We start from the raw sequence: 115343 nt of genomic DNA on the forward strand, positions 1-115343 counted from the left end.
CGGATTGACGCAGCAAGAGCCTCGCTGCCCCACAAAACTCGTTGACGGGCCGGGATTCGGACACAGTCACCATCTGGGCAACAACCATGAAAATCTTTAAACACATAGCGTCGGCGGCACTCTCCGCTGCGATGTCCGTCGGCGTGTCCTTCTCCGCCTCGGCCTGCCCTTTCATCGATCCAGGAGAAAGGCGTCTTCACGGTCGCGACTGAAACGGCCGACGCGCCGTTCGATTTCGTCCAGGACGGTAAGATCGTCGGTTACACTCCGGACGTGATCCCCATAAGTGCCGCTGATATCCCCATAAGAACTTCAATTTTGCGAAAGTTCCGATGTTGGGTGATGAATTGGTTGCCGCCGGAGCAGGCGAGCAGACAGGGGCGAAAGCCTCTTCTGGACATGAGCGTTCCGATTAAATCTCAGTATCCAAGCCAAGGTATCTCGATACCTTGCACGAAGGAGTGCAGCCATGCGTGTAACTAATATCCGGGCGTACCGGATCCCGACCGGCGGTGTGCGCCCGGTGCTTGTCGAAGTCGTAACGGATGAGGGAGTTTCCGGTTGGGGCGAAGCTGCCGTGGCATACGGCCTCGGTGCTCGCGGTGCAGCCGGCATGGTCGCCGACTATGCCGCGCGCGTTATCGGTGCGGACCCGAACTATCCCCGCCATGTCTATCACGCGATCTACGACAACTCTTTCTGGACCAAGGGCGGCGGCGCGATCGCCTTCGCTGCGGTAAGCGCGATCGACCAGGCGCTTTGGGATATCAAGGGCAAGGCTGCAGGCGTCCCAGTCTATGACTTCTTCGGAGGCCGCTTCCAGGACACCGCACCGGTCTATGCGAACGGCTGGAACTACCATTGCAATGACGCCACCGAGTGGGCCAAGGCCGCCGAGCGCCCGCTCAAGGATGGCTACAAGATGCTCAAGAGCTATCCTCTTGCAACGCAACAGCCGGGCCGTACGCTGACCCACGTCCAGCGCCGCTCGCTTTCCGCCGACGAGTTCAAGCGCGCTATCGATCGTATTCGCCTTCTCAAGGATGTCGTCGGTGATCAGGCCGAACTGCTCATCGATCTTTCAGGTGGCGTCAATAACGACCAACTGGTTCGAATCCTCGACGTCTGCGAAGAGCTCAAGGTCTCCTGGGTCGAGGAGCCCCTTGACGCATTCAACCTCGCGGGCCTCAAAAACTTGGCCGCTCGATACAAGTTCCCGATCGCCGCCGGCGAACGCGTCTATACCCGCAACGGTTTCAAGAACCTCCTGGATTCCGGCGCTATCGACGTTGTCATGCCGGACGTTGGCAATTGCGGGGGCGTGTTCGAACTGGTCCAGATCGCAGCGATGGCAGAGGCATACAACGCACGAATGTCTCCTCATAACTGCGCGTCGTCTCTCTGTACGGCCGCTACGCTTCAGGTCTGGGCCGCTTGCGCCAATGCAATGGACCTCGAAATCTATCCTTACCTGCCGGAGTCCCAGGGCTACGTTCAGGTTCTGAAGAATGCTCCCGAAGACCGCATCAAAAACGGCTTACTGGAAGTCGGATCCGATCCGGGCCTCGGCGCGGACGTCGATACCGAACGCCTCAAGCCATATTGCTGCTACGACTACCTCGAAGAAGCCGCTTAATGAAAAACATCCTCGGTCTCGGGGCGACCAGCGTCGTCCCGAGGTCCAGGATGACCGAGCGCCGCCTGACTTACCGAGACAACTTCGGTCCGATTCCTGACCTTCAATTTCTTGAAGACCGTCTTTAGATGCCACTTCACGGTTTCGAGGCCAATTTTGAGATCCGATGCGATTTCCTTGTTGGTCATACCGTGCTGCACACGACTAACCACCTCGCGTTCCCGCAGTGTCAAGGATGATGTCCCGAACGGTTCATTGTATCCATGTTGGCGCTCGACCTGAACCGTTGCCAGAGCAGCTGCCAGCCTGTGGAGATAATCCGTCGAAACTCGCTTGCTGTTATGGTTCTGCAAGAAGGCGATTACTGATTGCGTCAGTGTGATTGCCCCTGCACCGCAGTCAATGAACGGGCGGATGACATCTCCAATCTCGCTTTGCGCAAGAAGGCTGGTCATCAATTCCATTGCCACGCCACGTCTGCCTATCGCTAGTAACGAAACGGCGTACTCGATCCCCGCTTCCAACTCGGCTGGCTTGTCCCAAGCGAAGCTATGCATCTGAAGCTGGAAAATTTCAGCTGCCTGATGAGGCTTGTTCTCAGCGATGAGGAGCCGAGCCTCGCACATTCTTAGCAGTCGCCAGCCGTAAGATGTCGGCGACCTGTCCGTCGGTGGCCGGGCCTGAACCATACCTCGGAAACCCGTCATGAGAGTACGGGCTTGTGCTAGTCGAGATTGGAGTAAATTGAGCCTTATCTGTTCAGCGATGCAAACGGTTCTAAGGCGCAGCCAGTCTCGCTTTCGACCTACCGCGTCCCCGCGTTCAAGAAGTTGAGATGCCGATTTCCAGTCGCCGCGCGAGACCATGATGCGTACCAAAGTCAGATAGCAGGCGATCAGACCTTCAACAAAGCATGTTTGCTCAATGAGATCGAGGTGACCTGAAAGCAGCGACTCCGCTTCGAATAGATCGTTGCGCTGGTAGCGCACGAAGGCCAGCAGGCTGGCTGCCAGTACAGCAGGCGCGGTATCGCTCCCAGTGACCCTCTGCGCCAGGTCAAGCGCCTGCCGGAGCCGTGGTTCTGCCTCGTCGAGCCTATTCTCGGCCACGTCGCACAGAGCCAGCAGGCAGGTTCTGCAAACGACTGAGAAGGACAGCGCCGGTTGGTCAGCTTCGCTGGGCAATGGCTGCAGAGAATCGCGGGCGAGAGCGATGTTGCCGCCCATCAAGTGCCCATGAATCGTGGCATTGCCCACCACAAGAACAGACCAAGCCTGTGAAACGGAATTACGAAATTCATCAGCGAGAGCCAGTAACGTGGTGCCGTCATCCGACATATAAGCGATGAAGATCAACAGGCTTTTCCGATAGTCGGATAGCTCGTCGATAGCGGGATCGGACGGTGACGCCGCAAGCAGATTTTCGATCATGCCTGCGATCGACCTCGCGTCGTCCAGTCTCAAGCTGAGAGCATAAGCCGTGCCCGCGGCTGCCAGCAACGCGCCATCTCCCATCAGTTGGCCCACAGAAATCTGCCCCAGCCAGCCGAGCACCATGGAAAGATTGCCTTTCGCGACTTCTTCGAGCGCGCATCGTCGAGCCCATTCCAGCGCCTGAAGTGTATTTCCGGCTGAGAAGGCATGCTGTACGGCGAGTTGCCAGTTACCGTTTTGCGCGAACCACGCGCTGGCGTGGGCATTCCGCAGCTTTCCGTCTTCGTTTAGCCTTTCGTCCAAATAGGTCCGCAAGTACTGGCGAAACTGTGGATGAAGCACGAACCGCGTGCCGCCTTCATCGATGCAATTCGCGAATAGTTCACCAGACCGCAGCCGGCGAAAGAGATCTTCGATGCCTGCAGCGCCGGCCACGGTCCTACACACAGGTAAGCTCAGTTCATCGAGCATGGATGTGCGGGCCAATAGAGCTAGCTGTTGCGGTGTAAGGTCAGTTTCCACGCATTCCGCAAAAAACTCTGCAAACTCTGCGGGCAATTGTGCAAGGGCTGCCAAGGCGTCCTTAGTTCGTTTGTAGCGACCAAGCATCGTCGCGGTCATTCTCAACCCGGCCGGCCAACCGCGCGTGATGGCGGTAATGAATTCATGGTCAACGAGATCTATCGCAGCCGGATGTTTAGTATGCAGAAATCGCACCAATTCTTCCGGATCGTAGCGCAGTTGCTCATGGGAAAGTTCGAGCAGTTGGTTTGCGACACGTAGATTGGCAATCGGTATCCGGGGACGCCTTCGGCCGGAAATGACGGTGCGCAGGTGATCCGGCCCATTATCGATGAGGTGGGAAATCACTTCATCCACCCCTTCACCGCTGTCGAGACTGTAATTGTCGAACATGAGCCAAACCCGTTCCGGCAGGAGCGACATTCTCTCGATCAACGCATCGAGGCTCGCGCGCCAAGAACGCGGGTCGGCAAGCTCTTCACCGAGGATTGCCTGTTGCAACAAGCGAGAGAGCGACGATGGATCATTGTCGCGCTGGTCAAGCTCCATCCAGGCGACACGTTCTCCCTGAGTTAGCAGGACTTCACGCCATTGCCGTAATGTGACGGTTTTTCCGTAGCCAGCGGGCGCAGTGACGATTGTGACGCGCGTGCTGGATGCCGTCGTCAGGAACTGCTTTAGCCGCGGGCGCGCCATCTCTTTGAAGTTGATCGCGCGCGGTGCCAGTTTCGTGTGAGGAACCGCCGTCATCATTACCTCCCACTTCGCTTGTAGGCGTCTCTAGCGCCTGATCTAGATCCCCCCGCGCACCGTGGTCCGTTGTTTCAGGGCGCGTCTACCTCACGTCACCTATTACCTCATCTCACCCCCCCATTCGAGGGGGGGATAGCCCTTTCTAACGGTGATAGCGTTTTGAGCACGGCAAGAGGGATGGTTTGCTGGTGGGGTGGAGCACGTGTTGCTGCAGTTGATACTGGATTTTTTTTGGGCATTCTCGGCGCTGGCGCTCATCTCCCTAAGCCTCGGGCTGATTATGGGGGAGCTCAAAATTGTCAACATCGCCCAAGGGGACATGGTAATGGTCGGCGCGTATTGCATGTACGCGATGCGCGACATGCCGTTCTTGGCGGCGCTCGGGTCGACCGTCGTCATTGGCCTCTGCCTGGGCTTTATCCTTGAACGCTTTGTGCTGCGTTGGGTCTATCACCAAGGCTTCATCGCAACGTTGCTTGCGACGTGGGGGATCGGGCTGGTCCTGCAGCAACTTGTTTCAGTCGCCTTCTCCATATCCCAGAAGGGCGTCGACATGCCGGTCACGACGTCGGTCGAGGTTCTAGGTGTCACCTATCCGCTCTATCGTTTGCTTGCCGGCGCGGGGATGCTGACGATAGTCGGTCTTGTCATTCTTCTGGTCTATAAGACAAATATCGGACTGCGGATTCGCGCCTCCATCGACAATGTGGAAATGGCGTCGGTTTTCGGGATAGCGCCGCAACATGTTTTCACGCTCGTCTTCGCGATCGCGTCGGCCATGGCGCTGCTTGCGGGTGCTCTGGTTGCTCCAACGCTTTCGATCACCCCCACAATGGGATTGAGCTTCATCGCTCCGGCATTCTTTAGCGTCTTGATCGCACGGGAGGGGTCCATCCTCGGCCCAATCATCGGAGCCTCCATTGTTCAATTGCTGCTCATCATTCTGAGATGGCAATTCCAGGTGACGATCGCAGACGGAATCCTTTTTGCGCTGCTTGTGATCATCGTGACCGTCTGGCCGCGCGGAATAGCATGGAAATTCAAAAAAAGGGGAACATCACATGGAACTCAGCAAACTTGATATGATGGGCTCGAGAACTCTCTCTCGGCGTGGACTGTTGAAGGGAGCTTTCGGCGCCGCTGTGACGGCGGGCATTGGAGGAGCATGGACGGGACCGTCCCTCGCCAGCGGGTTCACGGCAGACCGCTCTTTCAAGATTGGCTTTATCGCCCCGCTCACTGGTCCGATTTCTCCCGAAGGTGAGGCGATGCGGCGTGGACTGGAACTCGGGCTGGCCAAGATCAATGCTTTGGGCGGTTTGGGCGGGAAGCCGGTCGAGATGGTCACCCAAGATAACCAGTCCCAGCCGTCCATGGCCAGCATGCTCGCCAAGAAGTTCATTCAGCAAGAAAAGGTAGATCTGATTGTTGGCACGGTAACCTACGATGAGACTACCGCGGTCCGAGGGATCGCCTCGATTTATGGCACACCCTTCGTTCAGTTAGAGGCGGGTAACTATGCAGCTGCCGGCAACAAGGCAGACAGCTGCGGCGGAAGCATGATTCCGCTTGGCGAAACCGTGCCGCAGATGGTCGATCCAATCATCCCGTTTATGACTAGTCGCTTCGGTAAGAAGTGGGCCTTCGTGGGCAGCGACTATCAGTTCCCGCGGGACTATACGGATTATGCCAAGGTGAAGCTCGTCGCAGCCGGTGGCATGGTCGTGGCAGAAGAATTTGCTCCATTGGGTACCGCAGACTGGTCGAGCGTCGTATCGAAGCTCAAGGCGGCCGCGCCCGACGTCGTGCTCTCCAGCGTTGTCGGCGGCGATGCGATCGCCTTCATCAAGGCTGCAGATAGCCTAGGCCTTCTAGCCAAGACAAAGATTACTGGAATTTCACTGCAGCCCGAATTTTATCCGGCACTGGGCAGTGCCGTTGATGGCCAGTTCACGGTGGCGAGATATACACCCGAAATCAACAACGAACGTAATGCCGAGTTCATCCGGGAGTATAAGAAGGCCCACGGCGATGGGCCAATACCGTCGGTCGCGTCAGCAGCGTTCGACTGCTGGAACTTTATCAGAGCGGCAGTTCAACGCGCCGGATCATTTGATGCAGATAAGGTTCTTAGCGCATTTGACGACCTCGAGGTGCAGTCGATCCTCAGCGAGGATGCGCTCAAGGCTGCCCCAGCATCTCGGGCGGTCGACTACCCCATGTATGTCTGCGAAATCCTCCCGGGGGGAACTTGGAAGATCGCTGAGAGTGCGGGCGTGCTGCCTTCAGGGCTGACCTGCTGATCGGCAAAGGAATTCAGTGAATTGTGCGAGCCGGTTCGGACGCACATCAGTGCGATATCCCACCCAGTCAATTGCCGGTCGTTCGAGTGTAATCGGGTAGATGAATTGGTCACCATGATGCCTAAACTAATGTCCAACGGGGGCTATGCTGCCGTGCTTGGGGCTTCGATGCTTGCCTTGGTCCCTTTTCTAATGGGCCCATTTCAGGTCGAGCTCGTGGCCTTGGCGTTGTTGTACGGTCTTTTTGCTTTCGGACTTGACATCGCATGGGGGCGAGCAGGCATCGTATCCATCGGTCAAGCGATCTTCTTCGGTTGCGGCGCCTATGGTGTCGGGTTGGCAGCCAAGTTTGGCATCTGGACTGGTTGGGGCTTTGTCGGCGCGATTTCGGTGTCCTGCGTCATTGCAGCCGCCGTGGGAGGAGCCGGGTTGCGGCGCGCTTCCAGCCCCTCGACAATGGCCGTGCTGACGCTGGCATTGGCTTTGCTCGCCGAGAAGGCAGCCATAACCTGGGTTGGCGTGACAGGTGGTAGCAACGGTCTGTTCGTCGCCCCACCCAGTGACACAAATATGTATTATTGGAGTACGCTTGGGGTCATCGCGTCGGTGGTTCTCCTCACCAAGTCATGCATCCTCGACCGCAGGCTTGGCAACCGCCTTACCGCGATCAGGCTTAACGAGCAGCGCGCCGAACATCTGGGTATCGAGATTCATTCGACTCGCGTTATCGCCTTCGTGACCGGCGCCGCCATTGCGGCGCTTGCAGGAGCGATGGCAGCCCCTCTCATCACCACCATCACTCCCGACAGAGTCGGCATCCTGTTGTCGACGCAGGCACTCGTTTGGGTGGCACTGGGCGGCAGGGGAACCTTGGTTGGACCCTTCGCTGGCGCTCTTCTTGCGGTCTACGGCCAGGACGCCCTGGCGGGTTCCGTTGGGGACTATTATCTCCTCATCCTCGGCGTCCTTTTCGTGCTCAGCGTCCTGTTCATGCCACGCGGGATCGTCGGCTTGTTTGAAAAAGGCGAGCATGTCGCTCCGGTCAAGCCACAAGACATGGGCAAGCCCGGGTTAGCTAAGGACACGGGTACAGCCGGTATTAGCCTTGAGACGCGCGATCTTGTTGTCTCTCTGGGTGGATCGACCATCATCAACAAACTCGACCTTTCTATCCGGGCTTCCGAGATCGTTTGCGTTATCGGTCCGAACGGCGCAGGCAAGAGTACCATGCTCAATGCTGTCTCCGGGCTCCTGCCATCGAGCGGCGGTTCGATCCTGTTGAAGGACAGGAACGTGACTGAAACGTCGTCGAGCACCAGAGTTCGACTCGGGCTGTCACGCACATTTCAGGTGCCAAGCTTGTTTCCGGAACTCACCGTAGGTGACCACATGATCCTTGCGCGGCAAGAGGGAGGCGCGAGCGAGGTGCAGCCGGAGCGTTACCGGAGACTGGAGAAAACCCGTTGGGACGTGCCGGTGGGAAAGCTGTCCCTTGGCGAACGCCGTATGCTCGAAATCGCCATGGCTTTGGCAAGACGACCAGATGTGCTTCTGCTTGATGAGCCGGCGGCCGGGCTCGCTCGCAATGAATCCGAACTGGTCGTCGACGACCTGAAAGAGCTACGACAAAAAACCGGCTGCGCGATTGTTTGCGTCGAACACGACATGGAACTGGTGCGGAAGCTTGCAGACAGGGTCATCTGTCTGCACCAGGGCCGGATATTGAAAGAGGGCACAATGGACCAGGTTGCCGCAGATCCTGAAGTTCGGCGCTCCTATCTCGGACAGAGGTGACAATGTTGCTCGATATCAAGGGTCTCTCAGGAGGCTATAAGGACATAGAGATTGTCAGTGAGGTGTCGTTCACGTTGCGCGAAGGCGAAACTCTTGCGCTGCTCGGGCGCAACGGAACAGGCAAAACGACACTCCTCAGGACGATTATGGGTCTCGCCGACCGAAGCCGCGGAACTATCTCAATTGACGGCGTTCCTTTGCCACCACGGTCGCCCGCAAGCTTGGCCAGGGCCGGAGTCACGTTCATCCCAGACACCCGCGGCGTCTTTCCACGCTTGACTGTCGGCGAGAACCTTCGCTTGGCCAGGATGAACGCATATCGGCCCTGCATGCTAGACGTCTTCTCCTACTTTCCTGACCTGGTGCGGCGGTCCGATCAGCTCGCTGGGACACTTTCTGGCGGCCTCCAGCAGCAGGTTGCGATTTCCCGCGCATTGATGACGGGTGCCCGGCTGATCATTATCGACGAACTCACGCAGGGACTGCAGCCATCAATTGTCGAGCTGCTTGTCGAGGTGCTTGTCTCGGTCTCGGCCCAGCAGGGCATAGCCCTTCTTCTCGTCGATCAAAATCCGAAACTGGCCATGAGCATCTGCAGGCGGGTCATGGTTTTGGATCATGGTCGTCTGGCGATCTCGGGCAACTCCTCAGAGCTTTTGGCAGATAACCGGCTGACGGACCTCCTCGTCGTCTGAATCTTGAAAAGAAATGGAGCTTAACGTGAATCCCATCGGTGCCGGAACAAGATCGGGTGTATTCCAAACAGCGACCGAGATGCTGAGCCAAATGCGCAGCGGAGCGATAAGCGCGGTCGAATTGCTCGACCAGCATCTCGATCAGGTGCGTGCCGTGAACCCCGAGATCAATGCCATCGTGGCCATCGACGAGGAAAGAGCTAGGCTCGAGGCGAGATTGGCAGACGAGGCGCGCGGACGTGGCGAGGACAAGGGCATCCTTCAAGGACTGCCTATGACAATAAAGGACGTATTCAGCGTCGCTGGTATGCCCGTAACCGGAGGTCTGCCGCATCTGTCTGGCTACATGCCAGAGAGTGACTCGGAGGTCGTCACCGCTCTTCGCAACGCTGGCGCTGTCATATTCGGTAAGTCGAACGTGCCGGAAGGCGCGGGTGATCATCAGTCCTACAATCCGATCTATGGCACCACCAACAATCCTTGGAATCTTTCCAGAACGCCCGGTGGATCGTCAGGCGGGGCCGCAGCCGCGCTTGCTGCGGGCATGACGCCTCTTGAGATCGGCAGCGACGTCGGCGGCTCGATACGATGCCCAGCGCATTTCTGCGGCGTCTACGGTCACAAATCCAGTTACGGCGTGGTGCCCGTGCAAGGCCACGTGCCGCCTGGCCCAAATACTCTGCGCAAAGCCGAAATGCTGGTCGCAGGACCGATGGCACGCGATCCCTACGATCTGGACCTTCTGTTCGACGTCATCTCGCGACCGGCGGAACGTTCGCGAACTGCCAGCCATTGGCCCCTTCCGGAACCCCGACACCAGCGGCTCGAAGATTTCCGTGTCGGGGTTTGGCTCGACGAAAGAACCTATCCGGTTGATACCGCATATGCGGACGCGATTGAGGGATTGATAAAGGATCTTGAACGGCTGGGTGTGAACGTCCGGGCCGCGCGGCCCGATGTTGATACCGACGCGTCCGCGAACACCTACTTCAACATGCTGTTTGGCGAGTTCTGCGCAAGTGCGCCACAGAAAATGTATGTTGACAGCAAGACCGCGCGCGAGGCGGTCGGCGGCAACAACGGTCGCTATGGCGAATGGATTGCCGCCGCAACGGTGCAGGATCTAAGGGCTTGGCAAGGTCATCTTGAGCATCGAGAGCAATTGAGAACGATCTGGGGTGCCTTTTTCCGCGACTGCGATGTTCTGATCTGCCCTGTCATGTCGACCGTTGCCTTTCCGCATGACCATCACGGAGCAGACCATGTTGCACAGCTCGCGCGTACAATCGATATCAGCGGCGAAAAGCGACCCTATCTTGACAATCTCAAGTGGCCGGGCTTGATCACCGTGGCAAGCCTTCCATCCACCGTCATTCCTACACGACGCTTTATCGGCGGCTTGCCTGCTGGCGTCCAAGTTGTCGGCGATTTCCTTGACGATCGCACGACTCTGCGCTTTGCTCAGTTGTTGCACGACCGGGTTGGGGGCTACGAGATGCCGGCGAGATGATCTATGTCACCGGTCCTGAGTGTTATCGCATTGGCCTCGCGGGATAGGTACATAATTCGGAGCCGTGATTGATCCAATCTTACCTCCTCCGTCTGGCCGTAGATCATGACGGCCCCCGCTCAGCTATTTGAAATCGAAGCGTGGGCGTTGACTGGAGGAGAATGCCGACGCGTCATGGCAAGTCCGGCTCGGGTGCATGCACGCTACGGCATCAGCCTCTTCGAGTAGGCCAACCATGCGCGCTCCATCGCTTCGGCGCGGATGCTCATTGGTCGGCATATAGTCGAGGTACTGATCTGGCGATACAAATCTAACGATGCCTACCTGAGTGTGCATCGCCTTCGTCACCTCGATTTACCGTCCGTGCCAATTGCCGCGTAGGGTTCGAGCAGGTCTTTTTGGGAAAGTTCGAAACGTCGACGTCCTCACTTGTGAGATCGCTGTGAGCAAGTGATGGCCCATCAGATCGATCGACCGGGATGCACGCAGCATCCCGGTCGTCAACCTTCAAAATGGATAGTGCTGATGTGGGTCTTCGATGGTGATCCAGCGAAGATCGGTGAATTCAGCAATCGCCGCCTTGCCACCGAAGCGGCCATAGCCGGAACCTTTGACCCCGCCGAAGGGCATCTGAGCTTCATCATGCACCGTCGGGCCGTTGATGTGGCAGATGCCGCTTTCGATGCGCGCAGCCACCGCCATCGCCCGCTGAACGTCGCGGCTGTAGACAGAGGCGGAGAGGCCATATTCGGTGTCGTTGGCGATGCGGACCGCCTCGTCCTCATCGCGCACACGGATGACGGGCTTGACCGGGCCAAAGCTCTCTTCGTCGTAAGCACGCATGCCCGGCTTCACATTGTCCAGCACCGTGGCCTCAACCACACTGCCGGTTCGCTTGCCGCCAGCAGCCACTTTGGCACCCTTGCCCGTCGCGTCTGAAATGAAGGCATCCATCTTCTCGGCAGCGACCGGGCTGACCAGCGAACCAAGCACGACATGGCCACGCGGATCGCCCGCCGGGAGTTTGGTGGCACGGGCGGCGAGCTTGGAAACGAATTCGTCGGCAACCTTTTCATGCACGATCAGCCGCTCGGTCGACATGCAGATCTGGCCCATATTGGCGAAGGCGCCGAAGATCGCGCCATTGACGGCGGCATCGATATCCGCGTCGTCGAGCACGATCATCGGCGCCTTGCCGCCAAGCTCGAGAAGGGCGGGCTTGAGGTTCCTGCCGCAGAGTTCGCCGATGATGCGGCCGACCTTCGTCGAGCCCGTGAAGTTGACGCGCTTGACCTCCGGCGCCAAGATCAGGGCTTCGACGACAGCAGCGGCATCTTCCGGTGCGTTGGTAATGACATTGACCACGCCGGCGGGGAAGCCGGCTTCGAGGAACGCCTTGCCGATGGTGACGTGCACGCCTGGGCAGGATTCCGAGGCTTTGAGAATTACGGTATTGCCGCAGGCAAGCGCCACGGCGAGTGCGCGCACGCCGAGAATGATCGGCGCATTCCAGGGTGCAATGCCGAGGCAAACGCCGGCCGGCTGGCGGATCGCCATCGAGAGCGTGCCGGGCTTGTCGGACGGGATAATCTCGCCCTGGATCTGAGTCGTCATAGCAGCGGCTTCACGAAGTATGCTGGCGGCCAGCATGGTGTTGAAGCCGGCCCATGCACCGGTGCCGCCTGTTTCTGCTGTCAGCAACTCCGTGAAATCGCCGACCTTTGCGGCAAGCGCATCGGCCGCCCTGTTGAGCAGCGCACGGCGCTCGCCCGGGCCTGACTTCGACCACGCCGGGAAAGCGGCCTGCGCAGCCGCGACCGCGGCCTTGACGTCGTCCAGGCCCGATGCGGGCGAGCGGGTCGCCACATTGCCGGTGAAGGGATCGATACGGTCGAACGTCCTGCCCGAAATGGCCCCGACCAATTTGCCGCCGATGATCTGTTGAATATCCATTGGTGATTCCTCTTTCACTTAAATCCAAGTACGTCGGCATTGATCGACGCTTCGAGACCGCCATCCGCGGCGAGATTGGCACCATTGATCCAGCGCGCCGCATCGGAGGCGGCGAAGAGGATCACGGGAGCGATATCGGAGGCGGTGCCCGCGCGGCCGGTGCGGCTGATGTCTGAGTCCACCTTCTCGTCGCCCAGGACATCACGGAACTGTTTAAGGATCGGCGTCTCAACCGGGCCGGGGCTCACCGCATTGACGCGGATGCAATGCTCCCTGAACAGCGGTTGATGCGCGGCAATCTGCGTCCAGAGGATCAGCAGTTCCTTGGAGAGAGGATAGCCGATCTCGTCGCGCACCTCATTATCGGCCATGACCTTTGCGATGTCAGGAAAGCCCTGGACGCCCACCATCCGTTTCGCCCGGTCGAGATTCCCGCGCCAGCCGTAGCCGGCGATGGAGGCGACATTGACTACAGCGCCGCCCTCGCGAATATTTGGCGCCAGCGTCTCGCTGAAATGCCTGAGGCCGTAGAAATTGATTGCGAGCGTGATGGCCGCGCCGCCCGTGCCAGAGACGCCGGCGACATTCAGCAAGGCATCGAAGCGCTGCGGCAACTGCCGGACGATTTCGGCGATGCCGTCCGGGTTGGAGATGTCGCCCTTGAGGAAGGCGCCGTGGGTCGTGGGCGGATCGCTGATGTCGATACCGATCACATCGGCACCCTGGGCGATGGCGAGTTCGGCGGTTCGGGCGCCTATGCCCGATGATACGCCGGTGACGACGAGGGTTTTTCCAAGCAACATGTTTTACTCCCTGATGGATTGGTTGGGGATCTCCAAACGATAGCCAACTGGCATCAGCGAAATCCCGAAACGTGTTTCGATCTCGCCCCAGAGGCCACGCGGCAGGAGCAGCGAGAAGAGAAGGGCGACAAGGCCGAGGCCAATCAGGTACCAGACGCCGAGCGCCCCGAACCAGGTCTCGATGACGAAGAAGATCACTGCGCCGAGGATCGCGCCCTCGAAGCGTCCGATGCCGCCGACCAGGACCATGAAGATCATGTAGGCCGTCCACTGGACGGAGAAATAGGTCTTGGGCTGGAAGCTCGTGGCGCTCGCCAGCCAGAGCGCACCGGCGACGCCGGTGCCGAAGGCGGCAAGAACGAAGATGATGCGCTTGGTCCTGACCACATCGATGCCGAGCGAGCCGGCCGCATCCTCATTGTCGCGAATCGCCTGGATCGCAGCTCCGATATGGCTGCGCAGCAGCGTGAAGAGGCCGATCAATAGGCCGGCCATCGCGATCAGGGCCAACCAGTAGATGATGTCGCGCCGGGCGCCAGCATCATAGGCATTGAGCGAGATTAGCGAGCGGCCGGTTTCGCCCTGGATCAGGCTGTCGAGATTGACGCAGAGATGGGTGAGCGCCGAGACGACCCACATACCGATCGCGAACTCACCGCCCTTGAGCCGTAGCATGACCAGCGACAGCGGATAGGAAACGGCTGCAACGACGAGGCTGGCGAGGATCATCGACATAAACGGATCGATATCGGATTCGGCGAGGCGGACGGTGAAGTAGGCGCCGAGGCCGAAGAAGACCTGCTGGCCGACCGAGACCAGGCCTCCATAACCCGCCAGCGCATTCCACATCGCAGCCATGATGACATAGATGAAGAGCGCCGTGAGGCGATCAACCGCGCCGGCGCCGAGCACCCCCGGCAGCACGGCGAAGCCGAGAAGCACGATGGCAGAGAGCCAGGCGGCCGTCCGCGACGCGCGGGTCCAGCGATGGACCATCGAGGGTGTGACGACGGTGCTCATGCGGTACCTCCTTGAGCGGTCCGCCTCGCCAGGAGGCGCGCGGGCAGCGACAGCAGATCCGGGAAGATCAGCCTCGTGAACACGATGATCAGGAACACGGCATGGCCCGCGATCAGGAAGCCGAGCGGGTGGAGCGAGGCGCCGAATGTCTGGGCGATGCCGAGGATGATGCCACCGGCCAGCGTACCCCAGAGCGAGCCCGCACCGCCGATGACGGCCGCCTCGAAGGCAAAGAGAAGCTGCGGCGCGCCGGAATAGGGTTCGAAGGTGGCGCGCATGGCAAGGAACATGCCGGCGATGGTGACGGTCACCAGCGTGATCGCGGCGGCTGCGGCATTCACCCGACGGGCGTCGATGCCGACGAGGCCTGCAGTATCCGGATCCTCCGCCGTGGCACGGATGGCTCGGCCAAGTTTGGTGTAGGTCAGCATGATTTGCAGGGCCGCGAGCAGTGCCACCGCAGTGACGAAGATCAGCACCGGCAGTTTGCCGACATAGAGCCCGCCGGGAAGCTCCCAACTGTCCCAGGAGAGGTCGCCGATGGAGTTGGCGAGGGAGCGGGTATCGGCGCCGAACTGTTCAAACAGTGTATTGTCGATGACCATGGAAAGGCCGAAGGTGGAGAGGATCGGCAGAAGCTGGCCGCCGCGGGCGCAACGATCAAGGATCAGGCGCTGGATCAGCCAACCGACGACGGCCATGACCGCGACTGAGATCAGAAAACTTGCCCAAAGCGGCAGGTGGGTGTGTTCCGTCAGCAGGAAGATGAGATAGGCGGCAGCGACGGCGAGGCTGCCGTGTGCGAGGTTGATGATGCGCATGACGGAGAACATGAAGGAGAGGCCGCAGGCGATCAGCGCATAATAGCCGCCGAGCAGGATGCCCTGGAGAATCTGGTTGGTCATGCGTGAGCCCTCCCGGCCGTGGCTCGCTTGAGCCCGAAATAGGCCTCCGTCACCTGCTCCCTCGTCAAATCCGTCGCCCTTCCTTCGAGCACGGCCTTGCCTTCCAGCATGCAGATCACCCGGTCTGCCACACTCATCGCGCGCGTCAGATCCTGTTCGACCAGGATGATCGTGGTGCCGGATGCGATCAGCCCTTCGAGCGAGGCATAGACGCGATCGACGATGAGCGGTGAGAGGCCGAGCGAGACTTCGTCGAGTAACAGGATGTCCGGGTTGCTCATCAACGCGCGGCCGATCGCGGTCGCTTGCTGTTCGCCGCCGGAAAGATGGCCGGTCTTGTGGTCGAGGCGCTTCTTGAGGTTCGGGAAGATCTCGATGATCCGTTCGATAGACCAGTCACCTGTGCGGTCGGCCATGGCGCCGAGCTTGAGGTTCTCAGACACGGTCATCGAGGCGAACATTCGGCGGCCTTCGGGTACGAGCGAGATGCCGCGCCTGACGCGCTGGTGGGCGGGGAGCGCGGTGACGTCCTCGCCGTCAAGCATGATCCGGCCGCCATGCACGGCGTGGGCGCCGGCGAGCGTGCGCATCAGCGTCGTCTTGCCCGCGCCATTGGCGCCGACCAGCGCCAGTGTCTCGCCCTTGGCGATGGAGAAGGAAAGGCCGCGCACCGCTTCGAGCAGGCCGTGGCGGGCGGTGAGATTTTCTACCATGAGCGTGCTCATTTCGGGCCGCCCCCGAGATAGGCGCGAATGACTTCCGGGTCGGTCATGACAGCCTTCGGTTCGCCATCCGCGATGATGCGGCCGGCATCCATGCAGATCAGCCGGTCGACCACCTGCAGCAGCACATGGACGATGTGCTCGATCCAGACCACGCCGATGCCGCGGCGGCGCAGTTCCTGGATGGCATGGACCAGCTCCTGTGCCTCGGAATCGGTCAGCCCGCCGCCGATCTCGTCGAGCAGAATGACTTTGGGTCCGGTCGCGAGCGCCCGCGCCAGTTCCAACCGCTTGCGGTCGAGCAGGCCGAGTGTTTCGGCGCGGCGGTTGGCCACAGCGAGCATGCCGCAGAGCGTCAGCGAGTCGATGACCCGCTCATAGGCCTCGTCGCGACTCTGCACGTTGCCATGCGCGGCCGCGACATAGACATTCTCGAATGTTGTCATGCCGGAGAAGGGTTTGGGCACCTGATGCGTGCGCACGAGCCCAAGCTTGCAGCGCTCGGCCGCCGGGAGCTTGGTGACGTCGCGTCCTGCGAACATCACCGATCCCGCACTCGGCGGATAGGCACCAGAGAGTGTTGCGAGCAGCGTGGTTTTACCGGCGCCATTCGGTCCGACAATGCCCACGGACTCGCCCATGTCCATCGAGAAATCGACATTTTCCAGCACTGGTAAAGCGCCGAAGCGCTTGGTGATGCCGCTCGCCGAGAACCGACTCTCGCTGGTTCCTTTTCCGCTTTCCACCAGCATGCCCCTTATCCGTTGTAGGGCAGCAGCTTGGCTACGACCGGGACGTTGGGATCGGTCGCATTCTCCGTCACGACATAGTCGAGCGGGAATTTGGAGCCATCGGCCGCTTTGACCCATTGCGTGCCGATGATCGGGCCGGGCGAGACATTGGGGACCGGACCGGAAGTGAAGTCGACCTTGCCCGCGATTGTGACCGTGTTGAGTGTCGCAATGGATTTCACGATGGCATCCTTGCTCTTCGGGTCGGTCGTCTTCTTCAGCGCATCGAAGCCGGCATCGAAGAGCGACAGCGTCGCGCCGAGCTGCTGGGTCCATTGCTTGCCCGACGAGGCCTCGTAGCCATCTGCAAGTTCAGGGCCGCTGACACCCGCGATCGAGGACTTGTAGGGGAAGGCCTTGTGCCAGTAGGCGGCACTGCCGAGATTGACGCCGAGATTGCCGAGCGCCTCGACGCCGGAGGGGAAGAGGCCGGTCTTGGCCACCTGAATGATCTTGACCTGGCGATGCAGGCCCTGCTGCGCCGCCTGGCGCCAGAAGGTGGCAAAGTCCGGGGGAATCGGGAAGGTGTTGATGATCTCGACGCCTTCCTGCTTGAAGAGCGCGATCTGGCTGGAGAAATCGGTCGTGCCGGTCTCGTAGGCGCCGGGGTCGACAATGGTGAAGCCGTCCTTCTGCAACAGAGGCGCGAGATTGGCGCGGATCGCATTGCCGTCGGCATCATTCGGATACATGACGCCGACCTTCTTGTTGGTCTCGATCAGGTTCCATTGCGACACATAGGTCTTGTGGAATTCACCGACGCCAAAGCCGAAATGGTAGCTCCATTTGAAGGGTGACGGTGCGCCGGGCTGGGCGCCGCGGCCGAAATACCAGGCTTCCCAAGGCATGACGGTCGACAGGCACGGCACGCCGGCGGCCTCGCAGGCATCGGCCACCGGGTTGATCGTCTCGGGCGTCGAGACGGCCAGCATTATGTCGATGCCCTGGTTGTTGATCAGGTCCTTAGCGAGTTGGCCGGCACGGGATGGATCTGACTGGGTATCCTGGTCGAGGATCTCCACTGCGTATTTCTTGCCGCTGATCTCGATGCCGTCGCCTATCGCCTTGCGGACCAACTCGAGAACGTAGCCGTCTGTCTCTCCGAAACTGCCAAGTGGACCGGTGCGCGGGCTGATGAACCCGACCTTGAGCGTATCGGCCGCAAAGGCCGGACGCACGCCGAGTGCCAGTGCCGCGGCTGTGGCGCCTGTTGTCGCCATGAGTTCGCGCCGTGTCATACCCTTCTTCATTGCCATTCCTCCCCTTTTCGAAATCTCCGTTTTGAGCCATGGCTCAGATCGGATACTCTCCCTTGCCGCTGGATATCGTGATCCAGCGGAGTTCCGTGAATTCGTCGAGTGCTGCCGGGCCCCCGAATTTGCCGTAGCCGCTGGCCTTCACCCCGCCGAAGGGGATCTGCGGTTCGTCGGCGACGGTGGCCGAATTGATGTGGCAGATGCCCGACTCGATGCGCTTGGCGACCTCGAAGGCGCGGCCGAGGTCTCGGCCGAAAACGGCGCCCGACAGGCCATATTCGCAGTCGTTGGCGACCGTCACGGCCTCATCGACCGAGCCGACGCGGATGATCGCGGCGACCGGCCCAAAACTCTCTTCGCGATAGAGCCGCATCGGGCGGGTGACGTGGTCGATCACGGCGGCGTCCATCATCGCGTCATGGTTCTCGCCGCCAGTCAGCAACAAGGCTCCCTTGGCAACAGCGTCATCGATCAGGCCCCGCACGCGGCGGGCGGATTCGGCGGTGACAAGGCTGCCGAGCGGCAACTCACCCCGTGTCGGATCGCCGGCCCGCAGGCTTCTCGCCTTGGCGAGGAATTTCTCGACGAAGGCATCGGCGATGTCGTCCATGACGATAATCCGCTCCGTCGACATGCAGATCTGGCCCTGGTTGAAATAGGCACCGAAGGCTGCGGCCTTCACCGCCTCGTCGAGGTCCGCGTCGTCGAGGACGATGAAGGCCGCTTTGCCGCCGAGTTCCAACAAGCAACGTTTGAGATGCTTGGCGGCCGTCTGGGCGATGATCCGACCGACACGGGTCGAGCCGGTGAAGTTGATACGGCGTATGACGGGGTGACCGATCAGCTTTTCCATGATCGCTGAGGCGTCGGCCGGCGCGTTGGAGATGATGTTGATAACCCCTGCCGGGAAGCCCGCCTCCTGCAGGACGTCGCCGATCAGACGATGGGTCGCCGGGCAAAGTTCGGATGATTTCAGCACCACCGTATTGCCACAGGCAAGCGCGATTGCGATCGAGCGGACACCGAGGATGACCGGTGCATTCCACGGCGCGATCGCGAGGCAAACGCCAGCCGGCTGACGATAGGCGAAGGAGGTCTTGCCGGGAATGTCGGTGGGGATAATTGCGCCGCTGACTTGCGTCGTTGCGGCCGCCGCCTCCTGGAAGATCCTGGCTCCCAGTTCGACATTGAAGCCGCTCCACTCGCGCGTGGCGCCGGTCTCGGCCATCATGGCTGCAGTGAAATCCGGCGCACGCGCAAGCAGCAAGTCAGCCGCGCGTTCGAGAAGCTTGCGGCGATGGCCGGGGCTCGATTGCGACCAGCCGGGAAAGGCTGCGGCGGCGGCATCGGCCGCGGCCACCGAATCTTCCAGAGTCGCTGCGGCCGAGACGGCGACAAGGTCGCCGGAGACGGGACTGAAACGCTCGAAAGTCGCGGAACCGGAAGCGGGGACATCTCGACCGCCAATCAGCAGGTTCACGAGCCGCGGTGAGGCCACCGCTGAACGGTCGCGCCGATTTTCGATGATGACAGGATTGCTTGTCAGGACCATGTCCGCCTCCTCCCAAAGGCCGATAGTGAAAATGCTACGCCTTGTGCCGGAAATAAGAATGTGATTTTCTGGTCAACACTTGTTATTTTGTGGTAATTTCACGCATGCACGTCGAGTCCGCCATCCATCACGATGCCCGCGGCGAGGCAATCGAGGCGGCCATCCAGCCGCGCTTGATCCGCATCGGCCGGCCGCCACAGCGCTGGTTCCACCATGCGCTGTTGCTAGTGAATGGTTCGATCCGCCTGTCGCGTGATGACGGCGCAGCGCCAATTTCAGGTCCGGCCATTGCCTTCTTCCCACCCAGCGAGGGTGAAATGATCACGATCGGCGCAGGCAGCCGCGGTTATCTCGTCGGCATGTCGCCGGAGATCATCAGTGAGGCGATCGGCGACCATGCCGAGTCCGCAGCGCTTCGCGTCTTTTCCGGTAGCGTCTCATTCAATGACGCCCTGCAGCCGACAACGGTTCGAGAGATCATTCCCCTGTTTGAAGGCGTAGTCACAGAACTCGCAGAGGAAGGGCGTTCGTCGCGAATGGTGATAGCCGCCTTTACGCGGCTCATCCTGATGGCCGCGTGGCGGCTGACGCGTGGCGCCGATGTCGCGGAGGAGCGCCGCGCGAGTTCTGGATTGATCCTGCAGCGGTTCCGACAATCGGTAGAAATCGGTTTCCGCCGCCACCGTTCCATTGCCGACTATGCCTACGAACTCGGAATCAGCGCCGACCGGTTACACGCGATCTGCCAGCGCATGCTGTCGCGTTCGCCGCTCCAACTGGTGCATGACCGCGTGGTGCAGGAGGCCAAACTGCGCCTCGAGCGCTCGGCCCGCAGCGTGCAGGAGATTTCTTATGGGCTCGGCTTCCGAGATCCCGCCAATTTTAGCCACTTTTTCAAGCGTCATGCAGGGCTTTCGCCTGCGCGATACCGCGCCCTCTCCGTGAGCGAGGCCCAAAGGCTCACCATCCCGACGTCGTCTGACTATCACGACTGGCCGTAGTTGGCTCCAACCGTTTTGGCGATCCTTTGGCCCTGTCTATTGTGTTCGCCTATTCAATATGTGCCTATGTAAAGTACATATCGAGGTCGCCATGAATACCCGCTTCTCAGTTGCCACGCATATCCTGACTTTTCTTCAGTGCCAGCAGGGGTCTCCCGCATCTTCCGAACTCATAGCATCAAGCGTCAACACCAACCCGACGCTCATCCGACGGCTCCTTTTACAACTGGCCAACGCCGGGTTGACAACCTCTCAGATGGGAAGCGGTGGGGGCGCATTGCTGGCGCGGTCGGGTTCCTCGATCACGTTGCTCGACGTTCATCGCGCAATCGACGAAGAGTTCGTGGCTTTTCCACTGCATCAGGAACCGAACCATCAATGTCCGGTTGGCCGGAACATTAACAAAGTTCTGCGCGGTCGCCTTGCGGAGGTCCAAACCGCGATTGAACTCGAACTCTCGCGCACGACCATCGCTGATCTCGCCACCGATATTTTAGCGATCAATTTAGCCTGCTGAGCGAAATTCGGATTTCTAGAGCAGCACCGCTTTACATTTATATGTAACCGACGTAGATACATATTTTCTGTTACAGAAATGGTTACATATCATGAAAACCAAACTCCCGCGCCGCGTTGTGCTTGCGATGGCGGCGTTTCTCCCCCTCGGAGCGAACCTGGCGGTTACCTCCACTCATGCAACGGAGAGCAATATGACCACGCAGGAAAAACAGGTCTTTGACCTTCTCAAGGCGATCGAAACCGGCGCGGCCGAGCCAGTCGGCGTGATCAATCCGGAGAAGTACATCCAGCATAATCTCGGAGCAGCCGACGGCTTGAAAGGCTTTGGCGATCTGCTTGCTGCTCTTCCCAAGGGGGCGGCCAAAGTGAGCACAGTGCGCGTGTTCCAGGACGGTGATTTCGTTTTCGCCCATAGCGATTATGATTTCTTCGGACCGAAGATTGGGTTTGATATCTTCCGCTTCGAAGACGGCAAAATCGTTGAACACTGGGACAATCTCCAGCAGACGGCAGGCCCCAATCAGAGCGGCCGTACAATGATCGACGGACCCACGGAAGCCAGGGATCTCGATAAGACGGAGGCCAACAAGACCTTGGTTGCGTCTTTCGTCGACGAAATTCTCGTCAACGGCCGTACGCAGAAGCTGAGCGATTATTTCGACGGCGACAACTACGTGCAGCACAATCCGCAGATCGGTGACGGCCTGTCGGGGCTGGGTGCAGCTCTGAAGGCAATGGCAGACGCCGGCATCACCATGAAGTACGACCGGGTCTATAAGGTTCTGGGAAAAGGCGATTTCGTTTTGACGGTCAGCGAAGGCACATTTGCCGGTAAGCTGACGTCATTTTACGACTTGTTCCGGGTCCAGAACGGCAAGATCGCTGAGCATTGGGACACGATCGAAACCATTCCGGCCAAGGCCGAGTGGAAGAATCAAAACGGTAAGTTCTGACATGTTGCGGGGGCTCGGCCCCCGCCTTACTCTGGTAGCTCACAGCTGACCTAAGAGACGAGCCGCGGCTCAGTTTGAAGTTTCGTCTTCGTCCCGCGCCAGGCCTCGAAAAGCGTTGGGGGTTGCCCCGGTAGCCGCCTGAAACATGGCAATGAAGGCAGAGTTTGTGCTGTAGCCGAGCTTGTGGGAGACGGTTTGCACGGGAAAGCCATCCGAAAGCATGGCAAGCGCCCGGGAGAGGCGAAGCCGCTGCCGAAGGTTTGAATAGATGGAGTGGTTGCCGCTCTTCCCACCCGACAACTCCTGTTGGAGGATCGTCGGGCTAATCCAACGGGACGGAAGGACGGCGAAGATGACAATAGGGACAATGATCGGGATCGACCTGGCGAAGAACGTTTTCCAGGTGCATGGAGCCTCAATGACCGGGGAGCTAAAGTTCCGCAGGAAGCTATCTCGGCTACAGTTCCGCAAGTTCATGGCGGACCATCCTGTGGCAACCGTGGTGATGGAAGCCTGCGGAAGCGCGCACTATTGGGCTCGGGAGATGGCCAGACATGGCCATGAGGTAAAGCTGATCGCACCGCAGTATGTGCGGCCCTTCGTAAAGTTATGCTCACCTCGCCATAATTTGACTAATCACGAGGTCGTCGTAATGCGGAGGAGCGCGGCCTGATCGGCGGATTTTCGCTGTTTTCCGATCGGCTTGCTTTGCATTATTCGGTGCCGAACCTCTGCGGGTCAATCGACCAACAGAGGACTCGCCAATGCCCTATATCCGTCACGAACTAATTGCCGCACTCAATTCCTCCCTTATCAGTCAGCGATACAGCCCGGTCGTGGTGAGGAATTACTGCACCTACGCATCTGGATTTCTCGATTATCTGGGACAGCGGGGCATCCTGGTCGCAGACGTGATCGACGTGCAGGTAGAGCAATACCTGCGGCACGCGATCGTAAAGTTCGAAAAGGAGCGTGGTCGACGTCCCGGCGCACGCTGGCACGAGGTTCCGCGCTCCGGAATTCATGCGCTGTTGCGACTTGCTCACGGTCAATGGCCGCCAGCAATCGAGCCTATCTGCGCGGCCGATGTGGCCCGATTTGCAGTTTGTGACGAATACGAAATCTGGCTGCGTGAGGAACGCGGGTTGGCTCGCTCCAGCGTCGCAGCGCTGATGTGGGAAGCCCGGAACTTTCTTGCCTGGCAGATCGATTACGGAAGCGGCGGCTTGGCGGGGCTGAGCGTCGTTGACGTAGACCGTTACATGGATCTGCGCGCGCCGAAACTGACGCGCTGCTCGCTGAAGTCTGTCGCAGAGCGGCTTCGCTCGCTGCTGCGATATCTCCACATCACGGGTCGCGTCACAACGGACCTGTCAGGGCATGTGATAGCTCCGACGCTTTATGCATATGAAGGAGTGCCCTCAATCCTGGAGCGAGACCAGATCGCCGCGGTGCTGGAAACCGCGAGGGCGGACAAGACGCCAGCGGGGCTGCGGGACCATGCAATCCTGCAACTCCTTGCAACATATGGGCTACGGTCTGGAGAGATCCGCAATCTGCGGATCGAGGACATCGACTGGCGGACGGAAGCCATCCATGTTCGCCACCACAAGACGCGGGCCAGCACATCGCTGCCCCTGATGGAGCCGGTCGGTGAAGCGTTGCTTGCTTATCTGCGTTCCGGGCGGCCCGTGACGGACGCCAGGGAAATCTTCCTCCGCACGCGCGCGCCCTATCGCAAGCTCGACAAGCTTTACAGCGTGGTTCGCCGGTGGCTCCGTGACGCTGGTGTCCAACCGCCTGGTAAGTGTGGACCCCATATCTTCCGCCATGCGCGCGCTGTTGAGATGTTGCGGGTCGCGGTGCCTCAAAAGGTCATCGGCGACGTGCTGGGGCACCGTTCGACGGGATCGACGGCTCCCTACCTCAAGCTCGCCACCGAGGACCTCAGGGCCATTGCGCTTGACGTGCCGGGAATGGAGGTGCTGGCATGACCGCCCGCTGGCCCGATCCCGACCGCGCGATCATTGACCGCCATGTCGCGATCCTTGATCTGCACAGCATGAAAAGCCGAGCCTGTTATCGGCAGGTCCTGCATGGCTTCCAGGATGTGGCCGAACGTTACGATGCACTCGGTCAGGAAGTGCTGATTGCGTGGCTGCGTAAATCGGCCGAATGCTGGGCAGCGACGACGCGGCTACACCGCACCCGCATCATTGACCGGTTCCTCGAACGCCTGGTGGAAATCGGCGCGATCGAACGCAATCCCGTCACCGCTCTGCGAGATGCGTGCAATATCAAGCAGTGCATGCCCATCTGGCGGGCATTGGCGTCGCGGGATCCGGAACAGGCTCTCGCCGAACTGCGCCAGCCCAGGCCGTTCGGCAGCGTGCTGGGCGAAATGATGGCTGAGCATGTCGCGATGATGCGGCGCAGAGGATACAAATACACTTCGCAGCCCCTGTTGCTCTTGCGGTTCGACCGGTTCCTGCAGCTGCATCCGGGACCGGAGGCCGAACCGCTGAGCGCCATGGTTGATCGATGGGCGGCAACGAATGTCACGCGTCACCAAGTGGAGGAATGCGAAAAGCTCAAACGCGTCTTTGCGAAAATCCTTCGTCACCGCGACCCGTCGATACCTGTGCGGCGACCGGACCCGAGACCGAGGAAGGAGGCGGCCAGGCAATGGCGAAAGGCTCATATCTACTCGCCTGCCGACGTGCGGCGGATGCTCGAGGTTGCCCGCACCTATCCGTCTCCACGGGTGCCGCTTCGGCCGCTGAGCATGTACACAATGCTGCTGCTGGCCTATTGCGCAGGCTTGCGGCGCGGCGAGCTTGCCCGGCTCGATCTTGGTGACGTTGACCTGCGGGACGGTACGGTAACCGTCCGGCAGACCAAGTTCTTCAAGACTCGGATACTGCCGCTTCCCGACAGCGTTGTAGTCGAGCTTCGCGCCTACGTCGATGCACGGCGTCGTGCCGGTGGATCACAGGACGCGCGCTCCGGCTTGTTCTGGCACGAGCGAGGCGACGGTCACTACACGCCGGAAATGATCACGTGGTTGCTCTCTGACGTCATACGTCGCGCTGGGTTGAAGCCATTGCGAGGAAAAGCGGGCCCTCGCGTTCATGACCTGCGCCACTCGATGGTCGTGAACAGAATCCTGGAATGGTACCGGACGGGCATCAACCCGCAGGATCGCCTGCCGTTCCTCGCGACCTATCTCGGCCATAGGGATATCAACTCTACATTGGTCTACATCACCGTCACGCAGGAGCTGCTGCATTACGCGAATGAGCGGTTCCGGGCAGTTGGCGCACCGTGCCTCAGCATGGGGCAGGAGATGCGGCCATGAGCAAGGTTGACCGGTTCCCGGCCCTGCTGCGCGCGTTCTTCTACGAATGGCTGGTCGAGCAGCGCAACGCATCCATCCATACAGTCCGATCATACCGCGATACCTGGCGGTTGTTGCTCCGGTTCGTCGCCCAGCGTACTGGGAAGAAGGTGGCTATGATCACGCTGGCCGATCTGGCCGCCAGCGAGGTCGCCGCGTTCCTCAGTCACGCCGAACATGACCGTGGCGGTACGATCGGCACGCGCAACTGCCGGCTTGCGGCGATCCGCAGCTTCTTCCACTTCGTGGCCACAAGGGATCCTGGATCGATCGCGCAATGCGTGGAAATCCTCAACATACCGATCAAGCGCGCTCCGGTGTCGGAACCGAGCTATCTGGATCCGGCGGAAGTGACGGCGATCCTCGCTCAGCCAGATCGTTCGACCATTGAGGGCATGCGGGATCATGCGCTGCTCTCGTTCCTCTACAACAGCGGCGCACGAATACAGGAAGCGCTCGACCTTTGCCCAGAAGCAATCCGGTTCGAAAGCCCGAGTTGCGTGCGTTTGACCGGTAAGGGACGGAAGGAACGTATCTGTCCGCTCTGGCCAGAAACCGTGATGTTGCTGCGGAAACTGCTTGAACGGCAACCACGGGCGCCCGACCAGCGGCTGTTCGTCAACCGCTATGGCGAGCCGCTCAGCGCCTCCGGGGTCCGGTTCAAGCTCGCCGCCTACGTGAAGGCGGCGGCCGAAACCATGCCAACGCTGCGTGCCAAGCACGTAACGCCACACGCCTTCCGGCACGCCACCGCCGTGCACCTCATCTCGGCCGGCGTCGACATTACGGTCATCCGAAGCTGGCTCGGTCATGTCAGCCTCGACACGACCAACCACTATGCCAGGGCCAATCTGGAAACGAAGCGGAAAGCCCTGGAAAAGGTCGCCGTTCCAGCCACACCCGGCAGCCAGCCATCCTGGAAGCGCGATGCCAGCGTGCTCGCCTGGCTCGACACACTCTGAAATAATGCGGAGGAACATCGACAAGAACGGCGAAAATCCGCCGATCAGGCCGCGCTCCTCCGCATTACGACGACCTCGTGATTAGTAAAGTTATGCTCACCTCGCCATAACTTGACAAAGGGCTTAACGTAGGCCGGCGGGATCAAGCGAACATCATGGCCAAGTTTGCCGATCTCACGCGCCCAGTAATGCGCGGTGGCGCAGGCCTCCATCGCGACGATGCATTTGGGCAGTTCCGTAAAGAAGGTGACGACTTGGCCGCGAGACAGTTTCCTGCGCAAGACCACACTTCCATCGCTTCTGGCGGCATGAACCTGAAACACCCGCTTTGCAAGGTCCAGGCCAACGATGCTAACTTCCTTCATGGATGCTCTCTCCTCTAAGTGACGTTCTCGCGAACGTCACTCTGGCACATTGCGATGCCGTCGGGAGGGGGCATCCACTCCATCAGCTCTCAGTGCAAATCAACACCCGCACCCTTGTCGCGTCATCAATGGCAGTGAACTGGAAGCGTCGAACCTTTTCACCGCACGCCCCTTTAAAAGTCAGGAACTTGACGTCCATCTGAATGTGGTGGAGATAATATTTGCTCCGGAGATGGAGAACCTTCTCTTCGATCTCGATAGGCGTTCTGTTGGCGTGCCATTTAGGAATGGGCGGGTGATTCACCAAACCGGCGTCGCCGTGTTTCCGATAGGCTTCACGCCAACGGTAGAAGCTGCTGCGACCAATCCCAAAATACCGGCAGGTCTTCGCAACATGCCCAGTCTCGTCAGCATGCCGCAGAATGCGTAGCTTGCGCTGTATCTCGCGCTGATCCTTGTTCATGTGCATCTCCATCGTCCCAGAATTGGGAAGCTAATGGAAATGTCCCGCGAGTACCGACATATCTACACGCCTAGGTGCTACGCTCGTGGCGAGACACCATGTCGTCAAGCATAGTCAACAGAAACTTTCGTTCTCCCCCAGACAAAGGACGCAGTAAACGTTCGATCGCCTCTTGGGCTGAGGGACCGAGGTCTTGGAACAGTTTCACTCCAGCATCGCTAAGGGTCAGTACGCGCCGACGTCGATCCGCGAGGTCGATCCGCCGCTGCACCAGTCCGCGTCCCTCAAGAAGTCCTATCACGAGTGCGGTCGTCGAGCGGTCGAGATGAACCAGGCATGCCAGGGTCGCCTGATCGATGGCGGGACAATGCGACAGCGTATAGAGCACACCGAACTGTGTCGTGGTTACATTGAACGCTTCGCATTCCCGAACGAAGATCCCGCTCGATAGCTGATGGCTTCGCCGGATCAGATAACCGGGACGGCTGTAAAGGTCGCGCAGCGGTCCCTCGGTATCCAGTTCCCCCCTGCCGAGATGTTCAGTGACCAGATGTTCCATGATGTCGGTAAACCGAGACACCTCGGACTGGTCGGCATCTCCTAGCAGGCTTTTTACGGCAGTTGCGGCCGGTTCCAGGGAGCGCTCGAACAGCGCCCTTCCTTTGGCGGAAAGGTTAAGTACGCGCCGGCGCCGATCCTCTTCGTGCATCACGCGATGCAGCAGTTCGCGCCGTTCGAGCAAGTCAACCACTAGTCCAGTCGTTGACCGGTCGAGCCCTACCAGACGCGCCATCCCGGCCTGGTCGAGATCGGCGACGCTGGCCAGCGCGAAGAGAATTCCGAACTGGGTAGATGTGATCCCGAGTTCCGACGTTTCGGCGGCAAAGATGGCGACCGCCGTCTGGTGGGCGCGGCGGATCTTGAATCCGGGGCGGTTATAAAGCCCCGACATCTGCGAGAACGAGACATCAGCATTGCAAACCGGTCGCTCACTTCCGTCGATCGTCAATTCATTTGTCATTCGTCAGATGCTCAACTTGCTCGGTCGAAGGATTGAGAAGTCATCCTACGATTCCTCGTCTCGTCAATATCCTATCTAACAAGGCCAGATCGCCACGACAATCCCGCAATACACATTTCTGGGGAAGTCGATTATCCGGTTGAAAATAGTAAGACGTCATGGTATTTAGATCGCAGTGGGAAGCGACGAGGCCGTCGAGACACGGCTAACCCGAATCTCAAGTGGCGGGGAATGGCTTGAAGAAGCTCAGGTAAAGCAAGGTGCCCGTCCTATTGCCGTCATCTCTTCGATGGGAATTTTCGGCAGAGAAACGGTCAATATACGTGATCAGACGTCATACTAAATCGCAGGAGGGTAATTTTCAGATGAAGGTCATCATTATCGGCGCCGGAATCGGTGGAATGACGCTGGCATGCAAGCTTGCGGCAGGGGGAATCGTTCCTGAGGTCTATGACGCAGCGCCGCAGTTGCAGCCGGTCGGCCTGGGAATCAATCTATTGCCGCATGCGAGTAAGGTGATGGCCGAGATCGGAGTACTCGGCGAGATCGCCCGCCGAAGTGTTGAAACCTATGAATCGACCTTCTTCAATCGCTTCGGCCAGCATATCTTTTCGGAGCCGGCGGGCCTCCGGGCAGGCTACGAACTCCCTCAATATTCCGTGCATCGCGGCGACTTGCATCAGTCGCTGCTGCAGCGCTTCGCCGAACTGGCGACAAAGCGACATCTTCATGCCGGCCATCAGTGCGTCGGATACGATCAGGACGACGGTGGTGTCACAGTGCATTTCCGGGACACGCTTGGCCAGAAGCTGTTGGAAAGCGTGCGCGGCGACGTTATGGTGGCGGCCGACGGCCTGCATTCTGTGGTTCGCAAGAGCTTGCACCCCAACGAGGGCGATCCGGTCTATTCCGGCGTTAACATGTGGCGCGGAGCAACGCTACATAAGCCGTTTCTTGATGGAGCCAATATGACGCGCATCGGCTGGCTGTCGACGGGAAAGCTGGTGATCTATCCTATCCGGAACGATGCCGACGGCCAAGGGAACCAGTTGATCAACTGGGTGGCCGAGATCGAAACCCCGACGTACAAGAAGAAGCGGGACTGGAACAAACAGGGTTGCTTCGACGACTTCATGTGGGCGTTTGAGGACATGAAGTTCGACTGGCTGGACGTGCCGGCGCTACTGCGCAGCACGGATGCGGTCATGGAATTCCCTATGGTCGATCAAGATCCGCTGCCGTTTTGGTCTCAGGGACGGGTGACGCTGCTAGGCGATGCCGCTCATCCTATGTACCCTCGTGGTTCTAATGGCGCAGGTCAAGCCATCCTGGATGGAAAGGTGCTGGGCGACGCGCTTCTGAGCGCTGAGAACCCGCGCGACGCCCTCAAGGCATATGAAGGAGAACGGCTGCCAATAACGGCCAAAGTAGTGCTCACAAATCGCTCTACACCGCCTGATATCATCCTCAAGGAGGTTTTCGAGCGCACCGGCGACAAGCCGTTCGACCGCATCGAGGATGTCATTTCCGCAGACGAACTTGCCAGCCTCTCTTCAAACTACAAGAAAATCGCAGGGTACGATCGCGAACGGGTTGCTCAAAGCTAAGATTCCCAAGGACTTGCGGCATTAGCGGGTGGAGAGAAATCAGCCATTAAGGCGGGGCAAATCTGTCAGCCGTTTTGGCAGACGTCCCGGCTAAGGGCTCGTCCCGTTCAAACCCAAAACTTAAGTAGATCGATTGAAGGGACCTTGTAGCATGACGAGCAACCAACGTGAGATATCGGCGGCAAAGACCGGGGCTGAATCGCTTCTATTGGGTCTCAAGCGGAACGGCATCGATTATATTTTTGCGAATTCGGGAACAGATTTTCCACCAATCATTGAAGCCTTCGTTGCATTGGGGGAGGACCTGACTCCGCGACCCGTGACGGTTCCGCACGAAACCGCCAGTGTCGCGATGGCCCACGGATACTATCTTGTCACCGGCAAACCGCAGGCCACGATGGTTCACGTTAATGTCGGACTCGCCAACTCCGTAATGGGAGTGATCAACGCTGCGAGTGATAATATTCCCGTCGTTGTTCTCTCTGGGCGTACCCCGATCACCGAAAGCGGCCGTCAGGGTTCGCGGGTAACCCCCATTCAATATGGCCAGGAGATGTATAACCAGTCGTCCTTGGTCAGCGACATCACCAAGTTTAATTATGAGATGCGCTATGCCGAGCAGGGAGAATTGCTGGCGACGCGTGCAACGCGATTGGCTGGCAGCGAACCCCGTGGCCCGGTTTATATCAGCTTGCCGCGCGAGCCGCTGATGGACACCATCCCAGCTTCCGCAACGGCCGCGGCGCCCGCGCAGTCCGTGTCGTCGCCCGCCTATCCGGATCCGGAAGCCGTAGCCGCTGCCGCAGCCTGGCTCGCTGGTGCGGCTGCGCCGCTTATCATCTGCCAGCGTGGCGATCCTCATGGGCGACTAGCAACGGAAATCGTTCAACTAGCAGATGAGTTCGCAGTCCCGGTGGTCGAACCCTTCACGATTCGAAATGTCATGCCGTCGGATCATCCAATGTTTCTCGGTTATGACGTGAAGGCGCCTCTCGCGGAAGCTGATGTGGTGCTCGTTGTCGACAGCGCCGTTCCGTGGATGGAATCGTTGCATCGGCCGCGCGAGGGAACCCGGATCATCCATCTTGGAAGCGATCCGCATTTTCAGCGCATGCCTATCCGCAGCTACCGCAGCGACCTTGCTATCGTTAGCGATCCCGCCGCGGGCGTGGCGTCGATTTCCGCGGCAATGCGGGCGCTCGCCGTAAATGCCGATGGCCGACGAGATGAGTTCGTAGCTCGGGCCGTACAACGGCGCGAACGCGCCGAAGCTTTGTCGGCGCAGGGCTGCGCATCCCCGATGACGACAGAATGGATGAGCCGGTGCATCGCAGACGCGATGGATGATCGCGCCGTGGTGTTTTCCGAACTCGGGGTCGCCCCAGACGCCATGCGCCTGTGCGGGCCTAACCGGGTCTTTACCGTTCCTCACAGTGGCGGGCTCGGATGGGGGGTGCCTGCCGCCCTTGGGGCCCAGCTTGCTGATCGGGAGCGCTTGTGCATCGCGTGCGTTGGGGATGGTTCCTATATGTTCGCTAACCCGGTAGCATGTCACCAGATCGCAGAGGCGCTCGAACTGCCGATACTGACGATCATTAAGAACAACGGGATCTGGAACGCCGTTCGTCGTTCCGTCGTCAGCAGCTATCCGAACGGTGCTGCCGTAAGAGCCAATCGAATGCCGCTGATCGACCTTGAGCCCGCTCCCGACTATCTGCAGATCGCCTCCGCAAGCCGCGCTTATGTCGAGCGTATCGAGCACGGGCGCGATCTTCCCGCCGCGCTCGAACGAGCTATCGGGGTCATTCGCTCCGAGCGGCGGCAGGCGGTACTCGAGCTGCGGATTGCGGTGTCTGACAGGCAGTGATCGTGGGCCTCCCTAAAATCGCGATTGTGACGAAGAAATGATCAGTTCCAATAATTTGGATTGTCAATCGGCGCGAAATGTTGACCCCTTATCGGCGTCCAATATTCACCCCCCCTGAAGACGATCAGCGCTTGGCCTGCCCGGCGCTAGCCGGGGTTGCAGAGGGTAGGCCAAGTGCGGGTGATGGGTATCTTCGGCTTTAGCTTTGAGAGCGGTTCTTGAAGCGCCAGGACTCGTTTCCTGTTTCCACGATCTCGCAGTGATGGGTCAGGCGGTCGAGGAGTGCCGTCGTCATCTTGGCATCACCAAACACCGACGGCCATTCGCCGAAGGCAAGGTTCGTGGTGACGATGATCGAGGTGCGCTCGTAGAGCCTGCTGATCAGGTGGAAGAGGAGATGACCTCCGGCCTGCGCGAACGGCAGATAGCCGAGTTCGTAGAGGATGATGAAGTCGAGGCGCGTAAGGTAATCTGCCATGCGACCTTGCTTGCCGTTGCGGATGAGAGCACGGGCAATCGCGATGGCCAGATGGCTCTTGCCGGTTCCCGTGCCGCCGACGAGGACGACGTTGCGCTGGTCGGCCACAAAGGTGCCGGTAGCCAGTTCTCGGACCAGGGGTTCATTCACGGGCGTGTCGGCAAAGTCGAAGTCGTCGATGTCCTTGGCGAGTGGCAGTTTGGCTATGCTGAGCTGGTAGCAAATGGAGCGTGCCTGCTTCTCGGCGATCTCCGACTGCAGGAGATCACCGACGATGCGTGGCGGTTCGTGCTGCCGTTTGATGCCGTTGCCCATGACCTCGTCGTAGGCGCTTCGCATTCCGTAGAGCTTCAGCGTGCTCATCAGTTCGAGAACCTGCGTGCGTTCCATTAATTTGCCCTCCTGAGCCTGTCGTAATGGGCGCAGTCGTCGACCGGCTCATGGGCAAGCCGAAGCGCATCCGGGATTTGCAGGGGTGCAGCAGGAGCCGGATCGCGGCTTCGAGCCAGAGTGTTGATGATCAGCGAGGCCGAGCAGACGCTGTGATCGAGCGCTTCCTGGCAGGCAGCTTCAACGGCGGTAAGACCATCAGCAGGAACACATCCGAGTATGCTGACCATCTGCCGATCACCGTCATCGACGCTCTTCAGTCGCTTGCGAACCTTTTCCATCGCGGCAGGCAAAACCCATTCCCGGAACGGAGCGCCGTTGCGCAAGGCACCGGGTTTGCGAGCGAGGACAGGGACATAGTGCCAGGGATCATAGACGGTCTCGCCACGGTTGGTGTTCAGCGACCGTCACTCCATCCTGTTTGATGACGACCCGATCAGCATAGGCATGGACCTCGAGGGGCGGCCGACTGCAGTCGATAGAACCGAGTATTTGTTGTTGTCGAAGCGGACGGTGCAGGTTTTGGATACTGACGCTGGCACACAATGGAAGCCGTCGAACGGCCCCACATAGCGCACGAGGCAGCCGCGTTCGGCCTCGAACATCTGCCGGATCGTCTGTCCCGTCTGTTCGGGATGGCTATGGGCCTTGGCATAGGCAACGCATTTGTCGAGCAGCCAGACATTCAGTTCCTCCAGGCTTTTGACCCTGAGGCGTGGTGTGGAAGAACCGCTCGCGCACGAGGCCGACCTGGTTCTCGACCTGCCCATTCTCCCAGCGGGATGCTGGCGTGCAGGCTACGGGATGGACGAGATAATGGCTGCACATCTGCAGGAAGCGGCGATTGTAGAGCCGTTCCCTGCCGATAAACACGGACTCGACCGCCGTCTTCATGTTGTCGTAGATCCCGCGCGTGCAGGTGCCACGGAAGAAGTCGAAGGCCTTGTCGTGCGCGTCGAAGACCATCTCCTAGCTCTCACGCATATAGGCCCGCGCGAACATCATCCGGCTGTGGCAGAGCCGGACATCGGCGACCTTCACCGTCGTCGTCACGCCCTGGATCAGGACGATCTCATGGCTCCAGTCGAACTGATAGGCTTCACCAGGTGAATAATAGAGCGGCACGTAGGCTTCCGCCGTCACAGCACCCCGGTCCTTCGACCATCCCTTCGCATAGCGCCGGATCGCATCGTAGCTGCCGTCGTAACCCAACGCGCGAAGCTCTTCGTAAATCCGGATCAGCGTCAGCCGTTCGCGAGATGGCTTGCCTTCATTCGTCGCCAGAAAGCGCTCGATCTCAGCCTTCCAAGCCCCGGTCTTCGGAAGCGATTGCCGCTCTCGCTCGTAGGAAAAGTCAGTCTCATCAGATCGTAGTATCTTGCGGACCGTGTTGCGAGAAACATGCAGCTCCCGGACGATCTTCTTCACCGACCAGCCCTGAACATGGAAGGCTCGACGAACACGCGCAATCGTATCCACTCGCTGTAAGCTGCAGGTGCCCTTGTGACATTTCGTGGTACGACTATAGCTTTTCGCGGAGCGCCTCGTAAGGCGTCTTTCCATTGAAGGCTCCGTGCGGTCGATGGAAGTTGTAGAATTGCTCCCATTGGTCAAGTTTTGCTTCGAGATCGACGTCATCCTTGTAGCTGAGCAGCTGGTAGAATTCCTGCTGATCTGATCGGTGTGAGCGCTCGACCTTGCCATTCAACTGAGGGGTGCCTCGTCTGATATATGCGTGGCGAATGCCCTTGTCCTCGACGTGCCAGTGGAATTTGGTGCGCATTTCGCAAAAACGGGACAGTCGTTCCGCTAAGTCGCGGACAGCAATTTCACTAATTCTGGGACAGCATGATGGGGTCGGTTTCCGGTTGCCTGGTTGAAGTCATTTGCGATTGATTTCGCCGTTTTCGTCGCTGGTCAAGAGTGGCGGTGTTTTTTGCTTTCTCATGCTGTCCCCTTCGAGCCCGATGCGATGGGCATTGTGGATGATGCGGTCGAGAATGGCGTCGGCGATCGTCGGCTCTCCGATCATGGCGTGCCATTGAGCGATGGGGAGTTGCGCGGTGATCAGTGTGGATTTCCGGCGATAGCGTTCCTCGAAGATTTCCAGCAGATCGAGACGCTGCTGGTCGTTCAGTGTGTGAGTGCCCCAATCATCAAGGATCAGCAGTTGCACCCGCGCCAGCTTGTCGACGAGCCGCGGGAAGCGGCCATCGAGGCGCGCCAAACTGAGATCCTCGAACAGACGCGGCATGCGCAGATAGAGCACCGAATGGTCGAGCCTCGCCGCCTGCCGTCCGAAGGCACAGGCCAGCCAGGTCTTTCCCGTGCCGGTCTGCCCGGTGATGATCAGGTTCTCATGAGCCTTCAACCATGCGCCTTGGGCCAGCGACATCGTGTTGCGCCGATCGAGCCCTCGATGGGCAGCGAAGTCAATATTCTCGATGCAGGCATCCGCAAAACGCAATCTCGACGCGGCGAGCCGATTGGACAAACGTTTGTCAGCGCGGATGGCCGCTTCACGATCGAGCATCAGACCGAGCCACTCATCGCGACTGAGATCGTCGGGGCTATTCTGTTCAGCCAGTTCCCGGTAGGCGGTCGCCATTCCGCCAAGGCCGAGGGCCTGCATCTGGTCGAGGGTGGGATGTGTCAGCATGGGTTGGTTCCTTTCCTTCACTGATAATAGGAGCCGCCGCGGATGTTGGTGTGCGGCGGTGTCGGTTTGACGGGCTCTGCGGTGGGCCTTGCCCGATCGAGACCGGATTTGAGGATGGCGTTGACGGAGGAATAGGTAATCGCGTTGATCATCAGCGCCCGCTCGCAGGCCGCCTCCAGACGCTCCCGCTCATAGCGGCGTGCCAGGGAGAGAATGCCGAAGGCGGAGCGGTATCCCTGCTCGGGATGAGGTCGGTCGCGCATCAGCCGCTCGACCAGAATGGCGGTGTTGACGCCGATCGTCATCGCCTGTCGGATCAGGCTTGCGGGTGTCGTGTTCGCATAGCGCTGGTGCGCCTTGGGCATGTGCTCGTTGACGGTGACATGACCGGAGCGCTGCGAGCGGCGGACGTGGCTGGCGACCCGCTTGTGGTCGTAGAAGATCTCAACCACCCGGTGGGTGAGCCGAACATCCACGCGCCGACCGATCAGCCCATGCGGCGTCGAGTAGAAGGTTCTGTCGACCTCGACGTGGTAGTCGGGGTGGACCTTCGCCGATTTCCATTCCGCATATTCGAACGGTGTCGATGGCAATGGCGACAAGGCCGTACGTTCAATCTCCTCGAACATCTCCCGACGGCTCTTGCCGACATGGCGCATGGGCCGGTTGTTCAGGTCCTCCAGGAGAACGGCGATTGCGGCATTCAGATCGGCGAGGCTGAAGAAGCGCCTGTTGCGCAGCCGGGCCAGGATCCAGCGTTCGACGATCAGCACCGCACCCTCGACCTTTCCTTTGTCTCGGGGCTTGCGGCTTCGGGTCGGCAGGATCGTTGTGTCGTAATGCTCGGCCATGGCGGCAAAGGTCTGGTTGAGCGTCGGCTCGAACCACAGTGCCTTGACGACGCCCGCCTTCAGATTGTCGCAGACGATCGCCTTCGGCACGCCGCCGAAGAAGCTCAGCGCCCGGCACTGCCCCTCGATCCAGTCAGGCAGCTTTTGACTGAAGCTGGCATGGGCGAAGGTGAAGGATGACGCGCCCAGCACGGCCACGAAGATTTGCGCCTGGCGGATGACGCCGGTATCGGGGTCGATGACGGGCAAGGTGTGGCCGGCATAGTCGGTCTGCATCACCGCGCCCGCCACGTGACGATTGCGGAATGTCGCGCTCGTGCGGCGCTGGAATATGCCGAACCTGTCGCAGAACCAAGTGTAGCCATAACCGTCGGGGTGGGCACCTCGATATTCCTGCCAAAGCAGCGTCAGCGTCACGCCCTTGCGCTTCAGCTCGCGCGCGATCATCGGCCAATCCGGCTCGATCAGATCCTGCGGCGGACGGCCCACCCTCCGGAATAGAAGCCCTTCAAGCGCCGCATCATCGTCACAACCAGGCGGAAGCGGCCAGCCCCAAAGCCCTGCCTCTCGCGCTCGCAACAGATAGGTCGAAACCGAGGTCTTGCTGATCTTCAGCCGTTCCGACACCGCACGCACGGAAAGCCCATGCTCATGCGTCAGCCGCAGGATCGATCGTATGTCCTTCACGCTCGTTCGTCTCGCTTGCTTCCGTCTTGGCATGGCCCCTCTCAACCCAATGATGAGAGGGCAAAATGCCAGAACGGCGCTCCCGAGAACCGACCGTCATATCCGCCCCGAAAACTGTCCGGGAATTAGCGGAATCACTGTCCCGTATTTACTGAAATCGCTGTCCGCGAATTACCGGAATCGGTGTCCGTGATTTAGTGAAACACGCAGAATTTGGCTTGGAATTCGTGGCCGTTGTCGGTCCTGATCTCATGGATTCGGAACGGGAACTTCTCGATGATGTGGTCGACGAAGTCGATGGCGCTAGCCTGGGTGTGTTTCTCGTAGATTTTCAGAGCCCGCACCCTTGTCGCGTCATCAATGGCAGTGAACTGGAAGCGTCGAACCTTTTCACCGCACGCCCCTTTAAAAGTCAGGAACTTGACGTCCATCTGAATGTGGTGGCCGGGAACCTGCTTGTTGTAACGCTTGGTATGGACCTTGCGTAGGCGGGTGCCGCGCGGAAGGCGGTTGACGCCATTGCGTTTCAATATTCGGGAGACGGTTGCGTCTGATACCTTGATGCCGTGATACCGCGCCAGATACCAAACGATGCGCATGGGTCCGAGATAATATTTGCTCCGGAGATGGAGAACCTTCTCTTCGATCTCGATAGGCGTTCTGTTGGCGTGCCATTTAGGAATGGGCGGGTGATTCACCAAACCGGCGTCGCCGTGTTTCCGATAGGCTTCACGCCAACGGTAGAAGCTGCTGCGACCAATCCCAAAATACCGGCAGGTCTTCGCAACATGCCCAGTCTCGTCAGCATGCCGCAGAATGCGTAGCTTGCGCTGTATCTCGCGCTGATCCTTGTTCATGTGCATCTCCATCGTCCCAGAATTGGGAAGCTAATGGAAATGTCCCGCGAGTACCGACATATCTACAGGCTGTCGATGGCACCCGCCGTTGGCGAAGCCTCCTTCCCCTCCAGCTCCCGCGCCTCCATGACGAGGTGATGATTGATCCGTGACCAAAGGCCCATGGCCCGCCATTCATAAAAATACCGCTGCACCGTCGAACTGGGCGGAAAGTCCTTCGGCAGCATCCGCCACTGACAACCTGTCGACGCAATATAAAGAAGCGCGTTCACAACCTCGCGTAGATCGGTCTTGCGCGGCCGACCCAAACGCCGGGGAGCAGGCATGAAAGCCGCAACAAAATCCCATTCGCGATCCGTGACATCGCTTGCATATCGGGCCGTATGACGAACATAATTCTGCCGGGTGGTTTCAGTCCAAGCCATCGTGCTCTCCATCGAATCTTCGCAAATCCGATGAAATCACAACTGACTGAAATCACTCACATATTTTTGGGTCAGCCTCTCAGAGAGTTGCTGACTGCCCGCCGCGCTTTGGTCAAAGATCAGGTGACCGCGAAGACGCGGCTTGCTACTGCACGGAACCCGCTCGTGCGAGAACAGCTTGGCCGCCGCATTGAGGACATCGGTGCCGATATTCAAGCGCTTGATGAGGTCATTGCGCAGATCGCCAGGCAGCGAGGCACCCTTGAAGAGCGCATCCGCCGATTGATGACCATTCCGGGGATTGGTCGTCTGACCGCAACCACCATGCTGATCGACATGCCGGAGCTTGGGCACCTCGAGGGCAAGAAGATCACCGCTCTCGCCGGACTTGCGCCAATGACGCAGCAATCTGGAAAGTGGCAGGGCAAGGAGCGGATTACCGGCGGACGGTCATCCATTCGGCGCGCGATCTACATGCCCGCACTTGTCGCCATCCGTTTCAACCGAGACCTCCACGACAAGTATCAGCAGTTGCTAAAGGCCGGCAAAGCGAAGAAAGTCGCCATTACCGCCATCATGCGGCGCATCATCGTTCTTGCAAATACTTTGCTGCGTGAGAGGCGAGATTGGCTGCCTGATCGCCCTTGACCAAGACGGATACTCGACCGCCGGTCGAAGTGATGGTGGGTTTCATTGACGCTCATCGGGGCGCGCACGGGGTCGAGCCGATCTGCAGCCTTCTGCCGATTGCCCCGTCCACATATTACGATCATCTGGCGAGACGATCTGATCCGACACGGCTGTCAGTTCGTGCGCGCCGGGACGAAGCGTTACGTCCCGAGATCCGGCGCATCTTCGAGGAGAACTATCAGGTCTATGGGGTGCGCAAGGTTTGGCGGCAGTTGCGTCGCGAGGGCTTTTACGTTGCCCGCTGCACCGTTGGCAGATTGATGAAGGTCATGGGCATTCAAGGTATTATCAGAGGCAAGCCGCACAAGACGACGATCCCGGACAAAAAGCAGCCTTGCCCGATGGACAAGGTTAACCGCCAGTTCCAGGTGCCGGCGCCGAACATGCTATGGGTCAGCGATTTCACCTATGTCGCCACCTGGAGGGGCTTCGCTTATGTCGCCTTCGTCATCGACGCCTATGCCCGCAAGATTGTCGGCTGGCGCGTCAGCACCACGGCTCATGCGGGGTTCGTTCTCGACGCACTGGAACAGGCGGTTCACGACAGGCGTCCAGCAAAAGGTATGGGGCTGGTTCATCACAGCGACAGGGGTGCGCAATACCTGTCCATTCGCTACAGTGAGCGGCTCGCAGAAGCCGGGATCGAACCCTCGGTGGGCAGCGTTGGCGACAGCTATGACTGGCCGAAACAATCAACGGCCTTTTCAAGGCAGAGGTCATTCACCGGCGCGGACCATGGCGGAGCTTCGAAGCCGTCGAATATGCCACGCTGGAATGGGTCGACTGGTTTAACAACCGCCGCCTGCTCGAGCCAATCGGGAACATCCCGCCAGCCCAGGCAGAGGAGAACTTCTATGCAGCTCTGGAAACTGAAGCCATGGCCGCGTAACTAACCGTAATTAGCCTCCGGCAAACCCGGCGCGTGTGTGGATGCCCCCGACTTTGCAAGGGTTTTCTTCCGATTTCTTTTGCAGCATGTTGCTTCTATCGGTCGTGTGTCAGGCCTCTGATCGTGGCCTGCGCCACGGGGCCGGTATGCAGTTCGAAGAACAGGGGCCACATCGGTTCAAAGAGCTTTGTGCTCGAGCCCCGGGACTGGTTTACCCCGTCCTGAACATTGAAGTCCTTGCCGCATAGGTCGTCAGTCGATTTCCTTGCCGGGATCAAACGACCCCGAGACGTTCGCCGCTACCTCCTGTAGGAGGTGACGGTTCACGCCATTCGATAATCTTGCTCTCTTGTCATGATCGCCCATATGATCCGGGCCATCTTGTTGGCCAAGGCAACAGCCGCAACCATGCGAGGTTTGCGCCCGACAAGCTGTCCAAGCCAGTTGTCTGGCAAAATGCCCTTTCGGATGATCCAGCGAATCCGGCTCATAGCGCCGATAATCAGCAGTTTTCGGATATCGGACTGGCCCATTTTACTCACCCCGCCATGACGTTGCTTGCCACCCGTAGACCTCTGCCGTGGCACTATGCCGAGCCAGGCGGCAAAGTTCCTGCCGCTGGAAAACGTGCGCAGATCCGGAGCAAACGCCATTACTGCACCGGCCGTCACTGGTCCCACACCTGGCACCGTGCAGAGACGCCGCATCTCAAGGGTTTCTTTTATAGCGCCTCTCAGCCTGAGGGTCAGGCCATCGATCTTGGCCGTAAGCAGGGCAATCTGATCAAGGTAAAGTTGGGCCATCTCCCTGACGCTGTCCGGGATCTGGATGGTCTCGTCCTCCAGCAGGGCCGCTGCTTGCTTGAGATGGGTTGGCCCTTGCGGAAAGACCAGACCGAACTCGGCTAAGTGACCCCGCAGCGCATTGATCAGTTGCGTACGCTGGCGAACAAAGCACTGGTGGGTTCGGAAAACTACAGCGCGCGCTTGATGCTCGGCGCTCTTCACAGCAACACAATGCATGTTCGGGCGCAATACCGCTTCAGCAATTGCCGCAGCATCTGCCGCGTCATTCTTCTGCCGCTTGACTAATCACGAGGTCGTCGTAATGCGGAGGAGCGCGGCCTGATCGGCGGATTTTCGCTGTTTTCCGATCGGCTTGCTTTGCATTATTCGGTGCCGAACCTCTGCGGGTCAATCGACCAACAGAGGACTCGCCAATGCCCTATATCCGTCACGAACTAATTGCCGCACTCAATTCCTCCCTTATCAGTCAGCGATACAGCCCGGTCGTGGTGAGGAATTACTGCACCTACGCATCTGGATTTCTCGATTATCTGGGACAGCGGGGCATCCTGGTCGCAGACGTGATCGACGTGCAGGTAGAGCAATACCTGCGGCACGCGATCGTAAAGTTCGAAAAGGAGCGTGGTCGACGTCCCGGCGCACGCTGGCACGAGGTTCCGCGCTCCGGAATTCATGCGCTGTTGCGACTTGCTCACGGTCAATGGCCGCCAGCAATCGAGCCTATCTGCGCGGCCGATGTGGCCCGATTTGCAGTTTGTGACGAATACGAAATCTGGCTGCGTGAGGAACGCGGGTTGGCTCGCTCCAGCGTCGCAGCGCTGATGTGGGAAGCCCGGAACTTTCTTGCCTGGCAGATCGATTACGGAAGCGGCGGCTTGGCGGGGCTGAGCGTCGTTGACGTAGACCGTTACATGGATCTGCGCGCGCCGAAACTGACGCGCTGCTCGCTGAAGTCTGTCGCAGAGCGGCTTCGCTCGCTGCTGCGATATCTCCACATCACGGGTCGCGTCACAACGGACCTGTCAGGGCATGTGATAGCTCCGACGCTTTATGCATATGAAGGAGTGCCCTCAATCCTGGAGCGAGACCAGATCGCCGCGGTGCTGGAAACCGCGAGGGCGGACAAGACGCCAGCGGGGCTGCGGGACCATGCAATCCTGCAACTCCTTGCAACATATGGGCTACGGTCTGGAGAGATCCGCAATCTGCGGATCGAGGACATCGACTGGCGGACGGAAGCCATCCATGTTCGCCACCACAAGACGCGGGCCAGCACATCGCTGCCCCTGATGGAGCCGGTCGGTGAAGCGTTGCTTGCTTATCTGCGTTCCGGGCGGCCCGTGACGGACGCCAGGGAAATCTTCCTCCGCACGCGCGCGCCCTATCGCAAGCTCGACAAGCTTTACAGCGTGGTTCGCCGGTGGCTCCGTGACGCTGGTGTCCAACCGCCTGGTAAGTGTGGACCCCATATCTTCCGCCATGCGCGCGCTGTTGAGATGTTGCGGGTCGCGGTGCCTCAAAAGGTCATCGGCGACGTGCTGGGGCACCGTTCGACGGGATCGACGGCTCCCTACCTCAAGCTCGCCACCGAGGACCTCAGGGCCATTGCGCTTGACGTGCCGGGAATGGAGGTGCTGGCATGACCGCCCGCTGGCCCGATCCCGACCGCGCGATCATTGACCGCCATGTCGCGATCCTTGATCTGCACAGCATGAAAAGCCGAGCCTGTTATCGGCAGGTCCTGCATGGCTTCCAGGATGTGGCCGAACGTTACGATGCACTCGGTCAGGAAGTGCTGATTGCGTGGCTGCGTAAATCGGCCGAATGCTGGGCAGCGACGACGCGGCTACACCGCACCCGCATCATTGACCGGTTCCTCGAACGCCTGGTGGAAATCGGCGCGATCGAACGCAATCCCGTCACCGCTCTGCGAGATGCGTGCAATATCAAGCAGTGCATGCCCATCTGGCGGGCATTGGCGTCGCGGGATCCGGAACAGGCTCTCGCCGAACTGCGCCAGCCCAGGCCGTTCGGCAGCGTGCTGGGCGAAATGATGGCTGAGCATGTCGCGATGATGCGGCGCAGAGGATACAAATACACTTCGCAGCCCCTGTTGCTCTTGCGGTTCGACCGGTTCCTGCAGCTGCATCCGGGACCGGAGGCCGAACCGCTGAGCGCCATGGTTGATCGATGGGCGGCAACGAATGTCACGCGTCACCAAGTGGAGGAATGCGAAAAGCTCAAACGCGTCTTTGCGAAAATCCTTCGTCACCGCGACCCGTCGATACCTGTGCGGCGACCGGACCCGAGACCGAGGAAGGAGGCGGCCAGGCAATGGCGAAAGGCTCATATCTACTCGCCTGCCGACGTGCGGCGGATGCTCGAGGTTGCCCGCACCTATCCGTCTCCACGGGTGCCGCTTCGGCCGCTGAGCATGTACACAATGCTGCTGCTGGCCTATTGCGCAGGCTTGCGGCGCGGCGAGCTTGCCCGGCTCGATCTTGGTGACGTTGACCTGCGGGACGGTACGGTAACCGTCCGGCAGACCAAGTTCTTCAAGACTCGGATACTGCCGCTTCCCGACAGCGTTGTAGTCGAGCTTCGCGCCTACGTCGATGCACGGCGTCGTGCCGGTGGATCACAGGACGCGCGCTCCGGCTTGTTCTGGCACGAGCGAGGCGACGGTCACTACACGCCGGAAATGATCACGTGGTTGCTCTCTGACGTCATACGTCGCGCTGGGTTGAAGCCATTGCGAGGAAAAGCGGGCCCTCGCGTTCATGACCTGCGCCACTCGATGGTCGTGAACAGAATCCTGGAATGGTACCGGACGGGCATCAACCCGCAGGATCGCCTGCCGTTCCTCGCGACCTATCTCGGCCATAGGGATATCAACTCTACATTGGTCTACATCACCGTCACGCAGGAGCTGCTGCATTACGCGAATGAGCGGTTCCGGGCAGTTGGCGCACCGTGCCTCAGCATGGGGCAGGAGATGCGGCCATGAGCAAGGTTGACCGGTTCCCGGCCCTGCTGCGCGCGTTCTTCTACGAATGGCTGGTCGAGCAGCGCAACGCATCCATCCATACAGTCCGATCATACCGCGATACCTGGCGGTTGTTGCTCCGGTTCGTCGCCCAGCGTACTGGGAAGAAGGTGGCTATGATCACGCTGGCCGATCTGGCCGCCAGCGAGGTCGCCGCGTTCCTCAGTCACGCCGAACATGACCGTGGCGGTACGATCGGCACGCGCAACTGCCGGCTTGCGGCGATCCGCAGCTTCTTCCACTTCGTGGCCACAAGGGATCCTGGATCGATCGCGCAATGCGTGGAAATCCTCAACATACCGATCAAGCGCGCTCCGGTGTCGGAACCGAGCTATCTGGATCCGGCGGAAGTGACGGCGATCCTCGCTCAGCCAGATCGTTCGACCATTGAGGGCATGCGGGATCATGCGCTGCTCTCGTTCCTCTACAACAGCGGCGCACGAATACAGGAAGCGCTCGACCTTTGCCCAGAAGCAATCCGGTTCGAAAGCCCGAGTTGCGTGCGTTTGACCGGTAAGGGACGGAAGGAACGTATCTGTCCGCTCTGGCCAGAAACCGTGATGTTGCTGCGGAAACTGCTTGAACGGCAACCACGGGCGCCCGACCAGCGGCTGTTCGTCAACCGCTATGGCGAGCCGCTCAGCGCCTCCGGGGTCCGGTTCAAGCTCGCCGCCTACGTGAAGGCGGCGGCCGAAACCATGCCAACGCTGCGTGCCAAGCACGTAACGCCACACGCCTTCCGGCACGCCACCGCCGTGCACCTCATCTCGGCCGGCGTCGACATTACGGTCATCCGAAGCTGGCTCGGTCATGTCAGCCTCGACACGACCAACCACTATGCCAGGGCCAATCTGGAAACGAAGCGGAAAGCCCTGGAAAAGGTCGCCGTTCCAGCCACACCCGGCAGCCAGCCATCCTGGAAGCGCGATGCCAGCGTGCTCGCCTGGCTCGACACACTCTGAAATAATGCGGAGGAACATCGACAAGAACGGCGAAAATCCGCCGATCAGGCCGCGCTCCTCCGCATTACGACGACCTCGTGATTAGTAAAGTTATGCTCACCTCGCCATAACTTGACGAAAGGCTTTACATAAATAGGCGGAATCAGCCTGACATCGTGGCCGCTGCTCTGCGCGACGCGGCCCCAATAGTGGCTGGTCGCGCACGCTTCCATTGCCACAATGCATGGCTCCTGCGTATCAAGCACCTGCATCAGCTTCGCGCGGGAAACCGTACGGTTAAATAGAACCGCCCCACCCCGATCAGTGCCACAGATCTGAAAGCTTCGTTTGGCGAGGTCAATTGCCAAAATATGCACGTTAGACATGGTCTCCTCCTTCAAATGCGCCACCCTGGCGCGGATGACATCATACGATGCCAGGCGAAGGGGCATCCACCGCATCAGTTCAGAGAACGGCGTGCTGACGCTTTCGGTCGGCGGTCAGGGACCTCATCACGACATGGTCGCGCTCTCCGGCGCGCTCAACTTGGCGCCCGAGAAAATCCGCGTCCTCAACCCGATGATGGGAGGAGCTTTCGGCGGCAAGGAGGACTTGAACGTCCAGCTGCCCCTTGCGCTGGCGACCTTCAAGACCGGCCGTCCGAGCCGCCTCATGTATGACCGCGAGGAATCGATCCGCGTTGGCGTAAAGCGGCACGGCTATCAGGTTGCCTACGAGGTGGGAGCAGCCGCCGACGGCACGCTTCTGACCGCGAACATCTCGCTCCTGTCGGATGCGGGCGCCTATATGACCTACAGTCCGGTCGTGCTGTCACAGTCGGTCGAGCATTGCACTGACCCCTACCGCTTCAAGGCGGTGAAGGTCGACGCCAAGGCGATTTATACCAACAACGGTGTAGCCTCGGCTTTCCGCGGCGTGGGCGCTCCGCAGGTCCTACCAGGCATAGAACAGGCCGTGGACGACATTGCCCGCGCGACCGGGATTTCGCCCTTCGAAGTTCGCCGCCGAAACCTCCTGCGCAAGGGCGACAAGGCGGGTCCTGGTTTCCCAATGGCCGAAAACCCGATCCTCGCACCGCTGCTCGATGCGGCCGAAGCCGGCTCGCTCTGGAGTGGGCGCGAGGCCTTCAAGGCGGCCGCCAGTCCCTTTGCCGCGCGGGGGGTCGGTGTTTCCTCGGTATGGTATAGTTTCGGCCTGGGCTCGGGCGCTGAAGCGGGGGCGACGGTGCGCCTGACCCGTCGGGCAAGCGGCCGCTACCTCCTGGAACTCGGCGTCCCCGATGTCGGAAACGGCAATCTCACTTCGTTCATGATGATCGCCGCCGAGCATCTGGCCTGCACCCTCGAAGACATCGATTACATCATGGGTGACAGCTTCGGGCCGAACTCTGGCGCGACACACGGTTCGCGCACGACCTATGTGGTTGGCAATGCCGTTGCCAAGACCGCCAAGGAACTGCGCGCCAAGATCGCCGCCGCCGGCCACAACGATGATCTCGTGGTCGAGGCATCGTTCATCCCCGAGCAGACCGAGCAGTTCGTCTTCGGCATGCCTCACATCGCCTACAACTACCTGGTCCAGGTCATGGGCATCGAGGTCGATCGGTTAACCGGCGAGGTCAGCGTCCTGGAGGTCGAGAACTATGTCGAGACTGGCCGCATGATCCATCCACAAAACATCGAGGGCCAGATAGAGGGGGCATTCGTCCAGGGCCTGGGCTTCGCACTCTACGAGGATCTGATCCTTCAGGCCGGCAAGGTGATGAACCCGTCGCTGACGAACTACGTCATCCCCAGCATCCGTGACACCCCCATCAAGATGACCACGCGGCTGTTCGAACATCCAGACGTGACTAACCCCCTGGGCGTTCGCGGCCTGGGCGAGATCGGCCTGCCGGTCGTCCCCTGCAGCGTGGCCAACTCCATCTACGATGCGATCGGCCACCGCTTCGCAAAATTCCCCATCAGCCCTGAAGCCGTCCTGTCTGCGCTCAAAGGAGAGGAGTGAGAAATGATCAAGTTCGTCGTTAATGGCGTGGACAAGACCCTGTCCGCCGATCCGCGCACTCCGCTTCTGGAGGTCTTGCGTGAAGACCTGGGCCTGACCGGCACGAAATATGGCTGCGGCGAGGGCGAGTGCGGCGCCTGCACCGTCATCGTGAACGGCAAGACGATCTGCTCTTGCCTCGCCTTAGCCGGCGCCGTCGAAGGGAATGAGATCACCACAATCGAGGGCATAGGAAATGATCCGGTCGGTGTCTCCCTCGCCATTAACCTCGCAAACGAGGGGGGTGTGCAATGTGGGTTCTGCACGCCGGGGTTCGTGATGCAGGGTTGGAGCGCGGTCACTTCGGGCGAGGTTAGATCCGAAGAGGACCTGCGCGATGCCCTTGGCGGCAACCTATGCCGCTGTACCGGATATTCGAAGATCCTGACGGCGATGCAAAAGAGCGTGAACGACTCTCCTGGATCTCCGCTTTCCGCGCGGCTCGGCTCCGGCACAGCCACGAGTTTGCAAATGGACGGTTACTGGCGGCCGGCCTCGCTGGCCGAACTGCGCAGCGGTCTGGCCGCACAGGTGGCACCATATCGCTTCGCCGCGGGCTACACTGACCTGATGGTGCAGGAACAGCACCACCTGAAGGATTTGACGCTGATAGACTTGGCGGCTGTTTCCGAGTTGCGCGGGATCCGTGAAGACGAGACCTACATCAGCATCGGCGCCATGACCTGCTGGACCGATATCATTCATTCGCCCGAAATCGCTGCCCATTCGCCGGTTCTGGCCATGGCAGCGCGCGAGATCGGCGCGATGCAGATCCAGAACCGGGCAACGATCGGCGGCAATATCTCCAATGCTTCGCCTGCTGCCGACGGCCTGCCGCCGCTTTATGCCTATGACGCCGAGATCCTCTGTATGGGGCCGCAGGGCGAGCGCGCGGTTCCCATTGCCGATTTCGTACAGGGCCCGCGGCGGGTGGCTCTGGAACCAGGCGAGTTCATCGCCGAGATACGAATCCCCAAGGCTGGAGACCGGCGCGCAGAGCAGTTTTTTTTCGAGAAACGCGGCCCGCGCAAGGCGCAGACCATCTCGAAGGCGTCAGTGGCCTATCACGCATGGACCGGTGCCGACGGCGCGCGCCAGGTGCGCATCGCGATTGGCGCGGTGGCGCCCACAGTGTTGCGCGTGCCGGAAGCCGAGCGCCTGCTCGCGGCGGGCGGAGATCGCGAGGAAGCTGCCGCCGCCCTGATGGCGGCCGCCCGTCCGATCACCGACATCCGCTCGACTGCGGAGTATCGGCGCGACCTCGTCGGGGGACTTCTCCTGCACGGCCTTGCACGGGCAACTGCCAACTGACCGGCGTCCCACGCGTGCCTTGGCCAGTTGGGCAGGGCAGGCTTCACAGATCAAGGAACGATGAAATGTTCGGAGCGGGCATGGAAGCTCTCCTCGGCGGAGCGATTATCGGTGGGGCTGCCGGGGCGGGGATAGCATCCCTTCTCCGCTATCGTCTCGCCTCGGGCGTGTCGCGGGCCGAGCCGGTGGCGACGGAAGAACGCCCTCCGGCCGAGGCCGACGTCGTGGTGATCGGCGCGGGGGTGGCGGGGCTCGCGACCGCGCTTTATCTTAACGAACATGGCATGAAGGTGCTGGTTCTGGAGAAGGGCGTGGTCGCCGGCGAGCAGTCCAGCCGCGCCTTCGGCTGGATCTATTCCAATGGCTGGCACCCGGAGAAGCTGGAACTGGCCAACCAGGCCAAGCGTCTCTGGGAAGGCTATGCCGGGCGTTTCGGCGAGGACATTGGCTATCGCCGGACAGGGAATTTCTCCCTCATCAATTCGGAAGAGGAGATGGAGGCGCATAAGGCTTGGCTCTCCGAGGCCAAGCAAGCCGATCCTTCGATTACCTCGCGCATCGTGACCGGCGAGGAACTCGACCGTCTCCTGCCAGGGCTTCAAGACCGCTATCTCGGCGCGCTCTATCAGGACAGCGATGGCACGATCGAGCCACAGTACACGATCTCACGTCTGGCGCGTGGAGCCCAGCGCGAGGGGGTGACGATATGTGCGCCCTGCGCGGTACGGCAAATTGAGCTCGCCGGCGGACAGGTCGCAGCGGTGGAAACCGAACACGGAACCATCCGCTGCAAAACGGTGGTGATCGCCGCCGGTGCCTGGAGCTCGCTTCTGGTACGCCAGCTGGGCGTCCGGCTGCCTCAACTCGGCATCTGCACCACGATGCAGCGGCTGTCATCGGTCGCCGGCCCGGCGGGCGCGGGTTATGGTCGCGACTTCACCTGGCGCCGCCATGCGGACGGCCAGTATTCGATGGGCGGGTTGCGCCATGTCTCGCCGCTCACGCTCGACAGCTTTCGCTTCCTGCGCGACTTCATGCCGGCTATGGGGCACGCCCGTTCGATGCTGAAGCTGCGCTTCGGCGGCGATTTCTGGACGTCGTTTGGAGAGAGAGCATCAAGCCGAACAGATGCGGCTTCTGTCTTCGAGCATGTCCGAATTCTGAGCGCCCGTGTCGACCGCAAGGAAAACGGCACCATCCGCGCGAATGCGACGCGTGCATTCCCCGCGCTGGCCTCGGCACGGGTGGTCGACAGTTGGGGTGGCGTCATCGACGCCACGCCGGATTCCACCCCGGTCATCTCGGACGTGGCCAACACCCCCGGAGTTTTCCTCATCACCGGCTTTTCAGGCAATGGGCTTTCGGTCGCCCCCGCTGCCGGGCAGATGCTTGCGGCGATGATCGCCGGCGTCAAACCAGTCTGCAACCCGGCAATCTATCGCCTCCAACGGTTTCGCGACGGCTCGCCCTTCGTCTTCCGCCACTGACGACCGAAACACAACTGGCACGAGCGGTCCGGCCCCGCCGCGACTGAATGCTTGCAGGTCGCACCTTCGGCGGCTAATACGACCTTTACTAGTCGGAGTGAACTATTGTCCCGGGACAAAAATCAGATCACGACATATGCTTTCCTGGCATTTTGGCTGCATCGTCTGTCCGCCGAAGTGATCAAGCGTTTTGAATCGGCTCTCAGCGTCTATGGCGTGACGGTCGCACAGTGGAATATCCTTCTCCTGCTGAACAGCCACGACTCCAACTCGCCGCGCACGATTTCGGACCTTGCGGGTGTTGATGCAGGAGCAGTCAGTCGCACTATCGACCGGCTGTGCAGCAAGGGCCTGGTCGAGAGAATCTATGATCAGGAAGACGGCCGATCGGTCCGTATTGCGCTGACGCCCGCGGGGCAGGCCCTCATCGAGCCGACGCTGAAGATCGCAATCGAGCAGGATCTTTACTGGACGCAGCAGATGAAGAACATCACGCGCGAGGAGTTGGCGGATCTTTTCCAGAACTTGTTGGCGTCGGACGTTTTGAAGGAAAAACTCGTTCCCTCAAAGATCATCAGCCGCGACAGCCGTCCCGGTTAATAACCCGGTTCATTTTCGCAAAAGCGGCGCGCGACTGTAGCTATTGCCGGCCTCGGCCGCCTTGGCCAGAAGCTCCATGAAGGTTTGTCGCTCGGCGGCCGAGAGGCCCTTCAGGATGACGTCCTGGACTTCGAGCACCGCTGGGCGGGCTTCCCGGATAAGCGCCGTTCCTTCTTCCGTCAGGTAGACCAAACGGGCGCGTTTGTCCTTTTCGGAAACTTCGCGCCGGATCAGGCCCTTCTGCATCAGGCGATCCACGACCCCTCCGATCGTAGTGCGGTCGTAGGCAATCATGCCTGCAAGGCTTGCCTGATCGATTCCCGGCGACAGCTCGATCGTGTGAAGCGCGGCGAACTGAACGGGGGTGAGATCGATCTTGGCGTCCTCGAATCGCGTTGCAAAAATCGCCACCGCCACCTGCTGCAACCGCCGGATGAGATGGCCCGGCAAAGCTTCCAGGTCGAATTTCGTGGATTTGCTCACCTCAACCGTCATTCCGCTCCCCAATCTCGCGGACTGGCCGCATTCCCAGGCTTCCTTAATTCCACTGACCAGCGATTGACAGGCGAAACTAATAAGTATACTTACTATTTCGACGGCGCACCGGACAGGGTGCCGTTCGGAGGAGATCAAATCGGTGCGTTGCTGCCACAACCCGTCACGTTGCAAGGGGTGGTCGGTCGTGCCCATTCCGAAGGGGGACCAGTCGAATGAAAGACACGGCGCACAACGCATCAACGCCGGATGAAACGCTCGAACTTCGCGAGCTGTATGCCGATTTCGAGCGCAACCACATTCTTCCCCTTTGGACACAATTGGGCGACTTGATGCCCCGCAATCCCAAGCCCACGGCGGTGCCGCATTTGTGGAAATGGCGCGAGCTCTACCCGCTGGCGAAACGCTCGGGAGATCTGGTGCCGGTGGGTCGCGGTGGCGAGCGCCGGGCCCTCGGCCTGGCCAATCCGGGTCTCGGCGGCAATGCATATATTTCACCCACCCTCTGGTGCGCGATCCAATATCTCGGCCCGCGTGAAACTGCGCCAGAGCACCGCCATTCGCAGAATGCATTTCGGTTCGTCGTAGAGGGAGAAGGCGTTTGGACCGTGGTCAACGGCGATCCGGTCCGCATGTCGCGGGGCGATTTCCTGCTGACCCCGGGCTGGCACTTTCATGGCCACCACAATAACACCGACCAGCCCATGGCCTGGATCGACGGGCTCGACATCCCATTCAGCCAGCAGAGCGATGTGGGGTTTTTCGAATTTGGTTCCGACCGGGTGACCGACTACGCCACCCCACGCTATTCGCGCGGCGAGCGGCTCTGGTGCCATCCGGGCCTGCGCCCGCTCTCCGGTCTTCAGGCCACGGTCTCCTCGCCCATCGGCGCCTATCGCTGGGAGTTCACCGACCGGGCACTGACAGAACAGCTTCTTCTCGAAGAGGAAGGGGTGCCCGCCACAGTCGGACCCGGCCATGCGGCAGTGCGCTACGTCAATCCGACGACTGGCGCAGATGTGATGCCCACCATCCGAGCTGAGTTCCACCGCTTGCGCGAAGGCACCAAGACGTCCCTTCGCCGGGAGGTGGGCTCGACCGTCTTCCAGGTGTTCGAAGGCCGAGGCAACGTGGTTCTTGGCAACCAGACGAAAGCCGTGGAGAAGGGCGACATCTTCGTCATCCCGTCGTGGGTGAGTTGGTCGCTTGAAGCTGAAACAGGCTTCGACCTCTTCCGCTTCTCCGACGCGCCGATCATCGAGCGGCTGAACTTCGACCGTACCTGGGTGGAAGGGCGGGATGCCTGAGGTTCTGCTCGGCGGTATCGAGCAAGCCCGCGCGGCTCTGCGAGCCCGGCAAGGCTTGGGCGCGCGCTACGACGCGCCGAACGCACCCGCCCGCGAGCTAGACTGGGCGCGTCGTGGAGCTGCCTATTTTGCCCGCATGCTCAACGAGCTGTCCGACAACGCCCTTAACGGCGACAGCCGCGTTCCGGGCTGGAGCCGCCGACAGGTCGCGGCCTGTGTGGCTTATCACGCCCGCGCGCTGGCCCGTGCGACCGAGCGCGCCAGGACCGGTGCGCCGATTGCGCTCTGGGAAAGTCCTGACCAGCGCGAAGGGGAGATCGAAGACGGCAAGACACTGCCTGCCGGCGCGCTGCGCCATCTCGTTTCCCACGCCGAGGTGCATCTCAATGTCGAATGGCGCGATCTGGCCGAGGACGATTGGGACAGGTCGCTGCCCTTCGAGGGCATCCCCAGCGCCCGCGTCACGCCCTGGCTGCGCGCCAAGGAGGTCTGGCTCCGCGCAGTGGACCTGCGCAACGGAGGCCGTTTCGAGGATTTCCCCGGGGACTTCGTCGGCGCGCTCCTTGCCGAGAAGACCGGGCACGCGCCCAACCCCTCAGGCGATTTTTTCGTGCTGGCACGCCGCCACCTCGGCACGAGCCAGAATAGTTACTGAACCAAATTAGCCGCTGGGCCCGAGCCCATCGCCGTCGGCCCGCCAAGGGCGAAAACAAAAGGCAGAGATTCACATGACCAAACGCCTCTTCCCAAACTTTCCCGACCCGATCTTTCCGCAAATCCCGGTCACGGGCTCGGAAGACGTCTATCCGCTGCACCGCATCTTCTGTGTCGGCCGCAATTATGCCGAGCATGCCAAGGAGATGGGCGTTGAGGTCGACCGCGAGGTACCCTTCTACTTCCTCAAGGACGCTGCAAGCTATGTCCCCTCGGGCGCGACGGTGCCTTACCCCGCCGGAACGTCGAACTACCATTATGAAATGGAATTCGTCGTTGCCGTCGGCAAACCACTCTGGAAAGCCTCGGTCGAAGACGCTCGTGATGCAGCCTTTGGCTTTGCTACCGGCCTCGACATGACGCGTCGCGACCTTCAACTCAAGGCACGTGCGACTGGTCGCCCCTGGGATCTGGGCAAGAATTTCGAGAAATCGGCGGTGCTCTCGGCGATCACCCGCGCCGAGGACTTTGGCGCGATCGGTTCGCAGCGGATCTGGCTGGACGTGGGTGGCGCGCGTCGCCAGGAGGCCCAGCTTTCGGACCTGATCTGGAAGGTCGAGGAAATCCTCTCGCACCTGTCCCACTTCTATCACCTCAATCCCGGTGACGTGATCTACACGGGCACCCCGGCTGGCGTGGGGGCGGTCGAGCCGGGCGCGGTACTCACGGGCGGCATCGATGGACTTGAGGGCGTCGAATTGACGATTGGCGAGGCCGGGTGATGATCTTTCACGGCTATTTTCGTTCCTCCGCAGCATGGAGGTGCCGCATTGCACTTAACCTCAAGGGTCTGTCCTATGAGTTCCGGGGCGTCCATCTGCAGAAGAACGAGCATCGTTCCGACGCCTACCGCACACTGAACCCTCAGGCCCTGGTTCCATCGCTCGATGTCGACGGGCTGGTGCTGACCCAGTCCCTCGCGATCATGGAATGGCTGGACGAGACATATCCCGAGGTGCCGCTCCTGCCCGCGGAAAAGGATCTCAGAGCGCAGGCGCGCGCCTTCGCGCAGATCATCGCATCCGACATCCATCCCCTGCAGAACCTGCGGGTGCTGAACCATCTCCAGGCAAGCTATGGCGTCGATCAGGCCGGGAAAGAGGCCTGGTGCGCCACATGGATTCGCCCCGGCCTGGAAGCGTGCGAGGAGATTGCCCGTCGCCAGAAACACGGCGGCGCCTTCACCTTCGGCGATACGCCATCGGTCGCCGACATTTGCCTCGTTCCACAGCTTGCTTCGGCAGACCGGTTCAAGGTCGACATCGCCGATCTTGGTCGCCTGAAGGAGATCCATGCCGCCTGCAATGCCCTGCCGGCCTTTGCGGAGGCAGAACCTGCACGGCAGCCCGATTTCTCCTGAATACGATTTTCCGGGGCCACGGGAGGGTGGCCCCGGTTAACCACGCAAGCCCCGCTTCCTGCGAGTGCAGCCTTTCCGAACCTAAACGGTGCCTTCCGGCCCAGCAAAGAGAAGAGACATGTCTCAAGACCTTCCCATCCTGATCGCAGGCGGCGGCATCGGCGGCCTTGCGACCGCCATCGGTCTCGCAAACCGCGGCTTCCACTCGGTGGTGCTCGAGAAGTCCCCGGTCCTTGGAGAGATCGGCGCCGGAATTCAGCTCGGCCCGAACGCTTTTCATGCGTTTGAAGCTCGGTGTGGGCGAGACCGCCCGCAAGATGGCCGTCTATATCGACAGCCTCCGTTTTATGGACGCCATGACGGCCGAAGAGGTGGCGCGCATCCCCTTGGATGACGGGTTTCGCACCCGGTTCGGTAACCCCTATGCGGTCGTCCATCGCGGGGATCTTTTCGGCGTCTTCCTGCGTGCCTGCCAGGAGAACCCCCTCGTCGAGTTGCGCACCAGTTCGGAGGTGGTCGATTACGAGCAGGACGCGGCTTCGGTCACGGCGATCGTAACGGACGGAACCCGTGTGACCGGACGGATGTTGATCGGGGCGGACGGGCTCTGGTCGAACATTCGCAGGCGCGTCGCAGGCGACGGCAAGCCGCAGGTTTCGGGGCATACGACCTTCCGTTCGGTCGTGCCGACCGACCACATGCCCGAAGAGTTGCGCTGGAACGCGGCTACGCTCTGGGCCGGACCGAAGTGCCACCTTGTGCACTATCCGCTATCGGACTGGAAGACTTTCAACCTCGTCGTCACCTATCACAATCACGCAGCGGAACCCGTAGCGGGCCTGCCCGTGAGCCACCAGGAGGTGATGAAAGGCTTTTCTCATACACACCCCAAGGCTCAGAAGATCATCGAGACCGGCATAGACTGGAAGCTCTGGGTCCTCTGCGACCGCGATCCGGTGATCACCTGGCAGGACAGCCGCGTGGTGCTTCTGGGCGACGCGGCCCATCCGATGCTGCAGTATTTCGCGCAAGGGGCTTGCATGGCCATGGAAGACGCGGTGTGCATCAGCACCGAGATCGAAGCCGCTTCGGGCGAGGTGGAACGCGCGATTCCAGCTTATGTTGCGAAGCGCCACATGCGTACCGCCCGCGTGCAACTGCAATCGCGCTGGATCGGCGAGAACATCTACCACCCCGAAGGTGCCCATGCGGAGTTGCGTAACACCATGATGCGCGCCAAGCGCCCCGAAGAGTGGTACGACAGCGTCGATTGGCTTTATGGAGGGCAGGCGAACAACGCCGGTGAAATCCCGGTGATCCGTCGTCTGAGGTGACAGGAAAGCCAGCTGTCGATTTACACTTCAATCTGGGACTCGGGCGTTTTTCGCAAGATAGTCACACTTCAATTGAGACTCAGGACGGGCGCGTCTCAATTGAAGTGTGATGTTCGGACGCTTAAGCGAACGCCGCTTCCTTTTCCAAGGCTGGCCTCCAAGATTCAATGCTGTCGTCGGTGACACGTTCGATACCATTCTGGATCGCCTCGACTGCGAGTTCGTTGAGTATCCCGAATAAGCGAGCTGTGATGCCGTCACCGAGGCGAGAAAGATGTCGTATGTAGATATGTCGGTACTCGCGGGACATTTCCATTAGCTTCCCAATTCTGGGACGATGGAGATGCACATGAACAAGGATCAGCGCGAGATACAGCGCAAGCTACGCATTCTGCGGCATGCTGACGAGACTGGGCATGTTGCGAAGACCTGCCGGTATTTTGGGATTGGTCGCAGCAGCTTCTACCGTTGGCGTGAAGCCTATCGGAAACACGGCGACGCCGGTTTGGTGAATCACCCGCCCATTCCTAAATGGCACGCCAACAGAACGCCTATCGAGATCGAAGAGAAGGTTCTCCATCTCCGGAGCAAATATTATCTCGGACCCATGCGCATCGTTTGGTATCTGGCGCGGTATCACGGCATCAAGGTATCAGACGCAACCGTCTCCCGAATATTGAAACGCAATGGCGTCAACCGCCTTCCGCGCGGCACCCGCCTACGCAAGGTCCATACCAAGCGTTACAACAAGCAGGTTCCCGGCCACCACATTCAGATGGACGTCAAGTTCCTGACTTTTAAAGGGGCGTGCGGTGAAAAGGTTCGACGCTTCCAGTTCACTGCCATTGATGACGCGACAAGGGTGCGGGCTCTGAAAATCTACGAGAAACACACCCAGGCTAGCGCCATCGACTTCGTCGACCACATCATCGAGAAGTTCCCGTTCCGAATCCATGAGATCAGGACCGACAACGGCCACGAATTCCAAGCCAAATTCCACTGGCACGTCGAGGACAAGGGCATTCGCCACGCATATATCAGACGAGGCACCCCTCAGTTGAATGGCAAGGTCGAGCGCTCACACCGATCAGATCAGCAGGAATTCTACCAGCTGCTCAGCTACAAGGATGACGTCGATCTCGAAGCAAAACTTGACCAATGGGAGCAATTCTACAACTTCCATTGACCGCACGGAGCCTTCAATGGAAAGACGCCTTACGAGGCGCTCCGCGAAAAGCTATAGTCGTACCACGAAATGTCACAAGGGCACCTGCAGCTTACAATGATCGGAGCATCAGAAAAGCGGAACAGGTCGAACTGTGTTTCGGCCTGCAACGACCACGCCACCCAAGACGGAATAACGAAAAGATCGCCGATCTCGAGCGGATGCTCGGCGCCGTTCAGCACCACCGAACCTCGACCCTCGAAAACCTGGAATACGCTGGAGCCCACTTCGCGGCGAGAAGGTGTGACGGCGCCAGCGCGCAGGCGGTGAAACTCCGCCCGGATCGTAGGCATCACGTCGCGACCTGTTGTCGGGTTGACGTAACGCACCGCCGCATGCCCCTGATCGACAGTCGCCGGCTGGCCTTCGTCCTCAAGGAGCAACTGCTCATTCAGCGCTCGATCGGTATATTCCCAGCGATAGGCCATCAACGGTGAACTTACAGTGTCCTGTAATCCCAACAGGGGCCGCAGGCCAGGGTGGCACCATAGCCGCTCGCCCCGCGAAACATTCGGCGTCGCGTAATCGGTAACCCGCTCCGAGCCGAATTCGAAGAAGCCAACATCGTTCTGATACGAAAAGGGAATGTCGAGGCCGTCGATCCAAGCCATCGGCTTGTCGGTCTCGTTGTGGTGGCCGTGGAAATTCCATCCGGGGGTAAGCAGGAAATCCCCGCGCCTCATGTGAACTGGGTCGCCATTTACCACGGTCCAGACGCCCTCCCCTTTCACGACGAAGCGGAAGGCGTTCTGAGCGTGACGATGTTCGGGCGCCGTTTCCTTCGGTCCTAGATATTGGATCGCCGCCCACAGGGTCGGGCTGATGTAGGGTCGGCCGCCGAGGCCGGGATTCCCGAGACCGATCGCCCGCCGCTCACCGCCGCGGCCGACGGGAACCAGTTAGCCAGAGCGCTGCGCCAAGGGATAGAGCTTGGCCCATCTCCAAATATAAGGCACCGCCTTGGGTTTTGGATGTACCGGCATTAGATCGTCGATCTGGGTCCAAAGAGGCATCAGGTGTTCGCTAGCGAAGTCCGCATAGAGCTGTGCCAGCGCCGCCGCCGCTTCGTCGTCGTTCAGTGCCGCCCTTGTTCCGTTAGCGTCGCATCGTTCATTTGGGTTCCTCCACCAGCTGGCATAGGGCAACAATCTTTACACGTCAACTTATAATAAGACATCGTTTCAATTTTACTGCTTTGCTGTCGTGTATAGCTAACCGCGCGAACGACCAAAGCTGCTGAGTGGAGACAACTGAGGCCGACATCCGGACACGACGTCGTGGGCCCCAGGCAGGTGAAGAGTCCTGCACCGCGGGGGCTTATACGGCCCCTCACTGATCAAAACCCATTGGCCCATTCTCTGCGCCCGATCGACATGATGCGCCAGGGCTGGCTTTCGAGCTTCCGCCAGGCATCGCAGCAATGATCGACGATGTCGTCGTATGATTTGAACACGCGGTTTGATAACCAGTTGTCGCGCATGAAATGCCAGAGGTTTTCGACCGGGTTCAGCTCCGGCGATTTCGGCGGGAGTGGCAGAATGGTGATGTTTTCGGGCACGACGAGATTGTTGGACATGTGCCAGCCTGCCTGATCCATGATGAGGATAGCGTGCGCGTCGGCATCGACGTGCCGGGCGATTTCGGCCAGATGCTGGGTCATTGCGTAGGTGTCGCACCATGGCATGACCAGCGCCGCCGCCTTGCCGAGCTTCGGGCAGATTGCGCCGAAGATGTAGGCCGACCTTGTGCGCTGATCGTGCGGTGCTGAAGGCCGTGTTCCTCGCCTGGCCCACCGGCGGGTGATCTTGTTCTTTTGCCCGATACGGGCCTCATCCTGAAACCAAATCTCTATGCGTTTTCCTCGGGCCGCTCCAGCGGCAATCTCTGCCACTGCGGCGGGGAAGCTTTTTTAAAATCCTCAATGGCTTGAGGGTCTTGCGCGTGATGTTTGGGCCGGACAGCCAGCTTGCGATAGCCCATGGCCCGTACTTCACGGCTCAACGTTTGCTCGCTCACCGAAACGCGAAACTCTTCCCAAAGCCATTGTGCCAGATCGCACAGACGCCAACGAACAACGCCGTCGAGATAGGGTGTCGGCCCACGCTCGATTGCTTGCGCCAAGGCCGCACGCTGCTGATCGTTCAACCGCGACTGCGGACCAGGAGCCTTGCCATTGATCAGGCCTTGGGGACCGTGTTCGTTGAACCGCATGACCCAGTCCCGGACAATTTGGAGCGTGACGTTGCCGAGGCGCGCGGCATCGGAACGCGAGCCTCCATCGTAGATCGAGGCGAGTGCCAACAGACGGCGCGCCTGAGCGGCATCCTTCGTCTGCCGCGCCAGCCGCCGCAGATCGTCTCCATCAAAATCCGCCCGTAATAAAATCCCTGATCGCATCGCAGACCTCCGGTTTGCACCAGAGATTCAGATTCACCGCGCTTTGGGAAGGCCAAAGAGTCGAGGTCAGCGAGGCGGCGTATTAGGTCTTGAAGTGCTGACGCTGGATCATTCATGCTGCGCATCGACGTCGTGCCGGATAGGCGTGAACTCTGGCGGAAACCTGAATTTAGATAAGCGTAGCCCGGAAACAACGTCGTAATCGGACTTGCTTATTACGCAGACGTATGATCATATTTATCAGGAACATCGTTGTCCTCCGCGACTGTCCGCTCACCTGCGGCTAGAGCGTTGTGCGACCATGATCCGCCTGGCGGGTTGATCGAATAGCACCGGCATCGCCTCGAAAGCCGATCGGCCGCCATGATTAGAGACTCCCGGATGTGTCCCGGCGAGTTCCAATTTGAAAAAAGGAAAACAATCTCATGAAATCGGAAGCCAATAACCAGTCGCTGCTCATTTTTGACAATTCCGCGCTAGACGAGGCCGAGTGGCAGCAGGGCGCCTCTGGAAGACAGATCCGCATCATAGAATTCTACAGGAGGGACAATGTTCGGGCAGGTATATGGGAAGGCGAGACCGGCCCTTTCGCCATCAAGAGCCATCCTTACGACGAATACTGCACCATCACTGCTGGCGAGTTACTGGTGACGGATGCCAACGGCAATGAGCAGGTTTTCGGGCCGGGGGACTCATTTGCTCTTCCCAAGGGTTTCGTAGGGGTGTGGGACGTCCGCAAAAGACTCAGGAAAAACTATTTTATTTCGGAGTAAGCAAGAAGAGTTCGGTCTGCAGGGCCCAGCACGTGCAGGAGGCTAGCGGAACCACCAGCGGGAGCATCGGCGATTGAGCGTCACGCGCGGCCATGCGAAACTCCATACGTCTTTCTGCCACGCGTCGTGTCCGTCCTATAGGGCGGACACGACGCAGCGATCGGTTCGCCTCAGGTGAGGCTGATCATCTTCGTTTCGAAGTAGGCATCCAGCCCTTCAGTACCGAGTTCAGAGCCGTTGCCGCTTTCCTTAATCCCTCCAAAAGGCGCCTCGGGCGTCGCCACGTTGAACGAATTGATCGCTACCATGCCGGCCTGCAATTCGTCAGCGACACGCATTGCGGCAGATGACGAGGTGGTGAAAGCATAGGCCGCCAAACCGAAAGGCAGGCGATTGGCCTTCTCCAGCGCTTCTTCGGCGGTGGAAAAGCGGTTGATAAGCGCGATCGGTCCGAACGGTTCCTCGTTCATTGCCATTGCTGTCTCAGGAACATCGGCGATCACCGTTGGAGCCCAAAAATTCCCCTCGTTACCGATGCGCTCGCCACCTGCCAGAATACGGCCACCGTGTGCGACCGCGTCCTGGACGAAACGCTCGACGACTTCCAGTCGTCGACGATGGACCAGCGGCCCCATCTGAACACCGTCCTGCAAGCCGTTGCCGACCTTGATGGCCTTGGCTCTTTGAGCGAAGCCCGCGCAGAAGTCGTCATAAACGCTATCCTCGACGTAAAACCGCGTCGGTGATACGCAAACCTGCCCGGCATTGCGGAACTTCCGTTGCACCGAGAGATCGAGCGTCTGCTCGAGGGGAGCATCCTTAAACACGAGGACCGGCGCGTGGCCGCCAAGTTCCATCGTCGTCCGCTTCAAGCTTTCGGCAGCGAGCTTGGTGAGATGTTTGCCGACGCTGACCGAGCCGGTGAAAGAAATTTTGCGGATAACTGGTGAAGCGATCAGATAGCTCGAAATGTCGCTCGGAACGCCGAAGACAAAGGCGATCAGGCCTGGGGGAAGACCTGCATCTAGCAATGCACGCGCGACAGAGAGGGAACTCGAAGCGACCTCTTCGCCGGGCTTGTAGATGCAGGGGCAGCCAGCGGCGAGCGATGCGCCGACCTTTCTCACCGCGTTGACGATCGGGAAATTCCAGGCAGCAAATGCAGCACTCGGGCCGACCGGCTCCCTGACGACCTGAAAGCGCGTGTTGCCCACTCGACCCGGAATGACCCGACCATAAACGCGGCGTCCTTCTTCGGCATACCATTCCAACTCGTCGGCGGCGGCTGCAACTTCGATGCGGGCTTCAGCGAGGGGCTTGCCCATCTCGATCGTCATTATGGGAGCAATTTCCTCCACACGCGCACGCAGCAGGTCTGCGGCCTTCTTGAGGATTCGACCACGCTCCTTAGGATGTGTATCTCGCCACGGGCGGTAAGCGCGCTGTGCCGCATTTAGAGCGGCGTCCAGATCGGCTGGGGTCGCGTGCGGAAGCCTCGCAATCTCCTCGCCGGTAGCCGGGTTGATCATGACCGTCGACTGGCGCCCCTCTGTTCCGAACCACTCCCCGTTGATCAGGAGTCTGGGATCTAGAGCCGATATGTTTATTACTGTGTTCGACATGGGTCTTCTTTCATGAACCGTGACGCCTGCTGCCTCATCGAAAGCCAAACGTGAAAATTGCAGCAAGACGCTGATGTGCCGGGATGTTTTTCAGAGGTCTGTCAGGCGTCTCTTCGTAGATCGAGAATTTGGCCGCGCGAAGCTGGACGATCAGTTGGAGATTTGCGCCAGCGCTTGGCGGACGGCGTCGACGATAGTTTCGACCTCTTCTCGTGTGACGATAAGCGGAGGCGTTATAAGCAACTGGGACCCATTTACGCGGATGAGCACGCCGGCTTCAGCAGTCGCATCGCCAATCGCCATCATCATGTGCGGATTAGCGTTCATATTTGTTCCAGGCTCAGCAACCATTTCGACACAGGCCATCAGTCCCTTTCCTCGCACATCCCCAATCCAAGGGCAGACGGGCTTTAGAGCCTCTAGGCCGGCGACCAAGGCTTGCCCATTTTCGCGGGAAAGCTGTGTGGTTCCGAGGTTCCTATACATGTCGAGCGTCGCAATGGCAGCCGCGCAACCAACCGGAGAGCCTGAATACGTGTAGCCGTGACCGACGATGCCGATCGGACCATTGTCCTGCTCGAAGGCAGAGGCGATACGGTCGTTGACGAGCGCGGCGCCAAGCGGGAAATAGCCGCTCGAGATCGCCTTTGCCAAGCACATGATGTCCGGCTTGACCCCCCATCCCCGCGATCCACTATCGTCACCCGTCCTTCCGAATCCGGTAATCACCTCGTCGGCAACTAGCAGAATGCCGTACTTGTCGCACACGCGCCGAAGCTCGGGCCAGAACCGTGGTGGAGGAACGACTAGGCCGCCGGCACCGGAGACGGGTTCGACGATGATTGCCGCTACCGTATCGCCTCCCTGGAACTGAATCTCTTCTTCTAGCATGGAGATGCAAAGGGTGGTTAGTCTCTCTGGATCTGCCTCCCCGAAAGGGTTCCTGAAGGGTAGTGGTACCGGAATGTGGAAGCAGCCTGCCAGAAGCGGCTCATAGGCGCGGCGAATCGCCGGCCTGCTGTTGAGGGAAGCACCACCAAAGTGAGTTCCATGGTATCCGTTACGCATTGCGATGAATTTGTAGCGGTCGCCCGCTCCCGTGATCTTCCAATATTGCCTGCTGAGCCGCATGGCGGTATCTACCGCGTCGGATCCTCCCGAGGTGAAGAAGACGCGCGCCATGCCGTCGTCACGGAACCACTCGTCAATCAGCTTGCCTGCTAACTCCTCCGCGGGCTTGTTCGTGTTCCCTCGAAATGACGAGAAATATGGCAGCTTCTCAAGTTGTCTGGCAATTGCCTCCTTAATCGGAGCGGCGCTGTAGCCGAGTGTGACGTTAGACAATCCGCCGGCCGTCGCATCCAGCAGGCGTCTCCCCCTTGAATCGACCACGTGGACTCCCTGACCTTCAACGATCTCGAGAGGAGGCTGTTCCGCGAGCTCAAAGGGGCTTTGCATCGGGTGCCAGAAACGCGATGCGTTAGCATTGAGGCTCGGGTTATGAGAAAACGGTATGTCATTCATTTGGATAGTCTCCATTACCGGAATCACGCGTTGGCCGGCACCGGCAAGGATGCCAGCCAACGGTCGTTTTTGCGTTACTTGCTTGTCTTCCAGGCGGTCCAGCGCCTGGTGATGCGGTCGCCGTTGTCCAGCCAGAAAGCAAGTGCCTCGGGACTGCTGGCATCGAGCGCGGTCTTGATGTTGTCACCAACCGGGAGAAGCTTGATCAGGTCGGGCGAAAGGTAGTTGATCGTCTCCTTCATGGCAGGTCCCATCGGCATTTCCTTGATGAATTCCGCCTCACGCTTCGGATCCGCATAAAACTGCAGGAATTTCACTGCGAGGTCGGCGTGTTCTGCCCCGTCTAGAATAGCGAACGCGTCATGGTTGAGAAAAGCTCGGTCCCAGGTCATATCGAGCTTCTCGCCGTTCAGGTTTGCCGCCGCCACGCGGTGGCTGTAGCCTGTCGACATGGCCACATCCCCCCCAGTCAACAACTGAACTGACTGGGCTCCGGATTCCCAAAAGACCAGTTGTTGCTTGATCGTACCGAGTTTCGCGAACGCCCGATCCAGACCTTCAGTAGTGGCCATCACAGCGTACAGCTCGCTGGGTTCGACGCCGTCCGCCAATAAGGCCAGCTCCAAGGAAAACTGAGCCGTAGCCCGGAGGCCCCGCTTTCCAGGAAATTTTGCAAGGTTGAAGAAATCCTCGATAGTTTTCGGCTTTTCCGGAAATGTTCCTTCCCTCGAAACAACGGTGACGGCCGTTATGCCGACGCCAACGCCACACGGGAAGATGCTGTCGGGATTGAGTTTGTCGGCGATACCAAGTTTGACCAAATCGAGCTTGACGAAGAGCCCCTCGTCACACGCGCGCATCTGCTCATAGATCTCGGTTTCGACGACGTCATAAGGACGCTGGTTGGTGTCAATCATCGCCTTGAGACCGCCCCAACGCGCTTCACCCTTGTTGTCGAGCACTTTCGAAAGGCCGTTCTGTTGGCCGAAGGGTTCGAAGAAGTGCTTGTGCAGCATGTCCGAATAAACACCGCCAGCGGTGTTGACGGTGAAATCTCGCGAAAAACCGTTGGCCGGGAAGCCCGCGAGGGCTCCACCGAGCAAAATTGCCGTTACAAAGCGTGTCATGTACATACTCCCTTGTTTGTTGGTTCCCATTGGATTTACTGCCTTGCCGTTAGAAGTCGTGTTTAGTGATGTGCCTCCTATGCTTTCGAGACGCTCTCCGCCGCGGCCTGGACTAATTACTGCCTACCCCCGGCAATGCCGGGGATGCCTTTGGGCAGCTATTTCTGAGTTCCGACCTTCAGCGCCTAAATCTGAACGGCGCCGGATCGACAGAAGGCTTTGCATCCGTCACCATGTCTGCCAATAGCCGTCCGGCCCCCGGCCCCAAACCGAACCCATGTCCCGAAAATCCTGTGGCAAACCACAGTCCGGTGATCTCTGGCGCGGCATCTATGGTCGGCACGGAATCCGGACTGGCATCGATGACCCCTGCCCATCGATGAATGACCGATGCGCCCGCACAGTCTGGCCTCGCTTCCAGAAAGCTTTGGAACGCCTGCGATAGCCTGCCGTCGGACGGATCACGGTCGATTTCCCGTTCCTGTTCGTACCAGAGTTGGCGTCGACGACTGCCCGGAATGGCCCGCAACCAGGCCTCGCGAGCCCCCCGGTCGAACCTGAAACTTACCGCACCTCCTCGTTGTCGGAGAGCGGGCAAAAATTTCCAAGCGAAACGAAGCGTATCAGGCGTAAGTGAGACCGCGCCGCCAAACGGCGAGACACTGTACGAACCGTCCAGATGGCTGCGAAACCCGAAATCGGCTGTCCCGATGCACGGGCCGCTTGCCCCTTCGACCGGCGCTGTTCGCAGCACGCTTGCCGCGATTTGTATGATCGGCAACCGAAGGCCCGCAGACCGCAGAAAAAGGCTTGACCATGCACCGGCGGTTACCACCGCTCTGCTGCAGGAGATCCTGCCCTTCTCGGTGATTACGCCTGTAACGCGCCCACCCGCGATCTCCAACTTCCGGACCGCGCACCAAGGATAGACTTTTGCACCGGCGGTCTGCGCCCCCGCAGCGATGACCGGAACCGTCAGCTCCGGCTCGGCCTTTCCGTCCTCCGGCACGTAATAGGCGGCTGGCCAACTACGAGATGCATTCGGCAGAAATTGTTTGAGCTCTGACGAAACGAGCCGGGCCGTGTAGATACCGTACCTGCGGGTGATCTCAGCTCTACGATCCTGTTCGGCAATTTCTTCAGCACTCCTGCATAGGAACAGGCGGCCGCACCTCCGAAATCCGGTGTCGCTTTCAAGCGTTGTGGCAAAATCGTCCCATAGGCTCATACTTAGGACTCCGAGGGGAGTCTCTGCGTCCGACCTGCCGCTAGCCCTGCACCAGCCGAGATTTCGCCCAGATTGCTCGCCGCCTATGCGCCCCTTCTCGAGCAGAACAGTCGTACATCCACTCTTCGCCAAGAAAAGCGCGAGCGAGACGCCAACGATACCGGCGCCAATCACAACGACATCGGCTGTCTCGGGCAACTCATCGCTTTGGGACCAAAAACCCTTAAGCGGAGGGCTCTGTCGTCCATTGTCCATGGATTGCGCGCTCATCATTAGTCCTCATCAGTTGTAAAAAAGAGGCGTTTGATCCGGTATAATCATCATACGTCGTTCTATTTTTGTGTCAACTTACTCGTTGCAACAAGGGCTTTCCAGCCTAACCGGAAGATAGCCTCAAGAATTCATAAGACGTGAAATTATCTATCTGCGCTGTCGCGCTCGGAGCCACTCAACAGCACCGAATAGCAAGCCGGTGACTAATACGAGCAGGGTCGAGACTGCGATGACTGACGGATCGAGTTGATACTCGAGTGCCGAAAAGAGCTGCCTGGGCAGCGTGTATTGGGATGGCCCGGCCAGGAACACGGCCAGGATTACCTCGTCGAAAGAATGGATAAACGCCAGGAGCGCTCCGGCCACCAGTCCGGGAGAGATCAGTGGCAATGTTATTGTGCGAAACGCATTCCACGGAGAAGCGCCGAGATTGAGCGCGGCTCGGACGAGCACCGGATCGAGATTTCTGATTGAAACGGAAACCATCAGCACAACAAAGGGCACGCAGACCACAACGTGGCCGATAATGACGCCGAGGAACGTACCGATGAGACCTGCCTTGGACATCAAGAAATAGAGAGCAAGGGCAATAATGACCGAAGGCACAACCAGCGGAGCCAGGAATATCCCGGTATAAAGAACCACAGACCTGGATTTCGAAAGATGCAGTCCGTAAGCCGCGGCTGTCCCAAGCGTGCTGGATATCAGCGTGACGGGAATGGCAATCAGCAGACTGTTCTTGAGCGACGACATCCAAGGGTGAGGCTGGAGCACCGTTCTGTACCAATCGAACGTGAAGCCCTCGACCGGATACTTCAAGCTTGGAGAACTGCTAAAGGATAGCGGTATAATGAAGAGAATTGGACCAATCAAGAACAAGAACCCGCCGAGGCTCACTGTCCAGGCCAAGAGGCGACCGCTTTTCCCAATGATTTCCTTGCCGTGATCAAGCATTGAACACGCTCCTAGTCTTGAAGATGATCCTGAAGGCCATGAGTATCGCAGCAACGCCGATCAGCATGACGAGCGCCAAGGCGCTCGCGAGCGGCCAATCCGCGCTCTTCAGAGCCAATTGGGCTATCACTGTGCTCAACATGACGTCCCTTCCGCCACCGATCAATGTTGGGGTAATATAGAAACCCAGCGACATGACGAAGACGACCACGCTGCCGGCTGTAACACCAGGGAGCGTCTGGGGCAGATAGACCTGGAAGAATGCCGCTGATGGACTCGCGCCCAGTGACTTCGCCGCCCGGACCTGCTCGGGCCCGATTGTCTTCATGATGGCATAGATTGGCAGCACCATCAGAGGCAGCATAATATGCACCATTGCGACATAAACGGCACCGCGCGTGTATAGCAGTTGCTGAGCGGCGTCGAAGATCCCAAGACCTACAAGTACCTCATTGAGTTTTCCGTCTTTCTGAAAAAGAAGAAGCCAAGCGGCGGTGCGTGCCAACAATGAGGTCCACAATGGCACGAGAACGAGAAGCAACAGAAGATTCTTATATCGATCCGGCACCTGAGCGATGGTCCATGAGATGGGATAGCCCAGTAGCACGCACCAGGAGAGCACGATAAAGGCGATCCAAACCGTGCGCGCAATCAAAGGCCCGTAAACCGCCTCATCCGCAGCTACGATGTCCCCCTTGTCGCCGTAGCTCAAATCCACGGTTGCGAGAAGCTGCGCGGACGTAAATGCCCCCGTCATGTCGCTGATTGTCTGCCAGTAGGATACATCTCCCCATCGTTTGTCGATCGCAACAAGATCGTCCCTAGTACCGGCTACGGACTGCAGTTGCGTCGTGTTTTTAGTTTTCAGCAGCAGTGACCGGAATCCGGATTTGCGAAGGTTGAGCGCGGCGACGGCCGTCATCACCTCCTTATTAGCGACGTGCGTGAGATCGTCGACCAAAGCTTGATAGGTGGCATCGTCGGGAAGCTCTTTCCCGCGCCATTGGGAAAGCGCGATCGTGGTCCGCGGCAAACCATCCCGCACTTCCGGACTGTAAACGCTCGTGAACAGCAGCATGCCGAGCGGCATCACGAACGCCACCACCATGAACAGAAATAGCGGAAGAATTAGAAAAGTGGCACGCCATTGCACCCGGCGTTGTGCCGCCCTCAACGATGTCTTAAGTTCGCGGGACTGATCGGCGTTGGCCGAAAGGCTGATCGCGTTCATGCCTGTCCCCCACCGATCCCAGTCTCGATAGGGTCCAGCGCCCGGCAATCAATTGCACGCCAACTGAGGTCAACGCCCATTCCCGGAGATAGCCCGGAAATGTCGTCTGGTAGCGCTTCTGCGGTAACGACATCGCCGCCAGCCAGCCGGCACTGCAATCTTATTCTCGAACCGACGTAGATCATCTCTAGGATATCCGCCTTATACGCGTTGCGCCCCGCGGTTGCCGCCGCGCCTGGGGCAGAAATACGTATCTGCTCCGGGCGGACGGCCACGCTCGTCGCCCTGCCCGGAGCAAGATCCGCCACGCATTGCGCTATCAGACGGGTCCCGTCGCTTAAGTCGACAGCGCACTCGCTGCCGGAAATCTGCACGACAACGCCATCCAACCGGTTGTTTTCACCGATAAAGTTGGCGACGAAGGAACTGGTCGGTCGCTCGTAGATTGCGCTCGGATGGTCCACCTGCTGGATCTTGCCTTGATTGAACACGGCAATCCGGTCCGACAACACTAAGGCTTCCTCCTGATCGTGCGTCACGTAGATCATCGTGATGCCGAGTTCTTGATGAAGACGTCGGATCTCCAACTGCATGTGTTCCCGTAACCGCCGGTCCAAAGCGCCCAAAGGCTCGTCGAACAAGACAACTTCCGGAGAAAAGACAAGGGCGCGGGCAAGCGCTACACGCTGTTGCTGGCCCCCGGAAAGTTGCCGAGGATTGCGGTCGCCAAGAGCTTCCAGTTTCACCATCGCCATCGCGTCGCGAACTTTCTCGCCGATCTCATGTCGGTTCAAACCTCGCTGACGCAGCGGATAAGCGATGTTCTGCGCAACCGTCATATGCGGAAACAGCGCATAATTCTGAAACACCATGCCGAAGTTGCGTCGATATGCTGGGACGGAACCCAGGTCGCCGCCCTTAAAGCTCAACCGTCCACCGCTGGCGTCTTCGAAACCCGCAATAATCATCAGAAGCGTCGTCTTGCCAGAACCAGACGGGCCGAGGAGAGTAAAAAACTCCCCCTGCTTGATTTCAGCCTCCACATCCCGAAGGACGTAGCTTTGTCCGTCATACGTCTTTGCTACCGATCGAATCGACAGAAAGGACTGAAACTCTCGTATATTCTGGCTTTTCATGCCGTAACTCCCAAAAATTTCATGCGGTCATTCCCGTTTGTTTTTTGCAATTGATAAGACATATTACGATCTAGTCAAGCACTGTTGCCCTAATCCGCTAAACTGAGTTTTGGAGCGCCGATTGATTCCCGCGAGGATGGCAGAAGCGATACTGAACTGATGCGGTGGATGCCCCTTCGCCTGGCATCGTATGATGTCATCCGCGCCAGGGTGGCGCATTTGAAGGAGGAGACCATGTCTAACGTGCATATTTTGGCAATTGACCTCGCCAAACGAAGCTTTCAGATCTGTGGCACTGATCGGGGTGGGGCGTGTGTGGATGCCCCCGACTTTGCAAGGGTTTTCTTCCGATTTCTTTTGCAGCATGTTGCTTCTATCGGTCGTGTGTCAGGCCTCTGATCGTGGCCTGCGCCACGGGGCCGGTATGCAGTTCGAAGAACAGGGGCCACATCGGTTCAAAGAGCTTTGTGCTCGAGCCCCGGGACTGGTTTACCCCGTCCTGAACATTGAAGTCCTTGCCGCATAGGTCGTCAGTCGATTTCCTTGCCGGGATCAAACGACCCCGAGACGTTCGCCGCTACCTCCTGTAGGAGGTGACGGTTCACGCCATTCGATAATCTTGCTCTCTTGTCATGATCGCCCATATGATCCGGGCCATCTTGTTGGCCAAGGCAACAGCCGCAACCATGCGAGGTTTGCGCCCGACAAGCTGTCCAAGCCAGTTGTCTGGCAAAATGCCCTTTCGGATGATCCAGCGAATCCGGCTCATAGCGCCGATAATCAGCAGTTTTCGGATATCGGACTGGCCCATTTTACTCACCCCGCCATGACGTTGCTTGCCACCCGTAGACCTCTGCCGTGGCACTATGCCGAGCCAGGCGGCAAAGTTCCTGCCGCTGGAAAACGTGCGCAGATCCGGAGCAAACGCCATTACTGCACCGGCCGTCACTGGTCCCACACCTGGCACCGTGCAGAGACGCCGCATCTCAAGGGTTTCTTTTATAGCGCCTCTCAGCCTGAGGGTCAGGCCATCGATCTTGGCCGTAAGCAGGGCAATCTGATCAAGGTAAAGTTGGGCCATCTCCCTGACGCTGTCCGGGATCTGGATGGTCTCGTCCTCCAGCAGGGCCGCTGCTTGCTTGAGATGGGTTGGCCCTTGCGGAAAGACCAGACCGAACTCGGCTAAGTGACCCCGCAGCGCATTGATCAGTTGCGTACGCTGGCGAACAAAGCACTGGTGGGTTCGGAAAACTACAGCGCGCGCTTGATGCTCGGCGCTCTTCACAGCAACACAATGCATGTTCGGGCGCAATACCGCTTCAGCAATTGCCGCAGCATCTGCCGCGTCATTCTTCTGCCGCTTGACTAATCACGAGGTCGTCGTAATGCGGAGGAGCGCGGCCTGATCGGCGGATTTTCGCTGTTTTCCGATCGGCTTGCTTTGCATTATTCGGTGCCGAACCTCTGCGGGTCAATCGACCAACAGAGGACTCGCCAATGCCCTATATCCGTCACGAACTAATTGCCGCACTCAATTCCTCCCTTATCAGTCAGCGATACAGCCCGGTCGTGGTGAGGAATTACTGCACCTACGCATCTGGATTTCTCGATTATCTGGGACAGCGGGGCATCCTGGTCGCAGACGTGATCGACGTGCAGGTAGAGCAATACCTGCGGCACGCGATCGTAAAGTTCGAAAAGGAGCGTGGTCGACGTCCCGGCGCACGCTGGCACGAGGTTCCGCGCTCCGGAATTCATGCGCTGTTGCGACTTGCTCACGGTCAATGGCCGCCAGCAATCGAGCCTATCTGCGCGGCCGATGTGGCCCGATTTGCAGTTTGTGACGAATACGAAATCTGGCTGCGTGAGGAACGCGGGTTGGCTCGCTCCAGCGTCGCAGCGCTGATGTGGGAAGCCCGGAACTTTCTTGCCTGGCAGATCGATTACGGAAGCGGCGGCTTGGCGGGGCTGAGCGTCGTTGACGTAGACCGTTACATGGATCTGCGCGCGCCGAAACTGACGCGCTGCTCGCTGAAGTCTGTCGCAGAGCGGCTTCGCTCGCTGCTGCGATATCTCCACATCACGGGTCGCGTCACAACGGACCTGTCAGGGCATGTGATAGCTCCGACGCTTTATGCATATGAAGGAGTGCCCTCAATCCTGGAGCGAGACCAGATCGCCGCGGTGCTGGAAACCGCGAGGGCGGACAAGACGCCAGCGGGGCTGCGGGACCATGCAATCCTGCAACTCCTTGCAACATATGGGCTACGGTCTGGAGAGATCCGCAATCTGCGGATCGAGGACATCGACTGGCGGACGGAAGCCATCCATGTTCGCCACCACAAGACGCGGGCCAGCACATCGCTGCCCCTGATGGAGCCGGTCGGTGAAGCGTTGCTTGCTTATCTGCGTTCCGGGCGGCCCGTGACGGACGCCAGGGAAATCTTCCTCCGCACGCGCGCGCCCTATCGCAAGCTCGACAAGCTTTACAGCGTGGTTCGCCGGTGGCTCCGTGACGCTGGTGTCCAACCGCCTGGTAAGTGTGGACCCCATATCTTCCGCCATGCGCGCGCTGTTGAGATGTTGCGGGTCGCGGTGCCTCAAAAGGTCATCGGCGACGTGCTGGGGCACCGTTCGACGGGATCGACGGCTCCCTACCTCAAGCTCGCCACCGAGGACCTCAGGGCCATTGCGCTTGACGTGCCGGGAATGGAGGTGCTGGCATGACCGCCCGCTGGCCCGATCCCGACCGCGCGATCATTGACCGCCATGTCGCGATCCTTGATCTGCACAGCATGAAAAGCCGAGCCTGTTATCGGCAGGTCCTGCATGGCTTCCAGGATGTGGCCGAACGTTACGATGCACTCGGTCAGGAAGTGCTGATTGCGTGGCTGCGTAAATCGGCCGAATGCTGGGCAGCGACGACGCGGCTACACCGCACCCGCATCATTGACCGGTTCCTCGAACGCCTGGTGGAAATCGGCGCGATCGAACGCAATCCCGTCACCGCTCTGCGAGATGCGTGCAATATCAAGCAGTGCATGCCCATCTGGCGGGCATTGGCGTCGCGGGATCCGGAACAGGCTCTCGCCGAACTGCGCCAGCCCAGGCCGTTCGGCAGCGTGCTGGGCGAAATGATGGCTGAGCATGTCGCGATGATGCGGCGCAGAGGATACAAATACACTTCGCAGCCCCTGTTGCTCTTGCGGTTCGACCGGTTCCTGCAGCTGCATCCGGGACCGGAGGCCGAACCGCTGAGCGCCATGGTTGATCGATGGGCGGCAACGAATGTCACGCGTCACCAAGTGGAGGAATGCGAAAAGCTCAAACGCGTCTTTGCGAAAATCCTTCGTCACCGCGACCCGTCGATACCTGTGCGGCGACCGGACCCGAGACCGAGGAAGGAGGCGGCCAGGCAATGGCGAAAGGCTCATATCTACTCGCCTGCCGACGTGCGGCGGATGCTCGAGGTTGCCCGCACCTATCCGTCTCCACGGGTGCCGCTTCGGCCGCTGAGCATGTACACAATGCTGCTGCTGGCCTATTGCGCAGGCTTGCGGCGCGGCGAGCTTGCCCGGCTCGATCTTGGTGACGTTGACCTGCGGGACGGTACGGTAACCGTCCGGCAGACCAAGTTCTTCAAGACTCGGATACTGCCGCTTCCCGACAGCGTTGTAGTCGAGCTTCGCGCCTACGTCGATGCACGGCGTCGTGCCGGTGGATCACAGGACGCGCGCTCCGGCTTGTTCTGGCACGAGCGAGGCGACGGTCACTACACGCCGGAAATGATCACGTGGTTGCTCTCTGACGTCATACGTCGCGCTGGGTTGAAGCCATTGCGAGGAAAAGCGGGCCCTCGCGTTCATGACCTGCGCCACTCGATGGTCGTGAACAGAATCCTGGAATGGTACCGGACGGGCATCAACCCGCAGGATCGCCTGCCGTTCCTCGCGACCTATCTCGGCCATAGGGATATCAACTCTACATTGGTCTACATCACCGTCACGCAGGAGCTGCTGCATTACGCGAATGAGCGGTTCCGGGCAGTTGGCGCACCGTGCCTCAGCATGGGGCAGGAGATGCGGCCATGAGCAAGGTTGACCGGTTCCCGGCCCTGCTGCGCGCGTTCTTCTACGAATGGCTGGTCGAGCAGCGCAACGCATCCATCCATACAGTCCGATCATACCGCGATACCTGGCGGTTGTTGCTCCGGTTCGTCGCCCAGCGTACTGGGAAGAAGGTGGCTATGATCACGCTGGCCGATCTGGCCGCCAGCGAGGTCGCCGCGTTCCTCAGTCACGCCGAACATGACCGTGGCGGTACGATCGGCACGCGCAACTGCCGGCTTGCGGCGATCCGCAGCTTCTTCCACTTCGTGGCCACAAGGGATCCTGGATCGATCGCGCAATGCGTGGAAATCCTCAACATACCGATCAAGCGCGCTCCGGTGTCGGAACCGAGCTATCTGGATCCGGCGGAAGTGACGGCGATCCTCGCTCAGCCAGATCGTTCGACCATTGAGGGCATGCGGGATCATGCGCTGCTCTCGTTCCTCTACAACAGCGGCGCACGAATACAGGAAGCGCTCGACCTTTGCCCAGAAGCAATCCGGTTCGAAAGCCCGAGTTGCGTGCGTTTGACCGGTAAGGGACGGAAGGAACGTATCTGTCCGCTCTGGCCAGAAACCGTGATGTTGCTGCGGAAACTGCTTGAACGGCAACCACGGGCGCCCGACCAGCGGCTGTTCGTCAACCGCTATGGCGAGCCGCTCAGCGCCTCCGGGGTCCGGTTCAAGCTCGCCGCCTACGTGAAGGCGGCGGCCGAAACCATGCCAACGCTGCGTGCCAAGCACGTAACGCCACACGCCTTCCGGCACGCCACCGCCGTGCACCTCATCTCGGCCGGCGTCGACATTACGGTCATCCGAAGCTGGCTCGGTCATGTCAGCCTCGACACGACCAACCACTATGCCAGGGCCAATCTGGAAACGAAGCGGAAAGCCCTGGAAAAGGTCGCCGTTCCAGCCACACCCGGCAGCCAGCCATCCTGGAAGCGCGATGCCAGCGTGCTCGCCTGGCTCGACACACTCTGAAATAATGCGGAGGAACATCGACAAGAACGGCGAAAATCCGCCGATCAGGCCGCGCTCCTCCGCATTACGACGACCTCGTGATTAGTGAAGCGCCAGAAGAACGATGCCGCGGATGCCGAAGCGATCGTTATCGCCGCGCAGCGACCTGAGATGCGCTTCATCACGCCGAAGGCAGAGGAACAGCAAGCGCAAGCGCTTCTGTTCCGCGGAAGAGAGCGACTTGTGCGTCAGCGTACGGAGCTAGTGAACGCGCTGCGCTCAATCCTTTACGAGTTCGGGCATCCGACTCCGCAGGGCATCGGGCATTTGAAGCAGATTGAGGCGATCGTCGAAGCCGAGAACAGCGATCTGCCAGTACTGGTTCGCGAGGAGTGCCTTGATCTTCTGCTGCAGGTCGCCGAGAAGACGCAGCGAATTGAGACCAGGACCAAACAGATCGGCGCTCTGGCAGCACAGACTGACACCGCGCGTCGGCTGCAAACGATGCCGGGCATCGGACCGATGAGCGCGTTGGCCGTCGAGGCTTTCGCACCGCCAATGGAGAGCTTTCGACGCGGGCGAGACTTCGCAGCGTGGTTGGGCTTGGTGCCGCGGCAGCACTCGTCCGGAGGAAAAGAGCGGCTTGGGCGCATATCGAAGGCCGGACAAGCCGACATCAGGCGGTTGCTGATCATGGGAGCAATGTCTCGTTTGAACTGGCTCGGGCGAAAGACGATCTCGGAAAGATCGTGGCTGTCCCGGATGTTGGCTAGGAAGCCGAGGATGCTTGTGGCCATTGCGCTGGCAAACAAGATGGCGCGAGCGATCTGGGCCATGCTGACGAAGGAGGAGGACTATCACAATCCGGCGCAGGCTGCTGCTGCATGACGGAGGTGCAATGCGGGGCAGTTTAGTGTCGATGACGGAGGTGTGAGAACGTCGATGACCCATATGGGCAAAATGATCGAACAGATCTGGATCAGGAAAACCAGTTCGGGGCTAGGAGCCATTCAGCTCGCTGAATAGATTTGGACCTGATCCGCTGATCACCATATCGGCCAGCGGCTTCCAAAGTGCCGCATTTGAAGGCCTGACAGAAGACCGCACTCGATCACACCTCAATGGCTCAGAAACTTCTTGCATCACGGGCGGCAACCACAGAAGCCCCTAGATTTGTAGACGCCTTCTTTCCTAATTTTGAGGCAGGAAGAGCATCATGAGCAAAACGAATTTCACCGAAGAATTTAAGCGCGACGCTGTTCGCCAGATCACCGAGCGAGGTTATCCGGTTGCGGAGGTTTCGCAGCGCCTCGGCGTGAGCCAACATTCCCTGTATGAATGGAAGAAGAAGTTTGCTGCGTCGAACGCCAAGCCCTTTTACTGGACGAGATCACGTCTGCACTCGATCCAGAACTTGTCGCAGAGGTCCTCGATATTCTTCGTGATCTGGCAGGGCAGGGAATGACAATGATCCTCGCTACCCACGAAATGCAGTTCGCAAAAGAGGTCTCGAACCTCGTCGTCTTCCTGGAACAGGGCCGACTCCTCGAGGCCGGGCCGCCGGCCCAGATCTTCGGATCCCCTACCCAGGAACGCACGCGCGCATTCCTTAAGCAGATCATCGACGCAGGGCGTCTCTAAGACAGGCACCAATCCTGCCTGTCGAGACTGGCGATTACCAGTGGCCCGGTGGAGGCCGTTACGCGGCCCTCGCTTCTGATGCAGGCAGTGCGCGAGGCGGCGGGCGAGTTACTGGAGGGGAGGACGGAGGCTGCCTCTCAGTAAGGAAGCCCGACATAATTCTCCGCAAGCGCGGTGGAAGCGGCGCGCGATTGCACTAGGTAATCCAGCTCCGCTTCCTGAACGCGCTGGCCGAAATCCTCCGTGTCGGGAAAACGATGCATCATCGTCGTCATCCACCAGGAGAAGCGCACCGCCTTCCAGACGCGGGAAAGCGCCTTCTGCGAATAGGCATCGATGCCGGCTTCAGACCTGTCGCGATAAAACTCGATCAGCGCCTCGCTCAGATAATGCACGTCGCTGGCGGCGAGGTTGAGGCCCTTGGCGCCCGTCGGCGGTACGATATGGGCGGCGTCGCCGGCCAGAAACAGACGGCCGAACCGCATGGGTTCGCTGACGAAGGAGCGGAGCGGCGCTATGGATTTTTCAAAGGAGGGGCCGGTCACCATGGCATCCGCCTGGTTTTCCGGCAGGCGGCGGCGGATTTCATCCCAGAAACGCTCATCGCTCCAGTCTTCCGGCCGGTCCTCCAGCGAACATTGAATGTAATAACGGCTGCGCGTGCGCGACCGCATGGAGCAGAGGGCAAAACCGCGCGGGTGATTGGCATAGATCAGTTCATGGTTGACGGGCGGCACGTCAGCCAGAATGCCAAGCCAGCCGAAGGGGTAGACCTTCTCGAATTCCTTGATCGCGCCTTGAGGCACGGATTTGCGGCTCACCCCGTGGAAACCATCGCAGCCGGCGATGAAATCGCAATCGATCCGATGGGTTACGCCCTCTTTCTGATAAGTGACATAAGGGCTTTCGCCATCGAAATCATGCGGCTCGACATCAGATGCATCGTAGATGGTTGAGAGGCCGGCCGCTTCGCGTACATCCATCAGGTCGTGGGTCACTTCGGTCTGGCCATAGACCATCACGCGTTTGCCGCCGGTCAGGTCGAAGAGATCGATACGGTGGTCGCGACCGTCAAAGGTCAGCGAAAAACCGTCATGCGGCAGGCCTTCCCGGCGCAGGCGTTTATCCGCGCCGACCTTTTCCATGAGTTGCACCGTGCCTTCTTCCAGCACGCCGGCGCGGACACGGCCGAGAATGTAATCCTTGCTGACCCGGTCGAGAATGACGGTCTCGACGTCGGCTTTCGCCAGAAGCTGGCCAAGCAACAGCCCAGATGGACCGGAGCCGATGATGACGACCTGTGTACGCATTGTTTCCTCCCGAACTTGTCTCCGGTCAAGAAATTGACCAAGCGATGCGGGAAGCTCAATGGACTTTCCGGTCCGTAAATTGCACAATCCGACCATCAGGCGCAGGAGGGAGCGGAGTTGCGGGTGACTGCCAATGAAGGGCTCTATGGCGAAGAAGCTGCACAGGGCAGCGATTTTCGCTTCCATTGCGAGACGCTTTTTTCGCGGAGCAGCCTGCACCGCTTTGAAATCGGCCTGCATCGCCACTCTGCTTTTTTGCAAATCTTGTACATTTTTGGCGGCGAGGGCGATGCCTTGCTGGATGGCCGCATCGAGCCGATCCGCCCGCCGGTCGCCATCATCGTGCCACCCGGTTTCGAACACGGCTTCCGTTTTTCCCGCGATATTGGCGGCGTGATCGTCACAATGCTGCAGGGGGCGCTGCCGGCATCGGTGCAGGCGCTTCTGCTGCGGAATTTCTCCCAACCGGTGCTTCTGCCCTTGCAGTATTTTGCCGATGGAGAAGGAGTGCGAAGCGGGTTCGAACGGATTTCCGCGGAATATGAGGCCCGCGAGCTCGGTCGCGACGCGATGATCGAAGGTCAGCTTGCGACCGTCGTCGCGCTTCTTTCACGGGCGGCGCGGCCGCTTCTGGAAACCAGCGGTGAGGGCCTGGCGGAGCAGCGTTTCGAACGGTTGCTGTCGCTGATCGCCCGCCATATCCGCGAGCCGCAGAAAGCCGGTTTTTATGCGAGGAAGCTCGGCCTTTCGGAAACGCACCTCAACCGGCTTGTCCGTTCGGTTTCCGGGCTCAGCCTGCAGCGGCTGATTGCCAAGCGCCAGATCGAGATCGCCCAGCAGGAACTGGTCTTCACCGTCTCCAGCGTACAGATGATCGCCGAGGGTCTTGGATTTGCCGATCCCGCTTATTTCAACCGCTTCTTCAGGCGGGAAACCGGCATGACGCCGCGCGCCTGGCGGCTCGCCGAGCAGCGCAAGATGGGCGATACCGGCGCGCGGCAGACGCCGCTTCAGGCCAGCATTCTCGCCAGTTCCCGCTGAACGGCAACGAGTGCGGGCAAATATCGCTCCACAAGATCCCCCATCGTGGCCATCGAGGCGGCGAGCCCGACATTGAGAGCGGCGATCGTCTGACCACGCACGTTTTTCAGCGGCACGGCGATGGAGCGAAGCCCGATTTCGACTTCCTGATTGATCAGCGCATAACCGCGATGGGCGGTCACCCCGATTTCGACGAGCAAGGCGTCCATGTCTGTGATCGTCTTTTCCGTACGGGCGACGGGCCGGGAGGCTTCGAGAATGTTGCGCTGCCGCTCGGGCGTTTGCACCGAAAGCGGAACGCGTCTGCTTGCGGCTTGGTGATTTACTGACTCCGGTCCTGTCTGCGCATGGGCCACCATGAAGACATTGCTCTCATATCCTCGATGACCACGGAGGGCATGTAGAATGGCTGACAACTGCTCTTATCTGGCGCGGCCGTTGACCGACTATCCAATGGTCCGTTCCTCTCCGACCCGACCGACCGAAGCACGTTCCTCCTTGGCCGCTCACCTGAGGGGCCACTGCTACAATTCTTCAACTTTGGATCTGCGGGCAGGGCTGCTGCCGGTCCAGCCCTTGAAAGCCCGTGAGAACACAGTCGATTCGGCGTAGCCAAGCGCCGCTGAAATCTCTTCCATTGATACATTGCCCTGCGCCAAATATGCAGTCGCCATCTGCTCGCGATAAACCCTCAAAATCGCACGCAACGACGTCCCCTCGTCCGAAAGGCGTCGTTGGAGAGTGCGCGGGGTGATTCCCATTTCCGAGGCAAGGTCGGCCAATTCGACAGACGAGATTCCCAATCGAACGCTTATCAGTGCCTTAACTTGCTCGGTAGCAGACATCTCCTGGTTGCTCGCCGCTATGACAGAGGCCATATGCTGGTTTAGGATGTTAATGAACTCTCGGTCCTCAACCCTGTACTGTCGATCGGCGTCAGAAGGGTCGATAATTATGCAGTTCCTATTCTGGGTGAATTGAATCGGCGCACCGAAGATGCGCTGCAGCGCGGCTTCTTGGCCAACAGACCCGTGCTCGAAATGGACCTCTAGGGGCCTCCAGTTGCCGTCAAAGGCGGTTCGGAGTTGACTGCATATGCACGCGAGAGTGAATTCCGTGTCCTGTCGCAGAAGGTTCCTTGGCCTTATGTCATCGTGGATTTTATAACTGCACATCAAACCTTCCGGGGAGACCTGGACCGAAAATGTTGTGGCCGTCTGAAACGCTGTGGCGTAACGTGCATAGTAACTCAGAGCCGATCCGATTGAACTTGCTTGCATTAGCAGCAATCCGATCGGCCAGAGATCTCCCGGGCGCAACGCGAACCCGAGTCGAGCGCCCAGCACTGGGTCTTCAAACGTCCTCGCGGCGTCTTCAAAAAACTCAAGGTAATCACGCATGTCGACACGTGCATTCGGATCGCCGATGCGCGCATCCGAAAGGCCGTGACGCGTGAGCAATTCTTTCAGGTGGATGCCAGCGCTTGGAAGGTTCTGGATAATCGCCTGCAAAACGAACACCCGGATGGATGCGGTTCGGTGCGTGGTGTTAGGCGCCATGTGTCCTCCGTTTCGCGAATTGTCGTGAATTGTCATCTTCCTGGCATGCTCTGTAATGGACCCGGCGCACAGCGCGCGCATCATACACTAACAAAAATCAAGCAAACTTGCAGGGGAACCACATGTCAGATAACGAAGTATCTAAATTTGGGAAACGAAGCCTCGCAGCCAACTCAGTCGGAGTGGCGCATATTGTTTTCTTTGTCGTGGCCGCTGCGGCGCCCATGGCTGCGGTAGTCGGTGCCACACCTCCTGCCTTTGTCTTCGGTAACATTGGCGTTCCCGGCGCGTTCATTTTGGTGGGGCTACTATACCTTATCTTCTCCGCTGGCTTCACGGCTATGGCACGCCATGTGAGCAGCGCGGGCGGATTCTATGCCTACATTTCTAAGGGACTCGGCCGACCATTCGGCGTGGCGGGCGCATTCCTCGCGATGGTGACCTACTTTGCCATCCAGATCGGGGTCTACGCCCAAGTCGGTGTCTTCGCTCGTGCAGCCCTGGAGCCATTGGGGATCGGTCTGCCTTGGTGGTCCTGGTCGCTTCTCGTACTGGCGGCGGTCCTCTGGTGCGGCCAGCGGCATATCGTTTTCTCCGGGCGGCTCCTCGGCATCTGCATGATAGCGGAGCTGCTGATCTTGTCGCTGTTCGCACTTGGCGTGGTCCTGTCCGGTGGTGGCAGCGAAGGCTTGACCGCCTCGGGCCTACAACCGTCCGACGTCTTTGCGCCGGGACTTGGTGTGACGCTGATATTTGTCGTTAGCGCTTTCATTGGTTTCGAGGCGACTGCCATATTCGGGGAAGAGGCCGCTCATCCGGACCAGGCAATTCCACGAGCAACCGTCGCGGCCGTCATTATCATCACCGTGTTCTACGCATTCGTCAGTTGGGCAGTCATTCAGTATTATGGGTTCTCCGCCGTTGCCGCCAAGGCGGGCGAATCGATGGAGAACTTTTATATCGGCGCGATCGCCGGAGTGCTCGGCGGCTGGTCCACCGTGGCCGTGAACATCCTGCTGCTGACAAGCCTTTTTGCTTGCTTGCTCTCGTTCCACAATACGCTCAACCGGTATTTCTATGCGCTCGGTCGGGATGGCCTCTTGTGGACCGGGCTCTCGTCCGTCCACCACGCGAATGGCTCGCCGAATGTAGCCGGCCGCGTTCAGTCTATTCTTGTCGCCGCTGTCCTCATAGGCTTTTCCCTCATCGGCGCTGATCCCTACGCGGTCGTCTATGCCTGGACTTTGGCCTTCGCAGGTATCGGCATTCTGGCTGTCCAAGTCCTGGTATCGATCTCCATTGTCTCCTTCTTCCGGACGGAACGACGCGGCTTCTCGACTATGCGCGTGGTGATCGCTCCGGCTGTCTCAGGCATGGCCCTTGCTGCCGCCTTCTTTCAGGTCTCGAGAAACCTGCCGCTGCTCACCGGCAGCGAGAGCCCGATCGTGACCTCCTTTCCAATATGCGTAATCCTCATCGCGGTGGCTGGCATTCTTATCGCCCTGCACATCCGACGCACCAACCCCGCCCTATACGACCGGCTCGACCGCACCTTCGCCGAGGCGACGGCCGAGACCTGAGCCGTTGCTTCGGCCGGTAACCACCCAGCCGAGCATCGGAGCCCACGTAAGACAATGACCCATTCCGGGATGGACTGAGTTCGTGCCCTGAAATGAACGGAGCAAAAAATGAAACTCGACTATGAGACGTCTCTCCAGAACTTTTCGGAGACATTCCATCTTTCCAAAATCGAGACACGGAAGGGCAGAGACTTCGTTCCCGGCGGCTTCAGCAGACGAACCTTCAATTATGGTCCTCATGCGGTTTTCGCCGAGCGCGGCGAGGGGCAGTACATCCATACGATCGACGGACAGAAGCTTCTCGACCTCAACAACAATTTCTCCACTAATGTCCTAGGCCACAATCACCCCGCGGTCATTAGGGCTATCGAGGAGCTTCTTTCTTCCGGGTTCTCGTTTGGCAACCCAACTGGCCACGAGCTCGAGCTTGCGGAATTGCTTTGCGATCGCATTGAGTCGGTCGAGCAAGTAAAGTTCTTTTGTTCCGCCAGCGAGGCCTGCCTCGGCGCGATCCGCATTGCGAGGGGGTATACAGGCAGGAAGAAGATCGCCAAGTTCGAAGGCGGCTATCATGGCTTTACCGATGACCTCGCCATCTCCACGCATCCAAGCCCGACCAACTTTCCCGGTCCCGACTTCAGTCCGAGGTCGGTCCCGGACTCCGACGGCATTCCTGGGTACAAGATCGATAATGTCATCACTTTGGTTCAAAATGACTATAGGGCGTGCGAGAGCATTCTGAAACGGCACGCCGGCGACATCGCGTGCATCATCATGGAACTTCAGTCTTGCGCCGGCGGTATCGTCTCCCTCGACAAGGAGTTTGTGCGCAAGTTTGGCGATCTCGCGAAGGAACTCGGCATCCTGCTGATATTCGACGAAACGATCACGCTGCGTGCCGCCTACGGCGGTCTGCAGAGCCTCTACGAGACCAAGCCGGATCTGACAGTCATGGGCAAAATGATTGGTGGCGGCCTTCCGATCGGCGCTGTCGGGGGTTCGCGCCAGATATTCCGTGTCGTCGAAGAAAACCAGGTCATGATGTCAGGTACTCACCATGGCCATCCGATGGCCTGTGCGGCCGGTCTTGCAACCATGAAGGTCATGGACCGTGACGCCTACCAGAAGCTCAACGCGATGGCGAACTCGGTCCGTGATGAGCTGAATTCGTGGTCGAAGGAGAAACGCTATCCCTTTGTCGTGTTCGGTGGCTTTTCGGTCCTCGGCTACGCCTTCACCAAGGAGCCCGGTCAGACGATTAAGACGCACAGGGATTACTGGAACAAGATCGATGACGAAAAGATGACGATCTATGCGTTGGAGATGGCGACGCGCGGCTATTTTCCCGTCCATCGCGGACAACTCGGCCTTACGCTTCCTATGACGGAGGAAGATATCGCTGGGTATATCGAGACCACAAAAAACATCATCACTGAAATTTACGCGCCGAACTAAGTGCGAGGACCCCGTCAGCGCCCCGACAGGTGGAGGATGTCCCAGCCCTGGACAAGCCGGCGCGACCCAGGCGGCCTAAAATGTCCGGTTCGACTCTTTACAGGGTAAGCGGTGTTCTCAGACCACGGCCTTGAGGATCGGCTTCTCGGCATAAGCCCAGGGCATAAGGTCATCGATCCGGCCGTTGGGATGGCCGTTGACGACCCTCGTGATCACGTCGGTAAGATAGGCCATGGGCTCGACGTCATTGAGCTTGGCGGTTTCGATGAGCGAGGCGATGGTCGCCCAGTGCTCAGCGCCCGCATCAGAACCAGCGAACAACGCATTTTTCCGATTGAGGGCTATAGGCCTGATGGAACGCTCTACGGTGTTGGAGTCGATCTCGATACGGCCGACATCGATGAAGCGGGTCAGCCCGTCAGAACGTGAGAGCGTGTAGCGGATGGCTTCGGCGAGCTTGGTCTTCTGGCTGATGAGGGCGAGCTGCTCGGTCAGCCAAGGCGCGAGGTCGTCAACGATCGGGCGGCTCTTGTCCTGCCGGACGGCGCGGCGTTCCTCGTGCGTCCTGCCGCGGATATCGTCCTCGATCTTGTAGAGCTCGGCGATACGCCTGAGCGCTTCGCTGGCGATGGGCGCAGGACCGGCGGCCGACAACTCATAAAATCGCCGTCGCACATGGCTCCAGCAGAATGCCAGAGACACGCTGTTGCCGGCGGCGAGCGCTCGATAGCCCACGTATCCGTCCACCTGCAGGACGCCGACGAAGCCATTGAGATGCGCCATTGGGCGTTCGCTCTTGCGATCAGGCGCATAGACATAGACGACGCCGGGCGGATCGGCTCCCTGCCATGGTCGGTCATCGCGAGCGTATGCCCATAGCTGCCCGGTCTTCGTCCTTCCCCGACCCGGATCGAGCACCGGGGCGGTCGTCTCGTCGGCGAAGAGCTTGGACGAGGCCTTCAGATGCTCGAGCAACCTTTGATGAACCGGGCGCAGGTGCCAGGCAGCGCGACCGACCCAGTCGGCAAGTGTCGAGCGGTCGAGGTCGATCCTCTGGCGCTTGTAGATTTGCGCCTGTCTGTAGAGCGGCAGGTGATCGGCGTATTTGGAAACCAGCACCTGGGCGACGGTCGCTTCAGTCGGAATGCCACCTTCGATCAACCGCGCGGGAGCTGCCGCCTGGACGACGACTTCCTCGCAGGCCCGGCATGCATATTTGGGACGACGCGTTACCAGAACGCGGAACTGGGCTGGCACGATGTCGAGCTTCTCGCTGACGTCTTCGCCGATCCGATGCAGGCCTTTGCCGCAGCAGGGGCAGTCATGGCTCTCGATGTCGATGACCACATCGATGCGCGGCAGATGGGCAGGAAGGGCACCACGGTTTGTCCGCCGCTTGGCAACCCGCTCCCGGCGCAGATCGCTCGATGCGTGCTCCTTGTCTTCCAGACCGTCCGCCTCGACCTGCTCGGCTTCCTCGAGCCCAAGGAGAAGCTGATCCTCTGGAAGCGTCTCGGCGCGACGGCCAAAGCGATGACGCTGCAATTCCTTGATGATCTGGCGCAGCCGGGCATTCTCCGCCTCGCGCGAAAGCACCATGGCCTTGAGCGCGTTCAGGTCGTCGGGAAGCTCGTCGGCCGTCATCGTCATGGAATGACAACAGCATAATCGGCCAACCAAAACGAGGGCGTGGATGAGGCTGATTCAATTGGTCGCGGCGGCTATCCAGCCGTCTGCGGGACACGCGCCTCGATCGGCGCATGAACGCGCTTCCAGTCCAGCCCCTCGAACAAGGCCGAGAACTGGGCGGCCGTCAGGCGCATCGCACCGTCCTGCATTTTGGGCCAATGGAACTCGCCATCCTCAAGCCGCTTGGACACCAGGCAGACGCCGCTGCCGTCCCAAAAGACCAGCTTGATCCGATCCGCGCGCTTGGCTCGGAACACGTAGATCGTGCCGGAGAACGGGTCGGCACCCATCTCGGCCTTGACCAGCGCCGCCAGGCCCTCCGCACCTTTGCGGAAGTCGACAGGTCGGGTGGCGACCATGACCTTCACCGCTCCGGAAGGCCCGATCACGACTGCGCCTTCACGGCCTGAATCACCGCGGCAATCGTGGCGGCGTCCGCACCGGAGGCGATCCTGACGATCGCCCCGCCGATCTCCAATTCGATTGCGCCGCTGCTCGACTTCTTTCTCGAGGCACGCGCCGGTTCCGGCTCTTTCGCTTCAGGCTTCGTAGGCACGTCAAGGATCGCTGGCGCAAACATCGGAACGACCTCGACGACCGGCACAGCTTCGAGCGGCTTGCGGGCGAGCCGACGCCACGTGAACAATTGCTGCGGGGTCAATCCATGACGCCGCGCCACTGCGCAAACCGTCACGCCCGGCTCATAACTCTCGGCGACGATCTGCGCCTTGCGCTCGTCGCTCCACTCCCGCCGTCGGCCGCTTCCCGTGAAAACCTCAAACCGGCGCACCGGCTCTTTATCGCTGGATGTAAGCGTAAGCTCTGAAATCGACATATGTCCAAGCCCTCTTTCGGGCTCAACATCGTCAATCACGCCGTGATCCGAAAGGTGGGTGCAAAACACCGCTTACTTTACAGGAGCTTGCATGAGATCTAGATATATGTGTGACTGAGACGGATACATATGTATGTGCCTATGTCATGCCAATCGCATAAGGCGATCTCCTCTATGACTGTTCCGCGTCGAGAAAGGCAAGATTGTCGAACATTGGGACATGTCAGAAGCAATTCCACCGAGGTCCGGATCTAATCTCTAGGAGTCCCATGCCCAGATTTTTGGAGAAGCACCATGACAACGACATCGGTTATCGAAGTTGTAACCCTGACCATTCGCGACGGCCTCTCGATTGAGCAGTTTTCGACTCTGGATCAGACCGTGGAGCGAGAACATGTTGCTTTGCAGCCAGGCTTTATCTCGCGGGAATCTGCTCCGGGAGAGAGCGGGACTTGGCTTGTTATCGTGGACTGGGCGCCCGTGGCGGATTCGGAGGCTTCTATGTCTTCGTTCTCTTATGCGGCGGCCGCTTCGGCTTTCATGAACGCCATTAAACCAGACAGTATGGTTATGACGCGCTATGGAGGTACCTTAGCGTAAAGTTTCATATTGCGCCGAATTTTGATTCAGAATCGATAGAGCCGATATGACCTGATTGCTTCGAGTGGTGCGTGATCCAGTCATTACTATCCACACGCCCAGGTCTATCGCACGCGTCTTTAATTGGCGCGTGCTGAACGGCATGTAAGGGTGCTGCTGCCGAGAGCCCCACGGTGCGACGTGGCCGTCCTCCAAAATCTCGCATTTGCTTCAGCAAAGGGCTTAGCACGATCGCGATCTGATCGACGGCGCACTTCTCCAAGCTGCCTCTCCCTCCTATGACGCGGTCGCGGTGGATATGATCCCAACTTGCCTCAATCAGGCTGTGGTTTCGCGCTTATATGCCCTAGCGCTTCGCAGACGGCATTGCGTAGCGGCAACTCCGCCTTAGGCTGGCAACGGGGCGCATGTATAGTTCGCCGACCCGCGGTGCGCTCTGACACGCGCTCGCATTAACGGCGCAAGTACGCGAGCACCATGTCTACCGCTTGCTCGCGTTGGCCGACAATATGTTTCGAACTCTGAAAATCCTCGTCCAATACAATCGAAAGCGTATGCGTGTTCGAAAAATAGAAATACCCCAAAGCCGAAATCGAGACGTATAGATGTTTTAGATCGACGTTTTCTCTGAACAAACCCTGTTGTTGGCCAATTCTAATAACGTTGCTGAGCTTTTCCAGGAGTGGTGTATACAGAAGTTTGATGCTGAGGGCTTGCTTCAAAAAACGTGCATTCTGTACGTTCTCGTGAGTCATCATCCTTACGATCTGCGGGTTATTGGCAAACGTATTGAAGGTCGATTCGACAAGTTTCCGCATGGAATTGACGGGGTCGTTCTCATCGAGGTCGATCTCGTGCTGGGATGCACGAAGCCGCTCATATGTATGTGACAGGCTTGCTATGTATAGCTCATCCTTGCTTGTGAAGTATTTGTAGATGAGGCTTTTGTTCGTTTGAGATTGCTCGGCAATCGCGTCAATGCGCGCCCCATCAAATCCCCGCTCGGTAAACTCGTCGATAGCGCACTCAATTATGTGCTGTTGCGTCCGGCGCGGATCGCGAATTCTCTTCTTTTTGGCTCCCACCTCGGTCTCGATACGCATTCCCTGATCCAATACGTTGTGAATGCCCCGTGAACAGGGCTTCGAAACAAACAATTAATCCGAAACCAAGCCGCCACGCAAATCGCTAGATCCTGCGCGTGATTATCGCCGTTTCGTCAGTTAAGTTGCTGATATCGCAACATAAACGAACTAAATTCATGCCCTCCAAAAAAATTCTGTTGACTCATTTCGACAAAGGGACTAGCTCTCTCGTTAATAAACTAAATAGTTCTATAACGAACAAAAATGGGTGCGTCAATGAAACTGGGTGGGAATCCATTGAAGATATCGCGCAGGGCCTTTCTCGGATTTTCCATCGGAATGGTCGCTGCGCCTGCTATCGGTCGTCCGCAAGGCCTTCAGCCGTTGTCGGCGCGCATGGACTTCGCCCCCTGGGGCGTTCAGGCGGCCATGCATCTCTGTCAGGTTAAGGGCTGGTTCAAGGATGTCGGCCTTGAGGTCGATGTGCAGGACGGCCGAGGTTCGGGCAACACGCTGCAGCTGGTAAATGCAGGCCAGGTCGATGTCGGACAGGTACAGTTGGGCCTCGTTCCGCAAGCGCGCGTCAAGAGTGCGCTAGTAAAAGGGATTGCCGGATTTGGTCGCGCCACTGACCTAGCCGCGGTTGTCGACCGGGATTCCGACTACAAAACGGTCGCCGATTTCAAAGGCAAGAGCATCGTCTGTTTTGCTGCAAGCCCATGGGCGCCCTTCATTGATTTCTGGCTCGCGCAGGGCGGCTTGGATCGCTCCACCGTGGAATTGCTTCTGGTTGATCCGGCCGCGCTCTGGAGCACCTATACGACACGCCGCGCGGATGTGATCCTCTCAACCGGACCGTCGATCATCCCTCCAGCGGAAGCCGTGCGACCGTCGAGAGGCATCCTGGCCAGCGATGCGGGCGTGAACTTTCCGAGCTATGGCCTGATTGCAAGCGACGCGACGATTTCAAAGCGAGGTGATGCCCTCAAGGCGCTTGTGGCATCCCAGCAGAAGGCCTGGGCGTATCTACGCGATGGAAACGCGGCGGAAGGCGCTGAAGCTATGATACAGCAGCGTCCGAATGCAAAATTGATCAAGGACGTCCTTATCCGTCAGATCGATATGACCATCGAGACCTTCAATACCGAAGCCACCAAAGGCAAGCTGATCGGCTGGCAGGCCGAGGAAGACTGGCAGGCCGCTCTCGGCACAATGGAAAAGGCAAGCGCAATCCCATCGGGCCTCGCGCTCTCCGACATTTTCACCAACGAATTCATCGGGTGAAGCCACGATGCTTGATCAGGTCAGAGACAACTACATCCAGGTTGCCGACGTCGACAAGCGCTATGGCGGCAACGAGGGTTTGCTCGTTCTAGAGAACATAAACCTCGACATTAAGAAGGGTGAATTCGTCAGTATCCTCGGTCCCAGCGGCTGCGGCAAAAGCACCTTGCTCAAGTGTATCGCGGGGCTGGAACCAATTTCCGGAGGCGGCATATCCACGCGGGGGCAGGCCATCAATGGTCCGCCGCACGGTCTTGGAATGGTGTTTCAGCGGGACATGCTCCTCGATTGGCGCACGATACTCGAAAACGTTCTTTTCACGGTCGAAATCAAGGGCAAGGTAACTGCTGAGATGAAGGCGCGTGCCAGCGCGCAACTCGCTCGCTTCGGCCTTGGTGGATATGAAAATAAACGGCCATGGGAATTGTCAGGTGGTATGCGCCAGAGAGCGTCAATCTGTAGAGCCCTCCTGACAGATCCCGACATTCTCCTGATGGATGAACCGTTCGGAGCGCTTGACGCCATGACACGTGACGACCTCAACGTGGAGGTGGCGCGCATCTGGCAGGAGACGCACAAGACGATCCTCTTCATCACGCACAGCATCAGCGAAGCAGTTTTCCTCTCGGATCGCGTGGTGATCCTTGATCGGCATCCCGGGCGGATCGTCGAAATCCTCGATATCGACCTCCCACGTCCGCGCGAACTGTCAGTGCGGGAGACCCCGGAATTTGGTCGTTATAGCGGTCACATCCGCCAGGTGTTCACGAAGCTGGGGATTTTCAAGAATGCGTGACAAGACATCAATCGCCGCCCGCTTACTTCCCGGCTTCGTTATGCTGGTTTCCGCACTGGCTGTCTGGGAGCTGTCCGTAAGGTTCTTTGCGATTTCGCCGATCCTGCTCCCGTCCCCCTCGGCGGTTTGGGCGGAGTTCTGGAGAATGCCATCATTCTTTTTGTACAATGCAGGGGTGACCTTGGCCGTAACCGTGATTGGTTTTCTTCTTGCGACAGTTTTCGGGGTTCTACTGGCAATCGTCATCGTATCGTCGAAGACGCTTGAACGACCAGTATTTTCTTTCCTCGTGGCCCTGAACTCAGTGCCTAAAGTCGCACTGGCACCGCTTTTTGTGGTCTGGATGGGTATAGGACCGGAACCGAAAATCGCCATTGCGGTCATGCTTGCGATCTTCGCCATCGTAATCGACACGGTACTTGGCCTTCGATCCGTCGACCCCGACATGATCAATCTGGCGCGCGTCGGCCGCGCCAGCAAGTGGCAAATTCTCACGAAAATCCGGCTTCCCTGTGCTTTGCCGAGCATGTTCGCCGGGCTGAAGGTGGCGATCTCGCTAGCGCTGATCGGCGCAATCATCGGTGAGTTTGTCGGCGGCTCCTCAGGGCTCGGATTCGCAATTCTCTCGGCACAAGGGCAATTCGACACGCCCGGCCTGTTCGTCAGTCTGGCGCTCCTCATCGCAATGGGATCGCTGTTGTTCAACATCATGGAAGGGATAGAGCGGCTGTCGATCCCTTGGCATACGTCAGTCCGCTCTCACTGACCAAGAAAATTCACCTACAAACCACCCAACGGACGGGGTTTACCCCGGCTGCGGGAGAACTTGACCCGATAAACGGCGCGGATGCGCAGGAGGCAAACGATGGACAACGCACGCATTGGCGTTGATATTGGCGGAACTTTCACCGACTTGGTGCTATTTGGTGACGCTGGCGAAACCTTTTTCACGAAGGTCCCCTCGACACCCGCCAAGCCTGAACAGGCTGTCCTGACCGGTATTCGTCAAATCACGGAGACGGCCGGCCTGGACGTTAGCAAGGTGGCTGAAGTCGTTCATGGCACGACAGTCGGTTCAAATACGCTTCTGCAAAAGGTCGGGGCCAAGACGGGCCTCATCACGACCAAGGGCTTTCGCGACGTCTTAGAAATCGGCCGCGTTCGCACGCCGACCATGTTCGATCTGAGCTGGGAAAAGGCCGTGCCCCTGATTGCGCGCCGCTACCGCCTGGAAGTTGACGAGCGTTCGACCGCCGACGGTCGTGTGCTCAAGCCGCTCAACGAGCAGGAAGTTATCGAGATCGGCCGCTTCTTCGAAAGCGAGGGCGTTGAATCCGTCGCTATCTGCTTCCTGAACTCCTACCGCAATCCGGAAAACGAGACGCGCGCGCTCGAGGTGATGAACAAGCACTTCCCGAACATGTGGGTGACCGCGTCCGTTTCCGTTTTGCCGGAAATCCGCGAATACGAGCGCACCTCCACGACGGCGGTTAACGCTTACGTCCTGCCGTCGCTGCGCGCCTACTTCGAACGTCTCGAAAACGGACTGCGGGAAATCGGCGTCTCGGCGCCCCTCCTGATCAGCAACTCCAACGGCGGCCTTTCAAGCGCTAAGATGGCGCAGGAAAAGCCGGTCTTCTTCATTTCCTCGGGCCGCTCCGCCGGTGTGGTTGGCGCTGGCCGTCTCGGCGAGGCCATGGGTGAAAAGGATCTCGTGGTCTTCGATATGGGCGGAACAACCGCTTCCGCCTCGCTAATCCACAAGGGCGAACTGTCGCGTGCCAACGAATACGAGTTCCGCGCCGGTATTTCGACGCCGAGCCGCTTCATCAAGGCCGGCGGCTATCTCATGCGCGTGCCGACCGTCGACGTTGCCGAAGTTGGCAGCGGTGCGGGCTCCATCGCAAGCATCGACGAAGGGGGCCTCATGCACGTGGGCCCGCTGTCGGCTGGCGCCGATCCTGGCCCTGTCTGCTACGGTATCGGCGGGCAGTCGCCGACCGTCACGGACGCCAACGTCGTCCTCGGTTTTCTGCCTTCAGCGCTCGCCGGCGGCAGCATGAAACTTGACGTTGAAGGTGCTCGCGCGGCCATAAAGCGCGACCTCGCCGACAGGCTGGGCCTGTCGATCGAGGACGCGGCTTTCGGCATCCGTGAAGTGGTCAACATCAACATGGCTCGCACGATCAAGGCAGTCACAGTAGAACGCGGCGTTGATCCACGCGACTTCGCGATCCTTGCCTTCGGCGGATCTGGCCCGGTGCACGCCTGCGACCTAGCACGTACGCTCAACATCTCCCGCGTCATATTTCCGAAATCTCCCGGCGTCTTCACGGCGACCGGTATGCTGGCCGCCAAGGTGGAGCGCTACTTCCTGCGCAGCCTGAACGGCATGCTGGACCAGCTTCCGATCGACCAAGTCAACAGCCTGCTCAGGGACATGCGTGCGGAGGCCGTAGCCTCGCTTGCCGAAGAAGGCTACAGCCCCGAACAAATCGAATGCGGCTTCGAGGCCGATCTTCGCTTCAAGGGCCAGGATTTCGAACTCCCGATTGCTCTGCCGGAAACGGTCACAGAGCGCGATCGCGATCTGCTTCGTGCGGCGTTCCTTGAGGCCTACAAGGGGATCTACGGCTATGCCTCGGACGATAGGGTTGAGATCGTCAACATTCGTCTGAACGCGAGCGGCAATCAGGGCAATCGGCTGAGCTTCGTTCCGCATGCGCCGGACACTGCCACAGCAGAAGCCACGAGCCGCAAGATCTATCATTCTCGCACGGACGGCTGGGTGGATACGCCGATCTACGAGCGCAGCACCTTCAAGGGTGGCGTGCAGGGACCGCTCATCATTCAGAGCCCGGACACCACCATCGTCATACCTCCGCGTGCCACCGCTGACCTCGACGCCTTCGGCAACGTTGTCGCCACACTTGCTTGAGTCTTTCGGAAGGAACAGCCTCATGGCCCAGAAAACCAACGATCCGATCACCTTCGCTGTCATCAAAAATGCGCTCGACACCATCGTCGACGACATGGCCTTCGCCGTCATGCGCACCGCACGCTCCCCGATCGTCCGGGACGTTCTCGATTACTCCGTCACGCTTTGCGACAAGCATGGGCGCATCCTGTCGCAGGCAAAAACGGTCGCGTTGCATCTTGGCGCCGTGCCGGATGCAATGGACGTCATCATGGCAAAGTACGCCGACAACCTGGCTCCCGGCGACGTGATCGTTTTCAACGACCCGTATGAAGGGGGCATGCATCTTCCGGACATCTTCATGATCCGGCCCATCTTCCACGCCGATACGCTTCGTGGATTCTCGGTGGTCATTGCGCATCATTGTGACGTCGGCGGCCGCGTCCCCGGCTCGAATGCAGCGGACTCGACCGAGATCTACCAGGAAGGTCTTCGTATTGCGCCGATGAAGCTTTACGACAAGGGCGTTCTCAACGATACGCTGATACGCATCATCACCAAGAACGTGCGTCTGCCGGAACTGGTCCTCGGCGACCTCGAAGCGCAGTTCGCCACCTGCAATCTCGGCGAGCGTGAGTTGCTCCGCCTGATCGAGCGTTATGGTGCGGATGAGCTGGACAGCTATTTCGACGACCTGATCGACTACGGCGAGCAGCTCACGCGTGCCGCTATCCGCTCGTGGCCGGATGGCGACTACTATTTCGAGGATTTCATCGACGGCGACGGGTTTTCAACGGACGCAATCCCGATCAAGGTCAAGCTCACCGTCAAGGGTGATCACCTCGATGTCGATTTCGCGGGGTCTTCGCCGCAGGTTAAGGGCGCGATCAACTCGACGCTATCCTTCGTCAAGTCGGCAACTTATCTGTCCGTGCGCTGCGCGCTCGACGCGGAGGTGCCGAACAATGCTGGCGTGTATCGCGCCATCACTATCACCGCGCCGGGAGGTTCGATCCTCAACCCGCAGATGCCGGCGCCGGTGGCAGCCCGGGCTCTAACCGGCTATCGCGTGGTTGACACCGTCCTGGGAGCGTTGTCGCAGATCGCACCCAAAAAGGTCATGGCGGCGGGCGAGGGCGGCAACACAGTTCTGGCCTTCGGCGGCTGGGATAAAGAAACCCGCGAACCATTCGTTCTGGTCGACATGATCAACGGCGCCTGGGGCGGCCGCTGGAACAAGGATGGGGTCGAGGGCGTCACCAACCCCTCGCAGAACATGTCGAACCTGCCGGTGGAAACGCTAGAGGTCCGTTATCCGCTTATGATGGACGAATACAGCCTGCGCCCCGATTCATGCGGAGCCGGAGAGTATCGCGGGGGCCTCGGCCTGATCCGCACTTACCGCCTCCTCGCCGAGGAAGCCGTTTTGCAGATTCGCGCGGACCGGCATGATCATGCGCCCTACGGCCTGTTCGGCGGCAAGCCGGCAGCACCTTGCGTCAATATCCTTGATCCGGAGGGCGAAAACACTCGCCTTCCCGCCAAGATCACCCGCACCATCGGCCGCGATGTCGTGATCCGCCACGAACAGGCTGGCGGCGGCGGCTACGGGGATCCGCTAAAGCGCTCGCTCGAGCTCATCGCCGACGATCTCTCGAATGGCAAAATCACTGCCGCCTTTGCCCGTGAACACCACGGCATCGTGTTCGAAGAAGACGGTATCACCATCAATGCAGCAGCAACCGGCGCACGACGCGCACAGGAGGCTTTCGCGTGACCCAGTACGATCTTACGCGCTTTGCGATCAATCAGATCACGACCCCCACATGGACCATGCCTCAGGCGATCGAAGGCTATTCGCGCCAAGGAATCAGAGGTATAGCGGTGTGGCGGAACTTCCTCGACGATTATGGCGTCGAACAAACCGCCAAGCACCTGCGCGACGCACAGATGTGGGTTGCTTCGCTCTGCACGAGTGCATGGGTCAGCGAAACCGATCCGGCAGCTTACCGAGCCAAGATCGATGAGAACCGCCGGATCATCGACCAGGCGGCTGCCATCGGCGCCCCCTGCGTCGTCATGGTAATCGGCGGCTTGCCGCAGGGTGACAAAGACTTGCCCGCCCAGCGCAGGCGCATTCACGATGCTTTTGCCGAACTCGCGCCTTACGCGGCGGCCTCAGGGGTAAAACTCGGACTTGAGCCGCTGCATCCGATGTATTGTGGCGATCGCAGCGCACTCAACCTGATCACGGATGCCAATGATCTTATCGACGAGTTAGGTGACAAAGCTGCCAGCCTGGTCGCGGACGTCTATCATTGCTGGTGGGACCCCGCATTTGAGCGAGAGCTTCGCCGTGCCGGGAAAGACCGCATCCACACGTTCCACTATTGCGACTGGCTAGTCCCGACGCGGAACCTCCGTGATCGTGGCATGGTGGGCGATGGGGTGATTGATTTCGCTACCATTCGGGGATGGCTTGATGACATCGGTTACGACGGTCCGTTCGAGCTGGAACTTTTCTCTGAACTGGACTGGTGGGAACGGGATCCAGAAGAGACTGTGCGTATCGCCATCGAGCGTTGTGGCCCATTCGTAGGCCCGCGCTAATATCGCGTCTGGCCCGCGAGCTTGTGGGTCGGACGTTCCCTAACCGCCTGTTGGATCAGGCTTCGATTCAGGAGACCCTGATGACAGACCAAAGCTTCATTTCGATACGAAACCTGCAAAAAAGCTATGCGCAGGGACAGATTAAAGTCCTGAATGGCTTGAACCTCGACATGCAGAAAACTGACCGCTTGCTTGTAATCGGTCCCAGCGGCGGAGGAAAAAGTACGCTTCTCCGCTGCGTCATGGGGCTCGAGGATGTCCAGGGCGGTGAGATCAAAGTCGACGGCAAAAACTATATCGCCGGCGCGCCGAAAAAAACGACCATTAACGCCGAAATGCAAAAGCAGATCGGCATGGTTTTTCAGAGTTACACGCTCTTTCCTCACCTCACCGTGCTTGGTAACCTCACTCTTGCGCCCGTTAGGTCACGTGGCGTGAGGCGTGATGAGGCAGAAGCGCGCGCACTCGAATTGCTCAACCGGTTTGGGCTCAAGGCCAAGGCCAAGGCCTATCCGGCTGCTCTTTCCGGCGGTCAAAAACAGCGCGTCGCGATCGCAAGGGCGTTGATGCTCGACCCGAAACTGATGCTGTTCGATGAAGTGACATCGGCACTCGATCCGGAACTCGTGAACGAAGTGATTAGCATGGTGACCGAGCTCGCGGACGGCGGCATGCCGATGATGATTGTCACGCACGATATGTGGTTCGCAAAGAAGATCGCAACTAGAGTGGTCTTCTGCGATGGCGGTGTCGTTGCCGATGACGCTCCACCTGACGAATTCTTCCGTGCGCCGAAGACCGCCAGGGCGCGTGACTTCATCCACAACGTGCTGCATGCAGATCGCTGAGATGGACGAACGACCATGCAAAACATCGATTTCTTTTTCGTCCTCAATGCCTGGCCCGCGCTTCTGGAGGGATTAAAAATCACCCTCCAGCTCACGGTGTGGGCAAACATCATCGGGCTTGTTGCCGGGTTTCCTCTAGCCCTGCTCTCGAATGCCCGCATCGCACCGATACGGTGGATCGCGCGCTTCTATATCGACCTGTTTCGGTGTACGCCCGTCCTCGTTCAGGTCGTGTGGTTCTTCTTCTGTATACCGATGATCTTCGAGGTGTGGTGGTCGCCGGTATTCATGGGGGTCCTCATCCTCGGAATGAACCAGACGGCGTTCAACGGTGAAGCATTCAGGGCTGCCATCCAATCCATTCCCGCAGCGCAAAGGGATGCTGGTGTCGCACTTGGCCTCGGCCGTTGGAACTACACCAGATACATCGTGCTACCCCAGGCAATCAGGACTGCGACGCCGGTCCTGATCACAAATGCGATTGGTATCTTTCAGCAAAGCTCGCTTGTTGCACTCGTGGGTGTTGCCGACCTGATGTATCAGGGCAAGCAGCTCTCGACCCAGACCTACCGCCCAATCGAGACGTTTACCTTCCTCGCGGCGTTTTATCTGGTTGTCGCGATCCCCTTTGGTCGTCTAGCCGCGTTCTTTGAACACCGGCTGGAGCGTATGAACAAGGTGTAAGATCATGCAAGATCTCGATTTCTCTGTTGTTCTGCAATACGGTCCGGCGTTGCTCAAAGGGCTCGTTCTGACCCTCCAGATTACGGTGCTTTGCGGACTGGCAAGCGTTGTGTTCGGCTTTCTCATCGGTGTTGGACGCAAGTCCAACGTTCGACCGGTCCGCTGGGCCTGCTCTCTCTATGTCGAGGTGCTGCGCGGTACGCCGGTCCTGATTACCTTGTTCTGGGTCTTCTTCTGTTTCCCGATCATTCTCGACGTTGAGCTCAGTCCCTTCATCTCGGCCGTGATTGCCCTGACACTCTATACATCGGCGATCACCAGCGAGTCCTTTCGGGCTGCCTTGGGATCGATCGGGCAAGATCAGCACGATGCTTGCAAAGCGCTTGGTCTGAGCCGTTTTTCGAAGATGATGTATGTGGTCGCGCCACAGACAATCGTACGCGCCATTCCCAACCTGATGTCGAACCTGGTGAGCCTGTTCAAGGAGAGTGCGCTCGTTTCGGCAGTCGGCGTGGTCGAACTTATGTACACGGCTCAAAACATATCGAACGTGACTGCGAGACCTGTCGAGGTACTGACCACCGCGGCTCTCGTCTACTTTGTTATCGGCTGGGTGCTCACGCGACTGGTCAATGCCGCGGAAACGCGCCTGCTCGTCAAAATGGCAGTGTGAACCCTCAAGGCAAACGGGCCCTCCGTTAAGCCACCCACCTTCACGCATAGCGTGACATGAAAAAAGATTTTTAAGGAGATCAGCAATGGCAAGTACAAATGAACAAACCTCTTCGCCGCTCGCGGTTGTCACCGGCGGCGCAAGCGGGATTGGCGAGGCCAGTGTGCGCGGCTTCGTGTCTGCCGGCTGGCGGGTTGTTATCGCAGACATCAACGACGAACGGGGAAAGGCAATCGCTGCCGAATTGGGTGCCGCGGTCAGCTACCGTCATCTTGATGTGTCCGACGAGCAGGCGGTGAGGCAATTCAAAGAGGCGGTCTATGCAGAGCATGGACTTGTGTCGGCACTTGTGAACTCTGGCGGCATTTTGCAGAACGCCACCAAGGTGACGAAGATGCCGGTCGAAGAGTTCGATCGCATCATCGACGTCAACCTTCGCGGAACGATGCTCACTGCGCGCGCCTTCGGCGAAGAGATGGCGCAATCGGGCGGCGGATCGATTGTGAACCTCTGCTCGCTGACCACTTTCCAGCCCTGGCCACAGCCGGCATATGCCATGAGCAAGTCGGCGCTGAAGATGCTGACCGAAATCATGGCCGCCGAACTTGGTCCGCAGGGTGTCCGTGTCAATGCGGTAGCGCCTGGATATACGATGACCGAAGCGATGAAGAGCCGCATCGATCGCGGCGAACGCGACCCCTCTGTTGTCATTTCCAGGTCCGCGCTGCGACGGTTCGTCGAGCCGAGGGAGGTTGCAGATGCAATCCTCTTCCTGTGCTCTCCGTCCGCGTCCGCCATCACTGGGATCACCATGCCGATCGATGCGGGCTGGCTGGTCTATACGTCCTATATGAGCGCGGCCGCGCGACCAGCGGACTAACACAGCAGGTAGCAACCGGCGTCCCGACACATCACGGGAGCCGGCCGGGTCTCTAGTGCAGAGCATTGCACGGAAAAAATTCTGCCCGCAACACCTAAAGGGCTATTGTCGACAATTGCAATCGGTGCCAAGATCGCTTTTAGCCAGGCCGAGCGCCGATTGGACACGATAGAAAGGAAACCAACCCAGCAGAACCCACCGAACAGATGCATGCGAATAAAAGCAATCAACGGAACAGCAGCAACAATTGGGAGTGTTAAAATGAAACTTACGAAGCTCATCACCGGGTTGATCCTCGGCGCAACAGTTCTCGCTGGAGCAGGTCAGGCCAATGCCCAGTCTGCCGAAGGTTACTGGCAGGAAATCCAGAAGCGCGGAACGCTCCGTTGCGGCGCGGCAGTCGCGCCCCCGCACGTTATTCGCGATCCTCAAAGCGGCGAATACAGCGGTACATTCGTCGACCTCTGCAAGAAGTTTGCTCAGGACGCCCTTGGCGTAAAAGCTGAAATCGTCGACACGACCTGGGACAACATCGTTGCCGGCTTGCAGGCCAATCGCTGGGACCTGTCCATGGCTTTGAACCAGAATCCCAAGCGGGCTATGGCGATCGCCTTCAGTCAGCCGGTCGTTCAGTACGAAGTTTCCGGCGTTTACGACAAGGCAAATCCGAAGTTTTCCACGGCACCGAAGTCTATCGCAGATCTCGACGTCGCCGGCGTGACGATCATCATCATGTCGGGCACGGCAATCGACGGAACACTTACGCGCCAGATCAAGAATGCAACGATCCTGCGCCTGCCCGATATCGACGCCACTCGCCTGGCGCTCTCTTCACGGAGAGGCGACATCCTCGTCGATGACAGCGACAGCAACACGCTGTTTTCAGCGACGGGCAAGGATCGCTGGGTGACGCTTAACCCCGAGCCTGCTATCTCGAAGCAGGGCATCGCGTTTGGCCTGCGTCGTGATGCTTCGTATTCGGATATCCAGTCGCTGAACTTCTTCATCCAGGAGCAGACCGCGATCGGCGAAGTCGACCGCATCGCGAGCGGATACATCGACAAGCTCGCGGGCGAAATCAAGAAATAGCGACAGTCTGGCGAGGCGCTGCAATCTGCGGCGTCTCGCCAATACCGTTCCGACGAATAGTGAATGCAACCCATCGCTCTCGAAGATGGCGGGGAGGGGTGCTTCGAATGGAGAACATGATGACCGTCGACAAAAAACCTCTCCGTAGCGAGGCATGGTTCAAGCGCATTGACAATACCGGGTATGAGCACCGCACCCACCTCAAGGCGCGTGGTGCGCTACCAGATATGTTCGAGGGCAAACCCGTAATCGGCATTGCCAACTCGGCATCCGATCTGGTCCCCTGCAACGCCCATCTCACGGAACTGGCGGAATGGGTTGCTCGCGGTGTGCTCGAAGCTGGCGGCTTCCCGCTTGTGTTTTCCACTATGTCGATCGGCGACTCCATCATGCGTCCGAGCGGAATGCTTTTCCGCAATATGATGAGTATGGAGCTCGAGGCGACACTTCGCGCAAACCCGCTCGACGGCGTGGTTTTGCTAACAGGATGCGACAATACGGCGCCCGCCTACATGATGGGGGCAGCCAGCGTCGATCTCCCGACCATCGTCGTGCACGGTGGGACGATGCTGAGCGGTCGCGTTGGGATGCGGCAGGTAGGTTCGGGTTCCGACATTTTTCGTATGCACGGCGAATACAAGGCAGGGCGTATGACGAAGGACGCTTTCCTTGCGTCGGAATACGGAATGTCGCGCAGTAACGGCGCCTGTAACACGATGGGGACGGCAACGACGATGGGCTGTATCGCAGAAGCCCTCGGCCTCAGTCTCACGGGATCTGCTGCCATTCCCGCGGTTGATGGGCGTCGGAAGGGCTCCGCGCAGTTGTCTGGTCGGCGAATCGTCGAGATGGTCAGAGAAGATCTGGCGTTCTCTAAGATCGTCGATCGATCGGCGCTTGAGAATGCAATCCGAGTCAACGCTGCCCTCGGCGGGAGCACGAATGCAATCATTCATTTGCTGGCTTTGGCGGGGCGCCTGGAGATTGAACTGACCCTTGCCGACTTCGAAGAAAACAGCCGGTCAATCCCGCTTCTTGCCAACATCCTTCCGAACGGCAAGTACCTCGTCGAGGAATTCTTCTCCGCGGGTGGATTGCCGGCCGTCATGGCATCGCTTGGGGAGAGGCTCAACCTTGATGCGCGTACCGCAGGCGGAACGACGCTGCGGGAGGAACTCGCTGGCGTCGAAAGCCTTGACCACGACGTCATCGCGCCGTTCGACAAACCGATCAAGCCGCAGAACGCGCTGCGCATCATCAGGGGCAACATTGCACCAAACGGTGCTGTGATGAAACCATCAGCCGCAAGTCCGCACCTGATGAAACATACGGGCCGTGCCGTCGTGTTCGAATCCGTGGAAGATCTCGACAAGCGCATCGATGATCCGTCTCTGAATATCGACGAGACCTGCGTACTCGTTCTGAAGGGGATTGGCCCCAGAGGTTATCCGGGCATGCCGGAACTTGGAAATATCCGTTTGCCCAAGCATATTCTCGAAAAGGGCGTCACCGATATGGTCAGGATTTCGGACGGCCGCATGAGTGGCACGGCTTATGGTACGGTCGTGCTTCACGTTGCGCCCGAATCCTCGATCGGTGGTCCGCTGGCTCTGATCCGTGATGGTGACCTGATTTCGCTGGACGTCGAGGCGGGCACATTGTCGGTCAATCTCACCGATGACGAACTTGAACTGCGGCGGTCGCAAGCCTCCTTTGCGCCCATCAGCCATAAGCGCGGTTACGAGCGCCTCTTTGTTGAGCATGTCTTGCAGGCTGATAAGGGGCTCGATTTTGATTTCCTGGTGGGGCGAAGCGGGAACGAAGCTCCGACGAGACGACCGTTCTAATCCTGATCACTATTAAGCAGCGCCGCTACTCCCGCGCGTCCGGGAATAGCGGCGTTCTCAGTCGCCGTCGGGACGTGATAACGAACCGGTGAGCTTTTGACCTTCTGTAATGTTGTGTTGCTCAGCCAACGTCCCAGCAAGAACCGAATCCCGTTCACGGATAGCATTCCAGATCGGTTCATGCTGGACGATAATCTCCAAGGGATCTTCTATCAGAAGATTGCTTGATCGGATGAACACGCGGATTTGCTGCTCTATCAGCTTATATTGTTGTTTTAGGCGGCTATGCCCGGACTCGTCGATGATCGATTTGTGAAAACCGAAATCGGCCTCAGCAATTGTTTCAGAGCTCTCCGTCACTGTATTTTTCAGCCGGTCAAATGCGGCCTCAATACGCGACATCGCCTCATTGTCGGCATTGGTCGCAGCAAACTGTGCCGCCAGACGTTCGATAGCACCTCGTAGCGTGTAGAGCTCCCAAACATCCTGATGGGTGAGTTCAACGACCGTCCAACCCGTGTAGGGAACGAGACTGACGAGCCCTTCTTTTCCAAGCTGATGCAGCGCCGTGCGGACAGTGGCACGGGAAAGACCCATGCCCTCCGAAAGCTGGACCTCTGTCAAGCGCGATCCCGGTCGGATCGATCCGTCCACGATTTGGGATCTCAATACGCCAAGCGCTCGCACGTCCGCTGGCATTTTTTCGATTTTTGGTAGCTTCATTTGCGTCATCGTCGGCCCACAGTTGCTTGAAATTCAACATTAACGCTCCCCCAAGGGGCGAACAAGAGAACTATATCGAATTCCCGCGCAAAGGCTATTGTCGACAATAGCCTTTTAGGCTATTTATGAGCGTATGAAAATGGCCGGCCTCAAGAAAAGGCCTGATCGCAATTACGAATTCAAAACAAGTCGGAGGAGCTGTCCGGATGTTCAGGGCGAACAAAATTCGAAACGCTGACGAGATTGCCGCTCACGGGGATGCGGCGTCACGCCAGATTGTCCTTGAAATCGCGGACCGGACACTTGAGCGGCTCGATAGCTACAAGCGCATCCGCAGCATCATGCGACTTGAGGGCGATATCCTGCACATCGGCACGAAGTCGTGGGACCTGTCGAAGAAGCGCAACATCTACCTCTTTGGTGCGGGCAAGGCCTGCAACCACATGGCCATGGCGGTGGATCACGTCCTTGGCGACCGCCTCACGCGCGGAATAGCCATCGTGAAGATCCACGAGGAAACCGATCGTTTCAACAAGACCGAGGTTTACGTTGGCGGCCATCCTCTGCCGAACGAGGCAGGCTACCAGGCATCCAGGAAGATGATCGAGATCATCGACCAGGCGGGTCCGGACGACCTTTTTATCGGAGTCATCAGCGGTGGCAGTTCCGCTTTGATGTCCTGCCCAATCGACGGTATTTCGCTGCAGGACGAGATCGACACGACCGACGTACTGCTGAAATCCGGCGCCGGAATCTACGAAATCAACGCGGTGCGCCGGCACATATCCGCGCTGAACGGGGGCATGCTCGCCAAGCGCATTCAGGACGTGGGCGCGGAGCTGATCGGCTTCGGCATCAGCGATGCCGTCGGCTCACCGGCAACCGGTGACATCGCCGTCCCCTACGCTGCCTATAAAAGCACGCCCATTGGGCCCGATGCGACGACACTGGATGATGCGCGCGCTACCATCGTCAATTATGACGTGGCCGACCGCCTGCCAAAGAGCGTCGTCGACTACCTGATGAATGCCGGGCCGGACAAGGAAACGCCGAAGGCCTTTCCGAACAACACCTATTTCTTGCTCAACACCCTGCCGGATTCCTGCATCTCCGCCAAGGAAATCTGTGAGGAGATGGGTATTCCTGCCATTATCGTCTCTTCTTTCCTGGAAGGTGAAAGCAAGGACGCAGGCACGTTCTTCGCTTCGATGGCGCGTGAGATCCAGACTTACGGCAACCCGGTCAAGGCGCCGTGCGTGCTGCTCAGTTCTGGCGAGGTCACGACTCAGATTCTCGACAACAGCGTCATCCGCGGGCACGGCGGACCGGGCCAGGAGATGACGATCAGCTTTGCGATCACCGCCGCGAAAACAAAGGGCGCGTGCCTTCTGTCGATTGACAGCGAAGGAACCGACGGGACGGCCAAGGTGGCCGGCGGCATCACCGATTCCGCCAGTCTGGCGGCTGCTGCGGGAAAGGGCATCAATCTCCATCAGACGCTGCGCGAGCACAGTTGTTTCGAGGCGCTCGACGCTATCGGCTCCGCTGTCTTCACCGGCAACACCGGCACCAACCTGTGCGACCTCAACATTCTTTACGTACCAGCCCTGAAGGAGGGCCAGTAACATGGAAGACAGGATTGCCTCAATCTTCGCCCAGCAGATCATCGACTGCAAATGCCGCCCAGCGGTAGAGGTGGAAATCCGCACCGAAAGCGGTGCTGTCGGCCGCGGCGCGGCTCCGACCGGGAGCTCGGTCGGCATGCACGAAGCCTTCGTGCTGCGCGACGGCGACAAGTCGACCTATGGCGGCCTTAGTGTTCACAAGGCGGTCCAGAAGGTCGAGACGATCATCGCACCAGCGCTCATCGGGATGGACGTCTTCGATCAGCGCGCCATTGACGAGAAGATGATCGCGATCGACGGTACGCCAGATAAGGGGAGCCTTGGCGGCAACACGATATATTCGGTATCGATCGCGGCTTTCCGTGCTGCGGCCGATGCGCTGCGCATTCCGCTCTATGACCACATTGCGGGCGGTACGATCAAGACTGTGCCTGTTCCCTGCTTCAACGTCATCAATGGCGGAAAATACGACGGTTTCATCCAGTCCTTCAACGAGTTCCTGATCGTTCCCTACGGTACGGACAGTATCGACGTTTCGATCGAGATGGCGGTTACCGTTTTCCAGGAGCTCTCGCACGTGCTCACCAGACACCTCGGCCACAAACCGCAGGTCGCTAGCTCTTACGGTTACGCAGCGCCCTCGGACGATCCGGAAGTGCTTCTCGATCTCATGCAGCAGGCTATCGACGCCTGCGGCTACACCGGGCGCATCGCTTTCGCTCTCGATTGCGCGTCGAGCGAGTTTTTCGACGCTGAGAGCCGTACGTATCTTCTGAAAGGGCAACGCGTGACCAGTGACGAGCTGATCGCTTACGCCAAGCGCCTGACGGAAAAATACGACTTCGTTTTTATCGAGGACCTCCTCGATGAGAACGACTGGGATGGCTATGTTAAAGCAAACCGCGAGATTGACCGGACGATCATCCTTGGTGACGACCTAACGGTAACCAAGCTCCAATACCTCAAGCGCGCTTTCGAAACCAAAGCTGTCGGCGGCTTTATCCTGAAGCCCAATCAGGTCGGCACGATCACAGAAGCGATGGACGCTCACCGCTACGCGAGCGAACATGGCATAATTTCCGTCCCCTCAGGGCGCTCCGGCGGTGTCGTTGACGATGTCGTGATGGATTTCTCGGTCGGACTTCAGGTTCCGTTTCAGAAGAACGGCGCGCCTCGTTCCGGCGAGCGCATCGAAAAGCTGAACTTCCTGATGCGTGCCAATGCCCGCAGCGCCGGATGCCGCCTTTACGACATCAAGCCTCTCCTAAAATTCTGACGATCAAGAAATCAGCCGATCGAACCTTCATCCATAGGGAGCTCCATTATGACCACGAAAATCGACTTTCTCTACCTTTCCGAACCCGACATGATCGCCGCCGGTGTCAACGACGCAAAGCGTTGCGTGGAAATCTGCGAGGAGACTTTCAGCCTGCTGGGCGAGGGCGACTACCTCATGGGCGGTGCCAACCACAACAGCCATGGCCTCAACATCGTCTTTCCGAAGGAAACGAAGTTCCCGAACATGCCCGTCGCCGGCCCGGACCGGCGTTTCGCCGCCATGCCCGGTTATCTCGGCGGCCGCTTCGACGTCTGCGGCAACAAGTGGTACGGCTCGAACCATGCCAATACCCAGAAGGGCCTTCCGCGCTCGATCCTAACGATGATGCTGAACGACAAGGAAACCGGCGCGCCGATGGCGCTGATGTCAGCGAACCTGCTCAGCGCCGCGCGCACAGGCGCCGTACCGGGCGTCGCGGCAAAGCACCTCGCCAACAAGGATGCTAAGATCGTCTCCATTGTCGGTTGCGGTCCGATCAACAAGGCCTGCTTCACCGCCATCATGACCCAGCTTCCCGCCGTCGAGAAAGTCGTCTGCTTCGACGTGTTCCTGGACAAGGCAAATGAACTCGCGCGCTGGGTCGCGGAGACCTACAAGGTCAAGGCCGTCGGCGTCGACGAGGCCGAGGCAGGCTTCCGCAACATCGACGTCATCACCGTGGCGGCTTCGCGCCTCAAGCCGCTCTACTTCAAGGACGAGTGGATCAAGGAAGGCGCGACCATCCTCGTTTCCGGTCCGTTCAACACGGACGAGTCCTTCCTCACTGGGGCGACGATCGTCTACGATCACACGCCGCTTCAGGAAGCCTATGTCGAGGACGCTATCGCCTCGGGCAACAAGGATGCCTACTACGGCGGCGTGATTGGCGGTCCGTTCTTCCGTCTCATCGACGCTGGCAAGTTGCCGGCTCTCAAAGACTCGACCGGCCTTGGCGACGTGGTCAACGGCAAGAAGCCGGGCCGCGAAAGCGCCAAGGATCGGGTCATCTTCATCGCTTGCGGCATGGCTGTCTTCGACATCAGCTGGGGCTTCGAAATGTATGAGAACGCCAAGAAGAACGGCATCGGCCAGTCCCTCAATCTCTGGGACAAGCCCGCCCTCGCTTGATCAGGCGCCGGCCGCGTCGTTTCTGGCGACGCGGCCGGCAAACGGATGGGTCCGTAGGTTCGCCCGGTGCAGCCCTTGCATCCGCTGTCCGGGGCCCGGTCTGCCGCTCGATGTACAAGCCATGATGAGGAACGCGCATGCTTTCGTTGGCCGACCCGGTTCAAGCGACCAGCACGGATCATTTCTTCGGTCCATCCATATCGGAGATACATATTGAGGAAGGTTCCCGGGGCAAGCGGCCCAAGGCTCTCAAACATGTCATCAGGGCCATGGAGAACAGTGTTCTCGGTCAAAATCCCGACGTACCCGGCACTTTGCCAGCCTGCAAGATGCTCAATCTTCTTCAGGCCAGTGGCGTTCGCAGCGTGTCCGGACCACGCTTGCAGCCCGAGTTTCGGCTCCGCGGCGAATTTAACACCGCGTTGAACAGTTTGGCTAACGAAGGCCCGAACTCTCAGTTCCTGGCGGCAGCGCTGGATGAACTTGAAGATGGCCTCGTCTGGTATTCGGCAAAGAGCGGTCCGTTTGCCAGCCTCAATTTCGAGCGAAACCACGCTCATGCCGTTTTGGGGGCGCCCAAGACAGATAGTAGCGACAAGGTGTTGCTGGGCATCACAATCATGGCGCCATACACCCGCTTTCCGGACTACGTCCTGCGCTTGCCGCGGGTGATGTTTCCTCTTTCGCCTGGAGAGTACAAATCGATCAGCGGTGAGTGGAAGAGCCACCAGATCGGTTCCCCGATTGTCTGCGCCGCAGGTCGTGAGTTTGCGATGCGGTGCGCGTCGCAGCCGCTTCTTTCCCTATGGTGCCAGAGGCTGGCGACCTGATCGAACCCGCGTGCAATTCAACAGAGCGGAAGGGCTTGTCCCTGGCCAGCTCCGCGACCCCAACCTCGAGGACCGTACAATTGGATACTGCAACCATCCCTCAGCCCGATCAAATCGACGCGCCATTTCTTCAGAGCGTTGAGGCCTATATCGATAATGCTATGACGCATCTGTCCCTTACCGAGGGGCTTGCCGAGCGGATCAAGGCTTGCAACTCGACCTACACAGTCCGTTTCGGCGTCCGGTTGCGCGGCAGAATGTTTAGCTTTACCGGCTGGCGCTCGGTGCACAGTGAGCATGTCGAGCCGGCAAAAGGCGGAATTCGATACTCGATCCACTCCGATCAGGAAGAAGTCGAGGCGCTCGCTGCGCTCATGAGCCTGAAGTGCGCGGTCGTCGACGTACCGTTCGGAGGGTCGAAAGGTGCGCTCAAAATTGATCCCACCGAATGGGATGCCCATGAGCTGGAGCGTATCACGCGCCGATTTACCCAGGAACTCGCTAAGCGCAATCTCATATGCCCGGGCCGAAACGTCCCCGCGCCAGACATGGGCACAAGTGAACAGACCATGGCCTGGATGGCGGATGAATACAAGCGCACTGGTCCATCCGACATCATGAATGCCAACGCCTGCGTTACCGGCAAGCCACTGGCCAGTGGCGGGATCGCAGGAAGAACCGAAGCGACGGGCAGGGGGGTTCAATACGCTATCCAAAGTTACCTGCGCGACGCCCAGGAAAACGGCATAGACGGGCGCCGGGATTTGCGGACCATGTCCGTTGTCGTCCAGGGATTTGGCAACGTCGGGTACCACGCAGCCAAATTCCTGAGTGAAGACGATGGTGCCAGGATCATCGCGGTCGTTGAGCGCGATGGATACGTCACCAATGCCGACGGGCTGGCCATAGAAGAGCTCAAACGCTTCCACGGTGAACATGGGACTATCCTTGGATTTCCGGGGGCGCAGAGCTATACCGACCGGGCCGCAGGTCTCGAACTTCCGTGCGACATCCTCATTCCAGCGGCTATGGAAAACGCCATCACGCTTGAAAACGTCGGCCGCATTCGAGCAAAGTTCATCGCTGAAGCAGCAAATGGACCCATCAGCTTCGAGGCTGAGCGACAGTTGTCCGATCGCGGCGTGGTCGTTCTGCCCGACCTCTTCGTGAATGCCGGCGGTGTAGCGGTGAGCTACTTCGAATGGGTCAAAAACATTACACACATCCCTTTCGGGCTGATGGAGCGCCGGCGCCGTGAGCGCAGGAATCTCCATATCACACACGCTCTCGAAGCGATGACTGAGCGGTCATTTCCGAGCGACATCCGCGACGAATTCCTGGAGGGCGGCGCGGAAATCGATCTGGTCAGGTCGGGGCTGGAGGACGTGATGCGCAACGCCTACCAGAAGATTGCCGAGGTGAAGCGCTCATCTGCGGAAATCAAGACTTTCCGAACGGCAGCTTATGTCATCGCCATCAGGAAGATCGCCGACGCTTATCAGGCTATCGGTATCTGAACCGGTCTCGCTGCAGGATCGTAGATTTAAGGAGAAGCAAATGCCCGTCATACGTGTCGATTGGCTTTCTGGCCGCAGCCAGGAGCAAAAGAAGGAAGTTGCCTCGGTGTTTACCCGGGAATTGGCCCGCATCGCCAAATGCGGACCGGACGATGTCCAGATCGTGTTCATGGACGTTGAGCGCAAGAACTGGTCCGTTGGCGGCGTGTTTGCGGAAGACCCGACACTCGAAAAGTAGCCGGTAAAGGTATCAACGAGCGAACTCCTTTGCCTTTCGCGAGATGAAAGGTGTACTTGCCGCAATCTACTCCACTGAAGAATTGGAGCCTGCGGATATCACCTCTGAGGCCGCGCAGGTTGAGAGGGGTGTGACATGCGTTTCGGGCAACGAGTTCCTCCAAGGAGACGTCATGCCAATCACAAAAATACTTGTTGCCAACCGATCCGAAATTGCGATCCGCGTTTTCCGGGCAGCCAACGAGCTCGGGATAAAAACCGTTGCGATTTGGGCGGAAGAGGACAAGCTGTCTTTGCACCGCTTCAAAGCGGACGAGTCCTATCAGGTCGGCAGGGGGCCGCATCTCGCCAAGGATATGGGACCGATCGAGAGCTATCTTTCGATCGAGGAGGTTATCCGCGTTGCGAAGCTCTCCGGAGCGGACGCGATTCATCCCGGTTACGGTCTTCTGTCTGAAAGCCCCGAATTCGTGGAGGCCTGCAACAAGGCGGGCATCACCTTCATCGGACCGACGGCGGATACGATGCGCCAGCTCGGCAACAAGGTTGCAGCGCGCAATCTCGCGATTTCGGTTGGCGTTCCTGTTGTTCCCGCCACCGACCCACTACCGGGCGACATGGCGGAAGTGGAGCGTATGGCGGAGGAGATCGGTTATCCCGTCATGCTCAAGGCCTCCTGGGGCGGTGGTGGCCGTGGCATGCGCGCCATCCGTAAAAAGGAAGACCTAGCCCGCGAGGTGACGGAAGCCAAGCGCGAGGCCAAGGCCGCCTTCGGCAAGGACGAAGTCTATCTCGAAAAGCTGGTCGAGCGTGCGCGTCACGTCGAAAGCCAGATTCTCGGCGACACGCACGGCAATGTCGTGCATCTGTTCGAGCGTGATTGTTCGATCCAGCGGCGTAATCAAAAGGTCGTCGAGCGTGCGCCCGCGCCCTATCTGAGCGAAGCACAGCGTCAGGAGCTCGCCTCCTACTCCCTGAAGATTGCGGGTGCCACGAATTATATCGGTGCGGGCACGGTCGAATATCTGATGGATGCCGATACCGGCAAATTCTACTTCATCGAGGTCAATCCGCGCATTCAGGTGGAACATACCGTTACGGAAGTCGTCACCGGTATCGATATCGTCAAGGCGCAGATTCACATTCTGGAAGGCGCGGCCATCGGCACGCAGGAATCCGGGGTGCCGAGGCAGGAGGATATCCGCCTGAATGGCCACGCCCTCCAGTGCCGCATTACGACGGAAGACCCGGAACACAACTTCATTCCGGATTATGGCCGTATCACCGCTTATCGCTCCGCTTCAGGCTTCGGTATCCGTCTGGATGGCGGCACGTCCTATACTGGCGCTGTCATCACCCGCTACTACGATCCGTTGCTTGTGAAGGTGACGGCCTGGGCGCCGCGGCCTGACGAGGCGATCAACCGTATGGATCGCGCTTTGCGCGAATTCCGTATCCGCGGGGTGGCGACCAACCTCACATTCCTAGAGGCCATCATCGGCCATGACAGTTTCCGCAACAATACCTATACGACGCGCTTCATCGATTCGACGCCCGAGCTTTTCGCCCAGGTCAAACGGCAGGACCGCGCTACCAAGCTTTTGACCTATCTCGCCTATGTGACCGTGAACGGCCACCCGGAAACCAAGGGACGCGCAAGGCCCTCGGACAAGGCGGCAAAGCCCATCGTGCCCTATATCGATGCGCCGACGCCCGACGGCACCAAGCAGTTGCTGGACAAGCTCGGCCCGAAGGGTTTCGCAGACTGGATGCGCAACGAAAAGCGGGTACTCGTCACGGACACGACGATGCGCGACGGACATCAGTCGCTGCTTGCGACCCGCGTCCGCACCCATGATATCGTCCGCGTCGCCAGCGCCTATCCCAAGGCGCTGCCACAGCTTCTGTCGCTGGAGTGCTGGGGCGGTGCGACATTCGACGTTTCCATGCGCTTCCTGACAGAAGACCCGTGGGAGCGTCTGGCGCTGATCCGCGAAGGTGCTCCCAACCTGCTGCTGCAGATGCTTCTGCGCGGGGCAAACGGCGTCGGGTACAAGAACTACCCGGATAACGTCGTGAAGTATTTTGTCCGTCAGGCCGCAAAGGGCGGCATTGATCTTTTCCGTGTCTTCGATTGCCTGAACTGGGTGGAGAATATGCGGGTCTCGATGGATGCCATCTCGGAGGAAAACAAGCTCTGTGAAGCGGCCATCTGCTACACCGGAGACATCCTCAATTCGGCGCGTCCGAAATACGACCTGAAATATTACACCAATCTCGCCCAGGAACTGGAACGCGCGGGCGCGCATATTATTGCCGTCAAGGATATGGCGGGCCTGCTGAAACCGGCTGCCGCCAAGGTTCTGTTCAAGGCGCTGCGGGAAGAAACGGGTCTGCCGATCCATTTCCACACCCATGATACGTCAGGAATTGCGGCAGCGACGGTTCTTGCCGCCGTGGATGCGGGCGTCGACGCGGTCGATGCCGCGATGGACGCCTTCTCTGGCAATACGTCGCAGCCGTGCCTTGGTTCGATCGTGGAAGCGCTTGCCGGGTCGGAACGCGATACGGGCCTTGATACCGAATGGATTCGCCGCATTTCCTTCTATTGGGAGGCCGTGCGCAACCAGTATGCGGCTTTCGAAAGCGATCTCAAGGGGCCGGCGTCCGAAGTCTATCTGCACGAAATGCCGGGTGGTCAGTTCACCAACCTCAAGGAGCAGGCGCGTTCGCTGGGTCTCGAAAGCCGTTGGCACGAAGTGGCGCAGGCTTATGCCGATGCCAACAGGATGTTCGGCGATATCGTCAAGGTGACGCCGTCTTCGAAAGTCGTCGGTGACATGGCGCTGATGATCGTCAGCCAGGACCTGACAGTGGCCGACGTACGGAATCCCGAGCGCGAGGTCTCTTTCCCGGAGTCCGTGGTTTCCATGCTGAAGGGCGATCTCGGACAATCGCCCGGCGGTTGGCCGGAAGCCCTGCAGAAAAAAGCGTTGAAGGGCGAAGCGCCCTATACCGTTCGTCCGGGTTCACTATTGGCGGATGCCGATCTCGATGCCGAACGGAAGACCATCGAGACCAAGCTGGAGCGCAAGGTCGATGATTTCGAGTTCGCGTCCTATCTGATGTATCCGAAGGTATTCACGGATTTCGCGCTCACCGCCGAAACCTATGGTCCGGTCTCGGTGCTTCCCACCCATGCCTATTTCTACGGAATGGAGGATGGCGAGGAACTGTTTGCCGATATCGAGCGCGGCAAGACGCTGGTCATCGTCAATCAGGCTTCGTCCGGCGTTGACGACAAGGGCATGGTGACGGTGTTTTTCGAAATCAATGGTCAGCCGCGCCGTATCAAGGTGCCGGATCGGACGCATGGTGCTTCCGGCTCTGCCGTGCGCCGCAAGGCCGAACCTGGCAACGCGTCGCATGTCGGGGCACCTATGCCGGGTGTCATCAGCCGCGTCTTCGTCAATCAAGGCCAGGAGGTCAAGGCTGGCGATGTGTTGCTCTCCATCGAGGCGATGAAGATGGAAACGGCGCTTCACGCCGAGCGGGATGGCAAGATCGCGGAAGTTCTCGTGCGCCCGGGCGACCAGATCGATGCGAAGGATCTACTGATCGCTTACGACCATGGGGCTGTTGGGGCTTCCGGTGATCAGTGAACTGTTAGTGCAGCAATTGCCCAACAAGGCGGGTAGCGGGGAAGTCGATAGATCGGGAAGGCCGAAAATGATCTCTGGCAGCACGAAGACTTTCTACATGATCGCTCATCCGATCCACCACGTCCGGACACCGGAGATTATCAATCCGGTATTCGAAGCGCGAGGGATCGACGCCATTATGGTCCCAGTCCATTTTACACCCGAGGACTTCAAGACCGGTTGGGAGGCGATAAGGCGCACTCAGAATCTGGGTGGGATCGTCGTCAGCGTTCCCTTCAAGGAGCTTGCATACGAACTTTCCGACGAAGTCGATGAGATGGCGCGCCCGCTTGGCGCTGTGAATGTCGTGCGCCGGACCGGCGCGGGAAAAATGGTCGCGACCAACCTTGATGGTGACGGTTTCCTTGGCGGCATGTTGAATGGCGGCCACGACGCGAAGGGACGCAAAACCCTGGTTATCGGCGCCGGAGGCGCCGGGAAGGCAATCTCATTCGCACTTGCCGGTAGCGGTTGTGCCTCATTGAGGATTACAGACGTAAACGGGGATAGAGCAGCGGCATTGGTGGATGATATCAGCAGGCGATATGGAGATCTGGATGTTGCGGTCTCGGGCAACGCTTTATCCGATGCCGATCTGGTCGTAAATGCAACGCCCTGCGGCCTCCATCCTGAGACTGATCCGCTTCCACTGGATACCGACCTGCTTCGGCCTGGAATGATCGTGGCCGACATCGTTATGAAACCGAGAGAGACCCCGTTGCTGAAGGCGGCCGTCTCCGCAGGGTGCGACGTTCGATACGGCGCGGGGATGCTGGACGCTCAGATCGATCTGATGATCTCATATTTCGGGCTATAGAGGAGCAGTCTGCGCAAAGGGCGCAGACTGCTATCCCGGCGCTACAACTCTATCTGCGCCAACCGATTGACCGATGACCAAACATTCCTCGCGTAATGTGGATCGAACAGCGCATGGTATCCGCCGGTATGCCAGAACACGATCGGCCCCTTCAGTTCGTTTCTCGACGCAAGATCCACGATGGCGGCAATCGCCTTCCCACTGTAAACCGGGTCGGTGAGTATCCCTTCTGTGGTTGCTAATAGATCGATCGCGTCGTAGACACGGGGCGACGGACGGCCGTACCCTTCACCAAGATATTTCTCTGTGAGCTTGATATCCTCTCGCCGAAGTTCGTAATGGGCGCCAATAAGGTCTGCTCCGCCGCGCGCAAAAGCAAGATATTGCCCAACGACGTCAGGGTAAACCTCCCCTGCGACGACGATCCCGCGAATATTCCACTCAGATCCATGAAGCGCATTGCCAAGGACCAGGCCCGCATGGGTGCCCCCCGACGAACTGGCATGCACGATGGTTCCGGCCGGGCGTCCGGCTTTGATCATCTGGTCGCGGAGCTCGTTGAATCCGATGGCAAAGCCGAGGCAGCTTCGCTCCGACGCACATCCTATCGGTAACCGGTAGACGCGCTCACCAGAACGCTCCAACTCCTCGACGACGCCAGCCGCCCTCCTGGAGAGTTCATGCCAATCGATATCTCCAACGAACCTGAGCTCGGCGCCCAACAATCCGTCGAGCATGAGGTTGCCGACGGGTTGTTTGGGATCGTCATGGCAAAGCACCAAGGTGCATTTCAGCCCGAGCGCGGCGCTCGCCGCCGCCACAGCGCGGGTTGCGTTGGAAAGACGTGAGCCTTCGGCCACGAGATGTGTCGCCCCCTGAGAGAGCGCGTGGGCCAGTTCGACTTCGAGTTTACGAACCTTGTTTCCGGCAAGCCCGACTGAGCCGATGTCATCGCGCTTGCACCAGACCTCGGCGCCGATGGCGGCACTAAATCGCTCCAGATATTGGACCGGAGAAACGAAGCCCCGCAGATCGAGGCGTGGAACCTGTTCAAGGGCATGCAAAGCAGACATGTAATCCTCCTGTCGCGCAGTTTCACAATGGTCTATAGTGCAAAGCGGATATCGAAATCCGGACACTGGATCATTGCAATCGGACAAAAGCGCTATGACCCGTTCACTTTGCAAATGTGCCGACCTGGATCTGGGCGACGTCGTCGCCAGGCTTGTCGAAATATCCGAAGTCACGACCTTCGCAATGGAGCGCCATCCATGGGGCCAGTTCGTGTATGCCTATGCCGGAGCAATCGAGCTGAAGGTGGAGGGAAGGAGATACGCCGCGCCGCCTGACTACGGTTTGTGGTTGCCCAAGGCGACGGAGCATCTTGCCTGGGCCGTGCCCGGAACATCCTATGCCCTCATCGATGTCGACCCTAGCTTATGTGAAAATCTGCCAACAGTTGCCACGGCTATCTCGGTCAGTCCGATTGCCGACGCTATATTCCAGGAATTGCGCAGGCGAGGAGGCTTTGATGTTGGAAGGCCCCAGAACGAGCGCCTCCTTCGCGTGCTGCTCGACCAGTTGAGTGAAGGGACTGCAAGCGACGATTTCCTTCCGTTGTCAGAAGATCGTTTCCTGTCGCTGGTCCTCGAAGCCCTGATCTGCGATCCCGGCGACAGGAGGTCGCTTTCCGACTGGGCGCGCCATGTGAATGCCACCGAGCGGACCCTGGCGCGCAGATGCCTTCGTGATCTGGGCATGACGTTTCAGGATTGGCGGCAGCAACTGCGGCTGTCACGCGCTGTTGCTATGCTGTCAGAAGGCCGTTCGGTTCGCGTAATATCAGAGGCTCTGGGTTACCGTACGCCGTCGGCCTTCATCACCATGTTCACTGCGGCCAAGGGCTGCACACCCAGCGTATACCGCGCTCAACTGGCTGCAGGACACGCCGACTGTCCCTAACGCCAGCGGTGACACAATGATCGATGGGTCGACCGTAGCTTTTCATCTCGATCAACGAACCGAACAAGGCGCTGGTTCGTGCATTCGTCATGCTGGTCAATGGACAGATGGAGAAGCTTACGACCTACTTCGACGGCGGATGATATCGGTCGCCTTTATCGTCAGTTGAACTAAGACGGGGACACTTGCTTCGAACCGGATCTCGAACGCTTTAGCCGCACCCGCTTCGTCACCTCTCTTTCGCATCTTACATTTCGCCTTGTTCTTTCGACGGTGGGCTACTTGACTCATCTATAAGCAATATTTCAATATTCCAATATATTGCAGGTCGATAGCGCGAGGGGTGTCCATGAAGGTTTGTATGGTTGGCCATGGCATGATGGGCACGTGGCACTCCGACAGCCTGAAGGAGGAGGATTGCGTGCTCCATACGTTGGTCGGGCGCGAACCCGATGACACCGCGGAGTTTGCGCAGACGTTTGGCTATCGAAAGTGGACCGTGGACTACGCGGAAGCGCTCGCCTCTGATATCGACGTGGTCATTATTGCAGGGCCGAGCGCAACGCATGCCGCCATGGCTATTGAAGCGCTCGACGCGGGAAAACATGTGCTCGTAGAGATCCCGCTCGCCATGAACTACAAAGACGCCGAAGCGGTTGTTGCCAAGGCTGAACAAAAAGGACTGGCACTCGGCGTCGTGCACCCCATGCGTTTTCGAAGCGAGCATATTGAACTCTGCAGAAGGGTTGCTGAGGGCACCGAAAGAATCCGCCACGTTCACTCGCGGCTGTTTCTCCACCGCCTTGAAAATATCGGCTCAACCGGTCTTCGAAGAACCTGGACAGACAACCTCCTCTGGCACCACGGCGCCCATCTGGTCGATGTCGGACTGTGGCTTTGCGGTGGTGGCGATCCCGAAGCCGCCGCCAGCCGGATTTCGCGGTCTTTCTCGATAATGCCGCCACCGCTTCCTCAAACGGGTATTCCGATGGAACTGGCTGCAATCGTCGAAACGGATGAGCATCAATCGATCGTGTGCACGGGATCCTATTACTCACGCGAGAGGATCTTTGATGTTTTCGCGGTGACTGATAGGGATTCTTACCGCCTGGATATCTTAAAGGGATTTATGTCAGTTGGCGGGCAAGAGCATTCCGTTCTGTCCGAACAGGACAACAATGCTCAGGTCAGTCGGGATTTTATCAACGCAGTTCGAGAGGGGAGAGCCCCTCGCGTCACCGGTCGATCTGTCCTTCCGGCTATGCGTCTTCTTCAGGACATCGAGGATCAACAGTCGCAATGGT

At 59.1% G+C, this 115343-nt stretch carries 90 protein-coding genes, 15 pseudogenes and 1 other annotated feature (1 of these 106 cut by a window edge); of the genes and pseudogenes, 63 read left to right on the forward strand and 42 right to left on the reverse strand.

The annotated features are described in order from the left end of the window. Positions 1-469 precede the first annotated feature (469 nt). Entirely contained in the window at positions 470-1636 is a 1167-nt protein-coding gene (locus ACST81_RS25385) for a mandelate racemase/muconate lactonizing enzyme family protein (RefSeq protein ID WP_142859748.1), read from the forward strand. On the opposite strand, the gene ACST81_RS25390 is transcribed toward ACST81_RS25385, so the two are convergent. Then, positions 1633-4344 carry a LuxR C-terminal-related transcriptional regulator gene (locus ACST81_RS25390; RefSeq protein ID WP_142859747.1) on the reverse strand — a complete coding sequence of 904 codons (2712 nt, stop codon included), beginning with the start codon at positions 4342-4344 and terminating at the stop codon, positions 1633-1635. The two genes, ACST81_RS25385 and ACST81_RS25390, sit on opposite strands and share 4 nt — an antisense overlap. Before the next feature lie 205 nt (positions 4345-4549). On the opposite strand from ACST81_RS25390, the gene ACST81_RS25395 reads away from it, so the two are divergent. From ACST81_RS25395 to ACST81_RS25415, 5 genes are all read left to right on the forward strand, one after another. Next, positions 4550-5425: a branched-chain amino acid ABC transporter permease gene (locus ACST81_RS25395; RefSeq protein WP_161991863.1), complete on the forward strand. Its 876-nt coding sequence runs from the start codon at positions 4550-4552 to the stop codon at positions 5423-5425. Continuing rightward, positions 5406-6647 (forward strand): ABC transporter substrate-binding protein, encoded by a 1242-nt coding sequence (locus ACST81_RS25400; protein WP_142859743.1) that lies wholly within the window; start codon positions 5406-5408, stop codon positions 6645-6647. The genes ACST81_RS25395 and ACST81_RS25400 overlap by 20 nt, the downstream gene beginning before the upstream one ends. Positions 6648-6815: 168 nt before the next feature. Then, positions 6816-8441, forward strand: a complete 1626-nt coding sequence (locus tag ACST81_RS25405) for a branched-chain amino acid ABC transporter ATP-binding protein/permease (protein ID WP_161991862.1) — start codon at positions 6816-6818, stop codon at positions 8439-8441. Between the two features lie 2 nt (positions 8442-8443). After that, positions 8444-9136 (forward strand): ABC transporter ATP-binding protein, encoded by a 693-nt coding sequence (locus tag ACST81_RS25410; RefSeq protein WP_142859740.1) that lies wholly within the window; start codon positions 8444-8446, stop codon positions 9134-9136. Positions 9137-9161: 25 nt separating this feature from the next. Then, positions 9162-10646 (forward strand): amidase, encoded by a 1485-nt coding sequence (locus tag ACST81_RS25415; RefSeq protein ID WP_236774513.1) that lies wholly within the window; start codon positions 9162-9164, stop codon positions 10644-10646. A gap of 507 nt (positions 10647-11153) precedes the next feature. On the opposite strand, the gene ACST81_RS25420 is transcribed toward ACST81_RS25415, so the two are convergent. The 8 genes from ACST81_RS25420 to ACST81_RS25455 are packed head-to-tail and all read right to left on the reverse strand — an operon-like array spanning position 11154 to position 19648. After that, complete coding sequence (locus ACST81_RS25420) at positions 11154-12599, reverse strand: aldehyde dehydrogenase (RefSeq protein ID WP_142859736.1); 1446 nt, start codon at positions 12597-12599, stop codon at positions 11154-11156. A 14-nt stretch (positions 12600-12613) separates the two neighbouring features. After that, positions 12614-13402: a coniferyl-alcohol dehydrogenase gene (locus tag ACST81_RS25425; protein WP_269703747.1), complete on the reverse strand. Its 789-nt coding sequence runs from the start codon at positions 13400-13402 to the stop codon at positions 12614-12616. Between the two features lie 3 nt (positions 13403-13405). Beyond that, positions 13406-14422, reverse strand: coding sequence for a branched-chain amino acid ABC transporter permease (locus ACST81_RS25430; protein ID WP_269703745.1), 1017 nt, complete (start codon positions 14420-14422; stop codon positions 13406-13408). After that, positions 14419-15327: a branched-chain amino acid ABC transporter permease gene (locus ACST81_RS25435; protein WP_142859730.1), complete on the reverse strand. Its 909-nt coding sequence runs from the start codon at positions 15325-15327 to the stop codon at positions 14419-14421. Before ACST81_RS25435 ends, ACST81_RS25430 begins: the two co-directional genes overlap by 4 nt. Next, positions 15324-16052 carry an ABC transporter ATP-binding protein gene (locus ACST81_RS25440; protein WP_269703743.1) on the reverse strand — a complete coding sequence of 243 codons (729 nt, stop codon included), beginning with the start codon at positions 16050-16052 and terminating at the stop codon, positions 15324-15326. The genes ACST81_RS25435 and ACST81_RS25440 overlap by 4 nt, the downstream gene beginning before the upstream one ends. Then, positions 16049-16801, reverse strand: a complete 753-nt coding sequence (locus tag ACST81_RS25445) for an ABC transporter ATP-binding protein (protein ID WP_269703741.1) — start codon at positions 16799-16801, stop codon at positions 16049-16051. The genes ACST81_RS25440 and ACST81_RS25445 overlap by 4 nt, the downstream gene beginning before the upstream one ends. Before the next feature lie 5 nt (positions 16802-16806). After that, positions 16807-18090, reverse strand: coding sequence for an ABC transporter substrate-binding protein (locus tag ACST81_RS25450; RefSeq protein WP_283159219.1), 1284 nt, complete (start codon positions 18088-18090; stop codon positions 16807-16809). 43 nt (positions 18091-18133) lie between these two features. Next, on the reverse strand, positions 18134-19648 hold the full coding sequence (locus ACST81_RS25455) for an aldehyde dehydrogenase (protein ID WP_269703739.1): 1515 nt from the start codon (positions 19646-19648) through the stop codon (positions 18134-18136). Between the two features lie 104 nt (positions 19649-19752). Between ACST81_RS25455 and ACST81_RS25460 the strand changes: the two genes are divergently transcribed. From ACST81_RS25460 to ACST81_RS25470, 3 genes are all read left to right on the forward strand, one after another. Continuing rightward, positions 19753-20649: a helix-turn-helix domain-containing protein gene (locus ACST81_RS25460; RefSeq protein WP_269703736.1), complete on the forward strand. Its 897-nt coding sequence runs from the start codon at positions 19753-19755 to the stop codon at positions 20647-20649. A 91-nt stretch (positions 20650-20740) separates the two neighbouring features. Further along, complete coding sequence (locus ACST81_RS25465; RefSeq protein ID WP_269703734.1) at positions 20741-21166, forward strand: Rrf2 family transcriptional regulator; 426 nt, start codon at positions 20741-20743, stop codon at positions 21164-21166. Between the two features lie 91 nt (positions 21167-21257). Then, positions 21258-22121 carry a nuclear transport factor 2 family protein gene (locus ACST81_RS25470; RefSeq protein ID WP_269703732.1) on the forward strand — a complete coding sequence of 288 codons (864 nt, stop codon included), beginning with the start codon at positions 21258-21260 and terminating at the stop codon, positions 22119-22121. A 69-nt stretch (positions 22122-22190) separates the two neighbouring features. Here ACST81_RS25470 and ACST81_RS25475 read toward each other — a convergent pair whose 3' ends face one another. Next, on the reverse strand, positions 22191-22592 hold the full coding sequence (locus tag ACST81_RS25475; RefSeq protein ID WP_428845913.1) for a helix-turn-helix domain-containing protein: 402 nt from the start codon (positions 22590-22592) through the stop codon (positions 22191-22193). On the opposite strand from ACST81_RS25475, the pseudogene ACST81_RS25480 reads away from it, so the two are divergent. From ACST81_RS25480 to ACST81_RS25495, 4 genes and pseudogenes are all read left to right on the forward strand, one after another. Continuing rightward, a pseudogene (locus tag ACST81_RS25480) lies at positions 22474-22728 on the forward strand (IS110 family transposase); the annotation flags it as partial. The gene ACST81_RS25475 and the pseudogene ACST81_RS25480 overlap by 119 nt on opposite strands. A gap of 157 nt (positions 22729-22885) precedes the next feature. After that, positions 22886-24115, forward strand: coding sequence for a site-specific integrase (locus ACST81_RS25485; RefSeq protein ID WP_269704327.1), 1230 nt, complete (start codon positions 22886-22888; stop codon positions 24113-24115). Continuing rightward, positions 24112-25479 carry a tyrosine-type recombinase/integrase gene (locus tag ACST81_RS25490; RefSeq protein ID WP_269704329.1) on the forward strand — a complete coding sequence of 456 codons (1368 nt, stop codon included), beginning with the start codon at positions 24112-24114 and terminating at the stop codon, positions 25477-25479. Before ACST81_RS25485 ends, ACST81_RS25490 begins: the two co-directional genes overlap by 4 nt. Continuing rightward, a complete protein-coding gene (locus ACST81_RS25495) occupies positions 25476-26480 on the forward strand; it encodes a site-specific integrase (RefSeq protein ID WP_269704331.1) in 1005 nt (334 codons plus the stop codon). The genes ACST81_RS25490 and ACST81_RS25495 overlap by 4 nt, the downstream gene beginning before the upstream one ends. Before the next feature lie 110 nt (positions 26481-26590). On the opposite strand, the pseudogene ACST81_RS25500 reads toward ACST81_RS25495, so the two are convergent. The 3 genes and pseudogenes from ACST81_RS25500 to ACST81_RS25510 form a co-directional block, all read right to left on the reverse strand. Continuing rightward, positions 26591-26845 (reverse strand): annotated as a pseudogene (locus tag ACST81_RS25500) (IS110 family transposase); the annotation flags it as partial. Positions 26846-26945: 100 nt separating this feature from the next. After that, positions 26946-27308 (reverse strand): annotated as a pseudogene (locus ACST81_RS25505) (helix-turn-helix domain-containing protein); the annotation flags it as partial. 70 nt (positions 27309-27378) lie between these two features. After that, positions 27379-28329 (reverse strand): MarR family winged helix-turn-helix transcriptional regulator, encoded by a 951-nt coding sequence (locus tag ACST81_RS25510; protein WP_269704293.1) that lies wholly within the window; start codon positions 28327-28329, stop codon positions 27379-27381. 365 nt (positions 28330-28694) lie between these two features. On the opposite strand from ACST81_RS25510, the gene ACST81_RS25515 reads away from it, so the two are divergent. Continuing rightward, positions 28695-29936, forward strand: coding sequence for a flavin-dependent oxidoreductase (locus ACST81_RS25515; RefSeq protein WP_269704291.1), 1242 nt, complete (start codon positions 28695-28697; stop codon positions 29934-29936). Positions 29937-30087: 151 nt separating this feature from the next. Beyond that, on the forward strand, positions 30088-31803 hold the full coding sequence (locus ACST81_RS25520; RefSeq protein ID WP_269704289.1) for a thiamine pyrophosphate-requiring protein: 1716 nt from the start codon (positions 30088-30090) through the stop codon (positions 31801-31803). 199 nt (positions 31804-32002) lie between these two features. Here ACST81_RS25520 and ACST81_RS25525 read toward each other — a convergent pair whose 3' ends face one another. From ACST81_RS25525 to ACST81_RS25555, 7 genes and pseudogenes are all read right to left on the reverse strand, one after another. Then, positions 32003-32671 (reverse strand): ATP-binding protein, encoded by a 669-nt coding sequence (locus tag ACST81_RS25525; protein ID WP_269704287.1) that lies wholly within the window; start codon positions 32669-32671, stop codon positions 32003-32005. 5 nt (positions 32672-32676) lie between these two features. Further along, positions 32677-34150 (reverse strand): annotated as a pseudogene (gene istA, locus ACST81_RS25530) (IS21 family transposase); the annotation flags it as partial. 43 nt (positions 34151-34193) lie between these two features. Next, positions 34194-34457: pseudogene (locus ACST81_RS25535) on the reverse strand (integrase core domain-containing protein); the annotation flags it as partial. A 96-nt stretch (positions 34458-34553) separates the two neighbouring features. Beyond that, positions 34554-35330 (reverse strand): IS21-like element helper ATPase IstB, encoded by a 777-nt coding sequence (gene istB / locus ACST81_RS25540; RefSeq protein ID WP_269704284.1) that lies wholly within the window; start codon positions 35328-35330, stop codon positions 34554-34556. 17 nt (positions 35331-35347) lie between these two features. Next, entirely contained in the window at positions 35348-36901 is a 1554-nt protein-coding gene (istA, locus tag ACST81_RS25545) for an IS21 family transposase (protein ID WP_269704282.1), read from the reverse strand. A 176-nt stretch (positions 36902-37077) separates the two neighbouring features. Further along, a pseudogene (locus ACST81_RS25550) lies at positions 37078-37725 on the reverse strand (helix-turn-helix domain-containing protein); the annotation flags it as partial. A gap of 68 nt (positions 37726-37793) precedes the next feature. Then, positions 37794-38150: pseudogene (locus ACST81_RS25555) on the reverse strand (transposase); the annotation flags it as partial. 30 nt (positions 38151-38180) lie between these two features. On the opposite strand from ACST81_RS25555, the gene ACST81_RS25560 reads away from it, so the two are divergent. After that, positions 38181-38798: a transposase gene (locus ACST81_RS25560; RefSeq protein WP_269704333.1), complete on the forward strand. Its 618-nt coding sequence runs from the start codon at positions 38181-38183 to the stop codon at positions 38796-38798. After that, positions 38790-38905: a sequence feature (AL1L pseudoknot), on the forward strand. Its footprint overlaps the gene before it by 9 nt. Continuing rightward, positions 38813-39729 (forward strand): annotated as a pseudogene (locus tag ACST81_RS25565) (IS3 family transposase); the annotation flags it as partial. Its footprint overlaps the feature before it by 93 nt. Positions 39730-40052: 323 nt before the next feature. On the opposite strand, the pseudogene ACST81_RS25570 reads toward ACST81_RS25565, so the two are convergent. After that, positions 40053-40817 (reverse strand): annotated as a pseudogene (locus tag ACST81_RS25570) (IS110 family transposase); the annotation flags it as partial. Between the two features lie 131 nt (positions 40818-40948). Here ACST81_RS25570 and ACST81_RS25575 point away from each other — a divergent pair. The 3 genes from ACST81_RS25575 to ACST81_RS25585 are packed head-to-tail and all read left to right on the forward strand — an operon-like array spanning position 40949 to position 44543. Continuing rightward, on the forward strand, positions 40949-42178 hold the full coding sequence (locus tag ACST81_RS25575; protein WP_269704327.1) for a site-specific integrase: 1230 nt from the start codon (positions 40949-40951) through the stop codon (positions 42176-42178). After that, positions 42175-43542 (forward strand): tyrosine-type recombinase/integrase, encoded by a 1368-nt coding sequence (locus ACST81_RS25580; protein ID WP_269704329.1) that lies wholly within the window; start codon positions 42175-42177, stop codon positions 43540-43542. The genes ACST81_RS25575 and ACST81_RS25580 overlap by 4 nt, the downstream gene beginning before the upstream one ends. Next, a complete protein-coding gene (locus ACST81_RS25585; protein ID WP_269704331.1) occupies positions 43539-44543 on the forward strand; it encodes a site-specific integrase in 1005 nt (334 codons plus the stop codon). Before ACST81_RS25580 ends, ACST81_RS25585 begins: the two co-directional genes overlap by 4 nt. 44 nt (positions 44544-44587) lie before the next feature. Here ACST81_RS25585 and ACST81_RS25590 read toward each other — a convergent pair whose 3' ends face one another. After that, a complete protein-coding gene (locus tag ACST81_RS25590) occupies positions 44588-44908 on the reverse strand; it encodes a hypothetical protein (RefSeq protein ID WP_269704278.1) in 321 nt (106 codons plus the stop codon). A 91-nt stretch (positions 44909-44999) separates the two neighbouring features. On the opposite strand from ACST81_RS25590, the gene ACST81_RS25595 reads away from it, so the two are divergent. The 4 genes from ACST81_RS25595 (at position 45000) to ACST81_RS25610 (ending at position 49987) form a co-directional block, all read left to right on the forward strand. Then, complete coding sequence (locus ACST81_RS25595) at positions 45000-46550, forward strand: xanthine dehydrogenase family protein molybdopterin-binding subunit (RefSeq protein WP_438754633.1); 1551 nt, start codon at positions 45000-45002, stop codon at positions 46548-46550. A gap of 3 nt (positions 46551-46553) precedes the next feature. After that, entirely contained in the window at positions 46554-47900 is a 1347-nt protein-coding gene (locus ACST81_RS25600) for an FAD binding domain-containing protein (protein WP_269704272.1), read from the forward strand. An 80-nt stretch (positions 47901-47980) separates the two neighbouring features. Then, a complete protein-coding gene (locus tag ACST81_RS25605) occupies positions 47981-49387 on the forward strand; it encodes an NAD(P)/FAD-dependent oxidoreductase (RefSeq protein ID WP_269704269.1) in 1407 nt (468 codons plus the stop codon). A 51-nt stretch (positions 49388-49438) separates the two neighbouring features. After that, positions 49439-49987: a MarR family winged helix-turn-helix transcriptional regulator gene (locus tag ACST81_RS25610; protein WP_438754635.1), complete on the forward strand. Its 549-nt coding sequence runs from the start codon at positions 49439-49441 to the stop codon at positions 49985-49987. 9 nt (positions 49988-49996) lie between these two features. Here ACST81_RS25610 and ACST81_RS25615 read toward each other — a convergent pair whose 3' ends face one another. Then, a complete protein-coding gene (locus ACST81_RS25615) occupies positions 49997-50677 on the reverse strand; it encodes a MarR family winged helix-turn-helix transcriptional regulator (protein ID WP_309568479.1) in 681 nt (226 codons plus the stop codon). A 20-nt stretch (positions 50678-50697) separates the two neighbouring features. Between ACST81_RS25615 and ACST81_RS25620 the strand changes: the two genes are divergently transcribed. The 6 genes and pseudogenes from ACST81_RS25620 to ACST81_RS25645 all read left to right on the forward strand — a co-directional run bounded on the left by ACST81_RS25620 (position 50698) and on the right by ACST81_RS25645 (position 56383). After that, complete coding sequence (locus ACST81_RS25620; protein WP_269704265.1) at positions 50698-51789, forward strand: cupin domain-containing protein; 1092 nt, start codon at positions 50698-50700, stop codon at positions 51787-51789. After that, entirely contained in the window at positions 51782-52444 is a 663-nt protein-coding gene (locus tag ACST81_RS25625; protein ID WP_269704263.1) for a maleylpyruvate isomerase N-terminal domain-containing protein, read from the forward strand. Before ACST81_RS25620 ends, ACST81_RS25625 begins: the two co-directional genes overlap by 8 nt. A gap of 73 nt (positions 52445-52517) precedes the next feature. After that, positions 52518-53225, forward strand: coding sequence for a fumarylacetoacetate hydrolase family protein (locus tag ACST81_RS25630; protein WP_269704261.1), 708 nt, complete (start codon positions 52518-52520; stop codon positions 53223-53225). Continuing rightward, a complete protein-coding gene (gene maiA, locus ACST81_RS25635) occupies positions 53225-53863 on the forward strand; it encodes a maleylacetoacetate isomerase (protein ID WP_269704259.1) in 639 nt (212 codons plus the stop codon). Before ACST81_RS25630 ends, maiA begins: the two co-directional genes overlap by 1 nt. A gap of 118 nt (positions 53864-53981) precedes the next feature. After that, positions 53982-55197: pseudogene (locus ACST81_RS25640) on the forward strand (3-hydroxybenzoate 6-monooxygenase). A gap of 349 nt (positions 55198-55546) precedes the next feature. Further along, complete coding sequence (locus ACST81_RS25645) at positions 55547-56383, forward strand: IS481 family transposase (protein WP_283159214.1); 837 nt, start codon at positions 55547-55549, stop codon at positions 56381-56383. Positions 56384-56412: 29 nt separating this feature from the next. Here the strand turns inward: ACST81_RS25645 and ACST81_RS25650 are convergent. Beyond that, positions 56413-57501: pseudogene (locus tag ACST81_RS25650) on the reverse strand (cupin domain-containing protein). 257 nt (positions 57502-57758) lie between these two features. Then, positions 57759-58819 (reverse strand): IS630 family transposase gene (locus ACST81_RS25655; RefSeq protein ID WP_428845910.1). Its coding sequence is split into 2 segments (ribosomal slippage): positions 57759-58283 and positions 58286-58819, totalling 1059 coding nucleotides; the frame shifts between segments, so codons are not numbered across the junction. 425 nt (positions 58820-59244) lie between these two features. Here ACST81_RS25655 and ACST81_RS25660 point away from each other — a divergent pair. Next, complete coding sequence (locus ACST81_RS25660) at positions 59245-59592, forward strand: cupin domain-containing protein (RefSeq protein WP_269704231.1); 348 nt, start codon at positions 59245-59247, stop codon at positions 59590-59592. 170 nt (positions 59593-59762) lie between these two features. Here the strand turns inward: ACST81_RS25660 and ACST81_RS25665 are convergent, their stop codons facing one another. The 8 genes and pseudogenes from ACST81_RS25665 to ACST81_RS25700 form a co-directional block, all read right to left on the reverse strand. Further along, on the reverse strand, positions 59763-61214 hold the full coding sequence (locus ACST81_RS25665) for an NAD-dependent succinate-semialdehyde dehydrogenase (protein WP_269704233.1): 1452 nt from the start codon (positions 61212-61214) through the stop codon (positions 59763-59765). A 150-nt stretch (positions 61215-61364) separates the two neighbouring features. Continuing rightward, on the reverse strand, positions 61365-62738 hold the full coding sequence (locus tag ACST81_RS25670) for an aminotransferase class III-fold pyridoxal phosphate-dependent enzyme (protein ID WP_269704234.1): 1374 nt from the start codon (positions 62736-62738) through the stop codon (positions 61365-61367). Positions 62739-62812: 74 nt separating this feature from the next. Beyond that, positions 62813-63865 carry an extracellular solute-binding protein gene (locus ACST81_RS25675; RefSeq protein WP_269704236.1) on the reverse strand — a complete coding sequence of 351 codons (1053 nt, stop codon included), beginning with the start codon at positions 63863-63865 and terminating at the stop codon, positions 62813-62815. Positions 63866-64043: 178 nt separating this feature from the next. Next, positions 64044-65366 (reverse strand): NAD(P)/FAD-dependent oxidoreductase, encoded by a 1323-nt coding sequence (locus ACST81_RS25680; RefSeq protein WP_309568477.1) that lies wholly within the window; start codon positions 65364-65366, stop codon positions 64044-64046. A gap of 147 nt (positions 65367-65513) precedes the next feature. Then, positions 65514-66320, reverse strand: a complete 807-nt coding sequence (locus ACST81_RS25685) for an ABC transporter permease (RefSeq protein ID WP_269704238.1) — start codon at positions 66318-66320, stop codon at positions 65514-65516. After that, positions 66313-67551, reverse strand: coding sequence for an ABC transporter permease (locus ACST81_RS25690; protein WP_269704240.1), 1239 nt, complete (start codon positions 67549-67551; stop codon positions 66313-66315). Before ACST81_RS25690 ends, ACST81_RS25685 begins: the two co-directional genes overlap by 8 nt. Next, positions 67548-68687 (reverse strand): ABC transporter ATP-binding protein, encoded by a 1140-nt coding sequence (locus ACST81_RS25695; RefSeq protein ID WP_269704243.1) that lies wholly within the window; start codon positions 68685-68687, stop codon positions 67548-67550. The genes ACST81_RS25690 and ACST81_RS25695 overlap by 4 nt, the downstream gene beginning before the upstream one ends. Positions 68688-69288: 601 nt before the next feature. After that, positions 69289-70053 (reverse strand): annotated as a pseudogene (locus ACST81_RS25700) (IS110 family transposase); the annotation flags it as partial. A gap of 131 nt (positions 70054-70184) precedes the next feature. Here ACST81_RS25700 and ACST81_RS25705 point away from each other — a divergent pair. The 6 genes and pseudogenes from ACST81_RS25705 to ACST81_RS25730 form a co-directional block, all read left to right on the forward strand. Then, positions 70185-71414: a site-specific integrase gene (locus tag ACST81_RS25705; protein ID WP_269704327.1), complete on the forward strand. Its 1230-nt coding sequence runs from the start codon at positions 70185-70187 to the stop codon at positions 71412-71414. Next, entirely contained in the window at positions 71411-72778 is a 1368-nt protein-coding gene (locus ACST81_RS25710) for a tyrosine-type recombinase/integrase (RefSeq protein WP_269704329.1), read from the forward strand. Before ACST81_RS25705 ends, ACST81_RS25710 begins: the two co-directional genes overlap by 4 nt. Beyond that, on the forward strand, positions 72775-73779 hold the full coding sequence (locus ACST81_RS25715; RefSeq protein ID WP_269704331.1) for a site-specific integrase: 1005 nt from the start codon (positions 72775-72777) through the stop codon (positions 73777-73779). Before ACST81_RS25710 ends, ACST81_RS25715 begins: the two co-directional genes overlap by 4 nt. Positions 73780-73863: 84 nt before the next feature. Continuing rightward, a pseudogene (locus tag ACST81_RS25720) lies at positions 73864-74646 on the forward strand (IS110 family transposase); the annotation flags it as partial. A gap of 328 nt (positions 74647-74974) precedes the next feature. After that, positions 74975-75127, forward strand: a pseudogene (locus ACST81_RS25725) (transposase); the annotation flags it as partial. A 5-nt stretch (positions 75128-75132) separates the two neighbouring features. Next, a pseudogene (locus tag ACST81_RS25730) lies at positions 75133-75399 on the forward strand (peptide ABC transporter ATP-binding protein); the annotation flags it as partial. Between the two features lie 137 nt (positions 75400-75536). Here ACST81_RS25730 and pobA read toward each other — a convergent pair. Further along, on the reverse strand, positions 75537-76709 hold the full coding sequence (gene pobA, locus ACST81_RS25735; protein WP_269703567.1) for a 4-hydroxybenzoate 3-monooxygenase: 1173 nt from the start codon (positions 76707-76709) through the stop codon (positions 75537-75539). A 117-nt stretch (positions 76710-76826) separates the two neighbouring features. Between pobA and ACST81_RS25740 the strand changes: the two genes are divergently transcribed. Further along, on the forward strand, positions 76827-77750 hold the full coding sequence (locus ACST81_RS25740) for a helix-turn-helix domain-containing protein (protein WP_305765333.1): 924 nt from the start codon (positions 76827-76829) through the stop codon (positions 77748-77750). Here the strand turns inward: ACST81_RS25740 and ACST81_RS25745 are convergent. Together ACST81_RS25745 and ACST81_RS25750 are read right to left on the reverse strand one after the other, a co-directional pair. Then, the gene (locus ACST81_RS25745) at positions 77720-78109 is read right to left on the reverse strand and encodes an IclR family transcriptional regulator domain-containing protein (protein ID WP_305765334.1); all 390 of its coding nucleotides are present in this window, start codon (positions 78107-78109) and stop codon (positions 77720-77722) included. The genes ACST81_RS25740 and ACST81_RS25745 overlap by 31 nt on opposite strands. A 165-nt stretch (positions 78110-78274) precedes the next feature. Next, complete coding sequence (locus tag ACST81_RS25750) at positions 78275-79309, reverse strand: AraC family transcriptional regulator (RefSeq protein WP_269703573.1); 1035 nt, start codon at positions 79307-79309, stop codon at positions 78275-78277. Between the two features lie 122 nt (positions 79310-79431). Here ACST81_RS25750 and ACST81_RS25755 point away from each other — a divergent pair, with 122 nt between their 5' ends. Continuing rightward, positions 79432-80889: an APC family permease gene (locus ACST81_RS25755; RefSeq protein ID WP_142859712.1), complete on the forward strand. Its 1458-nt coding sequence runs from the start codon at positions 79432-79434 to the stop codon at positions 80887-80889. 108 nt (positions 80890-80997) lie between these two features. Next, complete coding sequence (locus ACST81_RS25760) at positions 80998-82344, forward strand: aspartate aminotransferase family protein (protein ID WP_142859710.1); 1347 nt, start codon at positions 80998-81000, stop codon at positions 82342-82344. 117 nt (positions 82345-82461) lie between these two features. Here the strand turns inward: ACST81_RS25760 and tnpC are convergent, their stop codons facing one another. The 3 genes from tnpC to tnpA all read right to left on the reverse strand — a co-directional run bounded on the left by tnpC (position 82462) and on the right by tnpA (position 84907). After that, on the reverse strand, positions 82462-83994 hold the full coding sequence (gene tnpC / locus ACST81_RS25765) for an IS66 family transposase (RefSeq protein WP_269703576.1): 1533 nt from the start codon (positions 83992-83994) through the stop codon (positions 82462-82464). A gap of 71 nt (positions 83995-84065) precedes the next feature. Further along, positions 84066-84422, reverse strand: a complete 357-nt coding sequence (gene tnpB / locus ACST81_RS25770) for an IS66 family insertion sequence element accessory protein TnpB (RefSeq protein ID WP_133675562.1) — start codon at positions 84420-84422, stop codon at positions 84066-84068. Continuing rightward, a complete protein-coding gene (gene tnpA / locus ACST81_RS25775) occupies positions 84419-84907 on the reverse strand; it encodes an IS66-like element accessory protein TnpA (protein ID WP_206666272.1) in 489 nt (162 codons plus the stop codon). The genes tnpB and tnpA overlap by 4 nt, the downstream gene beginning before the upstream one ends. Positions 84908-85162: 255 nt before the next feature. Here tnpA and ACST81_RS25780 point away from each other — a divergent pair, with 255 nt between their 5' ends. Beyond that, entirely contained in the window at positions 85163-85468 is a 306-nt protein-coding gene (locus ACST81_RS25780) for a hypothetical protein (protein WP_142859707.1), read from the forward strand. A gap of 452 nt (positions 85469-85920) precedes the next feature. Here the strand turns inward: ACST81_RS25780 and ACST81_RS25785 are convergent, their stop codons facing one another. Beyond that, a complete protein-coding gene (locus ACST81_RS25785) occupies positions 85921-86571 on the reverse strand; it encodes a TetR/AcrR family transcriptional regulator (RefSeq protein ID WP_236774510.1) in 651 nt (216 codons plus the stop codon). A gap of 411 nt (positions 86572-86982) precedes the next feature. On the opposite strand from ACST81_RS25785, the gene ACST81_RS25790 reads away from it, so the two are divergent. The 12 genes from ACST81_RS25790 to ACST81_RS25845 all read left to right on the forward strand — a co-directional run bounded on the left by ACST81_RS25790 (position 86983) and on the right by ACST81_RS25845 (position 100181). Continuing rightward, positions 86983-87837, forward strand: coding sequence for an ABC transporter substrate-binding protein (locus tag ACST81_RS25790; RefSeq protein WP_438754706.1), 855 nt, complete (start codon positions 86983-86985; stop codon positions 87835-87837). Between the two features lie 7 nt (positions 87838-87844). After that, complete coding sequence (locus tag ACST81_RS25795) at positions 87845-88633, forward strand: ABC transporter ATP-binding protein (RefSeq protein ID WP_142859701.1); 789 nt, start codon at positions 87845-87847, stop codon at positions 88631-88633. Further along, entirely contained in the window at positions 88626-89399 is a 774-nt protein-coding gene (locus tag ACST81_RS25800; RefSeq protein WP_142859699.1) for an ABC transporter permease, read from the forward strand. The genes ACST81_RS25795 and ACST81_RS25800 overlap by 8 nt, the downstream gene beginning before the upstream one ends. A gap of 99 nt (positions 89400-89498) precedes the next feature. Then, entirely contained in the window at positions 89499-91571 is a 2073-nt protein-coding gene (locus tag ACST81_RS25805; protein WP_142859697.1) for a hydantoinase/oxoprolinase family protein, read from the forward strand. Between the two features lie 22 nt (positions 91572-91593). Further along, the gene (locus ACST81_RS25810) at positions 91594-93327 is read left to right on the forward strand and encodes a hydantoinase B/oxoprolinase family protein (RefSeq protein WP_142859695.1); all 1734 of its coding nucleotides are present in this window, start codon (positions 91594-91596) and stop codon (positions 93325-93327) included. Beyond that, positions 93324-94160, forward strand: coding sequence for a sugar phosphate isomerase/epimerase family protein (locus ACST81_RS25815; protein ID WP_142859693.1), 837 nt, complete (start codon positions 93324-93326; stop codon positions 94158-94160). Before ACST81_RS25810 ends, ACST81_RS25815 begins: the two co-directional genes overlap by 4 nt. An 80-nt stretch (positions 94161-94240) precedes the next feature. Beyond that, a complete protein-coding gene (locus ACST81_RS25820; protein ID WP_142859691.1) occupies positions 94241-95008 on the forward strand; it encodes an amino acid ABC transporter ATP-binding protein in 768 nt (255 codons plus the stop codon). Between the two features lie 15 nt (positions 95009-95023). Further along, complete coding sequence (locus ACST81_RS25825; RefSeq protein ID WP_011982827.1) at positions 95024-95692, forward strand: amino acid ABC transporter permease; 669 nt, start codon at positions 95024-95026, stop codon at positions 95690-95692. Between the two features lie 4 nt (positions 95693-95696). Then, positions 95697-96365 (forward strand): amino acid ABC transporter permease, encoded by a 669-nt coding sequence (locus ACST81_RS25830; protein ID WP_142859689.1) that lies wholly within the window; start codon positions 95697-95699, stop codon positions 96363-96365. An 85-nt stretch (positions 96366-96450) separates the two neighbouring features. Then, the gene (locus tag ACST81_RS25835) at positions 96451-97245 is read left to right on the forward strand and encodes an SDR family NAD(P)-dependent oxidoreductase (RefSeq protein ID WP_142859687.1); all 795 of its coding nucleotides are present in this window, start codon (positions 96451-96453) and stop codon (positions 97243-97245) included. A 261-nt stretch (positions 97246-97506) separates the two neighbouring features. Next, complete coding sequence (locus tag ACST81_RS25840; protein WP_142859889.1) at positions 97507-98334, forward strand: substrate-binding periplasmic protein; 828 nt, start codon at positions 97507-97509, stop codon at positions 98332-98334. 107 nt (positions 98335-98441) lie between these two features. Next, entirely contained in the window at positions 98442-100181 is a 1740-nt protein-coding gene (locus ACST81_RS25845) for a dihydroxy-acid dehydratase (protein ID WP_142859685.1), read from the forward strand. 57 nt (positions 100182-100238) lie between these two features. On the opposite strand, the gene ACST81_RS25850 is transcribed toward ACST81_RS25845, so the two are convergent. Further along, positions 100239-100913 carry a GntR family transcriptional regulator gene (locus ACST81_RS25850; RefSeq protein WP_011982822.1) on the reverse strand — a complete coding sequence of 225 codons (675 nt, stop codon included), beginning with the start codon at positions 100911-100913 and terminating at the stop codon, positions 100239-100241. A 197-nt stretch (positions 100914-101110) separates the two neighbouring features. Here ACST81_RS25850 and ACST81_RS25855 point away from each other — a divergent pair, with 197 nt between their 5' ends. From ACST81_RS25855 to ACST81_RS25890, 8 genes are all read left to right on the forward strand, one after another. Next, complete coding sequence (locus tag ACST81_RS25855) at positions 101111-102529, forward strand: glycerate kinase type-2 family protein (protein ID WP_142859683.1); 1419 nt, start codon at positions 101111-101113, stop codon at positions 102527-102529. A gap of 1 nt (position 102530) precedes the next feature. Continuing rightward, entirely contained in the window at positions 102531-103805 is a 1275-nt protein-coding gene (gene eno, locus ACST81_RS25860; protein ID WP_142859681.1) for a phosphopyruvate hydratase, read from the forward strand. A 48-nt stretch (positions 103806-103853) separates the two neighbouring features. Continuing rightward, positions 103854-104975, forward strand: coding sequence for a tyramine oxidase subunit B (locus ACST81_RS25865; RefSeq protein WP_269703596.1), 1122 nt, complete (start codon positions 103854-103856; stop codon positions 104973-104975). A gap of 137 nt (positions 104976-105112) precedes the next feature. Continuing rightward, on the forward strand, positions 105113-105805 hold the full coding sequence (locus ACST81_RS25870; RefSeq protein WP_142859677.1) for a dimethylsulfonioproprionate lyase family protein: 693 nt from the start codon (positions 105113-105115) through the stop codon (positions 105803-105805). Between the two features lie 161 nt (positions 105806-105966). After that, on the forward strand, positions 105967-107322 hold the full coding sequence (locus ACST81_RS25875) for a Glu/Leu/Phe/Val family dehydrogenase (protein WP_161991868.1): 1356 nt from the start codon (positions 105967-105969) through the stop codon (positions 107320-107322). A gap of 40 nt (positions 107323-107362) precedes the next feature. Beyond that, positions 107363-107560 carry a tautomerase family protein gene (locus ACST81_RS25880; protein WP_236774496.1) on the forward strand — a complete coding sequence of 66 codons (198 nt, stop codon included), beginning with the start codon at positions 107363-107365 and terminating at the stop codon, positions 107558-107560. Between the two features lie 172 nt (positions 107561-107732). Continuing rightward, positions 107733-111221: a pyruvate carboxylase gene (gene pyc / locus ACST81_RS25885; protein WP_142859673.1), complete on the forward strand. Its 3489-nt coding sequence runs from the start codon at positions 107733-107735 to the stop codon at positions 111219-111221. Beyond that, a complete protein-coding gene (locus tag ACST81_RS25890; protein ID WP_236774491.1) occupies positions 111211-112077 on the forward strand; it encodes a shikimate dehydrogenase family protein in 867 nt (288 codons plus the stop codon). Before pyc ends, ACST81_RS25890 begins: the two co-directional genes overlap by 11 nt. A gap of 41 nt (positions 112078-112118) precedes the next feature. Here ACST81_RS25890 and ACST81_RS25895 read toward each other — a convergent pair whose 3' ends face one another. Further along, positions 112119-113150 carry a 1-aminocyclopropane-1-carboxylate deaminase/D-cysteine desulfhydrase gene (locus tag ACST81_RS25895; RefSeq protein WP_142859671.1) on the reverse strand — a complete coding sequence of 344 codons (1032 nt, stop codon included), beginning with the start codon at positions 113148-113150 and terminating at the stop codon, positions 112119-112121. A gap of 94 nt (positions 113151-113244) precedes the next feature. On the opposite strand from ACST81_RS25895, the gene ACST81_RS25900 reads away from it, so the two are divergent. Both ACST81_RS25900 and ACST81_RS25905 read left to right on the forward strand, forming a co-directional pair. Next, positions 113245-114039, forward strand: a complete 795-nt coding sequence (locus ACST81_RS25900) for a helix-turn-helix domain-containing protein (protein WP_142859670.1) — start codon at positions 113245-113247, stop codon at positions 114037-114039. A gap of 349 nt (positions 114040-114388) precedes the next feature. Beyond that, on the forward strand, positions 114389-115343 hold the 5' portion of the coding sequence (locus ACST81_RS25905; RefSeq protein ID WP_142859669.1) for a Gfo/Idh/MocA family protein. The gene runs 26 nt beyond the window's last position; the window shows 955 of its 981 coding nt (coding positions 1-955); the start codon lies at positions 114389-114391; its stop codon lies beyond the right edge, outside the window.

The organism is Pararhizobium sp. O133 (genome assembly GCF_051669845.1).
In the GTDB taxonomy this organism is placed as follows: Bacteria; Pseudomonadota; Alphaproteobacteria; order Rhizobiales; family Rhizobiaceae; genus Pararhizobium.

Excerpts from the sequence above, each read along its gene's own strand:
- ACST81_RS25385 (WP_142859748.1), top strand. The coding sequence starts at position 470 with ATGCGTGTAACTAATATCCGGGCGTACCGGATCCCGACCGGCGGTGTG.
- ACST81_RS25390 (WP_142859747.1), bottom strand. The coding sequence starts at position 4,344 with ATGATGACGGCGGTTCCTCACACGAAACTGGCACCGCGCGCGATCAAC.
- ACST81_RS25400 (WP_142859743.1), top strand. The coding sequence starts at position 5,406 with ATGGAACTCAGCAAACTTGATATGATGGGCTCGAGAACTCTCTCTCGG.
- ACST81_RS25405 (WP_161991862.1), top strand. The coding sequence starts at position 6,816 with ATGCTTGCCTTGGTCCCTTTTCTAATGGGCCCATTTCAGGTCGAGCTC.
- ACST81_RS25410 (WP_142859740.1), top strand. The coding sequence starts at position 8,444 with ATGTTGCTCGATATCAAGGGTCTCTCAGGAGGCTATAAGGACATAGAG.
- ACST81_RS25420 (WP_142859736.1), bottom strand. The coding sequence starts at position 12,599 with ATGGATATTCAACAGATCATCGGCGGCAAATTGGTCGGGGCCATTTCG.
- ACST81_RS25425 (WP_269703747.1), bottom strand. The coding sequence starts at position 13,402 with ATGTTGCTTGGAAAAACCCTCGTCGTCACCGGCGTATCATCGGGCATA.
- ACST81_RS25430 (WP_269703745.1), bottom strand. The coding sequence starts at position 14,422 with ATGAGCACCGTCGTCACACCCTCGATGGTCCATCGCTGGACCCGCGCG.
- ACST81_RS25435 (WP_142859730.1), bottom strand. The coding sequence starts at position 15,327 with ATGACCAACCAGATTCTCCAGGGCATCCTGCTCGGCGGCTATTATGCG.
- ACST81_RS25440 (WP_269703743.1), bottom strand. The coding sequence starts at position 16,052 with ATGAGCACGCTCATGGTAGAAAATCTCACCGCCCGCCACGGCCTGCTC.
- ACST81_RS25445 (WP_269703741.1), bottom strand. The coding sequence starts at position 16,801 with ATGCTGGTGGAAAGCGGAAAAGGAACCAGCGAGAGTCGGTTCTCGGCG.
- ACST81_RS25450 (WP_283159219.1), bottom strand. The coding sequence starts at position 18,090 with ATGAAGAAGGGTATGACACGGCGCGAACTCATGGCGACAACAGGCGCC.
- ACST81_RS25455 (WP_269703739.1), bottom strand. The coding sequence starts at position 19,648 with ATGGTCCTGACAAGCAATCCTGTCATCATCGAAAATCGGCGCGACCGT.
- ACST81_RS25460 (WP_269703736.1), top strand. The coding sequence starts at position 19,753 with ATGCACGTCGAGTCCGCCATCCATCACGATGCCCGCGGCGAGGCAATC.
- ACST81_RS25465 (WP_269703734.1), top strand. The coding sequence starts at position 20,741 with ATGAATACCCGCTTCTCAGTTGCCACGCATATCCTGACTTTTCTTCAG.
- ACST81_RS25470 (WP_269703732.1), top strand. The coding sequence starts at position 21,258 with ATGAAAACCAAACTCCCGCGCCGCGTTGTGCTTGCGATGGCGGCGTTT.
- ACST81_RS25485 (WP_269704327.1), top strand. The coding sequence starts at position 22,886 with ATGCCCTATATCCGTCACGAACTAATTGCCGCACTCAATTCCTCCCTT.
- ACST81_RS25490 (WP_269704329.1), top strand. The coding sequence starts at position 24,112 with ATGACCGCCCGCTGGCCCGATCCCGACCGCGCGATCATTGACCGCCAT.
- ACST81_RS25495 (WP_269704331.1), top strand. The coding sequence starts at position 25,476 with ATGAGCAAGGTTGACCGGTTCCCGGCCCTGCTGCGCGCGTTCTTCTAC.
- ACST81_RS25510 (WP_269704293.1), bottom strand. The coding sequence starts at position 28,329 with ATGACAAATGAATTGACGATCGACGGAAGTGAGCGACCGGTTTGCAAT.
- ACST81_RS25515 (WP_269704291.1), top strand. The coding sequence starts at position 28,695 with ATGAAGGTCATCATTATCGGCGCCGGAATCGGTGGAATGACGCTGGCA.
- ACST81_RS25520 (WP_269704289.1), top strand. The coding sequence starts at position 30,088 with ATGACGAGCAACCAACGTGAGATATCGGCGGCAAAGACCGGGGCTGAA.
- ACST81_RS25525 (WP_269704287.1), bottom strand. The coding sequence starts at position 32,671 with ATGGAACGCACGCAGGTTCTCGAACTGATGAGCACGCTGAAGCTCTAC.
- istB (WP_269704284.1), bottom strand. The coding sequence starts at position 35,330 with ATGCTGACACATCCCACCCTCGACCAGATGCAGGCCCTCGGCCTTGGC.
- istA (WP_269704282.1), bottom strand. The coding sequence starts at position 36,901 with ATGCCAAGACGGAAGCAAGCGAGACGAACGAGCGTGAAGGACATACGA.
- ACST81_RS25560 (WP_269704333.1), top strand. The coding sequence starts at position 38,181 with ATGAAATCACAACTGACTGAAATCACTCACATATTTTTGGGTCAGCCT.
- ACST81_RS25575 (WP_269704327.1), top strand. The coding sequence starts at position 40,949 with ATGCCCTATATCCGTCACGAACTAATTGCCGCACTCAATTCCTCCCTT.
- ACST81_RS25580 (WP_269704329.1), top strand. The coding sequence starts at position 42,175 with ATGACCGCCCGCTGGCCCGATCCCGACCGCGCGATCATTGACCGCCAT.
- ACST81_RS25585 (WP_269704331.1), top strand. The coding sequence starts at position 43,539 with ATGAGCAAGGTTGACCGGTTCCCGGCCCTGCTGCGCGCGTTCTTCTAC.
- ACST81_RS25590 (WP_269704278.1), bottom strand. The coding sequence starts at position 44,908 with ATGTCTAACGTGCATATTTTGGCAATTGACCTCGCCAAACGAAGCTTT.
- ACST81_RS25600 (WP_269704272.1), top strand. The coding sequence starts at position 46,554 with ATGATCAAGTTCGTCGTTAATGGCGTGGACAAGACCCTGTCCGCCGAT.
- ACST81_RS25605 (WP_269704269.1), top strand. The coding sequence starts at position 47,981 with ATGGAAGCTCTCCTCGGCGGAGCGATTATCGGTGGGGCTGCCGGGGCG.
- ACST81_RS25615 (WP_309568479.1), bottom strand. The coding sequence starts at position 50,677 with ATGGGCACGACCGACCACCCCTTGCAACGTGACGGGTTGTGGCAGCAA.
- ACST81_RS25620 (WP_269704265.1), top strand. The coding sequence starts at position 50,698 with ATGAAAGACACGGCGCACAACGCATCAACGCCGGATGAAACGCTCGAA.
- ACST81_RS25625 (WP_269704263.1), top strand. The coding sequence starts at position 51,782 with ATGCCTGAGGTTCTGCTCGGCGGTATCGAGCAAGCCCGCGCGGCTCTG.
- ACST81_RS25630 (WP_269704261.1), top strand. The coding sequence starts at position 52,518 with ATGACCAAACGCCTCTTCCCAAACTTTCCCGACCCGATCTTTCCGCAA.
- maiA (WP_269704259.1), top strand. The coding sequence starts at position 53,225 with ATGATCTTTCACGGCTATTTTCGTTCCTCCGCAGCATGGAGGTGCCGC.
- ACST81_RS25645 (WP_283159214.1), top strand. The coding sequence starts at position 55,547 with ATGAACAAGGATCAGCGCGAGATACAGCGCAAGCTACGCATTCTGCGG.
- ACST81_RS25660 (WP_269704231.1), top strand. The coding sequence starts at position 59,245 with ATGAAATCGGAAGCCAATAACCAGTCGCTGCTCATTTTTGACAATTCC.
- ACST81_RS25665 (WP_269704233.1), bottom strand. The coding sequence starts at position 61,214 with ATGTCGAACACAGTAATAAACATATCGGCTCTAGATCCCAGACTCCTG.
- ACST81_RS25670 (WP_269704234.1), bottom strand. The coding sequence starts at position 62,738 with ATGAATGACATACCGTTTTCTCATAACCCGAGCCTCAATGCTAACGCA.
- ACST81_RS25675 (WP_269704236.1), bottom strand. The coding sequence starts at position 63,865 with ATGACACGCTTTGTAACGGCAATTTTGCTCGGTGGAGCCCTCGCGGGC.
- ACST81_RS25680 (WP_309568477.1), bottom strand. The coding sequence starts at position 65,366 with ATGATGAGCGCGCAATCCATGGACAATGGACGACAGAGCCCTCCGCTT.
- ACST81_RS25685 (WP_269704238.1), bottom strand. The coding sequence starts at position 66,320 with ATGCTTGATCACGGCAAGGAAATCATTGGGAAAAGCGGTCGCCTCTTG.
- ACST81_RS25690 (WP_269704240.1), bottom strand. The coding sequence starts at position 67,551 with ATGAACGCGATCAGCCTTTCGGCCAACGCCGATCAGTCCCGCGAACTT.
- ACST81_RS25695 (WP_269704243.1), bottom strand. The coding sequence starts at position 68,687 with ATGAAAAGCCAGAATATACGAGAGTTTCAGTCCTTTCTGTCGATTCGA.
- ACST81_RS25705 (WP_269704327.1), top strand. The coding sequence starts at position 70,185 with ATGCCCTATATCCGTCACGAACTAATTGCCGCACTCAATTCCTCCCTT.
- ACST81_RS25710 (WP_269704329.1), top strand. The coding sequence starts at position 71,411 with ATGACCGCCCGCTGGCCCGATCCCGACCGCGCGATCATTGACCGCCAT.
- ACST81_RS25715 (WP_269704331.1), top strand. The coding sequence starts at position 72,775 with ATGAGCAAGGTTGACCGGTTCCCGGCCCTGCTGCGCGCGTTCTTCTAC.
- pobA (WP_269703567.1), bottom strand. The coding sequence starts at position 76,709 with ATGCGTACACAGGTCGTCATCATCGGCTCCGGTCCATCTGGGCTGTTG.
- ACST81_RS25745 (WP_305765334.1), bottom strand. The coding sequence starts at position 78,109 with ATGGTGGCCCATGCGCAGACAGGACCGGAGTCAGTAAATCACCAAGCC.
- ACST81_RS25750 (WP_269703573.1), bottom strand. The coding sequence starts at position 79,309 with ATGGCGCCTAACACCACGCACCGAACCGCATCCATCCGGGTGTTCGTT.
- ACST81_RS25755 (WP_142859712.1), top strand. The coding sequence starts at position 79,432 with ATGTCAGATAACGAAGTATCTAAATTTGGGAAACGAAGCCTCGCAGCC.
- ACST81_RS25760 (WP_142859710.1), top strand. The coding sequence starts at position 80,998 with ATGAAACTCGACTATGAGACGTCTCTCCAGAACTTTTCGGAGACATTC.
- tnpC (WP_269703576.1), bottom strand. The coding sequence starts at position 83,994 with ATGACGATGACGGCCGACGAGCTTCCCGACGACCTGAACGCGCTCAAG.
- ACST81_RS25780 (WP_142859707.1), top strand. The coding sequence starts at position 85,163 with ATGACAACGACATCGGTTATCGAAGTTGTAACCCTGACCATTCGCGAC.
- ACST81_RS25785 (WP_236774510.1), bottom strand. The coding sequence starts at position 86,571 with ATGCGTATCGAGACCGAGGTGGGAGCCAAAAAGAAGAGAATTCGCGAT.
- ACST81_RS25790 (WP_438754706.1), top strand. The coding sequence starts at position 86,983 with ATGCATCTCTGTCAGGTTAAGGGCTGGTTCAAGGATGTCGGCCTTGAG.
- ACST81_RS25795 (WP_142859701.1), top strand. The coding sequence starts at position 87,845 with ATGCTTGATCAGGTCAGAGACAACTACATCCAGGTTGCCGACGTCGAC.
- ACST81_RS25800 (WP_142859699.1), top strand. The coding sequence starts at position 88,626 with ATGCGTGACAAGACATCAATCGCCGCCCGCTTACTTCCCGGCTTCGTT.
- ACST81_RS25805 (WP_142859697.1), top strand. The coding sequence starts at position 89,499 with ATGGACAACGCACGCATTGGCGTTGATATTGGCGGAACTTTCACCGAC.
- ACST81_RS25810 (WP_142859695.1), top strand. The coding sequence starts at position 91,594 with ATGGCCCAGAAAACCAACGATCCGATCACCTTCGCTGTCATCAAAAAT.
- ACST81_RS25820 (WP_142859691.1), top strand. The coding sequence starts at position 94,241 with ATGACAGACCAAAGCTTCATTTCGATACGAAACCTGCAAAAAAGCTAT.
- ACST81_RS25825 (WP_011982827.1), top strand. The coding sequence starts at position 95,024 with ATGCAAAACATCGATTTCTTTTTCGTCCTCAATGCCTGGCCCGCGCTT.
- ACST81_RS25830 (WP_142859689.1), top strand. The coding sequence starts at position 95,697 with ATGCAAGATCTCGATTTCTCTGTTGTTCTGCAATACGGTCCGGCGTTG.
- ACST81_RS25835 (WP_142859687.1), top strand. The coding sequence starts at position 96,451 with ATGGCAAGTACAAATGAACAAACCTCTTCGCCGCTCGCGGTTGTCACC.
- ACST81_RS25840 (WP_142859889.1), top strand. The coding sequence starts at position 97,507 with ATGAAACTTACGAAGCTCATCACCGGGTTGATCCTCGGCGCAACAGTT.
- ACST81_RS25845 (WP_142859685.1), top strand. The coding sequence starts at position 98,442 with ATGGAGAACATGATGACCGTCGACAAAAAACCTCTCCGTAGCGAGGCA.
- ACST81_RS25850 (WP_011982822.1), bottom strand. The coding sequence starts at position 100,913 with ATGACGCAAATGAAGCTACCAAAAATCGAAAAAATGCCAGCGGACGTG.
- ACST81_RS25855 (WP_142859683.1), top strand. The coding sequence starts at position 101,111 with ATGTTCAGGGCGAACAAAATTCGAAACGCTGACGAGATTGCCGCTCAC.
- eno (WP_142859681.1), top strand. The coding sequence starts at position 102,531 with ATGGAAGACAGGATTGCCTCAATCTTCGCCCAGCAGATCATCGACTGC.
- ACST81_RS25865 (WP_269703596.1), top strand. The coding sequence starts at position 103,854 with ATGACCACGAAAATCGACTTTCTCTACCTTTCCGAACCCGACATGATC.
- ACST81_RS25870 (WP_142859677.1), top strand. The coding sequence starts at position 105,113 with ATGCTTTCGTTGGCCGACCCGGTTCAAGCGACCAGCACGGATCATTTC.
- ACST81_RS25875 (WP_161991868.1), top strand. The coding sequence starts at position 105,967 with ATGACGCATCTGTCCCTTACCGAGGGGCTTGCCGAGCGGATCAAGGCT.
- ACST81_RS25880 (WP_236774496.1), top strand. The coding sequence starts at position 107,363 with ATGCCCGTCATACGTGTCGATTGGCTTTCTGGCCGCAGCCAGGAGCAA.
- pyc (WP_142859673.1), top strand. The coding sequence starts at position 107,733 with ATGCCAATCACAAAAATACTTGTTGCCAACCGATCCGAAATTGCGATC.
- ACST81_RS25895 (WP_142859671.1), bottom strand. The coding sequence starts at position 113,150 with ATGTCTGCTTTGCATGCCCTTGAACAGGTTCCACGCCTCGATCTGCGG.
- ACST81_RS25900 (WP_142859670.1), top strand. The coding sequence starts at position 113,245 with ATGACCCGTTCACTTTGCAAATGTGCCGACCTGGATCTGGGCGACGTC.